Origin of the sequence: Devosia sp. FJ2-5-3, from assembly GCF_029201545.1 — a bacterium.
Taxonomy (GTDB): Bacteria; Pseudomonadota; Alphaproteobacteria; order Rhizobiales; family Devosiaceae; genus Devosia.
This window is the reverse complement of record NZ_CP104007.1, coordinates 3,964,381-4,078,892: the sequence shown is the minus strand read 5'-3', so window position 1 is coordinate 4,078,892 and position 114,512 is coordinate 3,964,381. Positions and strand designations below refer to the sequence as shown.

General features: G+C 63.2%; 100 protein-coding genes (2 of these 100 only partly in view). 71 read left to right on the top strand and 29 right to left on the bottom strand.

Annotated features, from left to right (window positions below; translation table 11 throughout):
* The 7 genes from N0P34_RS19515 to N0P34_RS19485 form a co-directional block, all read left to right on the top strand.
* On the top strand, positions 1-1,912 hold the 3' portion of the coding sequence (locus N0P34_RS19515) for a TonB-dependent receptor (RefSeq protein ID WP_275604865.1). It extends 215 nt beyond the left edge of the window; 1,912 of the gene's 2,127 nt are visible here — the last part of the coding sequence; its start codon lies off the left edge, out of view; it ends in the stop codon at positions 1,910-1,912.
* 680 nt (positions 1,913-2,592) lie between these two features.
* Positions 2,593-3,564, top strand: coding sequence for a galactofuranose ABC transporter, galactofuranose-binding protein YtfQ (gene ytfQ, locus N0P34_RS19510; RefSeq protein ID WP_275604864.1), 972 nt, complete (start codon positions 2,593-2,595; stop codon positions 3,562-3,564).
* 210 nt (positions 3,565-3,774) lie between these two features.
* Positions 3,775-5,292 (top strand): sugar ABC transporter ATP-binding protein, encoded by a 1,518-nt coding sequence (locus N0P34_RS19505; protein WP_275604863.1) that lies wholly within the window; start codon positions 3,775-3,777, stop codon positions 5,290-5,292.
* Entirely contained in the window at positions 5,289-6,293 is a 1,005-nt protein-coding gene (locus N0P34_RS19500) for an ABC transporter permease (protein WP_275604862.1), read from the top strand. Before N0P34_RS19505 ends, N0P34_RS19500 begins: the two co-directional genes overlap by 4 nt.
* On the top strand, positions 6,290-7,267 hold the full coding sequence (yjfF, locus tag N0P34_RS19495; protein WP_275604861.1) for a galactofuranose ABC transporter, permease protein YjfF: 978 nt from the start codon (positions 6,290-6,292) through the stop codon (positions 7,265-7,267). The genes N0P34_RS19500 and yjfF overlap by 4 nt, the downstream gene beginning before the upstream one ends.
* Position 7,268: 1 nt before the next feature.
* Positions 7,269-8,000, top strand: coding sequence for a FadR/GntR family transcriptional regulator (locus N0P34_RS19490; protein WP_275604860.1), 732 nt, complete (start codon positions 7,269-7,271; stop codon positions 7,998-8,000).
* A 223-nt stretch (positions 8,001-8,223) separates the two neighbouring features.
* Positions 8,224-8,397 carry a hypothetical protein gene (locus tag N0P34_RS19485; protein WP_275604859.1) on the top strand — a complete coding sequence of 58 codons (174 nt, stop codon included), beginning with the start codon at positions 8,224-8,226 and terminating at the stop codon, positions 8,395-8,397.
* A gap of 6 nt (positions 8,398-8,403) precedes the next feature.
* On the opposite strand, the gene N0P34_RS19480 is transcribed toward N0P34_RS19485, so the two are convergent.
* From N0P34_RS19480 to N0P34_RS19470, 3 genes are all read right to left on the bottom strand, one after another.
* Positions 8,404-9,342: a Gfo/Idh/MocA family oxidoreductase gene (locus N0P34_RS19480; RefSeq protein WP_275604858.1), complete on the bottom strand. Its 939-nt coding sequence runs from the start codon at positions 9,340-9,342 to the stop codon at positions 8,404-8,406.
* Between the two features lie 95 nt (positions 9,343-9,437).
* On the bottom strand, positions 9,438-9,791 hold the full coding sequence (locus tag N0P34_RS19475; RefSeq protein WP_275604857.1) for a VOC family protein: 354 nt from the start codon (positions 9,789-9,791) through the stop codon (positions 9,438-9,440).
* Between the two features lie 127 nt (positions 9,792-9,918).
* Positions 9,919-11,172: a glycerate kinase gene (locus N0P34_RS19470; protein ID WP_275604856.1), complete on the bottom strand. Its 1,254-nt coding sequence runs from the start codon at positions 11,170-11,172 to the stop codon at positions 9,919-9,921.
* 126 nt (positions 11,173-11,298) lie between these two features.
* On the opposite strand from N0P34_RS19470, the gene N0P34_RS19465 reads away from it, so the two are divergent.
* From N0P34_RS19465 to N0P34_RS19445, 5 genes are read left to right on the top strand one after another with little or no spacing between them, the layout of a single operon-like run.
* On the top strand, positions 11,299-11,994 hold the full coding sequence (locus N0P34_RS19465; RefSeq protein WP_275604855.1) for a DUF1045 domain-containing protein: 696 nt from the start codon (positions 11,299-11,301) through the stop codon (positions 11,992-11,994).
* Positions 11,991-13,127 carry an alpha-D-ribose 1-methylphosphonate 5-triphosphate diphosphatase gene (locus N0P34_RS19460; RefSeq protein WP_275604854.1) on the top strand — a complete coding sequence of 379 codons (1,137 nt, stop codon included), beginning with the start codon at positions 11,991-11,993 and terminating at the stop codon, positions 13,125-13,127. The genes N0P34_RS19465 and N0P34_RS19460 overlap by 4 nt, the downstream gene beginning before the upstream one ends.
* Positions 13,124-13,690 carry a phosphonate metabolism protein/1,5-bisphosphokinase (PRPP-forming) PhnN gene (gene phnN, locus N0P34_RS19455; RefSeq protein WP_275604853.1) on the top strand — a complete coding sequence of 189 codons (567 nt, stop codon included), beginning with the start codon at positions 13,124-13,126 and terminating at the stop codon, positions 13,688-13,690. The genes N0P34_RS19460 and phnN overlap by 4 nt, the downstream gene beginning before the upstream one ends.
* Before the next feature lie 51 nt (positions 13,691-13,741).
* On the top strand, positions 13,742-13,891 hold the full coding sequence (locus N0P34_RS19450) for a hypothetical protein (RefSeq protein WP_275604852.1): 150 nt from the start codon (positions 13,742-13,744) through the stop codon (positions 13,889-13,891).
* On the top strand, positions 13,878-14,081 hold the full coding sequence (locus N0P34_RS19445; protein ID WP_275604851.1) for a hypothetical protein: 204 nt from the start codon (positions 13,878-13,880) through the stop codon (positions 14,079-14,081). Before N0P34_RS19450 ends, N0P34_RS19445 begins: the two co-directional genes overlap by 14 nt.
* Before the next feature lie 107 nt (positions 14,082-14,188).
* On the opposite strand, the gene N0P34_RS19440 is transcribed toward N0P34_RS19445, so the two are convergent.
* Positions 14,189-14,404, bottom strand: a complete 216-nt coding sequence (locus N0P34_RS19440; RefSeq protein ID WP_275604850.1) for a hypothetical protein — start codon at positions 14,402-14,404, stop codon at positions 14,189-14,191.
* 496 nt (positions 14,405-14,900) lie between these two features.
* On the opposite strand from N0P34_RS19440, the gene N0P34_RS19435 reads away from it, so the two are divergent.
* The 11 genes from N0P34_RS19435 to N0P34_RS19385 all read left to right on the top strand — a co-directional run bounded on the left by N0P34_RS19435 (position 14,901) and on the right by N0P34_RS19385 (position 28,500).
* Positions 14,901-15,935, top strand: a complete 1,035-nt coding sequence (locus tag N0P34_RS19435; protein ID WP_275604849.1) for a LacI family transcriptional regulator — start codon at positions 14,901-14,903, stop codon at positions 15,933-15,935.
* A 562-nt stretch (positions 15,936-16,497) separates the two neighbouring features.
* Entirely contained in the window at positions 16,498-16,824 is a 327-nt protein-coding gene (locus N0P34_RS19430; protein WP_275604848.1) for an STAS domain-containing protein, read from the top strand.
* Positions 16,825-16,829: 5 nt separating this feature from the next.
* Entirely contained in the window at positions 16,830-17,198 is a 369-nt protein-coding gene (locus N0P34_RS19425; RefSeq protein WP_275604847.1) for a response regulator, read from the top strand.
* Positions 17,195-19,240, top strand: a complete 2,046-nt coding sequence (locus tag N0P34_RS19420; protein ID WP_275604846.1) for a chemotaxis protein CheA — start codon at positions 17,195-17,197, stop codon at positions 19,238-19,240. Before N0P34_RS19425 ends, N0P34_RS19420 begins: the two co-directional genes overlap by 4 nt.
* Entirely contained in the window at positions 19,237-19,749 is a 513-nt protein-coding gene (locus N0P34_RS19415; protein ID WP_275604845.1) for a chemotaxis protein CheW, read from the top strand. The genes N0P34_RS19420 and N0P34_RS19415 overlap by 4 nt, the downstream gene beginning before the upstream one ends.
* Positions 19,746-21,833 (top strand): methyl-accepting chemotaxis protein, encoded by a 2,088-nt coding sequence (locus N0P34_RS19410; RefSeq protein WP_275604844.1) that lies wholly within the window; start codon positions 19,746-19,748, stop codon positions 21,831-21,833. The genes N0P34_RS19415 and N0P34_RS19410 overlap by 4 nt, the downstream gene beginning before the upstream one ends.
* Before the next feature lie 95 nt (positions 21,834-21,928).
* Complete coding sequence (locus N0P34_RS19405) at positions 21,929-24,232, top strand: methyl-accepting chemotaxis protein (RefSeq protein ID WP_275604843.1); 2,304 nt, start codon at positions 21,929-21,931, stop codon at positions 24,230-24,232.
* An 11-nt stretch (positions 24,233-24,243) separates the two neighbouring features.
* Positions 24,244-24,702, top strand: a complete 459-nt coding sequence (locus N0P34_RS19400; protein ID WP_275604842.1) for a chemotaxis protein CheW — start codon at positions 24,244-24,246, stop codon at positions 24,700-24,702.
* A 59-nt stretch (positions 24,703-24,761) separates the two neighbouring features.
* Positions 24,762-25,628, top strand: a complete 867-nt coding sequence (locus tag N0P34_RS19395; RefSeq protein ID WP_275604841.1) for a CheR family methyltransferase — start codon at positions 24,762-24,764, stop codon at positions 25,626-25,628.
* An 8-nt stretch (positions 25,629-25,636) separates the two neighbouring features.
* Positions 25,637-26,770, top strand: coding sequence for a chemotaxis response regulator protein-glutamate methylesterase (locus tag N0P34_RS19390; RefSeq protein ID WP_275604840.1), 1,134 nt, complete (start codon positions 25,637-25,639; stop codon positions 26,768-26,770).
* Positions 26,767-28,500, top strand: a complete 1,734-nt coding sequence (locus tag N0P34_RS19385) for a hypothetical protein (protein WP_275604839.1) — start codon at positions 26,767-26,769, stop codon at positions 28,498-28,500. The genes N0P34_RS19390 and N0P34_RS19385 overlap by 4 nt, the downstream gene beginning before the upstream one ends.
* Here N0P34_RS19385 and N0P34_RS19380 read toward each other — a convergent pair.
* From N0P34_RS19380 to N0P34_RS19360, 5 genes are all read right to left on the bottom strand, one after another.
* A complete protein-coding gene (locus tag N0P34_RS19380) occupies positions 28,490-29,224 on the bottom strand; it encodes a fumarylacetoacetate hydrolase family protein (protein ID WP_275604838.1) in 735 nt (244 codons plus the stop codon). The genes N0P34_RS19385 and N0P34_RS19380 overlap by 11 nt on opposite strands.
* Position 29,225: 1 nt before the next feature.
* Complete coding sequence (locus N0P34_RS19375; RefSeq protein WP_275604837.1) at positions 29,226-30,008, bottom strand: DeoR/GlpR family DNA-binding transcription regulator; 783 nt, start codon at positions 30,006-30,008, stop codon at positions 29,226-29,228.
* Between the two features lie 65 nt (positions 30,009-30,073).
* Positions 30,074-31,507: a M81 family metallopeptidase gene (locus N0P34_RS19370; protein WP_275604836.1), complete on the bottom strand. Its 1,434-nt coding sequence runs from the start codon at positions 31,505-31,507 to the stop codon at positions 30,074-30,076.
* Positions 31,508-31,510: 3 nt separating this feature from the next.
* The gene (locus N0P34_RS19365; protein ID WP_275604835.1) at positions 31,511-32,704 is read right to left on the bottom strand and encodes an MFS transporter; all 1,194 of its coding nucleotides are present in this window, start codon (positions 32,702-32,704) and stop codon (positions 31,511-31,513) included.
* Positions 32,705-32,775: 71 nt separating this feature from the next.
* On the bottom strand, positions 32,776-33,264 hold the full coding sequence (locus tag N0P34_RS19360) for a hypothetical protein (protein WP_275604834.1): 489 nt from the start codon (positions 33,262-33,264) through the stop codon (positions 32,776-32,778).
* Positions 33,265-33,612: 348 nt separating this feature from the next.
* On the opposite strand from N0P34_RS19360, the gene N0P34_RS19355 reads away from it, so the two are divergent.
* From N0P34_RS19355 to N0P34_RS19325, 7 genes are all read left to right on the top strand, one after another.
* Positions 33,613-34,767 carry a Gfo/Idh/MocA family oxidoreductase gene (locus N0P34_RS19355; protein WP_275604833.1) on the top strand — a complete coding sequence of 385 codons (1,155 nt, stop codon included), beginning with the start codon at positions 33,613-33,615 and terminating at the stop codon, positions 34,765-34,767.
* A gap of 13 nt (positions 34,768-34,780) precedes the next feature.
* Positions 34,781-35,668 carry a sugar ABC transporter permease gene (locus N0P34_RS19350; RefSeq protein ID WP_275604832.1) on the top strand — a complete coding sequence of 296 codons (888 nt, stop codon included), beginning with the start codon at positions 34,781-34,783 and terminating at the stop codon, positions 35,666-35,668.
* 86 nt (positions 35,669-35,754) lie between these two features.
* A complete protein-coding gene (locus N0P34_RS19345) occupies positions 35,755-36,597 on the top strand; it encodes a carbohydrate ABC transporter permease (RefSeq protein WP_275607035.1) in 843 nt (280 codons plus the stop codon).
* Between the two features lie 57 nt (positions 36,598-36,654).
* Entirely contained in the window at positions 36,655-37,857 is a 1,203-nt protein-coding gene (locus N0P34_RS19340) for an extracellular solute-binding protein (protein WP_275607034.1), read from the top strand.
* 73 nt (positions 37,858-37,930) lie between these two features.
* Positions 37,931-39,007: a sn-glycerol-3-phosphate ABC transporter ATP-binding protein UgpC gene (gene ugpC, locus N0P34_RS19335; RefSeq protein ID WP_275604831.1), complete on the top strand. Its 1,077-nt coding sequence runs from the start codon at positions 37,931-37,933 to the stop codon at positions 39,005-39,007.
* 86 nt (positions 39,008-39,093) lie between these two features.
* Positions 39,094-39,960, top strand: a complete 867-nt coding sequence (locus N0P34_RS19330) for a MurR/RpiR family transcriptional regulator (RefSeq protein WP_275604830.1) — start codon at positions 39,094-39,096, stop codon at positions 39,958-39,960.
* A 30-nt stretch (positions 39,961-39,990) separates the two neighbouring features.
* Positions 39,991-42,003, top strand: a complete 2,013-nt coding sequence (locus N0P34_RS19325; RefSeq protein ID WP_275604829.1) for a beta-N-acetylhexosaminidase — start codon at positions 39,991-39,993, stop codon at positions 42,001-42,003.
* A gap of 600 nt (positions 42,004-42,603) precedes the next feature.
* Here the strand turns inward: N0P34_RS19325 and N0P34_RS19320 are convergent.
* Positions 42,604-44,064 carry a M81 family metallopeptidase gene (locus N0P34_RS19320; protein WP_275604828.1) on the bottom strand — a complete coding sequence of 487 codons (1,461 nt, stop codon included), beginning with the start codon at positions 44,062-44,064 and terminating at the stop codon, positions 42,604-42,606.
* Positions 44,065-44,245: 181 nt separating this feature from the next.
* On the opposite strand from N0P34_RS19320, the gene N0P34_RS19315 reads away from it, so the two are divergent.
* From N0P34_RS19315 to N0P34_RS19260, 12 genes are all read left to right on the top strand, one after another.
* Complete coding sequence (locus tag N0P34_RS19315; RefSeq protein ID WP_275604827.1) at positions 44,246-44,629, top strand: RidA family protein; 384 nt, start codon at positions 44,246-44,248, stop codon at positions 44,627-44,629.
* Between the two features lie 179 nt (positions 44,630-44,808).
* A complete protein-coding gene (locus N0P34_RS19310) occupies positions 44,809-45,591 on the top strand; it encodes an SDR family oxidoreductase (RefSeq protein ID WP_275604826.1) in 783 nt (260 codons plus the stop codon).
* A 229-nt stretch (positions 45,592-45,820) separates the two neighbouring features.
* Complete coding sequence (locus N0P34_RS19305; protein ID WP_275604825.1) at positions 45,821-46,375, top strand: DNA-3-methyladenine glycosylase; 555 nt, start codon at positions 45,821-45,823, stop codon at positions 46,373-46,375.
* A 205-nt stretch (positions 46,376-46,580) separates the two neighbouring features.
* Complete coding sequence (locus tag N0P34_RS19300; protein WP_275604824.1) at positions 46,581-46,898, top strand: plasmid stabilization protein; 318 nt, start codon at positions 46,581-46,583, stop codon at positions 46,896-46,898.
* A 57-nt stretch (positions 46,899-46,955) separates the two neighbouring features.
* Positions 46,956-48,806, top strand: coding sequence for a DNA helicase RecQ (gene recQ, locus N0P34_RS19295; RefSeq protein WP_275604823.1), 1,851 nt, complete (start codon positions 46,956-46,958; stop codon positions 48,804-48,806).
* Between the two features lie 159 nt (positions 48,807-48,965).
* Positions 48,966-49,943 (top strand): heparan-alpha-glucosaminide N-acetyltransferase, encoded by a 978-nt coding sequence (locus N0P34_RS19290; protein WP_275604822.1) that lies wholly within the window; start codon positions 48,966-48,968, stop codon positions 49,941-49,943.
* 156 nt (positions 49,944-50,099) lie between these two features.
* A complete protein-coding gene (locus tag N0P34_RS19285) occupies positions 50,100-50,843 on the top strand; it encodes a sulfite exporter TauE/SafE family protein (RefSeq protein WP_275604821.1) in 744 nt (247 codons plus the stop codon).
* A 26-nt stretch (positions 50,844-50,869) separates the two neighbouring features.
* On the top strand, positions 50,870-51,781 hold the full coding sequence (locus N0P34_RS19280; protein ID WP_275604820.1) for a LysR family transcriptional regulator: 912 nt from the start codon (positions 50,870-50,872) through the stop codon (positions 51,779-51,781).
* A 118-nt stretch (positions 51,782-51,899) separates the two neighbouring features.
* Complete coding sequence (locus tag N0P34_RS19275; protein WP_275604819.1) at positions 51,900-52,820, top strand: siderophore ABC transporter substrate-binding protein; 921 nt, start codon at positions 51,900-51,902, stop codon at positions 52,818-52,820.
* Between the two features lie 168 nt (positions 52,821-52,988).
* Positions 52,989-53,948, top strand: a complete 960-nt coding sequence (locus tag N0P34_RS19270) for an iron chelate uptake ABC transporter family permease subunit (RefSeq protein ID WP_275604818.1) — start codon at positions 52,989-52,991, stop codon at positions 53,946-53,948.
* Positions 53,949-53,974: 26 nt separating this feature from the next.
* Positions 53,975-54,952, top strand: a complete 978-nt coding sequence (locus N0P34_RS19265; RefSeq protein WP_275607033.1) for an iron chelate uptake ABC transporter family permease subunit — start codon at positions 53,975-53,977, stop codon at positions 54,950-54,952.
* The gene (locus N0P34_RS19260; RefSeq protein ID WP_275604817.1) at positions 54,949-55,707 is read left to right on the top strand and encodes an ABC transporter ATP-binding protein; all 759 of its coding nucleotides are present in this window, start codon (positions 54,949-54,951) and stop codon (positions 55,705-55,707) included. The genes N0P34_RS19265 and N0P34_RS19260 overlap by 4 nt, the downstream gene beginning before the upstream one ends.
* On the opposite strand, the gene N0P34_RS19255 is transcribed toward N0P34_RS19260, so the two are convergent.
* Positions 55,698-57,443, bottom strand: coding sequence for a diguanylate cyclase (locus N0P34_RS19255; RefSeq protein ID WP_275604816.1), 1,746 nt, complete (start codon positions 57,441-57,443; stop codon positions 55,698-55,700). The genes N0P34_RS19260 and N0P34_RS19255 overlap by 10 nt on opposite strands.
* Positions 57,444-57,455: 12 nt before the next feature.
* Positions 57,456-58,286, bottom strand: coding sequence for a sugar phosphate isomerase/epimerase (locus tag N0P34_RS19250; RefSeq protein WP_275604815.1), 831 nt, complete (start codon positions 58,284-58,286; stop codon positions 57,456-57,458).
* A 179-nt stretch (positions 58,287-58,465) separates the two neighbouring features.
* Between N0P34_RS19250 and N0P34_RS19245 the strand changes: the two genes are divergently transcribed.
* The 4 genes from N0P34_RS19245 to N0P34_RS19230 all read left to right on the top strand — a co-directional run bounded on the left by N0P34_RS19245 (position 58,466) and on the right by N0P34_RS19230 (position 63,303).
* The gene (locus N0P34_RS19245; RefSeq protein ID WP_275604814.1) at positions 58,466-59,233 is read left to right on the top strand and encodes an N-formylglutamate amidohydrolase; all 768 of its coding nucleotides are present in this window, start codon (positions 58,466-58,468) and stop codon (positions 59,231-59,233) included.
* Positions 59,234-59,274: 41 nt separating this feature from the next.
* A complete protein-coding gene (locus N0P34_RS19240) occupies positions 59,275-60,630 on the top strand; it encodes a glutamine synthetase family protein (RefSeq protein WP_275604813.1) in 1,356 nt (451 codons plus the stop codon).
* A 14-nt stretch (positions 60,631-60,644) separates the two neighbouring features.
* Positions 60,645-62,027 (top strand): aldehyde dehydrogenase family protein, encoded by a 1,383-nt coding sequence (locus N0P34_RS19235; protein WP_275604812.1) that lies wholly within the window; start codon positions 60,645-60,647, stop codon positions 62,025-62,027.
* Positions 62,028-62,148: 121 nt separating this feature from the next.
* On the top strand, positions 62,149-63,303 hold the full coding sequence (locus N0P34_RS19230) for an iron-containing alcohol dehydrogenase (protein ID WP_275604811.1): 1,155 nt from the start codon (positions 62,149-62,151) through the stop codon (positions 63,301-63,303).
* Between the two features lie 127 nt (positions 63,304-63,430).
* Here N0P34_RS19230 and N0P34_RS19225 read toward each other — a convergent pair whose 3' ends face one another.
* On the bottom strand, positions 63,431-64,903 hold the full coding sequence (locus tag N0P34_RS19225) for a mannitol dehydrogenase family protein (RefSeq protein ID WP_275604810.1): 1,473 nt from the start codon (positions 64,901-64,903) through the stop codon (positions 63,431-63,433).
* A 153-nt stretch (positions 64,904-65,056) separates the two neighbouring features.
* On the opposite strand from N0P34_RS19225, the gene N0P34_RS19220 reads away from it, so the two are divergent.
* On the top strand, positions 65,057-65,968 hold the full coding sequence (locus tag N0P34_RS19220) for a sugar kinase (RefSeq protein WP_275604809.1): 912 nt from the start codon (positions 65,057-65,059) through the stop codon (positions 65,966-65,968).
* A 126-nt stretch (positions 65,969-66,094) separates the two neighbouring features.
* Here the strand turns inward: N0P34_RS19220 and ppk2 are convergent, their stop codons facing one another.
* Complete coding sequence (ppk2, locus tag N0P34_RS19215; RefSeq protein ID WP_275604808.1) at positions 66,095-66,949, bottom strand: polyphosphate kinase 2; 855 nt, start codon at positions 66,947-66,949, stop codon at positions 66,095-66,097.
* Positions 66,950-67,036: 87 nt separating this feature from the next.
* Between ppk2 and N0P34_RS19210 the strand changes: the two genes are divergently transcribed.
* Positions 67,037-68,329 carry an ATP-binding protein gene (locus tag N0P34_RS19210; RefSeq protein WP_275604807.1) on the top strand — a complete coding sequence of 431 codons (1,293 nt, stop codon included), beginning with the start codon at positions 67,037-67,039 and terminating at the stop codon, positions 68,327-68,329.
* 42 nt (positions 68,330-68,371) lie between these two features.
* Here N0P34_RS19210 and N0P34_RS19205 read toward each other — a convergent pair whose 3' ends face one another.
* Entirely contained in the window at positions 68,372-70,165 is a 1,794-nt protein-coding gene (locus N0P34_RS19205; protein ID WP_275604806.1) for an ABC transporter ATP-binding protein, read from the bottom strand.
* Between the two features lie 366 nt (positions 70,166-70,531).
* Positions 70,532-70,663: a hypothetical protein gene (locus tag N0P34_RS19200; RefSeq protein WP_275604805.1), complete on the bottom strand. Its 132-nt coding sequence runs from the start codon at positions 70,661-70,663 to the stop codon at positions 70,532-70,534.
* A gap of 151 nt (positions 70,664-70,814) precedes the next feature.
* On the opposite strand from N0P34_RS19200, the gene N0P34_RS19195 reads away from it, so the two are divergent.
* Entirely contained in the window at positions 70,815-72,056 is a 1,242-nt protein-coding gene (locus N0P34_RS19195) for an aminopeptidase (protein ID WP_275604804.1), read from the top strand.
* Positions 72,057-72,351: 295 nt separating this feature from the next.
* On the opposite strand, the gene N0P34_RS19190 is transcribed toward N0P34_RS19195, so the two are convergent.
* Both N0P34_RS19190 and N0P34_RS19185 read right to left on the bottom strand, forming a co-directional pair.
* Positions 72,352-72,897, bottom strand: coding sequence for a DUF924 family protein (locus tag N0P34_RS19190; RefSeq protein WP_275604803.1), 546 nt, complete (start codon positions 72,895-72,897; stop codon positions 72,352-72,354).
* Between the two features lie 20 nt (positions 72,898-72,917).
* Positions 72,918-73,841, bottom strand: a complete 924-nt coding sequence (locus N0P34_RS19185; protein WP_275604802.1) for a VOC family protein — start codon at positions 73,839-73,841, stop codon at positions 72,918-72,920.
* A 165-nt stretch (positions 73,842-74,006) separates the two neighbouring features.
* On the opposite strand from N0P34_RS19185, the gene N0P34_RS19180 reads away from it, so the two are divergent.
* The gene (locus tag N0P34_RS19180; protein WP_275604801.1) at positions 74,007-74,330 is read left to right on the top strand and encodes a YARHG domain-containing protein; all 324 of its coding nucleotides are present in this window, start codon (positions 74,007-74,009) and stop codon (positions 74,328-74,330) included.
* Positions 74,331-74,333: 3 nt separating this feature from the next.
* On the opposite strand, the gene N0P34_RS19175 is transcribed toward N0P34_RS19180, so the two are convergent.
* From N0P34_RS19175 to N0P34_RS19155, 5 genes are all read right to left on the bottom strand, one after another.
* A complete protein-coding gene (locus tag N0P34_RS19175) occupies positions 74,334-74,636 on the bottom strand; it encodes an HPr family phosphocarrier protein (RefSeq protein ID WP_275604800.1) in 303 nt (100 codons plus the stop codon).
* Positions 74,637-75,041: a PTS sugar transporter subunit IIA gene (locus N0P34_RS19170; RefSeq protein ID WP_275604799.1), complete on the bottom strand. Its 405-nt coding sequence runs from the start codon at positions 75,039-75,041 to the stop codon at positions 74,637-74,639.
* Between the two features lie 145 nt (positions 75,042-75,186).
* Positions 75,187-75,654 (bottom strand): HPr kinase/phosphatase C-terminal domain-containing protein, encoded by a 468-nt coding sequence (locus N0P34_RS19165; RefSeq protein WP_275604798.1) that lies wholly within the window; start codon positions 75,652-75,654, stop codon positions 75,187-75,189.
* A 9-nt stretch (positions 75,655-75,663) separates the two neighbouring features.
* Positions 75,664-77,451 carry a sensor histidine kinase gene (locus N0P34_RS19160; RefSeq protein ID WP_275604797.1) on the bottom strand — a complete coding sequence of 596 codons (1,788 nt, stop codon included), beginning with the start codon at positions 77,449-77,451 and terminating at the stop codon, positions 75,664-75,666.
* Positions 77,452-77,460: 9 nt separating this feature from the next.
* On the bottom strand, positions 77,461-78,177 hold the full coding sequence (locus tag N0P34_RS19155) for a response regulator transcription factor (protein ID WP_275604796.1): 717 nt from the start codon (positions 78,175-78,177) through the stop codon (positions 77,461-77,463).
* A gap of 238 nt (positions 78,178-78,415) precedes the next feature.
* Between N0P34_RS19155 and pckA the strand changes: the two genes are divergently transcribed.
* Positions 78,416-80,011 (top strand): phosphoenolpyruvate carboxykinase (ATP), encoded by a 1,596-nt coding sequence (gene pckA / locus N0P34_RS19150; RefSeq protein ID WP_275604795.1) that lies wholly within the window; start codon positions 78,416-78,418, stop codon positions 80,009-80,011.
* A 76-nt stretch (positions 80,012-80,087) separates the two neighbouring features.
* Here pckA and N0P34_RS19145 read toward each other — a convergent pair whose 3' ends face one another.
* Both N0P34_RS19145 and N0P34_RS19140 read right to left on the bottom strand, forming a co-directional pair.
* Positions 80,088-80,990, bottom strand: coding sequence for a cell wall hydrolase (locus N0P34_RS19145; RefSeq protein ID WP_275604794.1), 903 nt, complete (start codon positions 80,988-80,990; stop codon positions 80,088-80,090).
* A gap of 275 nt (positions 80,991-81,265) precedes the next feature.
* Complete coding sequence (locus N0P34_RS19140; protein WP_275604793.1) at positions 81,266-81,928, bottom strand: HAD family phosphatase; 663 nt, start codon at positions 81,926-81,928, stop codon at positions 81,266-81,268.
* Between the two features lie 105 nt (positions 81,929-82,033).
* On the opposite strand from N0P34_RS19140, the gene N0P34_RS19135 reads away from it, so the two are divergent.
* The gene (locus tag N0P34_RS19135) at positions 82,034-83,443 is read left to right on the top strand and encodes a YdiU family protein (RefSeq protein ID WP_275604792.1); all 1,410 of its coding nucleotides are present in this window, start codon (positions 82,034-82,036) and stop codon (positions 83,441-83,443) included.
* A 166-nt stretch (positions 83,444-83,609) separates the two neighbouring features.
* Positions 83,610-84,161 carry a gamma carbonic anhydrase family protein gene (locus N0P34_RS19130; protein WP_275604791.1) on the top strand — a complete coding sequence of 184 codons (552 nt, stop codon included), beginning with the start codon at positions 83,610-83,612 and terminating at the stop codon, positions 84,159-84,161.
* Here the strand turns inward: N0P34_RS19130 and N0P34_RS19125 are convergent.
* Together N0P34_RS19125 and polA are read right to left on the bottom strand one after the other, a co-directional pair.
* Positions 84,158-84,637, bottom strand: a complete 480-nt coding sequence (locus N0P34_RS19125) for a hypothetical protein (RefSeq protein WP_275604790.1) — start codon at positions 84,635-84,637, stop codon at positions 84,158-84,160. The genes N0P34_RS19130 and N0P34_RS19125 overlap by 4 nt on opposite strands.
* Positions 84,638-85,116: 479 nt before the next feature.
* On the bottom strand, positions 85,117-88,032 hold the full coding sequence (gene polA, locus N0P34_RS19120; RefSeq protein ID WP_275604789.1) for a DNA polymerase I: 2,916 nt from the start codon (positions 88,030-88,032) through the stop codon (positions 85,117-85,119).
* Positions 88,033-88,203: 171 nt separating this feature from the next.
* Here polA and N0P34_RS19115 point away from each other — a divergent pair, with 171 nt between their 5' ends.
* Positions 88,204-88,473 carry a hypothetical protein gene (locus tag N0P34_RS19115; RefSeq protein ID WP_275604788.1) on the top strand — a complete coding sequence of 90 codons (270 nt, stop codon included), beginning with the start codon at positions 88,204-88,206 and terminating at the stop codon, positions 88,471-88,473.
* 183 nt (positions 88,474-88,656) lie between these two features.
* Here N0P34_RS19115 and N0P34_RS19110 read toward each other — a convergent pair whose 3' ends face one another.
* Positions 88,657-89,232, bottom strand: coding sequence for a GcrA family cell cycle regulator (locus tag N0P34_RS19110; RefSeq protein WP_275604787.1), 576 nt, complete (start codon positions 89,230-89,232; stop codon positions 88,657-88,659).
* A 378-nt stretch (positions 89,233-89,610) separates the two neighbouring features.
* Between N0P34_RS19110 and N0P34_RS19105 the strand changes: the two genes are divergently transcribed.
* From N0P34_RS19105 to tsaE, 11 genes are all read left to right on the top strand, one after another.
* Positions 89,611-90,810 (top strand): aspartate aminotransferase family protein, encoded by a 1,200-nt coding sequence (locus N0P34_RS19105; protein ID WP_275604786.1) that lies wholly within the window; start codon positions 89,611-89,613, stop codon positions 90,808-90,810.
* Between the two features lie 124 nt (positions 90,811-90,934).
* Entirely contained in the window at positions 90,935-91,867 is a 933-nt protein-coding gene (argF, locus tag N0P34_RS19100; RefSeq protein ID WP_275604785.1) for an ornithine carbamoyltransferase, read from the top strand.
* Between the two features lie 170 nt (positions 91,868-92,037).
* Complete coding sequence (locus N0P34_RS19095) at positions 92,038-93,060, top strand: Hsp33 family molecular chaperone (RefSeq protein ID WP_345774443.1); 1,023 nt, start codon at positions 92,038-92,040, stop codon at positions 93,058-93,060.
* 352 nt (positions 93,061-93,412) lie between these two features.
* Positions 93,413-94,117 (top strand): LuxR family transcriptional regulator, encoded by a 705-nt coding sequence (locus N0P34_RS19090; RefSeq protein WP_275604784.1) that lies wholly within the window; start codon positions 93,413-93,415, stop codon positions 94,115-94,117.
* 100 nt (positions 94,118-94,217) lie between these two features.
* Complete coding sequence (locus tag N0P34_RS19085) at positions 94,218-94,868, top strand: acyl-homoserine-lactone synthase (protein ID WP_275604783.1); 651 nt, start codon at positions 94,218-94,220, stop codon at positions 94,866-94,868.
* Between the two features lie 10 nt (positions 94,869-94,878).
* The gene (locus N0P34_RS19080) at positions 94,879-96,726 is read left to right on the top strand and encodes a glycosyltransferase family 2 protein (protein ID WP_275604782.1); all 1,848 of its coding nucleotides are present in this window, start codon (positions 94,879-94,881) and stop codon (positions 96,724-96,726) included.
* A 43-nt stretch (positions 96,727-96,769) separates the two neighbouring features.
* On the top strand, positions 96,770-97,282 hold the full coding sequence (locus N0P34_RS19075; protein ID WP_275604781.1) for a DUF2937 family protein: 513 nt from the start codon (positions 96,770-96,772) through the stop codon (positions 97,280-97,282).
* Positions 97,283-97,371: 89 nt separating this feature from the next.
* Positions 97,372-98,775 (top strand): adenosylhomocysteinase, encoded by a 1,404-nt coding sequence (gene ahcY / locus N0P34_RS19070; RefSeq protein ID WP_275604780.1) that lies wholly within the window; start codon positions 97,372-97,374, stop codon positions 98,773-98,775.
* Positions 98,776-98,974: 199 nt separating this feature from the next.
* Entirely contained in the window at positions 98,975-100,987 is a 2,013-nt protein-coding gene (locus tag N0P34_RS19065; protein WP_275604779.1) for a methyl-accepting chemotaxis protein, read from the top strand.
* A gap of 450 nt (positions 100,988-101,437) precedes the next feature.
* Positions 101,438-103,828: a PAS-domain containing protein gene (locus N0P34_RS19060; protein ID WP_275604778.1), complete on the top strand. Its 2,391-nt coding sequence runs from the start codon at positions 101,438-101,440 to the stop codon at positions 103,826-103,828.
* On the top strand, positions 103,828-104,247 hold the full coding sequence (gene tsaE / locus N0P34_RS19055) for a tRNA (adenosine(37)-N6)-threonylcarbamoyltransferase complex ATPase subunit type 1 TsaE (RefSeq protein ID WP_275604777.1): 420 nt from the start codon (positions 103,828-103,830) through the stop codon (positions 104,245-104,247). Before N0P34_RS19060 ends, tsaE begins: the two co-directional genes overlap by 1 nt.
* On the opposite strand, the gene N0P34_RS19050 is transcribed toward tsaE, so the two are convergent.
* Positions 104,244-105,656, bottom strand: a complete 1,413-nt coding sequence (locus N0P34_RS19050) for a helix-turn-helix transcriptional regulator (RefSeq protein ID WP_275604776.1) — start codon at positions 105,654-105,656, stop codon at positions 104,244-104,246. The genes tsaE and N0P34_RS19050 overlap by 4 nt on opposite strands.
* 124 nt (positions 105,657-105,780) lie before the next feature.
* Between N0P34_RS19050 and N0P34_RS19045 the strand changes: the two genes are divergently transcribed.
* The 6 genes from N0P34_RS19045 to N0P34_RS19020 all read left to right on the top strand — a co-directional run.
* A complete protein-coding gene (locus N0P34_RS19045) occupies positions 105,781-107,313 on the top strand; it encodes an acyl-CoA carboxylase subunit beta (protein ID WP_275604775.1) in 1,533 nt (510 codons plus the stop codon).
* Between the two features lie 152 nt (positions 107,314-107,465).
* Entirely contained in the window at positions 107,466-107,885 is a 420-nt protein-coding gene (locus tag N0P34_RS19040) for an endonuclease domain-containing protein (protein WP_275604774.1), read from the top strand.
* Positions 107,882-109,864 (top strand): acetyl/propionyl/methylcrotonyl-CoA carboxylase subunit alpha, encoded by a 1,983-nt coding sequence (locus N0P34_RS19035; RefSeq protein WP_275604773.1) that lies wholly within the window; start codon positions 107,882-107,884, stop codon positions 109,862-109,864. Before N0P34_RS19040 ends, N0P34_RS19035 begins: the two co-directional genes overlap by 4 nt.
* Positions 109,865-110,041: 177 nt before the next feature.
* Positions 110,042-112,156, top strand: a complete 2,115-nt coding sequence (scpA, locus tag N0P34_RS19030; RefSeq protein ID WP_275604772.1) for a methylmalonyl-CoA mutase — start codon at positions 110,042-110,044, stop codon at positions 112,154-112,156.
* Entirely contained in the window at positions 112,153-112,566 is a 414-nt protein-coding gene (mce, locus tag N0P34_RS19025) for a methylmalonyl-CoA epimerase (protein WP_275604771.1), read from the top strand. Before scpA ends, mce begins: the two co-directional genes overlap by 4 nt.
* Before the next feature lie 149 nt (positions 112,567-112,715).
* Positions 112,716-114,512, top strand: the 5' portion of a protein-coding gene (locus N0P34_RS19020) for an EAL domain-containing protein (protein ID WP_275604770.1). It continues 861 nt past the right edge of the window; 1,797 of the gene's 2,658 nt are visible here — the first part of the coding sequence; the start codon lies at positions 112,716-112,718; its stop codon lies off the right edge, out of view.

The following is a 114,512-nucleotide window of genomic DNA, read 5'->3' as shown; positions in this document are numbered from 1 at the left end:
CACCACGGGCGATCTCTTCGCTTCCGTGCCCGGCGTGACCGTGGTCGGTAGCCAGCGCCAGTTCGGCGAGGCCTTCAATATCCGCGGCATCGGCACCACCGAGAATTCTTCGGATGGGTCGCGCGTCATCATCAATGTCGATGGCGCCCCCAAATTCAACGAACAATACCGCATGGGCTCGTTCTTCTCCGATCCAGAGCTCTACAAGCAGGTCGAAGTTCTGCGCGGGCCGGCCTCCTCGACCCTTTACGGCTCGGGGGCCCTCGGCGGCGTCATCAATTTCTCCACCAAGGACGCCTCGGACTTCCTCAAGGATGGCAATACCGGCGCCTTGCGCCTCAAGGCCGGCCTCGACAACAATGGCACTGGCACGCTGACCTCGGCGGTACTCGCCCAGCAGCTCACCGAGACCTTCGAAATCCTCGCCGCCGGCAATTGGCGCCGCCGCGACCAGGTCACCCAGGCCAATGGCAATATTCTGGCCGGCTCGGATTTCGACACGCTCTCGGGCCTTATCAAGGGCACGGCCCGTTTCGGCGACAATGACGAGCAGCAGCTGAGCCTGTCCTACCAGCGCTGGCAGAGCACGGCCAAGGACCAGGCCTATGCCCAGACTGGCACGTCGTCCATGTTCGGCGTCACCGACCGCGAGGTTATCGACCAGACCGCCGTGCTGCGCTGGGAAAACCCGGCCACCGACAATCCCTGGGTCGATCTCAAGGTCAATCTCTCCTATTCCGACACCCAGAACGACCAGACCAATCACCGCATTGCGCTCGGTGCGCCGCGCACCACGCTGGGCGCCACGATTCCGGGCGTTGGCACAATCGGGGCAGATAGCGTTTTCCTAGACACGCGCTACGGCTACAAGACGCTACAGCTCACCGCCGACAACACCATCGAATGGGTCGGCGATGGTTTTGAAAACTATCTCACCATCGGCGCCTCGGCCTCGACCCAGGACCGCAGCGTCGAGCGTCCCACCGGCGGCCCGCTTCCGGCCCATCCCCAGGGCAATGAGAAAAAGCTCGGCATCTTCGCCCAGAACGAATTCATCTGGGATGACCGGCTGACCATCATTGCCGGCGCCCGTGGCGATTTCCACTGGGTGGATGCCACAAGCGGCGCCGCCAACCGCGATGGCTCGGCCTTCTCGCCGAAAATCGCCGCTCACTACGAACTCACCGACAATATCGGGGTCTTCGCTTCCTACGCTCACACCGAGCGCCTGCCCACCATCGACGAGCTCTATTCGATCTCGGCGACCAAGCACGCCAGCCTTGGTCTCGAAAAGGAAAGCGCCGACACCTTCGAGGCCGGTTTCTCGCTCTCGGGCAATGATCTCTTGACCTCGGGCGATAGCGCCGCGCTCAAGACCACGGCCTTTTACAGCGATTTGACCAATCTCATCGCCTCCAATCCGAGCCCCGCTGCCGGCCGCCCCACCGTGCCCTATTACGGCAATATCGGGGAGGCTCGCATCTATGGCGTCGAGGTCGAGGCGTCTTATGACAGCGAGCTGTTCTACGCCAATCTCGCCTATGGGCTGACCATCGGCGACAACCTCGTCACCAACACCCCGCTCACCACCGTGCCGCAGACAAAGCTCTCGACCACGCTGGGCATTCGCAATGTCGAATATAATCTCGACATGGGTGCGCGCCTGACCATCGCCGATATCGGCCGCTACATCGTCGCCCCCTCCGCCTTTGGCGGCGACGGCCCGGCCGATGCCTATGCAACGGTCGATCTCTTCGCCACCTGGAAGCCCGATACCGGCCCGCTCGCCGGCACCGAACTTCAGCTCGGCATCGACAATCTCTTCAACGCCGACTACCGCCCCAATCTCTCCGTCGACCGCTCCACCGGCCGCACCTTCAAGGTGACGCTGGCCAAGCAGTTCGACTGGTAATTTTTGCACCTGACGGTCGCCCCACTCACCGCTCTGCCTCCCTCCCCCTCGCGGGGAGGGATTGAGGGTGGGGGCGAGAGCCCGAATTCTTCGGGCCCAGCAAGTCGATTTGAGCAAAGAAGCCCAAGAGAGCTACGCTCGAATGGCCGGATTGAGGGTGCCGTGCGTCACTGTCAGTCCCTTCCCCCACCGCGCTGCCCTCGGGCTTGACCCGAGGGCCTCTATCCCGTGCCCTACCGTCGGCATGCGGCTCGCAAACTGACCCTCGGGTCAAGCCCGAGGGCAGCCCGGCCTGCGTGGCGCGATCCCTCTCACCCTCCCACTCACCGCTCTGCCTCCCTCCCCCTCGCGGGCTTCGACGCGTCCGCAGGCAAATCGCTCCTGTGGAGCGATTTGAGCAAAGAAGGCCATGAGAGCTAAGCTCGAATGGCTGGATTGAGGGTGGGGGGCTTCACCGACAGCCCCTTCCCCCACCGGCTTCCCTCGGGCCTGACCCGAGGGCCGCTGTCCCCGTGCCCAACTGTCGGGATGGGGCCCGCGGAGGGGAGCGCTGGGGAGGAGGCGAGAGCCCAGGTGCCTCAGTCTGGCGCACCACCCCACTTTACATATAATAGTACTTTATATAGGCTCCTCTCATCGCCTGAAGCGCAAACGCCGGGCGGTCATTTGGGAGGAACATCATGAATATCGTGACCAAGCTCGCCCTCGCGGCGAGCCTCGCTACAGCTTTGTCTACCGTAGCCTTCGCCCAGGACATTTCGGGAAAAGTCATCGGCTTTTCCCAGATCGGCTCGGAATCCGGCTGGCGCGCCGCTGAAACCGCGGTGACCAAGCAAGAAGCCGAGGCCCGCGGCGTCGATCTCAAATTCGCCGACGCCCAGCAGAAGCAGGAAAACCAGATCAAGGCCATCCGCGGCTTCATCGCCCAGGGTGTCGATGCCATCCTCGTGGCGCCGGTCGTCGCCACTGGCTGGGATGAGGTCCTGACCGAAGCCAAGGAAGCCGAGATCCCCGTCGTCCTGCTCGACCGTGGCGTCGATGCCCCCGAAGATCTCTATCTCACCTCCGTCGCCTCCGACCAGGTCGAGGAAGGCCGCGTCGCCGGCCAGTGGCTGGTCGATGCCGTCGGCACCGATGAGTGCAAGATCGTCGAACTGCAGGGCACTGTCGGCTCCACCCCGGCGATCAACCGCAAGCAGGGCTTTGAAGAGGCGATTGCCGGCCACGACAATCTGTCCATCATCCGCAGCCAGACCGGCGACTTCACCCGCTCCAAGGGCAAGGAAGTGATGGAAGGCTTCATCAAGGCCGAGAACGGCGGCGCCGATATCTGCGCGGTCTATGCCCACAATGACGACATGGCCGTCGGCGCCAGCCAGGCCATCAAGGATGCGGGCCTCAAGCCCGGCACCGATATTCTGGTCGTCTCCATCGACGCCGTGCCCGATATCTTCACCGCCATCGCCGCCGGCGAAGCCAATGCCACGGTGGAATTGACCCCGAACATGGCCGGTCCCGCCTTCGACGCCCTGGCCGCCTTCTGGGCCGATGGCACTGAACCCGAAAAGTTCATCATCACCGAGTCCAAGCTCTACACCGCCGAAAATGATCCCCAGGGCGAATACGAACGCCGCAAGGGTCTTGGCTACTAAGCTGGAGGCAGGGCGGACGGCGGCATTGTGTGCTGCCGTCCAGCCCACCCACGATGTCATTCCCGCGCAAGCGGGAACCCCTGTTTAACGGAGGCCCCCGCTGGCGCGGGGGTGACACTGTGATCGGAACGGTCAACACTGGGTAGCGGCCCGGAAGTGGCCGCAATGGGGAAGATCCAGACCGTCCACAAGGACGGCCGGGGAGGGGCAATGAACGAAAAAAGCTACGCGCTCGAGGCGCGGGGCATCGTAAAAATCTTCGGCAACCATACCGCGCTGGATCAGGTCGATTTCGGCCTCATGCCCGGCGAGGTCCACGCCCTTTTGGGCGAAAATGGCGCTGGAAAATCGACGCTGATCAAGATCCTCACCGGCGCCTACCAGCCCGATGGCGGCACGGTCCTGGCCGACGGCGTCCCCGTCACCCTCGCCAATCCCCAGCACGCCCAGACGCATGGCATCGGCACGGTCTATCAGGAGGTCAATCTCCTGCCCAATCGCTCCGTCGCCGAAAACCTCTATCTCGGCCACCAGCCCACCCGTTTCGGCCTCGTCGACCGCCGCCGCATGGAAGCCGACACGCGAAAAATCCTCGCCCGCTATGGGCTCGATCTCGATCCCGCGAGCGAACTCGGCAGCCATTCCGTCGCCGTCCAGCAGATCGTCGCCATTGCCCGCGCCGTCGAGCTCTCGGGCAAGGTGCTGATCCTCGACGAACCCACGGCCAGTCTCGACCGCAAGGAGGTCGAGCGCCTGTTCGAGATCATCGCCGATCTCAAGGCGCAAGGGCTCGCCATCGTCTTCATCACCCATTTCCTCGATCAGGTCTTTGCCATTGCCGACCGCGTCACCATCCTGCGCAATGGCAGGCTGATCGACACCCGCGCCCTCGACACTCTCACCCGCACCGATGTGGTCCGTCTGATGTTGGGCAAGGACATCGCCTTTTCCGGCACCACCAGGCTCGATGAAAACCGGCCGCTGGGCGAGGTGCTGGTCCAGTTCACCGGCTACGGCAAGAAGCGCAGCGTCCTGCCCTTCACCCTCTCCATCCACAAGGGCGAGGTCATCGGCGTCGCCGGGCTTCTGGGATCGGGCCGAACCGAAATGGCGCGGCTCATGTTTGGGGCCGACGCCGCCGACGAGGGCAGCGTCTCCGTCGCGGGCAAGCCCACCACCATTGCCAGCCCCACCGATGCCATCGCCCATGGCTTCGGCTTCTGCCCTGAGGACCGCAAGGCCGAGGGCATTTTCGGCGATCTGTCGGTGCGCGAAAACATCATCATCGCGCTCCAGGGCAAGCTGGGGTGGTTTTCCGCCCTCAATCGCGACGAGCAGATGGAGATCGCCGGCAAATTCGGCGAGGCCATGGATATCCGCGCCGCCTCGCTCGACATGCCGGTCAAACTGCTCTCGGGCGGCAACCAGCAAAAGGTCATCCTCTCGCGCTGGCTCGCCACCGATCCGGCCTTCCTCATTCTCGACGAACCCACCCGCGGCATCGATGTCGGCGCCCATGCCGAGATCGTGCGCACCATCAATCGCCTGCGCGACGACGGGCTGGCGCTGGTCGTCATTTCCTCCGAGCTCGACGAGGTCGTCGCCTATTCCTCGCGCATCGTCGTCATGCGCGATCGCGAACTCGTCGCCGAGCTCAATGGCGAAAACATCAATCCGGGCATTATCGTGCAGGCCATAGCCAATCATCACGAGGGAGCGCCCGCATGATCCGGCGTTCCGCCTCGTTCCTCGCCAGCCCCCAGCTCATCGCCCTGATCGGCGTACTGCTGATCAACTGGCTGCTTTTTCCCAATTTCTTCCGCATCACCTGGCAGGACGGGCGCTTTTTCGGCAGCGCCATCGACGTCATCAATCGCGGCGCCCCGGTGGCCATCCTCGCCATCGGCATGGCCGGGGTCATCGCCACCAAGGGGGTGGATCTGTCGGTCGGCGCGGTCATGGCGGTTGCCGGCGCCGTCGCCGCCACGCTGGTGGTCGCCGGCTATCCCGCCCCCGTCGCGGTTGCCGCGGCGCTTGTCGTCGGCCTCCTCTGCGGCCTCTGGAACGGCATTCTCGTCGCCTTCCTCGATATCCAGCCCATCGTCGCCACGCTGGTGCTAATGGTCGCCGGGCGCGGCATCGCCCAGCTCATTACCCAGGGCTTTATCGTCACTTTCAACGATCCCGTGCTGATCTTTATCGGCACCGGGTCCTTTCTCGGCCTGCCCATGGCCGCCGTCATCGCGCTGGTGCTGATGGTGCTGGTGACGCTCCTGGTACGGCGCACCGCCATCGGCCTCTTCATCGAAGCGGTGGGCGTCAATCGCGCCGCCGCCAGCCTTGCCGGCATCCGCAGCCGCATGCTGCTGCTGCTTGTCTATTCCCTCTCCGGCCTTTGCGCCGCCATTGCCGGCATCATCGTTGCCGGCGATATTCGCGGGGCAGACGCCAACAATGCCGGGCTCTGGCTCGAACTCGACGCCATCCTCGCCGTGGTCATCGGCGGCACCTCGCTTCTCGGCGGGCGCTTTTCCGTGCCCCTGGCCGTGGTCGGCGCGCTCATCATCCAGGCCATGAACACCGGCATTCTCGTCTCCGGCTTCCCGCCCGAGTTCAACCTCATCGTCAAGGCCGGGCTGATCTTCATCGTCCTGCTGATCCAGTCGCCCTTGGCCGCGCGCCTCGCCCCCGCCCGCCTGCGCCCTGTTCCCGCCGGAGCGAAAAAATGAACCGCAGCCTGCGCCCGCTCGTCGCCACCGCGCTCATCTTCGCCATCGCCTATGGCCTGGCGGTGATGCAGTTCCCCAATATGTTTTCCACCCGGGTTCTCGGCAATTTCCTCACCGATAATGCCTTCCTCGGCATCGCCGCGGTGGGCATGACTTTCGTCATCCTCTCCGGCGGCATCGATCTTTCGGTCGGCGCCGTCATCGGGTTTACCGGCGTGCTGATCGCCGTGCTCATTTCCTGGGCCGGCTTTCATCCGCTGGGCGCTTTCGCCATCGCACTCCTGGTGGCGGCGGCCTTTGGCGGCACGATGGGGCTGGCCATTCATTTCCTCGCCGTGCCGTCCTTCATCGTCACCCTGGCGGGCATGTTCCTCGCCCGCGGCGCCGCTTCGGTGATCACCCAGGATTCGGTGCCCATCAACCACGATTTCTACGCCTGGATCTCGAGCCTCATGGTGCGCCTGCCCGGTGGCGGCCGCCTCAGTTTCATCGGCCTTTCCATGGTCGCCATCTTCGCTCTCGGAGCGCTCATTGCCCATCGCACAAAATTTGGCTCCTATGTCTATGCCCTGGGCGGCAATGCGGTTTCGGCCTCGCTCATGGGCGTGCCGGTGGGGCGCACCACGGTGGCCATTTATATGCTGTCCTCGGTGCTTGCGGCCTCGGCGGGCATTGTTTTTTCCCTTTATACATCGGCCGGCTATCCGCTGGCGGCAGTGGGCGTCGAGCTCGATGCCATCAGCGCGGTGGTCATAGGGGGCACGCTGCTCACCGGCGGCTATGGGTTTGTGCTGGGCACGTTCATCGGCGTCATGCTGTTGGGCCTCGTCCAGACCTACATCATCTTCGACGGCACGCTGTCGAGCTGGTGGACCAAGATCGTCATCGGGGTCCTCCTGTTCCTGTTTATCGTGCTGCAGCGGATTATCTTTGCCGCGGCCGCACCCGGAGACAAATCGTCCCAGAAAGCCTGAAATGATCGAAGCCGGCAGCCTTATCCGATCCCTCACGGGGCGGCATGCTGCGCGCAATTTCCACACTTTCGTCATCAACGAAATCGGCCGGGCCATTGTCTCGGGCGCCGCCCCAATTGGCTCGGTTCTGGACAGCGACGCGGTAATGATGGAGCGTTATGGCGTGTCGCGCACAGTCCTGCGCGAGGCGATCAAGACGCTCGAGGCCAAGGGGCTGGTCGAAGCCCGCCCCAAGGTGGGCACCCGCGTTTCGCCGCGCAGCCGCTGGAATTTCTTCGATTCCCAGGTTCTCGCCTGGCATTTCCACGCCCCGGCCGACCGGCACTTCTTTGAAAACCTGCTCGAAGTGCGCGAAGCCCTGGAGGGTCCGGCCGTCCGCCACGCCGCCCGTCACCGCACCGCCGAACATGTCCGGCTCATGAAATACTGGCTGCACCAGATGAGCACGGCCACCGACAGCATCGAGCAGTTCGGCCTCGCCTGCCTCGAAATCCATGCCATCATCGCCGAAAGCGCCCAGAACACGCTCCTGCGTTCGGTCGTCGGGGTGGTGGAACTGATCCTTGCGCTCATCCTCTCCAAAGATGAGGCCACTCGCCCCCTCTATATGGTCGAGGCCACCAGAAATCTCGAAGCCCTGCTCGACGCCATCGAAGCCGGCCATCCCGACGCGGCGGTCACCGCGCTGACCGCCTGCCTCGCCCTAGACCAGCAGCGTCTGCTGTCCCTCTAGGCCAGGCTCCCCCACCCACCGACCGGGCTCCCTCCCCCTCGCGGGGAGGGTTGGGGTAGGGCGAGAGCCCCAATCCAGCGGCTCCCCCCGGCTCCCTCCCCCCAAAAAAATGGCAACCCGGGGCGGGAGCAAAAGCCCCAATCCGGCGCCCTCCAACTCAACTGCCCGGCAACCCCCGCAACCCTCATCCATCCCGTCCGTTCTTCCCAGAAGGAGACACGACATGGATATCACCCCAAATCTCTGGCTGATCCTGCTGACCCTTGGCGTGGTGTGCCTCGCGGCCGCCCTCGTCTATGGCATCATGCGAAATCGCCAGCGCACCCCGCTGGAGCGGGAGATCACCGAGGCCGGCACGCGCGCCGAATATCGCGCCGAGGATAGGGACGAGCGCTGAACGCGCCTACCACTCGAACTCCGGGCCGTTCTCGCGGGCCCCGAGCAGAAACACGTCGGCCATCAGCCGCAGCGGGGCGGCGTCGACATCGCTTTGCCGCGCTTCGAGCAGGTCGGCAAATCTTTCATACATGGCCCCGTATTCCGCGTCGCCATGCTCGAGCACCAGTTCTCCGTCGACCGTCAGCTTGCGCCCGCCATTCTCGAGCCGGACATCCTTGCCGGCCCCGGTCGTGAAGCGGATGGTCCAGATTTCCCCGCTCTCTTCGAGCCAGTTGAACCCGGCTGACAGTGTCGGCTTGTGCGCCTGGGCGGATTTGAACGCGATTTCCACATCCACCGGCGTCTGCCGATTGGCCGGAAAAGTCAGCTTTGCGCTCTCCACGAAGACGGGGAAGGGCATGACCTTGGTAAAAATGGAAAGAGCATTGATGCCGGGGTCGCAGACGCCGAAGCCGCCGGGCTCCCACACCCAGTCCTGGCCCGGATGCCATTTGCGCACGCTTTCCCGCCAGTCGATCCGCGCCGAAACCACGCCTTCCTGCGCCAGTATCGCCTTGGTCCGGTCCACCGCGGCGTTAAACTGGCTGTGCCATGTCTGGTACAGCACCCGGTCGAGCCGCTTGGCATGGGCGATGAGGTCGTCGAGTTCGGAAATGGTCGTGGTCGGGGGCTTTTCCATCATCACGTCCTTGCCGGCGTCGAGCGCCTCGCGGACATAGGCATGGCGCACGCCGGGCGGGGTGCAGATGGACACGAGCGCCACCTCGGGCAGGGCGGCATAAAGCTCGGCCGGTGTCTTGAACACCGGCAGGTCGCCATGGGCGACACCGCGCGTCGAAACCGTCGCGGCGAGTTCGAAATCGTCCGACGCCTCGATCACCGGGATATGCTGGTCCACGGCGATCTTGCCGACACCGATAACAGCGATCTTGCGCTTGCCCATCTCAAAAATCTCCCCGAGCTTTGGTGGGTGGTTTTAGAGCAGAGCGCGCGCCAGTCGCCAAGCACCCCCGGCAATAAAAGTATGACTTTTTATGACTAAACTGCTGCCGCCGGTTCCCAGAGCTCGATCTGGTTGCCTTCGGGGTCATGGATGCGGGCAAATCGACCCGTCTCGGGCGTGTCCCATTCCCCCGGCCGCGTTTCGACGGCGATACCGGCTTCGCGCAAACTGGCGATCATGGCGTCGAGATCATCGACGCGGAAATTGATCATCCACTGCTTGTCGGCGGGAAAATAATCGCTCTCCTGCCGGAAGGGGGCGAATACCGTCATCCCGGCATCCTGCTGCCACATCTCGCTGATGCCCAGATGCGTCTCGTACCAATTGGCCAGCGCAGTCTTGTCGCCCGCCCGGAAGAAGATGCCCCCAATGCCTGTCACCCGTGCCATGTCGTCTCCTCTCATCAGCCGACGCCTCCCCTGTCGGGAAAGGACCAGACCGAGTTTGGCACAGGATAGGAAAGCCACAAAATCACTCCTCCCCCTCCTTAAGGGGGAGGTCGGGTGGGGTGGGGCGCTACCTTATGAGGATCGCCCTGAAATCATTCACATTGGTCCCGGTCGGGCCGGTGAAGAAAAGGTCGCCAATGGCTTCAAAAGCGCCATAGCCATCATTATTGGCCAGCTGCCGTTGGGGGTCGATCCCGGCTTCGCGCATCCGCCGCGCCGAGCTGCCGTCGACAAAGGCTCCGGCATTGTCTTCCGAACCATCAATGCCGTCCGTGTCGGCGGCAAGCGCCGAAACGCCCGCGACGCCATCGAGCGCAATGGCCAGCGCCAGCGCAAACTCTCCGTTCCGCCCACCGCGACCCTTGCCCCGCAAGGTCACAGTCGTTTCCCCACCCGAAAGCAGCAGCGCCGGCTTCCTGAACGGTTGATCGCGCAAGACGATTTCCCGCGCCATGGCGGCGTGCACCTGCGCCACGTCCCGCGCCTCGCCCTCGATGGAGTCCGACAAAATGGCCGTCTCCAGCCCCTGCGCCCGCCCCATTTCGGCCGCCGCCGCCAGCGACAGCGCCGCCGAGGCAATGGTGGCGACACTGTTCCGTGCAAACGCCGGATCGTTCACCAGCGGGGGCGGATTGCTCTCGCCCTCAAGAACCCGCCGCGCCGCCTCGGGCAGCTCCAGCCGATAGAGCCCGGCCATCCGCCGCGCTTCCGCCCGGTCTCCGGCGATGGGCAGGGTCGGCCCCGACGCCACCAGCGCCGGGTCATCCCCCGGCACGTCCGACACCGCCAGCGTTGCCACCCGCGCCGGTGTCGCCGCCAGCGCCAGCCGCCCGCCCTTGATGGTTGAAAACTGGTTGCGGATCAGGTTCATCACCCCGATCGGCGCGCCGGAGGCGAGCAGCGCCCGGTTGACCGCCTGCTCGTCCTCAAGGCTCATACCCTCCGCCGGCGCCGGCAGCAGCGACGAGCCGCCGCCCGAAATCAGCGCCACGACGAGATCATCGGCGCTCAATCCCCCCACCAGCTCCACGATCCGCCGCGCCGCCGCAAACCCGGCTGCGTCCGGCACCGGGTGCGCGGCCTCGACGATTTCGATGTGTTGGCATTTTTCGGCATAGCCATAGCGCGTCACCACCAGCCCGCTCAGCGGCCCGTCCCAGGCCTCTTCGAAGGCCCGTGCCATCTGCGCCGAAGCCTTGCCGGCGCCGATGACGATGGTCCGCCCCATGGGCTTTTTCGGCAGGAACCGGCTGACCGCCAGGGCCGGCTGCGCCCGCTCGACCGCGGTCCGAAACAGGTTTTCCAGAAATTCTCTGTCCATGCTCTCCCCGGCCTGTCCTGCCTTGTCCCCGCGTCTTTGTGCCGACCGGGCGAAAGCTTGTCCAGCCTTGCCACCTTGCCAAAACGCAGACACATAGAAAGCCTAGCGGCAGGCCGAGGAGTTTTCATGACTGAACGATTCGCCATCTACTACGCCCCCTCCGCCACCAGCCCCTTGTGGGACAGGGCTTCGGCCTGGCTGGGACGCGATTCCAGCAACGGCCAGTTTTTCGACGGGCCCGTGGGCGGCATAGAGCGCAATCGCCTGCTCAATCTCACCCAGTCCGCCAATCGCTACGGTTTCCACGCCACCCTCAAGCCGCCCATGGCGCTGGCGCCGGACCAATCCCCCGAGACGCTCCGCCAGGCCCTTGCCGATTTCGCCGCGAGCTTGCGTCCGGTCCCCCTCGGCCCGCTCAAGATCGCCTCGCTCGATGGCTTCCTCGCCCTCACCGCCGATGGCGAAAACCACGATCTCCAGGATCTGGCCGCCCATGTGGTCGAGCAGTTCGAGCCCTTCCGCGCGCCGCTTTCCGTGCGTGATCGCGCTGCAAGGGCCTCCCGCGGCCTCACCCCGCGCCAGGAGGAATTGCTCGACGGCTATGGCTATCCCTATGTCTTCGACGAATTCCGTTTCCACATGACCCTCACCGATCGCCTCCCCGAGGCCGATCACGAGGAAATCGCCACGGCTGCGCGCAATTGGTTCGGCGCGCTCCTGGGCCAGGATGTCGTGCTCGACCGGCTGGTTCTGTTCCACGAGCCCAAGCCCGGCGCCTCGTTCCGGCGCCTCGACGATTTCAAGCTCGGGTCCGCGCCATGACCCAGACCATTCTCTCCAATGCCCGCATCGTCCTGCCCGAGGCCGAAATCACCGGCAGCGTCGTCATCGCCGATGGAAAGATCCTCTCCATCGACGAGGGCGCCTCCGGCCATGGCGAGGATTTTGGCGGCGATTACCTCGTTCCCGGCCTTGTCGAGCTCCACACCGACCATCTCGAAAACCATTATCGTCCGCGCCCCGGCGTGTTCTGGGATCCGCTGGCGGCGCTCCATGCCCATGACGTGCAGATCGCCGGCTCCGGCATCACCACCGTCTTCGACGCCGTGCGCATCGGCTCCGATCTCGAACTGCCCGACATGCTCCCCCACGCCTCGGCCCTGGTCGAGGCGGTGCGCAAGGGCAGCGATGGCGGCTGGCTGCGCGCCGAGCACTTCATCCATCTGCGCTGCGAACTGCCCAGCCACGACGTCGTCACCCATTTCGAAACCTTTGCCGCCCATCCCACGACGCGCCTCGCCTCGGTCATGGATCACACGCCCGGCCAGCGGCAATTCCGCTCGCTCGACGACTACAAGCGCTTTTACGCCAAGCAGATGGGTCGCACCGAGGCCGAGCTCCTCGCCTATATCGCCGCCCGCCAGGCCGAGCACGACCGCTATTCGGCCGCCAACCGCAGCGCCATCGTCGCCCGTGCCCGCGAGCTCGGCCTGGCCCTCGCCAGTCACGACGACGCCACCATCGCCCATGTCGAGGAGGCGGCCGAGGACGGCGTCGCCATCGCCGAGTTTCCCACCACGCTCGAGGCGGCGTCGGCGGCCCATGATGCCGGGCTCGCCATCCTCATGGGCGCGCCCAATGTCGTGCGCGGCCGCTCCCATTCGGGCAATATTTCGGCCAGCGACCTCGTCGAGGCGGGCCTGCTCGATATTCTGAGTTCCGATTACGTGCCCTTTGCGCTCCTGCAGGCGGCATTCCTCCTGCCCCGGCGCATCGCCTCGGTCAGCCTGCCGCAGGCCCTGGCCACGGTCACGCGCAATCCGGCGCGGGCGGCCGGGCTCGACGACCGCGGCGAGATCGTCATCGGCAAGCGGGCCGATCTGGTGCGGGTGCAGATCAATGGCGCCCTGCCATGCGTGCGCAGTGTCTGGCGAGAGGGGCAAAGGGTCAGTTGAGCGAGCGGTCCCCCGGAATACTGGTCCTTGTCGTCGGCCCTTCCGGCGTGGGCAAGGATACGCTGATCCAGGGCGCCCGCCAGGCGCTCGATGCCGACAAGCGCTTCAGCTTCGTCCGGCGCCTCGTCACCCGCCCCACCGATATCGAGGTGGAGGATCATCTCAGCCTCGAGCCGTCCGAATTTGCCGAAGCCCGGGCGGCCGGTCGCTTCGCTCTCCATTGGGAGGCGCATGGCCTGCAATATGCCCTGCCCATCGGTGTCGATACCGATCTGGCGCTGGGCCGGGTGGTCGTCGCCAATGTGTCGCGCCATGTGGTGCCCGCTGCGCTGGCAAAATACCCCTCCAGCCGGGTCGTCATGATCTCGGCCGAGATTTCCCTGCGCGCCGAGCGCCTGGCCAGTCGGGGTCGGGAAGGGCGCGATCAGATCGCCGCAAGGCTGGCGCGCGAAGGGGCCACCCTGCCATCCGGCATTTCCCCCGTCATCATCGACAACTCCAATTCGATCGGCATCGGGGTCCACGCCTTCGTCATGGCCCTGCGGGGCATTTCCGGCGACTGAACCCTTCGGCGGCTCGCGCGTTGATCAAGAGCGTCAGCGTCAGGAGTTCTTATGAGCCGCAATGCCCTTTACGCCCTGGTGACCGTGCTTTTGGTCGCCCTGGTCGTCTTTGCCATCTACACTTTCCAGCAGCAGCAGGCCCGCCCGGGAATTGAGGTTCGAGTCGATGAACAGGGGATTTCCATCGATGGAAACGGCTAGCACGATTTCGACGCGGCGGGCGGTCATTGCGGCCGCCATCACCGCCGAACTGCAGCGGCAGGCCGAGAGCTCTGCCCTGCGCATCGATATCGAGGCCCTGGCCAATGCGGTGGATTTGGCCCTCGTGCCCGGCGCGCCCTTTGCAGAGGGGCGGAAACCCGAACAGCTCAACGCCACCAATGACGATTAGCTGAACCCGATCTGCCGATTTCTCGGATAACCCAGAGCGTTTCGAGGAAAAGTGGACCCCACTTTTCCGGTTCGCAAGCGCGATCGGATAGGAACGCCGCGCCGCACTCAGGCGGCGTCGGCGTCCTTTACGGCCTGGCTCACGGCGATATGGGCCGTTTCGATGCTGGGGAAATGCTGTCCGTCAACGGCGAAGGCCGGCAGCTTGACGGCGAGGAAGCGATATCCGCCCTCGGCCGGAACAACGACGCCCAGCGGCTCGCCACCCACTTCTATGACGGTAGGCCGCTGCGAATTGACGTTTCTGAGATTCTTCTCTTGCATGGTGGACTTCCACTTGCGCAGTGAGTCCGGGCGTCTAGGCGGCGGGCTTTCCCGCGCCATCAATGCCGGTCACTACGGATGCTATCGGTGTTGTGAGACGGAGATGTGACGCCAGGTCACATTCGTTTCGAGCGACAGGATCCTTGCCAATTTTTGGCATCAAGCGGATGGAATACTACGGTCAAGCACGCCGCGTGGATGGTAATGGTTGTCGATGTCGTCATCGTCATTCCTCTCCTTGCAGGTGGTTGGGGCCGCATATGCGCCCAAGGCGGCGCAGTGAGGCCAAGATAGGGGACGAGCCAAAGGATTGCCAGTACTCCATTATGCGTAACTGGCCCAAAAAACGAAAAACTCTGCTCGACTTTCGTCGCAGCGACACAATCGGTCGCTGTCAGTTCGCTTGAACTGGGTCGCGCAATCTGTTGTTCTGGCTCCCTTGAAGCGGCGGCTGCAGTGGCAGGTCCAGGGGAATAAAGTTTTGTCGGAAGAACAGGTGCCTACTGGACGGGCAAAGCGGGGCGTCAAGCCCACAGGCAAGCCCACCCTCAAAACCATTGCGCAAATGACGGGACTGGCCGTCACCACCATTTCGCGGGCGCTCAACAATGCCCCTGAACTGGCCCAGGAAACGCGCGAGCGGGTGCAAAAGATTGCCGCCGAGATCGGCTATCTGCCCGATCGCGCCGCGCTGCGTCTTAAGACCGGCCGCACCAATGTTGTGGCGCTGATCCTCGAGCCGGACGAGCAGATCTACGGCTTCGGCACCTCGCTCGTCACCGGTATCACCGAGGCGCTGCGCGACACCGCCTACCATCTGGTCATCACCCCGCTCTTCAAGAATGTCGAGGCCATCGAGCCGATCCAGCACATCGTGCGCAACCGCATGGCCGATGGCGTGATCTTTTCCAAGGCGGAGCCGTTCGACGAACGCATCCGCTTCCTGCTCGACAACAATTTCCCCTTCATCAGCCATGGCCGCAGCCAGTGGCCGGAGGCCCATCCCTTCGTCGATTTCGACAATGAAGCCTATGCCTATGGCGCCACGCTGCGCCTCGCCAGCAAGGGCTGCAGGAAGGTCTCCATCGTCCTGCCCGACAGTGCGTTGACCTATACCGATCACCTCAAAGCCGGGGTCGAGCGCGGCGCGCGCGAGGCGGGGATCGGGTTCGAGTTCGCCGCCGACGTCAATCTGGGCAGCGCCACCGACGCCATCCGCAATTATGTCATCAAGCGCGCCAAGCGCCCGGAACGGCCCGATGGCTATGTCTGCGCCTCCGAGCTGTCGGCGCTGGCCATTATCGGGGGGCTGAACGAGGCGGGGTTGACCGTTGGAAAGACGACCCATGTCGTCACCAAGCAGGCTTCGTCCATGTTCATGCAGTTCCAGCCCGGTGCCGAGACGGTGTTCGAGGATTTCGCAGAAGCCGGCCGGAACCTCGGTCAATTGCTGTTGCGCCGTATTTCCGGCGAAGCCGAGGATCTCCAGTGGATCGCCGCGCCGCGCTTCGACTGGCCGGCCGGGTCCTGATCTCCCCCGTTTGGAAAATCGTATTTTCGATCCGAAAATTTTGAGGCGGGGTCATCGGCCCCGTCTGCCGGCACGGCTTCCAGTCAAAGACTAAGCGCCACCCTGGATTGCCTCCATCTCGCCACAATGCTGCCATTTTGCCAGACCGCGCGGCCCCGCCGCATCAGTCCGGCGGGGCGCGCAAGTGAATCCAGCAATAACGGCGCTCTGCTACTGCTGAGTCGATTCTGAATCCAGTTGCGAGGATTCAAGAGCATTTGTCCCGGATCCACCATCGATTCTGAATCACGGCCCAAGAACTACTTTGATATATCAAAAGTAACTCTTGTATTTGATTTGACATTTTCTGCGACGATAGTGAACGCGTAACTATCGGTTAAGCCATCAGCGCATAAATTGGCAATGTGCCGGATGGGAATACGGCTCTCGACATATTCATTGAACTTAACAGACGGATAAAGAGCCGGCTGACGACTTCTTAGCGCCCCATCATTTCTCCCTCCGCCGTTCGGCAGAAAAGCAGAATGTTACCGTTATTTTACTTTTTCGTCCGGTCATTGCCATGACCGGCGCCAGTCCCTTCACGCTCGTCATTGCCGGCGACGCCACCGTCAAATCAGCCCAGGCCGTCGCCACGGCCCTCCGACAGGCGATAGACACCCATCCCCTTGTGCAGGTGGACACCCAGACCGTTACGGCTGCCGATGTCACCACGGTACAGACCTTGCTCGCCGGCCTTGCCAAGGCCACGGCGGAAGGCAGGGCGCTGAGCATGCTCTCCCCACTCGGAGAGCCCTTGCGCCAGGTACTGCAGGGCGGTGGCTTTGTGGGAGAGGGCCCTTCGGCGGGGTTCTGGGACACTCAAACTCTTCAGACAAGCGGAACCTGAGCGGTATGACCAAGACCATTCTGACTATCGACGATTCAGCATCCATCCGGCAGATGGTGGCCATGACGCTGACGGCTGCGGGCCTTGACGTAATCGAGGCCGTCAACGGCCAGGACGGCTACGACAAGGCAACGACCAATACCGTTCATGCGGTCATCACCGACCTCAACATGCCCGTCCTCAACGGCATCGAGTTCATCCGCAAATATCGCCAGCATCCCTCCAGCAAGGGCATCCCGATCATCCTTCTGACCACCGAGTCCGATGAGGACCTCAAGCGTCAGGCCAAGGAAGCGGGCGCCACCGGCTGGATCGTCAAGCCGTTCAAGCAGGACCAGCTTCTGGCCGTCATCAAGAAGGTCACCGGAGCATGAACATCTCCGACCCGACCGAGACCTTCCGCCAGGAGGCGCGCGAGCTGCTCGACCAGCTCGAGGCGGGCCTGCTGGATCTGGATCAGGACCCCGGCAATCACGACCTGGTCAATTCCACCTTTCGGGCCCTCCATACCATCAAGGGCTCGGGGGCGATGTTCGGCTTTACGGCGGTCGCCGAATTCGTCCACGAATTCGAGACGGCCTTCGACCGTGTGCGCAAGGGGCAGAGCCAGGTCAACGCGGCGCTGATCGGCGTCGCGCTCGACGCCAAGGACCACATCCATCTGCTCATCGAAACGCCGGACGCTCCCATTGACGGTGGAGCGCGCATTCTCGCCGAGTTGCGCGCCATCGTCGACGGCGATGCGTTCCCGTCCGCGCCCGCCGTCAAGGCGGAGCTGAACCAGGCTGCCGCGCAGGCCCAGCCCAGTGCCGCACCGGCGCGCTGGCGCCTCCGCTTCTACCTGCCCGGCGACGCGCTGCTCTACGGCACCAATCCGCTCCTGCTCCTTGAGGAGCTGGCCGCGATCGGGCCGAGCGAGATCACTCCACTGACCGACCGCATTCCCCTTCTCGACACTCTCGAGCCGGAGAACGCCTATATTGGCTGGCAGGTCGATATGACGGCCACCGATCCGGCCGCCGCGATCGACGATGTCTTCCTGTTCCTGCGCGACAATATGGAGCTCACGCTCGAACCTCTGGAAGACCAGGCGCCGAGCGCACCGATTTCACCTGAGATCGCTGCAGATGCTAACAGTCTGCTAACCAATTCGGCCCCTGCGCTACTCGCCGCCGCGCCTCCTGCGCCCAAGCGCGGCAAGGCCGCCGAGAAGGGCGGAGACGACAAGCCGGCCGCCACATCCCTGCGCGTTCCCGCCGAACGTCTGGACGAATTGATGGACCGGGTGGGCGAACTTGTCATCGCCCAGGCCCGCCTCACCCAGATCGCCGCCCAGAGCGCCGACATCAATCTAAAAACCATCGCCGAAGAGCTGGAACGCCTGTCTTCCGGGCTTCGCGACACCACGATGGGCATCCGCATGGTGCCGATCGGCACCTTGTTCAGCCGCTTCCGGCGTCTCGTCCACGACCTCTCCGGAGAGCTGGGCAAGCCCATCGAATTCATCACCACCGGAGAAGAGACCGAGCTCGACAAGACCATGATCGAGCGCCTCGCGGACCCCCTGGTCCACCTCATCCGCAATGCCGTCGACCATGGCCTGGAAGGCCCGGAAAAGCGCCTTGCCGCGGGCAAATCGGCCCAGGGAACGGTCCGGCTGTCGGCGGTTTATTCGGGCGCCGAAGTGGCCATCTCGGTGTCCGATGACGGCGCCGGCCTCAACGCCGCCCGCATCCGCGCCAAGGCCGAGGAAAACGGCATTATCGCGCCGGATGCCAAGCTGACCGACCAGGAACTCTACCATCTCATCTTCGCCCCTGGCTTCTCGACCGCCGGCGAGGTCACCGCGCTATCGGGTCGCGGCGTGGGCATGGACGTGGTCAAGCGGACCATTGATGGCCTGCGTGGCACCATCGACCTGACCACCCGGCCGGGAGAGGGCTCGACCCTCACCCTGCGCCTGCCGCTGACGCTGGCCATCATCGATGGCATGCTCGTCCGAGTGGGAGATGGCCGCTACACCATCCCGCTCGCGGCGGTGGAGGAATGCGTCGAACTGCCCGAAGGCATCGAGGCCCATGCCAAGGGCCGCAACTTCCTCGATATCCGGGGCAGCCTCGTGCCGTATCTGCGCCTGCGCGAAGTCTTCGGCCTCAGGGGTGAGGCCGACGAGCACCAGAAGGTGGTTATCGTCTCCTCCGGCGAAGGCCGCGTTGGGCTCGTCGTCGATCAGATCATCGGCAACAACCAGACCGTCATCAAGCAGCTCTCCAAGCTCCATTCGGGCATCAAGTCCTTCTCCGGGGCCACAATTCTGGGGGATGGAACGGTCGCTCTCATCCTCGATACCGCCCACCTCGTTGGCTCGGGGCAAAGCTATATCGAGCACAACCAATCCGTGGGGAGGGCCGCATGAGCGCGCTGGAAAAGAGCGAACTGACGGGGTCCATGACCGCCCTCACCATCCGTCTCGAAGACGAATTGTTTGCGGTGGAAGCCAGCCGGGTACGCGAGATTCTCGATCTTGTGCCCATTACGGAAGTGCCCAACTCCCCCTCGTTCGTGGGTGGGCTGATCAATGTGCGCGGCCGCGTCGTGCCCCTGGCCGACCTTCGCGTGATGTTCGGCATGCATCGGCCGGAGCCGGATGAAGACACGCGCATCGTCGTCATGGAAGTCGACATCGACGGCGAACCGACCATAGCCGGCATCCTTGCCGACAAGGTCCACGACGTCACCGATATCGAGGCAGCGTCCATCGAGGAGGCGCCCAAGGTCGGCATGCGCTGGCGGCCCGAATACGTCAAGGGCATCGGCAAGCGGAATGGCGGCTTCATCATCATTCCCGACATGGAACGAATTTTCGAAACATCGGCGGGCAGGAGCCCAGCCGCAGCAGCATCAGAAGAAGGGTCTGCATTGTGAGATTGACTATTAAGACGAAACTGGCGGCGACCTTCAGTGCGGTCGTCCTGCTTTCGGGCGTCAGCATGTTCGTTGCCATCACCAATTTCGGCACGATGAAGTCGACACTCGACGATATCATCGATCTCGATTTTGCCGGTGCGACGGCCGCCAATGAGCTGCAGGAACGCGTCACCCGTATCGGCCGTGACCAGCGCTCGCTCGTACTTGCAGACGACGTGCCGGAAATGCAATCGCTCCTGGCAGCGCTCGATGCGGAAATGGCCGGGTTCGAGGCCGGCGTTCAGACGCTTCTCGACCTGGCAGAGACTGACGCCGAAGATGCGCAGATCAATGCCATGATGCCGGCCTGGCAGGCCTATAAGGCCGCCGATGCCGATCTGCGCACCTTCGCCCTAATGAACTCCGGCACAATCGCGCGCGAACTGGCCCAGTCCGAACTTGCAGCAGCCTATTCCGACGTCGATGCGTCAATGGATGTGCTGGAAGCCAGCCTTGCGGGCAATGTCGCCTCGGGTGCCACGGCAGAGTTCTCGCGCTACCAGGCGTTGAGCGCCCTCGATACCGCGGTTGCCGAATACGAGATGGACCTTCTCCAGGTCCTCGCCACTTCCGATGACAGTGCCACGCAGGTCCAGTATGGCGACCTCTTGGCCGAGCGTCGGGCCGAATTGCAGTCCAATGTCAACGCCTTGGGCCGCCAGCTGTCTGGTCAGGATCGCGCCCAATTCGATAGCCTTGCCGATGATATCGTCAAATGGCTCGAGGTTTCAGGTCAGGTCGCCACCGTGTCGCTCGAAAATGGCGATACGATGGCGCGCGACCTGCTGAACGGTCGGATCAAGGAGACCCGAGACCAGCTTATCGCTGGCCTCGATGAGGTCATCGCTTCCAACATTGCTTCCGTGGCGGCATCGGATGCGGCAGCAGACACGCTTTATGAACAGTCGCTGGCGCTGCTCATCGGCCTGCTTGTGATCTCGGTGCTGATCGCCGCTATCGCGGCGACATGGATTGTCGTTACCATCTCCCGCGCCTTGTCGAGTGCAGTTCACCTCGCCAACGAAGTTGCTGCCGGCGATCTCAATGCCACGGTCCAGGTCAAGGGTGACGACGAGGTCGGTGACCTCATCAAGGCCCTCAATTCGATGACCTCCAAGCTGCGCGAAGTGGTTGCGGAAGTGACTGCGGCTACCAGGAACGTGGCCGCCGGAAGCCAGGAAATGTCTGCCACGGCTGAACAGCTGAGCCAGGGTGCGACAGAGCAGGCCTCCTCGACCGAAGAGGCTTCGGCCTCGATGGAAGAAATGGCCGCGACCATCAAGCAGTCCGCCGACAACGCTACCCAGACTGAAAAGATTGCCCGTCAATCCGCTGCCGATGCGATCGCCTCCGGCGATGCCGTGAACAACGCCGTCGTCGCCATGCAGACCATCGCCGAAAAGATCATGGTGGTGCAGGAAATCGCCCGCCAGACCGATCTCCTCGCACTCAACGCGGCCGTCGAAGCGGCACGTGCCGGTGAACATGGTCGCGGCTTTGCCGTGGTGGCTTCCGAAGTGCGCAAGCTAGCCGAGCGCAGCCAGGCTGCCGCCGCCGAGATCTCGACGCTCTCCGGCACCACGGTCAAGGCCGCACAATCGGCAGGGGACATGCTGTCCAAGCTGGTCCCGGACATTCAGCGGACGGCCGAACTGGTCGAAGAAATTTCCGCAGGCAGTCGCGAGCAGAATGCCGGAGCCGCCCAGATCAACACTGCCATCCAGCAGCTCGACAAGGTCACCCAGCAGAATACGTCAGCAGCCGAAGAAATGTCGTCCACGGCCGAGGAACTGGCCAGCCAGGCCGAACAATTGCAGTCCGCGATCAGCTATTTCCGGCTGAACGCCAAGAATGTCGCCGCTTTGGCCCCGCCTCGGGCTCCAGCCCGCAGCGCCAAGCGCGATCTGCGCGCCGCCGTCCTGGCCAGTGCACCGCACATGAAGGGACAGCCGGCCCCCCGGAGCCAGGGTGGGTTCGACCTCGACCTCGACAGCGGGGCAGATGATCTCGACGGCGAATTTTCGCGCCGCGGCGCTGCCTGATCGAAGAACGCTGGCGCCGCGGGTCATTGCGGCGCCACCAATTAGTAGACGGCGCTCGGCGCGCCACACTTTCTGCCTAGGGGGCACTTACTTTCATGCGTATCACTATCAAGGCCAAGCTGGCGGCTACCTTTGCGACAGTTGTTGCATTGTCGGCCGGCAGCATGCTGATTGCCATTCAGAATCTCGGCAATCTCAACGACTCTCTGAACAACATCGTCAACGTGCGCACCGCCAACGCCCTGACGATTATGGAAATCCAGGGCAGCCTCGAGAGCATGGGGTCGCGGACCCGGGCACTGGTGCTGACCAGCGATGCAGCGGAAGCGCAGGGAATGGTGGCCTCCATTCAGGAGGATGTCGACGAGGTGAACACTTCACTCGTACGGCTCCGCGCCAATGCCGATCCCAGCAATTACGGCACGATCGACTCTTTCGAGAAAGAATTCAACGAGTTCCACGATGCTGCAAAGCTCGCCGAGCAGCATGGCCTGATCAAGAGCGACGTCCTGGCGCTGGCGATCAGCCGAAGCGAAGGAAGCGAGACGCTTGGTCGGGTTGAGGAGACCATGACTGCGCTCAAATCGGCCCTGGCCACCAAGGTCGAGGCGGGAGACATCTCGGCGTTCCCGGCCTATCAGCGCGCCACGGACATGTTCCTGACCATGTCCGACATGTTCCGCCAGCAGCGAAACGTGTTGCTCGCCTCCATGGACACCGAATTGCAGGATCGCTGGCATGCCGACTATCAGTCCGGCCTGGAAGCCATCAGCACAAGCCTGCCGATCCTTCGCCGCGCCATTCCTGCGTCGGAAGCTGCCCTCTTTGCTGCCGTGGAATCGGCTTATGGCGACATGGTCGTCGCCATGGACAAAGCTGTGGCGATGAGCATGAGCCGCGCCGACCTGGCTGCCGCAGACGCTGCGAACCTCGGCGCTGTGCTGGCGGGTGAAGCCAACACCGTGCTTGACGGCATGATCGAGACCACGCGCAGCATGCTGGCAAAGTCGGCTGAAGACGCATCGAGCCTCTACCAGAACAGCCTGATGATGCTGATCGGCCTGTTGGTCGGTTCGGCGATTGTCGCAGCGCTTGCCGCAATCTTTATCGTTGTCGGCATCAGTGGCGGCCTCAATCGCGTCAAGACGGCGCTCACTGCCGTCGCCCTCGGCGATCTCGACCAGCGCGTCGAGGTCAAGAGCAATGACGAGATCAAGGATCTCGTCGATACGGTGAACAACGTCACGGAGAGCCTGCGCGGCGTTGCTGCCATCGCAAGCCAGGTTGCCGACGGCGATCTTTCTGCAGAGCCCAAGAAGGCCTCCGACAAGGACGTCATTGGCGATGCCCTGCAGCGCATGGTTGCAAGCCTCAGCGGTTCTGCCGCGATTGCCGAAAAGATCGCCTCCGGCGATTTGACCGTCGAGCCCAAGCGTCTGTCCGACAAGGATACTCTCGGCGTTGCGCTCGAGCGCATGGTGTTCAAGCTGCGCGAGGTCATCTCGGACGCCATTTCGTCGGCCAACAATGTGTCGGCCGGCGCTCAGGAAATGTCCGCCACCGCTGAACAGCTGAGCCAGGGTGCGACCGAACAGGCCTCGTCCACCGAAGAGGCCTCGGCCTCGATGGAAGAAATGGCTGCGACCATCAAGCAGTCCGCCGACAATGCCAACCAGACCGAAAAGATCGCTCGCCAGTCCGCTGCCGACGCCATCGCCTCGGGCCAGGCGGTCAACAGTGCCGTTTCCGCAATGGAGACGATCGCCGAAAAGATCATGGTCGTGCAGGAAATCGCTCGCCAGACCGATCTCCTGGCGCTCAACGCAGCCGTCGAAGCGGCCCGCGCGGGCGAGCATGGCCGGGGCTTTGCAGTGGTCGCGTCCGAAGTGCGCAAGCTTGCAGAACGCAGCCAGGCCGCTGCCGCAGAGATCTCCACCCTGTCCGGTACGACCGTCAAGGCTGCCCAGTCCGCCGGCGAAATGCTGGGCAAGCTGGTTCCCGACATCCAGCGCACAGCTGAACTGGTGGGAGAGATCTCCGCCGGCAGCCGCGAGCAGAATGCCGGTGCCGCACAGATCAACACCGCCATCCAGCAGCTCGACAAGGTGACCCAGCAAAACACCTCCGCCGCCGAGGAAATGTCCTCCACGGCTGAGGAACTGGCGAGCCAGTCCGAGCAATTGCAGAGCGCGATCAGCTATTTCCGCCTGGCCGGTGTTTCGGTTTCGACCCATGCGGCAAAGCCGGCCAAGCGGGATGTTCGGTCCGCCCTGTTGGCAGCGGCGCCCCATATGCGCAAGCCGGCCGGCAAGGCCACTGGGGGCGCGGGCGGATTCGACCTCGCCCTCGACGATGCCACGGACGAGATCGACGAAGGCTTCAGCCGCAGCGTTGCGTAGCGAGACAAGACATGCCTGATCAAAACCAATATGTGACCCTGGGAGTGGCGGATGAAAAATTCGCTGCGCCCGTCACCAAGGTCCAGGAAATCCTGGACATGCGCACCATCTCGCGCCTGCCGCGGGCGCCCGCGAATTTTCTCGGCATTATCGATGTGCGGGGGCAGGGCGTGCCGGTGATCGATCTGCGTCGGACCCTTGACATGGAGCCGGCTCCGGACACGGAGAACACGCGGATCGTCGTGCTGGCCATCAACGGGCCGACCGGCCCGGTGACGCTGGGCCTCAAGGCCGACCGCGTGTTCGAGGTGACAGTGCTCGACAGCGATCAGCTCGATCCTCCGCCGGCGGTGAACGCCGCCTGGGATGGGCATTGCATCGAGGGTATCGGCAGGAGGAATGGCGAGTTCGTGACGGTTCTCGACCTCGACCGTCTCCTCGGCGCCGAAGCCGTTCTTTCAGCCGCCTGACTTCAACAGGCCCGCGCCACGGCGCGGACCTTCTTCCCGCGGAGGCCATCTTGGGCCAAATGTCGACTGCGCGTCTCGTCCAGGCGGATGAAGACCATCTCAGCCATGCCGATTTCGGCAAAATCGCCACCCTGATCGGCAAGGAGGTGGGGATCCGTCTGCCGCCTGCCAAACGCATGATGGTGGAGGGGCGGTTGCGTCGCCGTCTGCGCGCACTGAGCCTGCCCAGTTTCGACGCCTATTGCGACTATGTGTTTCGCAAGGGCGGACTGGATCAGGAACTTGTCTACCTCATCAACGTGGTCACGACCAACAAGACCGATTTTTTCCGCGAGCCGGAACATTTCGACCTGATGCAGTCTGCCCTCGTGCCCAACCTGCTCCAGGCTCGGGGCGGTGAGCGTCGGCCCCTGCTCAAGGTGTGGAGCGCCGCCGCCTCAACCGGTGCAGAAGCCTACACCATTGCGATGGTGCTCGCGGACATGACGCGGCAGCAGGATAATTTCCGGTTTTCCATTCTGGGCACGGACGTGTCGACCGATGTCCTCGCCCAGGGCAGCCGTGGCATTTATCCGGCCGAACAGATCGCGCCGGTGCCGCCCGACATGCAGTCGCGCTACCTCATGTGGTCGCGCAAGGGCGGGCCGCGTACCGAGGTTCGCATCGTCCCTGAACTGCGCCGTCTTGTGCGCTTCCAGCGGCTCAACCTCATGGACAGCGCCTATCCCTATGACCGGGACGTCGACATCATCTTCCTGCGCAATGTGCTGATCTATTTCGACAAGGCCGACCAGGCCGCTGTCATCGGGCGGCTCGTCGCGCATTTGCGGCCCGGCGGTTATCTACTTCTTGGTCATTCCGAGTCCATGATCGGCACCACCATTCCCGTACGCCAGGTTGCTCCTGCCGTATTCCAGCGCCTGTGAGTTTGCGGATGCCTGCCTCCGGTTCGAACAAGATCCGTGTCCTCATCGTTGATGACAGCGCCTCGGTGCGCACCACACTGAGCGAAATCATCGCTGCCGACCCAGACCTCGAAGTCATGGCGACGGCGGCCGACCCCTATGTGGCGGTCGAGCGCATTCGCCAGGAGGTGCCGGACGTCATCTTCCTCGACATCGAACTGCCGCGCATGGACGGCATTACCTTCCTCAAGAAGATCATGGCCCAGAAGCCGATTCCGGTCGTGATCTGTTCGAGCCTGGCACAGGCCGGTTCGGACACGCTGATGCAGGCCCTCGAGGCCGGAGCCGTGGACGTTGTCGCCAAGCCGCGCGTCGACACGGCCCAGTTCCTCCAGGAATCACGGATGCGCATCTGTGACGCCGCCAAGGCGGCCGCGCATGCCAAACTGCGTGGTCTGCGCAAGACGGCACCGGCGCTGACCGTCGAGGCCAAGCTGACCGCCGACGCGATTATTCCGCCATTTTCAGATTCGCGTCGCGAGAGCATGATTGCCCGCATGCCGGTCACCGATCCGCTGATCGCCATCGGGGCGTCGACGGGGGGAACCGAAGCCCTCCGCGAAGTGCTCGTGGCCCTCCCTCCCGATTGCCCGCCCATCCTGATCGTGCAGCACATGCCTGAAAAATTCACCGGAGCGTTTGCGCGCCGCCTCAACGCGGCCTGCGCCGTCGAAGTCAAAGAGGCCGAAGACGGCGATATCGTTGTCGCCGGCCGCGTGCTGATCGCGCCGGGCAATGTGCATATGCAGCTGGTCCGGAACGGCTCGCGCTACACCACCAAGATCGTCGAAGGCCCCCACATTTCGCGCCACCGACCCTCCGTCGACATTCTCTTCCGTTCCACCGCCCAAAGCGCCGGGCGCAATGCGATGGGAATGCTGCTGACCGGCATGGGTGACGATGGCGCCCGAGGGCTTTTGGAAATGCGCCAGATGGGCAGCCACACCGTAGCCCAGGACGAAGAGTCTTCGGTTGTCTTCGGCATGCCCAAGGAAGCCATCCAGCGCGGCGCCGCCGCTCGCGTCCTGCCGCTGACCAAGATGGCCGCAGAAATCAACGCCTTTTCCCGCAACGCGCCACGCCCAACCGGAGCCAGCGAATGACCCGGCTGCCTGCCCCTGATCACGTTCGTTCGCTTGCCGAGGCGCTTACTCAGCCCCGCCAGCAGATCGAATCCGCTTTTGTTTCCGTCGGCGCCCGCCTGACCGATGGCGCCACCATGCTGAACAAGCTGATCCGCCTGTTCGAAGCCCTCCCGAACGCGCTTGAGGGTGCGGAAGTCGAGGAGGCCACAGCCCAGCTTCGGGCGGTGGCGGACAAGGCGCGCGAGCTCTCCGAGAATTTCGTCCAGGAGAAAGCCGACCTGGCCCGGCTCGTCGAAGTGGTGGCTGCTGCAAAATCGCCTATTGGCGATCTCCGCCGCGCGGTCAAGATGATGGGCATTGTCTCGATCAATGCACGCGTCACCGCCGCCGGGATCGTTGGCGACAGCGATGATTTCGAAGTCTTCACCACCGACATCTCGACCCTGTCCTCGACAGCCAGCCAGACCATCCTGGAATTCTCGCAGGTCTACCGGCAGCTTACCGCCGAGGTTGACAAGGCGGCCAGCCAGCGCGCGCGTTTCGAGGAGAGCCATGCCCATACATTGACCGCCCTGGCCCGTAGCCTGGAGGGCACGCTCGAGGCCCTTGGCGGCCAGCGACAGGCGGCAGCGGCAGGCAGCGCCGATACCAGCCGCGTGTCACGCCAGATCGTCGGGCGGATCGGCAGCGCGGTGATGTCCCTGCAGGTTGGCGATTCCACGCGTCAGCGGCTCGAACATGTCGAGGCAGCCCTTGATGGTCTGGAGGCTTTGCTCTCCGGCAGGGCGGTGGGCAATATTGCCATCGCAGAGGACGATCGGGCAGACGCGGTCGCTGCATTCGCGACCCTCGAGCAGGCGCAGCTGACGGGCGCCGCAACCGATTTCGCCCAGGAGGTCCAGCAGGCCGAACAGGCGCTCGACGCGCTTGCCAGCGATGCAGCGATCATCATGGACCGTAGCCGGGACCTGTATGGCAGCGACAAGGGCAGCACATCTGCGATGGCCGCGCTGAATGCCCAATTGCGGACGGCCTCCGCAATCCTGCGCGATTGCGAAATCGAGCGATCCAAGCTCGAAACCGTGGCGACCGCCGTCCACGATACTGTCGGCGTGCTGCTGGGGCACGTCGCCGCGGTCCAGGACATCGAGGCAAACATGCGTCTCGTCAGCCTCAACGCAGCCGTCCGATGCGCCCAGCTGGGGCCTCGCGGGGCATCCCTGACCGTCATTGCGACCCAATTGCGGGAGCTGACCAGCGAAACCGTGGTTGCAGCGGAAGCGGCAATGACCCAACTCGACCAGTCATCGGAACTGGCGAAGGCCTTTGGCGCTGCGGCAACGGGCGACAATGCCGGCCAGATTGGCCGCCTTGAGCAGCAGGCAAGTCATGCTCTGACCCTGCTCACCGCGCTCGACGACCGCCTCGCAGAGGCGCTTGGCAGCCTCAATTCGGACGGGCCCAAGGTGATCAAGCTCCTGCAGGCGGCAGCGTCCGGCATGCAGGGCCAGACCGCTCTTGCCGAAGTGATGCAGGATATCGCTCTGCAGATCGCGGCGATGTCGGACAGCGCACAACCGGAAAATCCCGGTGCGGCCCTCGCCGAGGTGCTCGATGTCCTGCGCAAGAGCTATACAATGGAGGCGGAGCGCACCATCCATTCACGCCTCTGGGGAGCGCCCACCCCCGCATCATCGCCTGTGGCAGATGCGGAGATGGAGTTCGACATGGTCGACTTTATGCTTTGAGGCGCGCGCTGACGCGCCCCCACGCACCCAGGGTGCCGGCGATCTCGGCGGCACCGGCAAGCGGAGCAAGCACGCGCGCGCCCGTGATGATCACTTGTCCCGCGCTGAGCGGCAGGCCGCGCGCGGCTGCATGCTGAGCAAGCCAGCCCAGGGCAGCGACCACATCGGTCCAGCTGGCCCCGGTGTCGGCCGTCTTGACGGTGCTGCCGTCTGTATCGAGACCCACCTTGAGGGTAGTGAGATTGTCGAGGATCGAGCGGTCGAGCGCCGGCCCCACCACAATGGCTCCGTTGCTCTGCAAGTCGCCCAAGAGAAGGTTGCGCGCCATGGCGTCGCGATCCACGAAGGGATTGGCGATGAATTCGAGCACCGGATGCAGGCTCGCGATTGCCTGTTCGACTGCAACGCCCGGCGTCAGATCCGCGCCCAGCTTCACGGCGAACTCTACCTCGGCAATGATCAGCCGGTGGTGGCCGGCATCGAGCTCGGCGCCTTCATCATAATAGCGGCTGGCCGGGACCGGGGCACAGAGCGGCTCCCCTTCTCCACCGGCCATGATCTTCCATCCGCCAATTTCACCCGCATGAGCGATGACGCGGTCCTGGAGTGCATAGACTTCTTCCAGCGAGGTCGGGACCAGTTCGGGCGCCACCGTGCCCACGGGCTCGCCGCCCTCATGTGCAGCAATCAGGCGCCGGGCGAGATCGTCTTGGGCAGAATTCATTCTAGTTCTCCGTAGGCGGCGGGGCGCCGGTTTCGATCAGTCTGATGTCGTTCTCGGCGCAGATGCGCCGGATCGAATCGTGAGGGCAGTAGTCGGTGATGAAGCTGTGGGCCTGGGAAAGATGGCCGATCCGTACTGGGGCGGTTCGCGTGAACTTGGTGGCGTCCGAGACGAGGATGACATGCCTTGCATTGGCTATGATTGCCTGGGCCACTTTGACCTCGCGATAATCGAAGTCCAGCAGCGCCCCATCGGCGTCGATTGCGGAAACCCCGATCACGGCAAAGTCCACCTTGAACTGGCGGATAAAGTCGACCGCGGCCTCGCCGACAATGCCGCCATCGGAAGGGCGCACCACCCCACCGGCAATCACCACTTCAATTCCCGGGGCGAGGCGCAGGCGATTGGCAACGTTGATATTGTTGGTGATGACCATCAGCCCGTGATGGGTGCTGAGAGCTTGGCTGACCGCCTCGGTGGTGGTGCCGATATTGATGAAGAGAGAGGCATCGTCCGGGATGATCTGCGCAGCGGCGCGGCCTATGGCCTGCTTTTCTGTGGTGGCGATCTGCCGGCGCGCTTCATATTCCATGTTCTCAACGCCCGAGGGGTGGATGGCGCCGCCATGGGTCCGCTTGAGGACGCCGCGACGGCAGAGGACGTTGAGATCCTTGCGCACGGTTTGTGCCGTGACGCCGAACAGCGCCACCAATTGCTCGACGCTGACCCCACCCTTTTGCCGGGCGAGCTCGACGATCTGAGCCTGACGCATGGAGGTGGTCATGGGGAGCCTTCGCTATCCTGTCGTGATTAGCGAAAGCGCAAGGTTGGGGCAAGCACTTGCCGGCGCTAGGGGAAGCGGGCAGACCGGTGGGGCCGGGGCGTATAGTCGAAATCCCGATCGAACGGGAAGCTGGGCTGCGGTGTGTGTAGCCGCTCTGTGCGTTCGACGAATTGATCGACGACCCCGGGCGACAGCGCTATCAGGCCCGGATTGGCGATGGGCCCGAGTTCGGGCGAGAGATAGCCGGATTTGACGGCGATGATCCTGGCCCCATGGGGATCGAGTCCGAGCCGGGTGAAATCGGCGATATTGTGAAAGGGCCGTCGCCGAGTTGTGACCACGAGGTCGATCCCGCCAATCCGCAGCACGGCTTCGCGGAGGCGCGTGTCTTCTGTCGGGAGCAGACAGGCCACTTTGGCATCCACGCCTGCCGGCTGGCTTGATGGATCGAGGCTGGCGCCGATTTTGAGGCTCAACTGTCCGCCCAAGCCTGCTGCATAGGCCGCCTCCGTCGCAGCTGCATCGGCAATGCCGGCAAAGATCGTCTCTTTTGCGCCCGCATCGATAAGGGCGCTGAGCATTTCCGCCCGGTCTCCGACGCCACCGCCGGTGGGGTTGTCGCCCGATTCGGCCAGCACGACCGGCCTCGTCTGGCTCGCCACCGCCCGAGCCACGCACTCTTTTATCGATCCGGTTTCCATGCCGAAGACGAATTGGTCGCGCAGATCCCAATAGTGCTGTGCAAGCCGGACTGACGCCCTTTCCATCGCCACCCTGTCAGTGCCGGTGATGACTGCGCAGGCCGTGGCGCGCGGCTCGTCGGCCCAGACATATCCCACCTGAAACGAGGCATCCCAGATGCCTGAAGGCTCCTCGACTTGGTGGAGTTGCGCGTAAAAACTGCGGGCCGGCTCGTCCTGGGTCGAGGTGCGCTCGCCCGGCAGCAAGACCGGCACCGGGGCCCAGATGAGACCGGGTCGCACGCCGGTCGAGATCGCCCGGACCAGCATGGTCACGGCCCGGCGCATCGTGTCCGGCACGTCGATATGCGGGGCGGTACGATAGGTGGAGAAAATGTCGAGATTATCGATGATCCGCTGGCTGACATTGCCGTGCAGGTCGTAGCTCGCGGCGATGATGGCATCCGGTCCGACAACTTCCCGAACCGCCGAAATCAAATCACCCTCGGCGTCGAACATGCCGTCGACGAACATGGCGCCGTGGAGGGCCAGATAAACCCCGTCCAGGGGCATGGCGGCCCTCAGCCCTTTGAGGATTTCGCCCTTCCAGCGCTGGTAGAGAGTCCGCTCCACCGGCCCACCGGCAATTGCGCGCGCATGCAGTATGGTGACGAAGTCGGCGGGGAAATGGGTGAGAAAGTCGAAATAGCCGTCCTTGAGCATGGAGGGGCCGCGCAGCACGCGAAAATCGGCTTCGCGCGCGAGCACCGGATTATAGGTGCTGCATTCTGTGTGCAGGCCGGCGACGGCAATGCGCATGGATCACGCTCCCAATGTCTGGGCGGTTGAGATGGCTGAGGAAGGCGCGGCACGCGGCCTGAGGCGGCCGGCAAGGAGCAGGCTGACGATCAGGACGGGGATGACGCAGGCAATGCCGGCGCGAATGTCGAAATGTTCGGCGATGAACCCGATCATTGGCGGTCCCACGAGGAAGCCTGTGAGGGCTACAAAGGACAATACGGCGACATTGGCCGAAGCGGCGCGGTCTCCGAGGCTTGCCGCGGCGGTGACGGCCAGTGGAAAGCCGACGGAAACACCGATCCCGAGAATGCCAAATCCAGTCAGCGCAAGGGCGAAGTTCGGCGCCATGTAGATGGCCACGCTGCCGAGGACGGCCAGCGCGCCGCAGAGCCTGGCCGTGTTGATCGCGCCGAGGCGGCGCTTGAGGTGGTCGCCGCCGAAGCGGCCCGCTGCCACGAACATGGCAAATACCGAATATCCGAGCCCGACCGCGCCGGCCTCTGCACCCACGGCATCGCGGAGGAAAATGGCCGACCAATCGGCCATGGCGCCCTCTGTCATGGCGATGCCGAAGACAAAGGCGCAGATGCCGATCAGCGGCCAGCTTGGCATGGACCAGGCCGATTTGCTTGATGGCGCGGATGCCGGGGCATCCCAGAGAGCGGGCAATGCCTTGCCCGTGCCCAGGGCTATGGGCAGAACCGCCAGGCTGATCAGCGGGATTGCAAGGTTCGGCGGGAGGCCAAAGCCGGCCAATGCGGATCCGATGAGGCTGCCCGCCATGATGCCGAGTGACCAGCAGCCATGGGAGGTGTTCATGATCAGCGAGCCGGTGGATTTTTCCACGAGGTCGGCCTGCACGTTCAGGCCGAGTTCGACAAAAGAGATGGAAGACCCCGCCAGGACCAGTGCCACGAACAGCCAGAACGCGTCCGGGGCGAGCGCCGGCAGGCACACCGCGATGGAATAGAACACAAAACCGGCAATGATCGCGGCTCGACCGCCAATCCGCCCGACAAGCGGACCGGCGAAAGGCAAAGTGAGAAGCGTGCCGACCGGCATGCCCAGAAGGGCTACAGCCAGTGCGGCGGGGCCTAGCCCGAGGCCGGCCTGAATTTCAGGAATGCGCGGCAACCACGAGCCAAAGGCAATCGGCTGGAGGAAGAACGCCAGCATGGTCAGTCGCTGCGGATCGAGGCGGGGAACGGCGGCCATTCGTGCAATTCCGGAATGCTGGCCGTTGTCCGGCGCCCAATCGGAGCGCCGGACGCGGGCGGGATTGGGTCCTAGAGGGTCCCGCCCATGGGGTAGGGCAGGTAACCGACAAAGCCGGTGAGCTTCCAGGCGCCCTCGACCTTGCGGCAAAAATAGATGGTCTGCCAGTTGAGGACGTCTTTGCCGCCATCGGTGCGGCGGATTTCGCCGTCGAACTTCTTGTGGGCCACGGCACGATCACCTTTGATCTCGATCTCGGTGAGACTGGTGGCGCGATGAATACCCGCTTCCTGGTCCTCGGCATATTGCACGGACTGGCCCTCGCGCGCCTGGCGCAACCATTCGTCGCGATAGGCTTCAAGGGTCGGATAGCTGATGGTCCAGCCGTCGGGATTACCCTTCTTATTCCCATCAATGCCCATGAAATCATCGGCGAGGAAGTCGCCTTCCACCATCGACCAGTCGGCGGCGATATAGGCGGCGATGTCGCGGGGGACCAGCATCGTCCAGATGGCTGAACGGTCGGCATCGTCAGGGAAAGGGTTTGTAGACAGGCTCATCTTGCTCCCTCGACATGGCGGCACGGCTCTGTCCGCAATGTATCAAATTTTCAGCACACCCATGTTTGAGCCCCATTCTGAAAAAGGCCACATGGATACCAATTGCGCTAGGTTGCTTTAAGGCTCGCCGCTTGTCCAGAGCAATCGGGCCAATTGTCTTGCGCCAAAAGACTATAAACTGAGCTTAATGCTGAGAAAATCGGCATCGCCCGGGCGTGGCTTAAATTGGTATTGTGAAGGTATTGAATCTGTGTTGACATTGCGACAATAAGCCGCCTAGTCTTGAAAATCGTTTACAGAAATCGCGACCGATCCGGAAGAGATTGGCGAGAAACAGGGTGGGTATATATGCGCGTCGGGATTATCGGGCTTGGCTATCGCTTGGGCTATCTGGCGCGGATTTTTTCTGCGGCCAGCAGCGAATTCCAGGTGGTCGGCTATGTCGATCCCGATCCGGCCGGCCTCCCCTATGCCGTCGAGCACAATGTTCCCGTCGGTCAGGCCTATGAAAGCCTCGAGGCGCTGCTCGACACGGAAAATCTGGACCTCCTGATGGTGGGTTCGCCCAACCATCTCCATCTCGATCATATCCGCATCGGCCTCGAACGTGGCCTCAAGATCTTTACGGAGAAGCCGGTCGTCACCACGGTCGAGGATACCCTGGCCCTGGCGGAATTGCTTGCCCGCTACGGCTCCGACAATGTCATGGTCGGCCTCGTGCTGCGTTACGCCCCGCTCTATGTCGATCTTCGCAAGGCGCAGGCTGAAGGCAAGCTTGGCGACGTGGCCTCGATCGAGGCATCCGAGCACATCCCGCCCTATCACGGCGCCTTCTTCATGCGGGACTGGCGCCGCTACGAAAAATACGCCGGCAGCTTCATGCTCGAAAAATGCTGCCACGACCTCGATCTCTATAATGGCGTTATGGGGTGCCGCCCGCGCTTCGTCGCCAGTTTTGGTGGTCGACGCAGCTTCGTTCCGGAAAATGCCCCTCAAACCACCGGCGCCAATGACCTCGAAGTCTATCACCGCAAGCCTTCCGGCTGGCAGGGCTCGGACAAGGTCTTCGACAGTGATGGCGACATCATCGACTTCCAGACCGCCATCGTGCAGTACGAAAACGGCGCGGCGCTGACCTTTCACACCAATATCAACGTGCCCGACGATTTTCGCCGTTTCGCGGTGATCGGCGCCAAGGGCATGGCCGAGGGCGATTTCGTCCGCAATTACTTCAAAGTCACCGATAGTCGCACGTCCCAGACGCTCGAGGATAAGACCTACAAGAGCACCGCCCTGTCACAGCATTACGGTGCCGATGAGCAGATGGCCGAGGACATTCTCAAGCATCTCGTCGAGGGCGTACCGCTTCCCGTTTCAGTGACCGACGCGCTTGAAGCCGGGCTTCTCGCGCTCTGCATGGACGAGGCGATGCGCAACAAATCCGTGGTCGACATGACCCCCATCTGGCAGCGCTTCGATGCTGCCCTGGGCCGGTCGAGCTGAAGGAGACAAGGCAATGACCAGCACCAGAAGCGCCACCCTCTTCGCATTCGCCCTGCTGGCTCCGGCCCTGATCTACATCCTGACGATCGTCGCCTATCCGCTGTTCGACACGATCGTTCTCTCCTTCACCAATGCCTCGCTGCGCCAGGAATACGACTTCGTCGGCTGGGCCAATTACCAGCGCATTTTCGGTGCCGGAAACTTCACCGAGGTGATCATCCGCACCTTCATCTGGACCTTCTTCTCGGTGTCCATGAAGATGGTGATTGGCATGTGCGGGGCGGTGCTGCTCAACGCCGCCATTCCCGGTCAGACGCTCTTCCGCATCCTCACCATGCCGCCCTGGATCGTGCCCATGGCCATCGGCATCTTCATGTGGGGCTGGATGTATAACGGCCAGTTCGGGATGATCTCGGGCCTGTTGCAGAACTTCGGCCTGACCAACGGCCCGATCGCTTTCCTCGCCTATGGCAACACGGCGTTCTGGGCCACCATCGTCACCGACGTGTGGATCGGCGTCCCCATGGTTACGATCTATTTCCTCGCCGCCATGCAGTCGATCCCGAAGGATCTCTACGAGGCAGCCTGGACCGATGGTGCCGGGCGCTTCTACCGCTTCCGCCGCATCACCGTGCCGCTGATGGTGCCGGCAATCATCACCATGAGCCTGCTCTCGCTCATTGCCACCTTCAATTCCTTCGACATCATCTGGATCCTGACCCAGGGCGGTCCCTCGGGGTCGACCACGACCATGATCATCGACACCTACAAGACAGCCATGGGCTCCCGCAAATATGGCGAGGGCGCCGCGCGCGCCGTGGTGATCTCGATCTTCGTGACCATTTTCTGCATCACCTACTTCCGCGCCGTGCGCAGGCTGCAGCAGGGAGAAGCCAAATGACCGACGTCGCCCGCTCGACCGAAATTGCCGCCGTCGACAGCCCGGCAAGCGTGAGGCCAAAAGCCAGAACCCGCTCTGCCAAAGCCATGATCGACCGCTACAAATGGTACGAAGTGGCAGCTCTCTATGCCGGCCTTGCCGTGTTCCTGTTCTTCGTGCTGGCGCCCTTCATCGAAGGGTTCCTCGTGTCGCTGAAGCCGCTGGCGCAGCTGTTTTCGCGGCCCTACAGCTTCATTCCCAAGACCTGGTCCTTCGACGCCTATGTCTCCATGTGGACTTCAGTGCCGGCGCTCGGCCTGCACATTTTCAATTCCTTCTTCATCTCGGCCGTGGTGACGCTGATCGTCGTCGTCATCGTGGTGCCGGCGGCCTATGCCTTCGCCCGCTTCAATTTCGCCGGCGCGGGCCTGATGCTGGGCGGGTTCCTCGCGGTCAACATGTTCTCCGGCGCAGTGCTGCTGATCCCGCTTTTCCGCCTGATGCGGACGCTGGGACTGCTCAATTCCTATTGGGCCATGATCGTGCCGGGCGCGGCCTTCCTCATCCCGTCATCCATCTGGCTCTTGCGCACCTATATGCTGCGCATTCCGCGCGAGCTGGACGAGGCGGCCTGGGTCGATGGCGCCAGTCGCCTTTATACTTTGCGCCGGGTGATCCTGCCGCTGGCGATGCCGGGCATCGTGGTGGTGGCGATCATGACCTTCATCGGCGCCTATGCCCAGCAATTCATCTTTGCGCTGACCTTCAACTCCAAGACCGAATTCATGCCCCTGCCGATCGGCCTCTTCGCCTTCTTCGGCAAGCAGGAGGTGATCTGGAACGAGCTGATGGCGGCGTCTTTCGTCGGAATCCTGCCGGTCATGATCGTCATCGTGTTCCTGCAGCGCTACCTCGTCGCCGGTCTCACCGCCGGAGCCGTGAAGCAGTAAGGGCCCGAGGGGGCCTCATTCAAGGGAGACTAACAAGTGCAAAAGACAATCGGTTTGATGGCCGTATCGCTGCTGGCACTGGCCAGCGCCGCCCCGGCTGCTTACGCCCAGGACGTGAAGGAAATCGCCTTCATCAATTGCGGCGACGAACTCACCGCCGGCTATGCCGAAAGCTTCGCGGAGTGGGAAGCGGCCAATCCCGGTTTCAAAGTTGTCCCGGAAATCGTGGGCTGGGGCCAGTGCCAGGACAAGGTGACCACGCTTGCCGCCGCCGGCACGCCGGTTGCGCTGGCCTATGTCGGATCGCGCACGCTCAAGCAGTTCGCCATGAACGACCTCATCGTCCCCGTGCCGATGACTGACGAGGAAAAGGCTGCCTACTACAATTACGTCCCCGATACCGTGACCTTCGACGGCACCCAGTGGGGCGTGCCGGTCGCCTTTTCGACCAAGGCGCTGTTCTGGAACAAGGATCTGTTCGAAGAGGCCGGTCTTGATCCCGAAACTCCGCCCAAGACATGGGAAGAAAAGATCGCTTTCGCCAAGCAGATCACTGAAAACACCGATGCCGCGGGCTATGGCCTCGTCGCCAAGACCTTCGACAACACCATGCACCAGTTCCTCCACTGGGTTTACACCAATGACGGCCAGGTGATCGATGCCGATGGCAACATCACCATCAACTCGCCGCAGGTCCTCGCCGCTCTCCAGGCGCTCAAGGACATCACCCCCTATTCCGAAGAAGGCCCGACCGCCTACGAACAGAATGAAGTCCGTGCCATCTGGCTCGATGGCGGCGTTGCCATGATCGAGGCCTCCCCCGGTGCCGCCCTGCGCGCCGAGGAAGCCGGCATGAACTGGGGCGTGGCCAATCTGCCGCTCGGTCCCGACGCCAAGGGTCCCGGTACGCTGCTGATCACCGATGCCCTCGCCATCTTCAAGGGCACCGGCGTCGAAGAGCAGGCCACCAGCCTCGCCAAATTCCTCACCGACGGCCAGCGCCAGTGGGATGCCGAGATGGCCCAGGGCCTGACCCCGCTGCGTCCGCTTGAACCCAACACCGCCGACCTCCTGGCCGAAAAGCCCTATTGGAAGCCGTTCCTGGACGGCATCGAATATGGTGGCCCAGAGCCGCTGTTCAACGACTATATCGGCCTGCAGAACGTCATGATCGAAATGGTCCAGTCTGTCGTCACCGGCCAGGCCGAGCCTCAGGCCGCCCTGGAGCGCGCCGCTTCCGAGCTTGAACAGTACAAGTAAAGGTCCTCCTGACCTTGCCGTCGCCCTCCCATGGGCGGCGGCACCACCAATTTTCCGCGCCGGGAGACGCAGCATGTCGCAACTGAGCCTCAAAAACCTCGAAAAATCGTTCAATGAGGCCCGTATCATCAAGGGCATCGATCTGGACGTCGCCGAGGGCGAGTTCGTTGTCTTCGTGGGACCGTCGGGCTGCGGCAAGTCCACCTTGCTGCGCATGATCGCGGGGCTGGAGGATGTCTCCGCCGGCGAGATCGAGATCGGAGGCCGGGTGGTTAACGATCTGCCACCCGTCCAGCGCGGCATCGCCATGGTGTTCCAGTCCTATGCGCTCTATCCCCATATGAGCGTCTACGAAAACATCGCCTTCCCGCTGCGCGTCGAAAAGCTGCCGCAGGCCGAGGTCGACAAGCGCGTTTCGGCCGCCGCTAAGGTTTTGCAGCTTGAAAGCCGCCTGCAGCATCGTCCCGGCCAACTTTCCGGCGGGCAGCGCCAGCGCGTCGCCATTGGCCGGGCCATCGTCCGCCAGCCCAAGATCTTCCTATTCGACGAACCGCTCTCCAACCTCGACGCCGCGCTTCGCTCGGAGATGCGCATCGAGCTGATGGAACTGCACAAGCGGCTCGGTTCGACCATGATCTATGTGACCCACGACCAGATCGAAGCCATGACCATGGCCGACAAGATCGTGGTGCTCAACGCCGGCGAAATCAGCCAGGTCGGCTCGCCGCTCGAGCTGTATCACAAGCCCGACAATCTCTTCGTCGCCGGCTTCATCGGTAGCCCGAAGATGAATTTCATCAACGGCAGGGTCCGCAGCGCCGACGGTGCCAAAATCACCGTGGATCTGGGGAGCCTGGGCACCATTGTCTTGCCGCGGACAAGCACGGACGTGGCCGGCCAGGAGGTGACACTCGGCATCCGGCCGGAACATATGGGTCTCGGGCAAGGGGATTTTACCCTGGAGACGACGCCCAATATCGTCGAGCAGCTGGGCATCCACACCATCACCTATTCCACCCTGGCGGGTGGAGAGAATTTCATCGGTCTCTTCGAAGGCAATCCGGATCTGGTGGACGGAAAAACTGTTCGCATGGGCTTCGCCATCGATCGGGCGCATCTCTTCGATCAGCGGGGCCTGGCGATCTACTAAAGGGCTTGCCGGCACAAAGGCTTGTGGGGCCATCATTTTCATTTATGTCCTGATCGCATGAACGGATGCGGGCGGAGGAAAACGCCATGTTGGACATTGTTGGGTTGTTGCAGTCGGAAAAGGACGGGTTCACCCGTTCTGAACGGGCCCTGACTGAGATCGTGCTGTCCGATGTCGATAGCGTCCTCAAGATGAGCATTGTCGATCTGGCAGCCCAGGCCGAGGTGTCGCCGCCGACGGTAACGCGGTTCTGCAGACGCCTCGGTTGCGACAGTTACGCCGATTTCAAGGTGCGGCTGGCCCAGTCGCGCTTTGTCGGCCAGCGCTATCTGGCCCCCACGGCCGGCCCTGTCGATGTGCGCGACATCGCCCAGGGCGTCGTCAACGGCATCCAGGCAACCATCTATCAGAGCTTTGAAAAACTCGACTACGACGCCATGGATCGGGCCGCCGAAGCTGTGGCCGGCGCAAGTTATGTGCTGGCCTATGGCTCGGGTGGTGCGTCCTCCATGCTGGCGGGCGAAACCGAAACCCGGCTTTTCCGCCTCGGGATCAAGGTGGCCTCGACGCTTGACCATCAGCTCCAATTGATGCGCGCGGCCTCGGCCCCAGCCGGGACTGTGGTCCTCGCCTTCTCGCTCTCGGGCAACAATGTCCAACTGGCCAAGGCGCTGGCCGTTGCCGGGGAATATGGTTTGCGGCGGATCGCGATAACGCGGGGCAATTCCATGGTTGCCCACGCCGCCGATATTCTTATCCCCGTCCACTGGCATGAAAATACCGACATCTTGCGCCCGACGCCCGGGCGCTACGCCTTTCTCGCCATGGTCGACATTCTGGCGCAGACCGTGGCGACCCGCCTCGGCACGCCGGCTATCGCCAGCATGCGCCGGATCAAACACCAGCTCGTCGTCAATCGCGACGGCGACGACGCCCAGCCCCTAGGCGATTGAACCCATTCGGGAAACTTACAGGACCCCAAGATGTCTGCTTCTTTCTCCCTCGTCACCACCTGGACGCCTGCGACCGATAGCGAGCCGCTCGGCTACGGACTGGAGCTGACCAATACTGGTGACGCGCCTGCGGCAAACTTCCAGCTGGGCTTTTCCGGACCGGCGCGCGTCGATCCCCATGCGACGCTGGAAAATGGCAAGCTCCTGAAACGCCTGTCCAATCATACGCTTATCGCGCCGCCTGACGGTTTTGTGCTGAATCCGGGCGAGACCTGGACGGCGACTGCGCGCGGCCTCTCCTATGGCCTTCGGCACTGGAGCGACGGCGCCAATGCGGCCTATGTCGTGTTGGAAGATGGTCGCGTCATCACCATCCCGACGGCTCCTACAGCGGGCAAGGGCCACAACTCGCCCCTCCTCAAGGGCGCGGCAAAATTCCCGGTGCCTGCCCGGGCACCGGTGTCGCATTCGATCATCCCCTGGCCGAAATCGGTGGCGACGAGCGGCAATCGGATTGCTCCGGCTGGTCTTGATCTGAAGCCGGTTGGGGAAGCGGCAAGCCTTGCCGTTGCTGGGTTTTCCAGCCTTGTCGCGGACCTCTTTCCGGTGGAAGCGCTGGTCCGCCCGGCCGCCGAGGCAGGCATGCCGGTGCATCTCGTGGCCAAGGATGGATTGGGTGAGGAAGCCTATGAAATCGAATTTGCCGAGAACATCGCCACCATCTCGGCAGCGACCCGCCACGGGTTCTTCTATGGCCTTGTGACGCTGGGGCATATGTTGCGCGGGGCGCGGCTGCATCCGGCGACCTTTACCTGGCCCACGGGCGGGCGGATCGAGGACGAACCAGGATTTTCGTTCCGTGGCAGTCACTTGGATGTGGCGCGGCAGTTCTATACCGGTGCCGAAGTCAGCCGCCTGATCCAGATCATGGCGTGGAACAAGATGAATAAGTTCCACTGGCACCTCACCGAGGACGAGGCCTGGCGCATCGAAATATCGGCCTATCCCGCCCTGACCGAGATCGCTGCCTGGCGCGGCCACGGTAAGGCCTTGCCGCCATTGCTCGGTTCGGGTCCGCAACCGACCGGCGGCTATTACACCAAGGATGTGATGCGGGGCATCGTGGCGCTGGCCGAGAGCCTATCTATTAGCGTTATCCCCGAAGTCGACATGCCCGGCCATTTCTACGCGGCGCTGCAGGCCCTCCCTGAATTGCGCGACCCCAATGAGACGGGCGAATACCAGTCGGTCCAGGGCTTTCCGAACAACAGTCTAAACCCGGCCCATGAGCCCGTGTATAAATTCGTCGAAACGGTGATCGACGAAGTGCTCGAAATCTTCCCTTCGGGTATTTTCCACCTCGGCGCCGACGAAGTGCCGCTGGCGGCCTGGTCGGGATCACCGCTGGCCCTGGACATGCTGGAAAAGCTGGCCGGCCCGGCAATGCGCGCCAAACATGAGAGCCAATTCAACCAGTTAGGCAATCATCACGGGGCCGACGAGATCGAAGGCTCGCCCACGGCCATCCTGCAGGCGGCGTTCATCCGGCGGGTGCACGACTATATTTCAAGGAAGGGCGCGATCACCGGCGGCTGGGAAGAAGCGGCCCATGGCGACGCGGTGGACAAGGACAAGTCCTATGTCATCGGCTGGCGCAATGTGGAGATCAACGCCGCGCTTGCCGAGCGCGGATTCGACATCGTCGTGTCCCCGGGACAGCGCTATTACCTTGATATGGCTAATGGAATTTCCTGGGCCGAACCGGGCGCCGGCTGGGCCGGCTGGTCTGGTCCGCAGGAGACTTATGAGTTCGAGGCGCGGGCTGGTTTCTCTGAAAAGGGGCTGCAGCATCTCTTGGGGGTACAAAGCTGCATATGGTCGGAGAGCATGACCGACCGCGCCATCTTCGATCGCCTTGTTTTCCCACGGCTTTCCGCGGTGGCGGAGGCCGGATGGACGCTGCCGGAGCGGAAGAATTATGAGCGGTTCAAGGCGCTCGTGGGGCTGATGCCGATCATGTACGGGCACTGGGCGGCGGAGTGAGTTTTCGGTCGCACTTGGGCAGAATTGGTTAGCAGGATGTTAGCATTTGGCGGCGGCGGGTGCGGATTTGGCCCTGCTCTCCCTCGCGCGCACGGTGCTTCCCTCGGGCCTGACCCGAGGAAGCCTGGTACTTGGCTGAGCAAAAGAACCCCCTCCTGGCCTCCCCCTGATAGGGGGAGGGACTGGCCCGTGGCTCTCCGAATTCCGAACACGCACGTTCCATTCCTCCCCCTTCTCCAGGGGGAGGTTAGGTGGGGGTGGCTTTGGGTCGGCACATAATGGCTCATGGCTCTTGTCCCCCCACCCTTGATCCCTCCCCACGGAGGGGGAGGGAGGCGATGGAGCCGAGGGCGTTGGGGTGTGACCGAAGCGTCCCCTTCCCCGATGTCATCCCCGCGCAAGCGGGGACCTCCGTTAACCGGGGTTCCCGCGTTCGCGGGAATGACATTGTGTGAGGTCGGAGAGAAGAAGTGCAGATTAAGAGCGCCGCGTCTTTCTGATGGGCCTTCACCCCTCACCCTGACCCTCTCCCCTGAGGGGAGAGGGGACGATGGAGCTGGTAGAGCTGGTAGATCTGGTACATCTGTAGCTCCGGCAACTTCACACCGCCCACGGATCATCCACCATCGGCCAGATGGTTTTGGGCGCCTTGCGATAATTCGTCTCTGCGGGGCGGTTGGGGTAGGCCTTGCCGGCGGAGCAGTAGATGATCTCGGAAGCGATCTTGGAGAAGGCCGCGTAAAAGTGGTTGGTCGACTTGATGAGGAGGATCTTCTTTTCGGTCGGCTCGACGCCGAGGGCTGAAAAGAGGCTGGGGTCAAAGCTCTGGGCGCGGGTGGAATTGAGGATGACCTCGATGCCGCCAAAGCTTATGAGGGCGGCGTCGCCGAAGGGGGCAAAGCTCTCGCCGAAGCGCATCTGGGCGTCGCGGACGAGTTTTTTGACGATCACGCGCTGGTCGATGGGGCTGCCGGTATCGGGGGCCGATTTGGCGCCGAAGCGCAGGGCGATCTCAGCGCCTTCTCCGGCCGCAAAGCAGATCTGGACCGCGATCGGGTCCCAGATGGTGCCGACCGCGACGTTCTGGGCGTCGCGGGCGATCAACTCGGCGAGGATGACAGTGGCGTCGCCCGCCGTGCCGCCGCCGGGATTGTCCCAGACATCGGCGATGACCACCGGGCCCTTTTGGGCCGACAGGGCGATGTCGACGGCCGTTGCGGCAGTGACCTGCTCGACCATGAAGGTGCCGCGCATGGCGTAGAGCTCGCGCCCGAGCTTTTCGGCGAGTTCATCGCCCTGTGCCTTGGCATTGTCGGTGATGGCGACCATTTTCGTGCCCATTTCCGGCACGTCACCGGCCATAAAGCCATGGACGACGGAAAGGGAGAGCAGGCCCGGCTCGGATTTTTCGAGCGCCATGATCTTGTCGACGAACCCGCGCATCGGCTGCTTGGAGGTGGGGAACACGTCGATCATGCGGCAATCGAAAATGCTCATCACCGGTTTGACCTCGCCCTTGAGGGTGCGCACGGCGATGTCCCAGAGGTCGCGGGCCCGATCGACGAAATCGGTATGCGGGAATTCCTTGAAGTAGACGAAGAAATCAGCCGCTGCCGCGCGCTTGGCGGTGAGGTGACTGTGCGGGTCGAGTTCGGCGCAGATGAGGATGTCCGGCCCGACAATCTCGCGCATGCGCGTGAGGAGATCGCCTTCGGGATCATCATAACCCTGGGCGACCATGGCGCCGTGAAGGCCCATGACGACGGCATTGACCGGCAGGGCGGCGCGCAGCTGATCGAGAATGGCGTCGCGCATTTCCTCATAGGTGGCGCGGGCGACAAGGCCAGCCGGGTCGGCCCAGCTGGCGCTGCCCTCGATAAGTGTCCAATTTTCGCGCGCGCATATCTCGCGGCCGATTGTGATCGGCGCGGTGCAGAGAGTCGGCGTTTCCGGATGTTCGCCCGGACCGGCATCGAGCGAGGCCGCAAAGGCGCGTCGATCGATGGCGATGGGCGAAAATGTGTTGGTTTCGGTGGCGAGGGCGGCGGTGAAAACGCGCAACGGTCAAATCCGACAATCTTGGGGGGTGGGCGGGGGCTGGAAGCCGAGGCTAACACGAAGATCGCCGCGGGATCACGTAAGAAATTTACATTGTGAGGCCGCCCTCATGGCAAAACACCTTCAAAAACCCTGCAATCGGGGTGATAAAAGAAATTCAATTTCAGAATGACGGGGGAGAAGCATGCCGATCAAGCGTTATGGTGCCGAAAAAGCCGGTGCGGGTGGCCAGAGCCTGCCTTTTGCGCGCGCGGTGGAGGCGGGGGGCTGGCTCTATGTATCGGGCCAGGTGGCGATGAAGGACGGCGAGATCGTCAAGGGGAACATCGTCGATGAGACGCACCTGACCATCCAGAACCTGCTCGCGATCTTGAAAGAGGCCGATTACGGGCTCGAGCATGTGGTGCGGGTGGGCGTGTGGCTCGACGATCCGCGCGATTTCTGGAGTTTTAACGGCGTCTACAAAAGCTATTTCGGCGAGCACCCGCCAGCGCGCGCCTGCGTGCAGAGCCGGATGATGGTGGACTGCAAGGTCGAGATCGATCTCGTGGCCTATAAGGGGCCGTGAGGGGTTTTGCCGTTGCATTTGCTTTGAGTGCTGGGTGACCGTTTTCGCTCCGTGTCATCCCCGCGAAAGCGGGGACCTCCGTTAACAGGGGTTCCCGCTTTCGCGGGAATGACATTGTGGCAGTGGCGAGGGCCAGTGGTGAGGGTGGGGTGTTTGGGCACCTCAAAGAGCGAGGGATTATGATAACACAACAATCGCCGTTTCGCCTCGATGGCAAAAGCGTGCTGATTACCGGTGCGGGCGGGGGAATCGGGCGCTCGCTGGTGCGGGTATTCCATGAGGCGGGGGCCGAGGTGATCGGGGCGGATCGCGAGGCTGGGGCGCTCGAGGGACTGCCGCTGGCCGATACGATCCTTTTCGACCAGGCCGACGCGAAGGCCACGCGCGCAACCATCAACGCCTATATCTCGGCGCATGGCGCGCCCGATGCGGTTGTGGCCAATGCCGGCTTTACCCGGGCAGAGCATCTCGACCAGGTCGATGACGACGTCTGGGCCAGCGAAATGGCCATCAACCTCAATGGCGCCTATGCACTGACCGATCCGATCGTGGCGGCCATGGCGATCAGGGGCAAGGGGGCGCTGGTGTTCATCTCCTCGGTCAACGCCATCGCCCATTATGGCAACCCGGCTTATTCGGCGGCCAAGGCAGGCCTCGTCGCCTATGCCAAGGCCATTGCCGTGGAGCGCGGCGGGCAGGGGGTGCGCGCCAATGTGGTGGCGCCCGGATCGGTGCGCACGCCGGCCTGGGACCATCGGCTGGAAGCGGACCCGAGCGTGCTCGACAATGTGCTGCCGCATTATCCGCTGGGGCGCATGGTCGATCCGGTGGAAGTGGCCAATGCGGCGGTGTTTCTATGTTCCGATGCGGCCTCGGGTATTACGGGGGCGCTGCTGCCGGTGGACGCCGGGCTGACGGCGGGGAATTTGCGGTTTGTCGATGAGGTGTTGCGGGGGAAATAGTTTTTGGGGCGAGAGACCCCCACCTAACCTCCCCCTGGTAGGGGGAGGGACGCATCGTGGGTGTGGTGACATCGCCGGACTTGCCTCGGGCTTGACCCGAGGGCCTCTGGTTGCTTGCACAAACATCACGTAGAGGCTTGCTGAATGGCCCTCGGGTCAAGCCCGAGGGAAGCCGGAGTGTCTGGGGAAGCTCCAGCAAAGCGGGGGGTTATAAGCTCGGTCTGACACAATGGCAAAAATCCAAAAATCCTTCTTCGATCGCCCTGTCCTCGACATTGCGCCTGAACTGATCGGCGCGACATTGCTGGTCGATGGCGTTGGGGGCGAGATCGTCGAGGTGGAGGCCTATGACGAGAGCGATCCGGCCTCGCATAGTTTTCGGGGGCCGACGCCGCGCAATGCCGCCATGTTCGGGCCGGCGGGGCATGCCTATGTCTACAAGATCTATGGCATTCATTATTGCCTCAACTTCGTCTGCCGGCCGGGCAGCGCCGTCTTGATCCGCGCGTTGCGGCCCACGGAGGGACTGGCGCAAATGCATGAGCGGCGGGGCGGGGTCAGCGAGAAGCAGCTGTGCTCCGGACCGGGGAAACTGGCCCAGGCGCTGGGGCTGGATCTCGGCCAGAATGGATTGGCGCTCGACGCCCCGCCCTTCTCGATCACGGCGCGAAGACAAGCGGGCGAGGTGGCGACCGGAACACGGATCGGCATCACCAAGGGAGCGGAAACGCCCTGGCGTTTCGTGCTCAAGGGCTCGGCCTTTCTCAGCCAGCCGCTGCGCTAGCCTGGGTTTATGTAAAGTCGGCCGGCGCAACCCCCCGGCTTGCCGTTCATTATCTCCTCGCGAAGGGTGACGCGTGTCAGCCGGACGCGATGGCATGAGGAACGGGATGGGTTTTTCCGGTTTCCCCGCCCGGCCAACGAAATGGCAGCCGAGCCTCTATCCCATCCGCGCGCCCTTCCGTTTCCTTGAAGAGGAGGAGGCGAATATGCCCCAGGGTGACAAGAGCGCCTATACCGACAAGCAGAAGCGCAAGGCCGCGCATATCGAGGAAGGCTACGAGAAAAAGGGCGTGTCCAAGGATGAGGCCGAAAGCCGGGCCTGGGCGACTGTCAACAAGGACGATGGCGGCGGCAAGAAATCCGGATCGGGCCGCGGCAAGGACACGGGACACCCCGCATCGCACAAAGGCGGCAAGAAGGGTGGCGAGGCCTCGGCCAGCCGCTCTGCGGCCGAGCGATCGGCCTCCGCCAAGAAGGCCGCTGCGACACGCAAGCGCAACGCCGAGCATTCTGCCCAGCATTGATGGGGTTGGCGGCTTTGTGATGTTGCAAGGCCGCGGCCTGCATGATTCAAGGGGTGCGTGGACGCCATTGAATCATACGATCTGTTTTCGCCCCAACGCCCCGAGCGGCCGTCGTCGCTGGCGGTGTTGCGCGATATTTTTGGCCACAAGGGGTTTCGTGGCCAGCAGGGCGAGGTGATCGACCACCTGGTCGAGGGGGGCGACGCGGTGGTGTTGTTTCCCACCGGCGCCGGCAAATCCATGTGCTTCCAGATCCCGGCCATCTGCCGGCATGGTGTGGGCATTGTTGTCTCGCCGCTGATTGCACTGATGCGCGACCAGGTCGAGGCGCTGCGCCAGGCTGGGGTAGCGGCGGCGGCGCTGAACTCTTCGCTCTCGGCAGAAGAATCGGCCGAAGTCCGGCGCAAATTGCGGCGCGGGGAGCTCGATCTCCTCTATGTGGCGCCCGAACGCGTGGCAACGCCGGGCTTTGCCAATATGCTTTCGGGCGTCGATATTTCGCTCTTTGCCATCGACGAGGCGCACTGCGTGAGCCAGTGGGGGCATGATTTCCGGCCCGAATATCGCGAGCTCATTCATCTGGTCGAACTCTATCCCGGCGTGCCGCGCATTGCGCTGACCGCCACGGCCGATCCGACGACGCGCGAGGATATCATCGAGCGGCTGGGGCTCGAGCAGGCGCGGGTGTTTACCACCTCGTTCGACCGGCCCAACATTTCCTATTCCATCGTCGAGCGCGACAAGCCGCGCGAGCAGTTGCTCGATTTTCTGTCTGGCCATAAGGGCGAGAGCGGGATTGTCTATTGCCTCAGCCGCGCCAAGGTCGAGGACGTCGCCGACTGGCTCTCAGGCAAGGGGATCCGGGCGCTGCCTTATCATGCCGGCATGTCGGCGGATCTCAGAAGCGCTAATCAGGATGCTTTCCTCAAGGATGAGGGGCTGTGCCTTGTGGCGACCGTGGCGTTCGGTATGGGTATCGACAAGCCTGACGTGCGCTATGTGGCGCACATGGATCTGCCGTCCTCGATTGAAGCCTATTATCAGGAAACCGGCCGCGCCGGGCGCGACGGCCAGCCGGCCGATGCCTGGATGAGCTATGGCATGGCCGATGTGGTGCAGCGCCGGCGGATGATCGACGAGGGCGGGGCCCCTGATGAGGTCAAACGCCTCGAGCACGGCAAGCTCAATGCGCTGCTCGGCGTCTGCGAGACGGCGGAATGCCGCCGCAAGGCGATCCTCAACCATTTTGGCGAAAGCCATCCGGGCAATTGCGGCAATTGCGACACCTGCCGCTCGCCGGTGGAAAGCTGGGATGGCACGGAGGCAGCGATCAAGGCGCTGGCGGCGATCTATCGGACTGGCCAACGGTTCGGCGCGGCCCATGTCATCGACGTGCTCGTGGGCAAGGAGACTGAGAAGGTCACCCGCTTCGGGCACCAGAACCAGCCTGTGTTCGGCCAGGGACGCGAGCTCGATGCAAAAGCCTGGCAATCGGTGCTGCGGCAGCTGACGGCGATGGGGCTGGTGATGGTGGACCACGCCAGCCACGGCGCGCTGGTGCTGGGGGAGGAAGCGCGCGCGGTGTTCAAGCGCGAGCGCATCGTCACCTTCCGCAAGGACCGGCCGAAGAAAGCGGTGGAGGTTCGCCGCCAGCTGGCGCGGACCATCGATATTCCCGACCATGCGCGGGGCCTGTTCGACGCGCTGCGGGCGGCGCGGCTCAGGATTGCCAAGAGCCAGGGCGTGCCGCCCTATGTGATTTTTCACGATGCGACGCTGCGGGCCATGGCTTTGGCGCAGCCGCGGCATCCGCACGACATGCTCAATTTGCCCGGCGTGGGGCAGGGCAAGCTCGATCGCTATGGTGAGGATTTTTTGGCGGTTGTGCGGGGGTATGACGGCGATTGAATTTGCCGGGTGGCACAGCGAAAGCCCCTCACCCTAACCCTCTCCGCAGCGGGGCGAGGGGACTGGGCCGGTGGTTGTGACGAGGGTGTGCCGCATACGCGGTCTGATCCCCTCGCCCCTTTGGGGAGAGGGTTAGGGTGAGGGGTCAAGGGAGCCAGAATGTCTGAAACCGCCAGAAAACCCCGCATGCCGGTGATCGATGTGGCGCGGGGTGTCGCGATCCTCGCCATGGCGATTTATCATTTCTGCTGGGATCTCTGGTATTTCGGCTTTGTCGGCTGGGATGTGGGGTTTGATTGGCGCTGGGTGTTTTTTGCCCGCTCGATCCTGTTTGCATTCCTGTTTCTCGTCGGGGTCGGGCTGGTGCTTGGCCATGGCGAGGGCATGCGCTGGAAAGGGTTCTGGCGGCGCTGGCTGTTTGTGTTCGGCGGGGCGCTGGCGATTACGCTGGGCACCTGGCTGACCTTTCCCGAGAGCTTTGTCTATTTCGGCGTGCTCCATGCCATCGCGCTCTTCATGCTGATGGCGCTGCCGTTCTTGTTTGTTCCGGTGTGGGTGACGGGGCTCGCAGCGCTGGCATTCATCCTGCCACCGCTGTTCTTTTCCCATCCCCTGTTCAACGAAAAGCTGTTCTCCTGGCTGGGGTTCTGGGTCGAGCCGCCGGTGACCAATGATCTCGTGCCGGTGTTTCCCTGGTTCGGTGTGGTGCTGCTCGGGGTGATTGCGACGCGGCTGGGCAAAGCAGCTGTGCTGCCGCGTCTGGCCACCATCCCGGTGACCGGGCGGCTGGGCAAGGCAATGGCCTGGCTGGGGCGGTGGAGCCTGCCGTTTTACCTCATCCACCAGCCGGTGCTGCTCGCCGTCATCGTGCCGCTGTCGATGCTGCTGGGAACGCAGGACAGTCTGCGCGAGGCCGATTTCCTGCGCTCGTGCCAGGTGACCTGCGAAACCAGCGGCACCAGCGCGCCGCTCTGCACCACCTATTGCCAGTGCGGCATGGAGGGGCTGACGGCGGATGGGCTGTGGGAGCCAGTCTATTCGGGCGTGCTGACGGCAGATGAGCAGGCAAAGCTCGATGAAAACAACAGGCAATGTTCGGCGCTGATCTATCCGGACTTGCTGGAGCCGGCGCCATAACGCTCTTGCCTCCCTTCGGGTCATCCCCGCGCAAGCGGGGACCTCCGTTTAACAGGGGTTCCCGCTTTCGCGGGAATGACGCCGTGAAATTTACCGGCAAGGGCCCATGCCAAAGCAGTGCTGGCGGGAATGGGGGCGGGAGGGCAATGAGGGTCCATGTCCCTGCTTCTCTACGGTTTCGTCGCCATCGCCGTGCTTTTTACCTCGACCTTGTCGGGCGTGTTCGGCATGGCCGGTGGGCTGGTGCTGCTGGCGGCGCTGCTGACCGTGCTGCCGGTGGCGACGGCGATTGCCGTGCAGGGGGCGATCCAGATCGTCGCCAATGGATCACGCGCAATTCTCTCCCGAAAATACATCGACTGGCGCATTCTGGGCATGATCTGCGTGGGGCTGGTCGCGGCGGCGATCCTGCTCTTTATCCTGCGCTACACGCCTGATCTTGCTACGGTCTGCATTGCCATCGGCCTGATGCCGATCCTGGTGTGGATCCCGAACCACTGGCTGGCGCTCGATGCCAGCAAGCCGCACCACGCCTTTCTCTGTGGCTTTCTCGGCGGTGGGCTCAATCTGGCCGTCGGCGTGTCGGGTCCGACGGTGGACATCTTCTTCATCCGCACCCAGATGGACCGTCGCACCATCGTCGCCACCAAGGCCGCGACACAGGTCGTCTCCCATGCCTCAAAGGTGTTTTTCTATGGCGCCACCGCCTCGGCCATGGTGGCAGGGGACTGGCTTATCGTGTTGGTGGCGGCCCCTTTTGCCATCGCCGGCACCAATCTGGGCTACCACATCTTGCAGCGCCTTTCCGATGCCGGGTTCAGGGCCTGGACCCGCTGGATCGTGACTTTCATCGGCATTTTTTATCTCCTGCGCGGCTTGTCCTTGCTCCTTCCGGCTTGATCGCTATGGTGCCGGCAGGAGACTCCATGGCATCGTTCGACAGCGTCACAGCCCGCCTCATCTTGCTTCTGGCCGAAACGGGCTCGATCGGGCGCGCCGCCGAGCGCGAAGGCATCGCCTCCTCCGCTGTCAGTCGCCGTGTGTCCGACCTCGAGGCGCGCCTCGGCGTTGTCCTGTTCGACCGTTCGGCCCATGGGGTGAAGCTGACGACGGCCGGCGAGGCCTATGCCGAAGGCTGCCGCACCGTGCTGCGCGCCATCGCCGATCTCGATGCCTCGATGGCCGATTTCAGCGCCGGCCAGCGCGGCAGCCTGCGCCTGGCCTGTACCGGTTCGGCCCTCACCGGACGCCTGCCGGAACTCCTCGCGCGCTATGCCCAGAAATATCCCGGCATTTCCATTTCCATCGGCGAAATGGGCGCGGCCAAGGCGCTGCTGGCGCTCGACGAGGGACGCGCCGATGTGGCCATCGTCTCCGACAATTATGATTTTACCCGCTTCGACATCCGGCCGTTCGAGGATGAGCGGGTCTGGGTGCTGGCCCCGCCCGACCATCCGCTCGCCAGCCAGATCGAGCCGCGAAAAGCCGTTTCCTTTGCCGCGGCGCTGCCCTATGCGATCGTCAGCGTGCACCGGACCGGCTCACTCGACCGGCTTCTCGGCGAGGCGGCGGGGGCCGTCGGCAAGACGCTGAACGAGACGCTGCGGGTCGAAAGCTTCCCCGCGCTCGTGCGCATGGTCGAGGCCGGGTTCGGGATCGGGTTCCTGCGCTCGACGAGCCTGCATCTGCTGGCCGGGACGGACCTCGTCTGCGCGCCGCTCGCCGAACCCTGGGCGATGCGGCAATTGCTGGTGGCAAGGCGGAAATCGAGCCCGCTCTCGGCGGCGATGAAAAGCTTCATCGCGCTCTGCGCCGAGACCTACGCGCCATCGTCCTGATATCCGGACTAGACAGATCATCTTTTCTTTTGACTCTGCAAAAGAGCCTCGCTAGTGAACTGGACAAGCGCCGTCAGCTTTACGGCGCCTCGATGCAAGAAACTCGATTGGACAATTCATGACGTCGCTTTTCCGCACTTCTTCCCTGGCAGCCGTGCTGATCGCCGGCACGATGGCTCTGGCCCCCGCTGCATTTGCGCAGGACAAGGTCATTACCCATCCCCAGGGTGAAACCACGATCAGCGGCGTTCCCGCCAAGGTGCTGACCCAGGATTGGGCGGTCTATGACGATCTGGTGGCCCTGGGCGTTCCGGTTGCCGGCGTGCCGTCCTCCAATGCCCCGACCTATCTCGGCGCCATAGCGGCCGATGCCGAGCAGATCGGTTCGCTCTTCGAGCCCGATTTCGAGGCCATCGCCGCCTCCGAATCCGACGTCTATTTCGTCGCTGCCCGTTCGGCCTCCGCTTTCGAGACCGCCAAGGACATCCTCCCCACCGTCGATCTCTCGGTCAATAATGGCAGCATCATCGATGGCCTCAAGGCCAATATGGTGACGCTGGGTACCATTTTCGGCCTCGAGGACAAGGCCGCCGAACTCAACGCCGCGCTCGATGCCAAGGTGGCAGAGGTCAAGGCCGCGGCCGAAGGCAAGGGTAATGCGCTGGTGATCGTCACCAATGCCAGCAAGCTTGGCGTCTACGGCCCCGATAGCCGCGTGTCCTGGGTCTATAACGAAGCCGGCATGGCTTCGGCGCTCGACAGCGTCAAGGACGGCGATCATGGTGGCGACGCCGTGTCGTTCGAATTCCTGCTCGAAGTGAACCCGGACTGGGTGTTCGTGGTCGACCGCGATGCGGGCACGGGTGAAAATGCCGGTGCGGCCGCAGCCCTTCTCGACAACGAGCTGTTCAACCAGACCACTGCCGCCAAGGAAGGTCAGATCGTCTATCTGGACTCCCAGGCCTCCTACATCTCCATGCATGGTTACCAGGGCGTGATGCTGCTGCTCGACCAGGTGCTGGCTGGCCTTAACGGCTAGACTTTCGCATGGTCGCCGCCCTTTCCGGGGAGAGGGTGACCAATTGCGGGGTTGCGGCCTGGCCATGACCCCGCTATCGCCGGCGCTATCGGGTCACTCCGAGCTTGCCCCTCCCCTTGCGGGAGGGGAATTGCATTTCCGAAAACCGGAGCCAGCACACATTTGCCTATGCTGATCCTTGCATCGCTGATCACGCTTGCCATGGCGGTCGTCAGCCTTTTCGTGGGCGTCAGCGACGTCTCCCTCGCGAGCCTGTTTGCCGGTGGGATGGATAGTCGCGCCGTCGAAGTGCTGTTCATCAGCCGCATTCCGCGGACCATGGCCCTGATGCTGGCCGGCGGCTCCATGGCCATTGCCGGGCTGGTCATGCAGATGATCGTGCGCAACCGTTTCGTCGAACCCTCGACCACGGGGACCATGGAATCGGCGGGGCTGGGTTTTCTCCTCGTTACCCTTTTTGCCCCCGGCTGGCCGCTGATCGCCAAGATGGCGGTTTCGGCCCTGTTTGCCCTCGGGGGGACGGCGCTGTTCCTGCGCATCCTGCGCGCCGTGCCGCTGCGCGATGTGCTGCTCGTGCCACTGATCGGCATCATGCTGGCCGGTGTCATCGGCGCCGTCACCTATTTCGTCGCCTATCGCGCCAATCTCGTGGCGTCCCTCCTCGCCTGGGAAATGGGCGATTTTTCCGGCGTCCTGCGCGGGCGCTACGAGCTGCTCTGGATCGGGCTGGTCTCGGCGATGCTCGCCTATATCGTGGCCGATCGTATGACCCTGGCCGGCATGGGAAAGGATTTTGCCACCAATCTGGGCATCAACCATCGCGCCGTCGTCTCGCTTGGTCTTTCCATCGTCGCCGTGGTCAGCGCCGTCGTGCTGGTGACGGTCGGCATGATCCCGTTCCTCGGGCTGATCGTGCCCAATGTCGTCAGCCTCATGGTGGGCGACAATATGCGCCGCTCCGTGCCCTGGGTCGCCGTGGGCGGGGCCGGGATCGTGCTGGCCTGCGACATCACCGGCCGGCTGATCCGCTTCCCCTATGAAATCCCCATCTCGGTGGTGATGGGCGTGGTGGGGAGCGTCGTCTTCCTCTACCTCCTGCTGCGCACGCAGAAGCGGGTGGCCGCATGAGTTCTCTCTCCTCTTCGCCGGTCGCAATGCCGGCCCCCAGCCTGCCGAAAAAACTGTCGCGCCCGGCGCTGGTGCTGATCATTCTAGCCGCCCTGGCGCTGATCTCGATCGCCCTCTTCATGACGCTCGGCGCCAAGGGCAGCTGGAGCTTCGTCCTCTCCTTCCGGGGCAAGAAGCTCCTCTCGCTGGTGCTGGTCGCCTATGCGATCTCGGTCTCGACCGTCTTGTTCCAGACCGTCACCAATAATCGCATCCTCACCCCCTCCATCATGGGGTTCGATGCGCTCTATGTGCTGATCAAGACCGCTATCGTCTTCTTCCTCGGCGTCGGCGCGCTCATCAGCATCGACAGCCAGATCCAGTTCCTGGTGGAAGTGCTGGTCATGGTGGGCGCCTCGAGCCTGCTGTTCCGCTGGCTGTTCCTGGGGGAGGAGCGGAGCCTGCACCTCCTTGTGCTCGTCGGCATCGTCTTCGGCATCCTGTTCCGAAGCCTGGGCAATTTCATGCAGCGCATGCTCGACCCGGGCGCCTTCAACGTGCTGCAGGATACGCTCTTCGCCAGCTTCTCGACCACCGATCCGGCCATCCTCGCCATCTCCTGCGTCGTCGTCGCGGCGGTCAGCCTCGTCGGCCTGCGGCTGATGCACACTTACGACGTGCTCTCGCTGGGCCGCTCGCAGGCGATCAATCTCGGTGTCGAGTACAAGCGCACCGTGGCCATCATCCTGGTCCTCGTGGCGATCCTCGTGTCGATTTCGACCGCGCTGGTGGGGCCGGTGACCTTTTTCGGCCTCCTCGTCGCAACGCTCGCCCATTCGCTGGTGGGCAATTCCAAGCACCGCTACGTGCTGCCGGCCGCCATCCTGCTCGCTATCATCTGCCTTGTGGGCGGACAAACCCTGCTCGAACGCGTCTTCGCCTTCGACACGGCGCTCTCGATCATCATCGAGTTCCTGGGCGGCATCGTCTTCATCTTTCTCGTCATGCGGAAATCAGCCCGATGATCATCACCTCCGAGGTCACCAAGAATTACGGCGACAGCTGCGTGGTCGATGGCGTGACGCTAAGCCTGCCCAAAGGCGGCATCACCTCGATCATCGGGCCCAATGGCGCCGGCAAGTCCACGCTGCTGTCCATGGTCAGCCGTCTCATGTCGATGGACCGGGGCAGTGTCACCGTCGACGGGCTCGACGTGACCAAGACCCCAAGCGACGTGCTGGCCCGCCGCCTGTCGATCCTGCGACAGGACAACCATATGACCGCGCGCCTGACGGTGCGGGATCTCGTCTCCTTCGGCCGCTATCCCCATTCCAAGGGGCGCCTGGCGCCGGAGGACCGGGAGCATATCGAGCGGGCGCTGAACTATCTCGAATTGCAGGGCCTCTCCGAGCGCTTCCTCGACGAGCTTTCGGGCGGCCAGCGCCAGCGGGCCTTCGTCGCCATGGTCCTTTGCCAGGACACCGACTATCTGCTGCTCGACGAGCCGCTCAACAATCTCGACATGAAACATGCCATGGGCATGATGAAAATCCTGCGCCAGGCCGCCAATGATTTCGGCAAGACGGTCGTGCTGGTGCTGCACGACATCAATTTCGCCTCCTGGTATTCGGACCACATCGTGGCCATGAAGCACGGCAAGGTCGCCGCCCAGGGCCCCGTCGCCGAGATGATCAAGCCCGAAGTGCTTTCCGGCATCTATGAGATGGACATCAAGGTGCACGAAATCGGCGGGCAGCTGATCTCGGTCTATTACGGCTGATCGGCCGGCCTGCTGCTGATCTCGGCATAGGCCACGACCTTGCCGCGCCCACTGCCCTTGGCCGCGTAGCAGGCCGCGTCTGCCTCCCCCAATGCGTCCAGCGCCGAAGCCGGTCCGGCGCCAAGGGTGGACACCCCGATACTGGCCCCGACGCGATATTCCCGGCCGGTCCAGGAAAACACCAGCGCCCCGATGGCGCGAAGGATCTTCTCGGCCACGACCTTGCCGCCCGGCAGGGGGCAATCCTCGAGGATCACCGCAAATTCGTCGCCACCGATGCGCGCCGCGAGATCGTGCGAGCGGCAGACGCCGCGTATGGTCTGGGCGACCTGCTTGAGCAGGGCATCGCCGGCCGCGTGACCGGAAGTGTCATTGACCGGCTTGAAATTGTCGAGGTCGATATAGAGCAGGCAATGGCGCCTGCCCCCCTGGGCCGAGGCGTTGGCGGTGGCCAGCGCGCGATCGAAAGCGGCGCGATTGGGCAGGCCCGTGAGATTGTCATGACTGGCCGAATGGGCGAGCTGGCGCTGCAGCGCCCGGCTCTGGCTGACATCCTGGAAGACCAGCACGCTCCCCTCGATCCGGCCGCCCGATATGACCGGTGAGGCCGAACAGCGTATGTCGCGATTGACCCCGTCATGCCCGACAAGGACCAGTTCATTCTCCGCCTCGATGGTCTGCCCCAGCTCGAGGCAGATGCGCGCCGGGCAACGGGCCGGCAGGTCCGTCGCGGCCTGCAGAAGCGGGAAGACCGTATCGACCGGCAGGCCGCGCGCGCCTGCGTCGGTGTAGCCGACGAGACGCTCTGCGGCCGGGTTCATGAAGGTGACGAGACCCCTTGCATCCGTGGCGATCATGCCATCGGCAATGGCCTCGAGCGTAACGCGCAGCCTTTCCTTTTCGGCCGCCAATTCCTGCTCGACCAGCTTGATATGGGTAATATCGGTGTCGGTGCCGAGCGTACGGGTGGGGTTGCCGTGCTCGTCCCACTCGACCGGGCGGCCACGGCTGAGGATCCAGATATAGCGGCCATCGCGGGTTCGTTCGCGATATTCGAGCGCGTCGAGCGTATCGTCGCCCTTGTCCTGGCGGTCGACATTGGCCCTGATATAGTCGAGGTCGTCGGGATGGATGCGGGCGATCCAGCTTTCCTGGCTGCCGTCGATCTCCTCGTCCGGCGGAATGCCGCGCATGACGCGCCACATGCGCGAATAATACATCGTGTCATTGACGATATCGTGGTCCCAGACCCCCTGACGGCCGCTTTCTAGAGCGAAATTGAGACGGCTTTCGGAGTGGGCAAGGGCGGCTTCGGCCCGCTTCTGCAGCTCGATGCTGGTGATCTGGAGGATGATCTGCTCGGGACGGCCGGAGGCGTCGAGGGTCAGGCCCGCCGCCAGGCTGATCCAGATCGGATGGCCATCGCTATGGCCAAGCCGGTGTTCGCCGCGATAATGGGCGACCTCGCCCCGGGCGAGCCGTTCGAGATGCTGGCGTGCGGCGCCGCTGTCATCGGCATGGATGAGCGCGTAGATGTCGATCCTGCTGCCGGACGCGATTTCATGGCCCAGGAGGCTGGTGAAAGCCGGATTGATATAGAGCGCCCGCCCATCGGGCGCGGCCACGAGCATGCCGACGGGCGCGGCGTCGAAAAGCCGGGCCAGCGTCTGTGCAGGCAGGGAGAGGTGGGCGGCGCTGCCCCCTCCGGGCGGCGCGACCTTTGCGCGAATACTCATTCCGATGCGGCCCTATTCAAGCCGGGAGAGGATGAAGTCACGCTCGAGCGACAGGCCCGCCCACTCGCTTGGATGGTCTGCATCGAAGATCAGCGTATAGGGGCCGGTATAGCCGGCATCCTCGGCAAGCGCGATGCAGGCGCCGTAATCGGCCTCGTCGAGCTGGCCGGAAACGAAGCTGGCCTTGGCGTGGCAGAGTTCTGCGCGCCGGAAAATGGACGCCAGCGCCTCATATTTGTCTTCGCCCGTCCAATTGCCCAGATCGGCAAGCAGGCCAACCCGGCCCTCGAGCCGGTCGAGCACCTCGTGCACGACCTGCGGGCTGGACAGGAGCGGAAACCAGTTTTCGGTGACCAGCCGCACCGACGAGCCGGCATTGCGGTCGGCCAGCTGGCGCAGCGCGGTGACCGAGCGGTCGATCGCATCGGGAGTGGGAGGCTGCTTGCCGGCGATGATGCGGGCATTTTCGGCGCCGAGTTCATTGGCGACTTCGACCCAGCCGGAAATCCAGGCGGTGTCGCGCGCGCCATTGACCGGGTCGGTAATGTCTCCGGCATCGATGAGCAGGGTCTGCAGCGTTACACCGGACACTTTGAGCTGGTCGCGCAATTCGGCGAGATAGACCGCGTCGAGGCTGCGCATGTGGAAGGAGACGATCTCGAGCCGATGATAGCCGTGATTGGCGAGCACGGACGGCAGGCCCAGCAGCGATTCGCTGCCTTCCCCATAAGTGTCTTCGCCCGGGCCGATATCGGCGCTGTCCAGGTCATGCGGATAGGTCGTGCCCAAAAGGCGATGCAACGACCAGGTGGAGACCGCGATACGGTCAGCACTCTGGGCCATAAGTCTCTCTCCCCTGCCTGTGGACAGAGTCTCATGGCCATGCCAGAGGCGCAACAGCATTCGTGACGCCAAACAAGAGTTTACTGCGCCTGGGCAAATGGGTGGCCTCGTTTTTCGATATTGACACTGGCGGCGATTGGGCACCTGCTTGGACAAAGGGTGAGAAACTATTGGGAACCATGATCGCAGGTGAAGAAAAAGCGGTGACGGTGAACAATGCGCGGGGCGCTTCGCCCTTTGTCGTCGTGTGTGACCACGCCTCCAATTTCATTCCCGAAATCTATGGCGATCTCGGGCTGACGCCGATCGAGCGGGTGAGCCACATTGCCTGGGATCCCGGCGCGCTGGCGGTGAGCCGGGCGCTGACCGAGGCGCTCGATGCGCCCCTCGTCTGGTCCGGCGTTTCCCGCCTGGTCATCGACACCAATCGCGATCTCAATGCGCCCGATCTGATCTGGACGCTGTCCGAGGCAACGCGCATTCCGGGCAACGAAAACCTTTCCGAAGACGAGCGGCGCTACCGGATCGAGCATTTTCACCGACCCTATCATCGCGCCATCGAGGACCTCCTTGAAATGCGACGGCACGCGGGGATGGAATCGGTTCTGGTCTGCATGCATTCCTTCACGCCGGTCTATCATGGCGTCGCCCGCCCCTGGCCGATCGGGCTCCTGCATGGGCGCGACACGGCTTTCACCGAGGCCCTGCGCGATGCATTGGCAGAAGCGGCACCCGAACTCGATATCGGCTGGAACCAGCCCTATGCCGCCCTCAACGGGGTGACGCTGACGCTCGAAAAGCACGGCGACGGGCGCGGGCTCGAGGCCACGATGATCGAATTGCGCAATGACGAGATCCTCTCGAGCGAGGGCGTCTCCTATTGGGCGGACCTGCTGGCCCGGAGCCTGACCGAGGCGCGTCGGAGGCGTTTGACCGCGCGGCCCTAGGGAGAGGGCGGGGCCAGGGGAAAATGGGAGAGGGGACCCGATTGGTATATTCGCTTGAAAATCTGCGGGAGGATGTGGCTGCCGGCCGGATCGATACGGTGCTCGTCGCCTTTCCCGACATGCAGGGACGGCTGATCGGCAAGCGCTTCCTCGCCGAATTCTTCCTCGAAACGGCCATGGAGGAAACCCATGGCTGCGACTATCTCCTCGCCGACGATATCGACATGGAGCCGGTGCCCGGCTATGCGGCGGCCAATTGGAAGAAGGGCTATGGCGATTTCGTCATCAAGCCGGACCTCTCCACGCTGATGAAATGCACCTGGCTCGAGGGCACGGCGCTGGTCATCGCCGATGCGCTCGACCATCACCATGAGCCGGTGCCGCATGCGCCCCGCAATGTGCTGAAGCGCCAGCTGGCGCGGCTCGAGGCCATGGGGCTGTCGGCCAATTTCGCCAGCGAGCTTGAATTTTATCTCTTCGAGGACAGTTTTCGCGCCGCCCATGAGAAGGGGTATCGCGACCTCAAGCCGGCCGGCTACTACATCGAGGACTACCACATCTTCCAGACCACCAAGGAAGAAGGGGTGATGCGTACGCTGCGCAATGCACTGCATGCCTCCGGCATTCCGGTCGAGAACTCCAAGGGCGAATGGGGGCCGGGGCAGGAGGAGATCAATGTCCGCTACGCCGAGGCGCTGACCATGGCGGATCGGCATGTGGTGATCAAGAATGCCACCAAGGAGATCGCTTACGCCGAGGGCAAGGCCGTCACCTTCATGGCCAAATGGGCGTTCGATCTCGCCGGATCGTCGGCGCATATCCACATGTCCCTCGCAAAGGACGGGCAGAACCAGTTTGTCGACGCCTCGGACGAATTGGGCATGTCGGGGCTGATGAAGCATTTCATGGCGGGCCTCCTGACCTATGCCGGCGACATCACCTATTTCCTGGCGCCCTATATCAATTCCTACAAGCGCTTTCAGGTCGGCACCTTTGCGCCCACCAAGGCGATCTGGAGCCGGGACAATCGCACGGCGGGATTTCGGCTCTGTGGGGAAAACACCAGGGGAATCCGCGTCGAGTGCCGGATCGGCGGGGCGGATCTGAACCCCTATCTCGCCTTTGCCGCGCTGCTGGCGGCGGGGATCAAGGGGATCGAGGATAAGCTCTTGCTCGAGCCCGGTTTTTCCGGCGACGCCTATGCCCAAGGGGAGCTGCGCGAGGTGCACAAGACGCTGCGCGACGCCATTGCGGGCCTCAAGCAATCGAAAATGCTGGAAGAGGCGTTCGGGCCGGATGTCGTCGGGCACTATGTCCACACCGGCGACTGGGAGCAGTTCGAATATGACCGGCGGGTGACCGACTGGGAGCGCCTGCGCGGCTTCGAGCGCAGCTAAGAGGGGAGGCGAAAATGACCGAGACAGTGCAGATCATTTCCCCGGTGGACGGAAAAGTCTTTGCCGAACGGCAAACGCTCGACGGGGACGCCATTGATCGGGCGGTGAGCCGCGCCAAGGCGGCGCAGCGGGATTGGCGCCTGCTGGCGCTTGCCGAACGGGTGGCGCTGGTGGACAAAATGGTCGACGCGCTTATCGCCATGAATGACGAGATTACGCCCGAACTGGCCTGGCAGATGGGGCGGCCCATCCGCTATGGCGGGGAAAAGCGGGGTGTCGAGGAGCGCAGCCGGCACATGCTGGCCATTGCAGGGGAGAGCCTCGCGCCGCTGATGCGGCCGGAACAGGACGGGTTCGTGCGCTATATCACCCGCGAGCCGCTGGGCGTGGTGCTGGTGATCGCGCCCTGGAATTATCCGTTTCTGACGGCGGTCAATTCCATCATTCCGGCGCTGGCGGCGGGCAATGTGGTGCTCTTGAAACATGCCAGCCAGACGCTGCTGGCCGGCGAGCGTTTTGGCGCGGCGGCGCGGATGGCAGGCCTGCCGGAGGGCGTGTTCCAGAACCTCGTCATGGGGCATGCGGAAACGGAAAAACTGGTGGGATCGGGGCTGATCGAGCACATCAATTTCACCGGCTCGGTTGAGGCGGGGCGGCGGATCGAGCGGGCGGCGGCGGGGACGTTCGCCTCGCTGGGGCTGGAGCTGGGCGGCAAGGACCCGGCCTATGTGCGGGCCGATGCGAACCTCGATTTTGCCGCCGAAAACCTCGTCGACGGGAGTTTTTTCAATTCCGGGCAATCCTGCTGCGGGGTCGAACGCATCTATGTGCACGAAGATGTCTATGACGGTTTTGTCGACCGTTTCGTCGGGCAGGCGCGCGGCTGGACGCTGGGCGATCCGCTTGATCCGGCGACGATCGTCGGGCCGATGGCGCGGGGGAGCTTTGCCGATCATGTGCGCCGGCAGACCGAGGAGGCCGCACGGGCCGGGGCCAGCCGGCATCTAAACTGGGCCCATGAACGCGACCGCGAGGGCTCGCCCTGGTTGGCGCCCGAAGTGCTAACCGGCGTCAACCACCAGATGAGCATCATGCGCGAGGAGAGTTTCGGGCCGGTGGTCGGGATCATGAAAGTGGCCGACGACGAAGAGGCGGTCGGGCTGATGAATGACAGCCCCTATGGGCTCACCGCCTCGATCTGGACGGATGATCTCGAAGCGGCGGGGCGGATCGGGGCTGCTCTCGAAACCGGGACGGTTTTTGCCAATCGATGCGACTATCTCGACCCCGCGCTCGTTTGGACCGGAGTGAAGGATACGGGGCGGGGCGGGGCGCTGAGCGAGATCGGCTACCATAATCTCACCCAGCCCAAGAGTTTTCATCTGCGGCGCGTGTGAGGGCGCTGGAGCGCGCATCAACACATACGGTGTCATCCCCGCGAAAGCGGAGACCTCCGTTTCGACAACAGGGGTTCCCGCTTTCGCGGGAATGACCCGGTGAGAGTGAGGGCATTGTGCCATGACCAAAGCAAACTGGAATTATCCCACGGCCGTGCGCTTTGGCGCGGGACGGATTTCCGAATTGCCCGAGGCGCTGGCGGCTGTGGGCATCAGAAAGCCGCTTCTGGTGACCGATGCCGGGCTTGCCGGCCTGCCGGTGACGCAGAATGTGCTGGCCGACCTCAGGGGGCAGGGGATCGAAGTGGGCCTCTTCTCGGAGGTCAAGCCGAACCCGGTGGCGGCCAATGTCGAGGCGGGGATCAAGGTGCTGCGCGCGGGCGGGCATGACGGGGTGATCGCCTTTGGCGGCGGCTCTGGGCTCGATACCGGCAAGGTCATCGCCTTCATGGCTGGGCAGACGCGGCCGATGTGGGACTTCGAGGATATCGGCGATTGGTGGACGCGGGCCGACCCCGCGGGGATCCTGCCCATAATCGCCGTGCCGACCACGGCCGGAACCGGTTCGGAAGTGGGGCGCGCGGGGGTGATCACCGATGCGGCTACGCACACCAAGAAGGTGATCTTTCACCCCCTGATGATGCCGAAAATCGTCATTGCCGACCCCGAACTGACAATCGGCCTGCCCACCTTCATCACCGTCGGCACCGGCATGGATGCGCTGGCCCATTGCCTCGAAGCCTATTGTGCGCCGGGCTATCACCCCATGGCTGATGGCATTGCCGTGGAGGGCATAAGGCTCGTTTTCGAGAACCTGCCCAGGGTTGTGTCCAACCCCGGTGACATCGAAGCGCGCGGCCATATGATGAGCGCCGCGGCGATGGGCGCGACGGCCTTCCAGAAGGGGCTGGGGGGCATTCATGCGCTGAGCCATCCGGTGGGCGCGCTTTACGACACCCATCACGGCATGACCAATGCGGTGTTCATGCCCTATGTACTGATATCCAATAAATCGGCCATCGAGGGCAGGATCGCGCGGCTCGCCGCCTATCTCGGCCTGACGCCGAGCTTTGACGCCTTCCTCCATGCCATTGTCGGGCTGCGCCTGCGGCTCGACGTACCGCATACGCTGAGGGATTTTGGCGTGGGGGAGGAAAAACGCGAGCAGATCGCCGACATGGCGATCGTGGATCCGACGGCGGGGGGCAATCCGGTTGAGCTGACGCGGGAGCGGGCGCTCGAGATTTTTGATCGGGCGCTGGAGGGGCGGGTTTAGGGACTCGCCTTGGAATACCCCCTCCTAGCCTCCCCCTGATAGGGGGAGGGACGGATCGCGTTTGTGGAGGGGTCGGGAGCCACTGAAGTGCTCCTCCCCCTTGAAAGGGGGAGGTCGGGTGGGGTGTTTAGTCCACCAGATCCTCGACAGTGCCGCGCGCGCCTTCCTCAAAGAGGCTGTCGAGCATTTCGATGACGGTCTCGCGGAACTCGGCATTGTCGGCGAGGTCGGTGCCGAACACTTCGGTGAGGGCGACGAGGCCTTCGTAGAGCGCTTCCGGATCGTCGCCGGCATCGGTGGCGATGGCCATCATCTTGAGGGCGTGGGGATCCCTGACGTCGATCTCGCTGCCGTCCTCGGCAATGCCGGTGACATAGCGCATCCAGGCGGCGACGCCGAGGGCGAGGCGGGGGAAGGGCTCGCCGGCCTTGAGGCGGTCGCGAATGGTGCCGAGGAGGCGCTGCGGCAGTTTTTGGCTGCCATCCATGGCGATCTGCCAGGTGCGGTGCTTGAGGGCCGGGTTGCGGAAGCGCTCGAGCAGTTCGTCGCGATACCAGCCGAGATCGGTGCCGGGCATGTCGAGCGTCGGCATGGCCTCTTCGGTCATGAGGCCATGGATGAGTTTGACATAGGCCGGATCGCCCATGACTTCGGAAATGTACTCATAGCCCCCGAGATAGCCGAGATAGGCCATGGTCGAGTGCGAACCGTTGAGCATTCTGAGCTTCATCAATTCGAACGGCTCGACATCCCTAACCATCTGCGCGCCGACCTTTTCGAAGGCGGGGCGGCCGGCGGGGAAATGATCCTCGATCACCCATTGGGTGAAGGGCTCGGTCATGATCGGCCAGGCATCCTCGGCGCCGATCAAGGCAGCGACTTCGGCGCGGTCGGCGTCGGTGGTCGAAGGCACGATGCGATCCACCATGATTGAGGGGAAGGCGACCGATTTCACCCATTCCCCCAGATCCGCATCGCGGAGCCTAGCAAAGCGGGTGACGATGCGTTTTGCGGTCTCGCCATTGGAGGGAAGGTTGTCGCAGCTCATCACCGTGAACGGGGCGATGCCGGCGGCCTTGCGGCGGGCGAGCGCTTCCACCAGCATGCCCGGCGCGGATTTCGGCGCATTGGGATGGGCAAGGTCGTGGACGATGTCGGGATGGCGTTCATCGAGCTCGCCATTGGCGGGATCGTGGCAATAGCCCTTTTCCGTGACGGTGAGCGAGACGATGCGGATAGCGGGGCTGGCCATCAGGGCGAGAAGGTCCTCGCGTTCCGCATTGGCGTCCATCACCGAAAGGATCGAGCCGATGACGCGCGGACGGGTGCCGGAGGCATCGCGCACGGCAATGGTATAGAGCCCGTCCTGCGGCTCGAGCGCATCCCTGGTGTCCGGACGACGGAGGCTCGCCCCGACAATGCCCCAGCTCGGGTCGTCCGCCAGGAGATCGTCGACATAAACCGCCATATGCGCCCGGTGGAAGGCGCCGATGCCCAGATGGACAATGCCGGGGGTGACGCTGGCGCGGTCATATCGGGGCACAGCGGTGCCGGCCGTGAGGCCGGCGAGAGTGGTGGGGCTGAGGCGCGCGCTGGTCAAGTTCGTCTCCGGGCAAGCTGAATGGGCCGCAGCATAGTGATTTTCGATCTTGTATGGAAGATGCTGCGCCTTTAGTCAGGTGTAGGGCGCGGGTCTTGCCGGAGCAAGACTGGACCGGCATAAGCCTTGTATGGTGGTGAGGGAGTTTTGCGCATGGCAGGCAAGCGGATCGTCAGCATTGGCGAATGCATGATCGAGATGAGCGGGGGCGAGGACCGCCTTTATCGCCTGGGCTATGCCGGAGATACGCTGAACACGGCCTGGTATTTGCGGGCGCTGCTCGGAGACGATTTCAGGGTCGATTATGCCACGGCGCTGGGCGCAGACCGCTATTCGGACGATATCCGCGCCTTCCTCAAGGCCAACGACATCGGCACCGATCACATCCAGACCATACCGAGCCGCCGGCCTGGCCTCTACATGATCCACCAGGACAAGGGCGACCGGCATTTTACCTATTGGCGCGATAATTCGGCGGCAAAGCTCCTCGCCGACGACAAGGAGGCACTGAGCAAGGCGGTGGACGGGGCGAGCCTTGTCTATTTTTCCGGCATTACCCTCGCCATTCTGGCGCCAAAGGCGCGGGGGCGATTGCTCGGCGCGATCGTCAAGGCGCGGGACAATGGCGCGAAAATCGCCTTCGACACCAATCTGCGGCCGGCGCTGTGGTCGAGCGAGCGCGTCATGGCTTCGGTGCTGACGGCGGCGGCGAGCCTCTGCGATATCGTCCTGCCGACCCATTCGGATGAGGCGCCGCTCTTTGGCGACAAATCGGTGGAGGAGACCGCAGAGCGCTATCTCGAGCTCGGCGTCGAGGAAGTGGTGGTCAAGGACGGCTCGAAAGAGGCACTGATAGCGACGGCCAGTGAACGGGTGAAGATGGCCCCGCCGCCGGCGAAAAGCGTGGTCGATGCGACGGGGGCCGGCGACAGCTTCAATGGCGGCTATCTCTCGGCGCGGCTGATGGGCAAGTCCATCGAAGAGGCCGCCGCAAACGCGCATCGCGTGGCCGGCGTGGTGATCGGGCACAAGGGTGCGCTGGTCGACAAGGGGCTGCTGGGCTAGCCGGAGTTTGGGGAGAGAACCCCCACCCAACCTCCCCCTGGGTAGGGGGAGGGGTTTCATCGAGTGCTTGGCCCGGTAGGAGGTAATTAGTGAGCCAGGTGCCAACCTCGATCTTGCCGCCTTCCGCTATTCTCCCTTCACGGCCAAAAACTCTTCGGCGCTGAGGACGATCTTGCGGTCAATCTTGCCGATTTCCTTGTCGTCCTTGCCGTCGAATTCAAAGCCCGAGAGGATGGTGCGGATGACGTTGAGGCGGGTGCGCATCTTGTCGTTGGCGCGGATCACGGTCCAGGGCGCGTGGACGCTGTCGGTGCGCTTGAGCATGGTGTCACGGGCGCGGGAATAGTCGTCCCATTTGTTGAGCGCCTCAAGATCGACCGGGGAGAGCTTCCAGGTTTTCAGGGGATCGTGCCGCCGGTCGTGGAAACGCTTCAATTGCATCTCACGACCGATCGACAGCCAGAATTTGAAGAGTTTTATCCCGTCCCGGGTCAGGCGCTTTTCGAAGGCCGGGGCCTCTTCGAGGAAGATCTCGGTTTCCTCAGGCGTGCAGAACCCCATGACCGGTTCGACCCCGGCGCGGTTGTACCAGGAGCGGTCGAACAGCACCATTTCACCGGCGGCCGGCAGCCAGTCGATATAGCGCTGGAAATACCATTGGGTGCGTTCGCGATCGTTCGGCTTTGGCAGGGCCGCGATGAGATTGTAGCGCGGATTGAGGTTCTCGAGGATGCGCTTGATGGTGCCGCCCTTGCCGGCGGCGTCGCGGCCTTCAAACACCACCACGGTCCGCTCGCCCGCCCGCGCCATATGGGCCTGCAGCAGCACCAGCTGCTTTTGCAGCGCATAGATCTGCGTGTCATACTCCTCCTCATCCATGGCTTCGTCATAGGGAAAGCCACCGGAGGTGAGCGCCGCCCGCTTGATGGCTTTGGGCAGCTGGGGGTCGTCAATGTCGAAGCTCTCGAAGGGGTCGGTCACGCTGTCGCTCCATTGTTACAATGAGCGTGCTAGAAACGGCACGCGCGCACAAGTGGTGGATGAAACGGTTTGAGGAGGCGGCCCGACATGGATGATGCAGGCATGCCCCGCAAGGTCGTCGGTTTCGCGCTGTTCCTGGCCCGCTTGCAGGCCCAGCTCGGCCTGCTGGTGGCGCTGGCCGGACTGATCGCCGCCTTCGTGATCTTCGGTGGCCTGCAGGGCGACATCGCCCTGATCGGATTTGTGCTTTTCGTCGGACTGGTGGGCATCGTGCCAACCCCGATCGCGGCAGAGCGCGCCGATGCCGCGCAAAGCCTTGGCCCCGAACGCGCAAGGCTGCAGCCTGAGCAGACAATTGCCGCGACGGCCGAGGCGCTGGGTGATCCCGCCCTTCTGCTCGACCAGCGCGGGGCGGTGATCTATCGCAATGGCGCGGCGGTCCGACAGTTTCCCAATCTGCAGGATGGCCAGGTCCTGACCCTGGTGCTGCGCAATCCCGAGCTGATGCGCGCCGTCGAAGGCGCGCTCGGCAGCGGACAGCTAAAGAGCTTCGAGCTGCACCAGACCATTCCCAACGAAACCTGGGATCGTGTCGTCGTCGCCCCGCTCCGCCCGCCGGGCATGGATTGGACGGTGGAAACAGAACGCCGATTGCTGGTGACGTTCCAGAGTCTTACCGCGCTCAAGCGCGTCGACGCCATGCGCAGCGATTTCATCGCCAATGCCAGCCATGAATTGCGCACGCCGCTGGCCTCGCTTGTCGGCTTCATCGATACGCTGCTGGGACCCGCCGCCAAGGACGCGGCGGCGCGCGAGAAGTTTCTGGGCATCATGCGGACCCAGGCAGACCGCATGAGCCGGCTGATCGACGATATGCTGAGCCTGTCGCGCATCGAGATGTACCAGCATATGCGGCCCACGGGCACGGTGGAACTGGCGGGACTGCTGCGCGAAGTGCGCGAGGGCCTCCAGACCCAGGCCGCCGCGGCCGAAATCGAGGTGAGATTGCGCCTGCCGGACGAACCGGTGACGGTGAGCGGCGACCGGGGCCAGCTCTATGAAGTGTTCGAAAACCTCATCGAAAACGCTATCAAATATGGCGCGGGGGGCAAAAGCGTCGAGGTGGAGCTGTCAGAAATCGAACGCGGAAATCTGCGTCACCTGGTTAGCGTCACCGATCATGGGCCGGGCGTCGAGCCCGAGCATGTGCCCCGCATGACCGAGCGCTTTTATCGGATCGATGCGGAAACCAGCCGCAAGAAGAAGGGCACCGGCCTTGGCCTTGCCATCGTCAAGCACATCGTCCAGCGCCATCATGGGCAGGTGTCGATCAGGAGCAAGCTCGGCGAGGGGCTGCGGGTCGACGTTCTTCTTCCCTAAAATACAAAAAAGCCCGCGGATCGCTCCGCGGGTTTTTTGCTTTTAGGCCACGAGGCCCTTGGTGAGTTCGAGCGCCTGGCGCTCGAAGAGGCGGCGATAGATCCCGCCATTGAGCCGGATGAGCGCGTTGTGATCGCCTTCCTCGACGATCCTGCCCTTGTCGAAGACGAGGAGCCGGTCGAGGGCCACCACAGTGGACAGGCGATGGGCGATGACGAGGGTCGTGCGTCCCTGCATCAGCCGCTCCATGGCCTGCTGGATCAGCATCTCGCTTTCACTGTCCAGGCTCGACGTCGCCTCATCAAGGATGAGCACCGGCGCATCGGCGAGGAAGGCCCGGGCAATGGCGACGCGCTGGCGTTCGCCACCCGAGAGCTTCACCCCGCGCTCGCCCACCAAGGTCTCGTACTGACGCGGCAGGCTCATGATGAAATCATGCGCATTGGCCTGCTTGGCCGCCTCGATGATTTCGGCCCGGCCGGCCTCGGGCCTTGCATAGGCGATGTTCTCGGCCAGCGTCCGGTGGAACAGGATCGGCTCCTGCTGCACGATGGCGATCTGGCCGCGCAGGCTCGCCTGCTGCACATCGGCGATGTTCTGCCCGTCAATGGTGATCGCACCCTGCTGGATGTCATAGAGGCGCTGGATGAGCTTGACGAAAGTGGTCTTGCCCGAGCCCGAATGACCGACCAGACCCACCCGCTCGCCCGGCTTGATGTCGACCGAGAAGTCCTTGTAGAGCGGGGTGGCGTGCGCGCCGTATTGGAAGGTCACCTTGTCGAAGAGGATGTGGCCGTCTCCGATCGCGATAGCCGGCGCGTCCTTGCGATCGGCGATCCCCAGCGGCTGGGCGTGTAGATTGACGAGTTCTTCCATGTCGTTGACCGACTTCTGCAGATTGCGGATGTGCTGGCCGACATCGCGCAAATGGCCCTGCAGGAGGAAGAACATGGTCAGAACGAAGGTGATGTCGCCGGCACTGGCCGCGCCGTCCCGCCACAGCACCAGGGCAGTGCCGAGAATGGCGGTCTGCATGGCGGCCATCATGACGCCCTGAAGCCCGCCATTGAAGGTGCCGCGACGCCAGGTGCGGCGGGTGCGCTTGCGCCATTTGGCGACGATCCGGGCAATCAGACTGTCCTCGCGCGCTTCGGCGCCAAAGGCCTTGACCACGGAATTGCAGCTGACCGCATCGGCGAGCGCCCCGCCTACCTTGGTGTCCCAGGCGTTCGAGAGGGAGGCGGCAGGGGCGACGACGCCCACCGACATCCACACCGTGACGACGATATAGACGAGCGAGCCCAGGCCCACCACGAGCCCCATGACCGGCCAGGAAGCGCCCAGGATGAGCGTTGCGCCGCCCAGCATGACCAGAGAGGGCAGAAGCGCGAGCAGCAGTGTGTCGTTGAGCAGATCGAGCGCCCACATGCCGCGCGTGATCTTGCGCACGGTCGAACCGGCAAAGCTGTTGGCATGCCAATCGGTGGAAAAGCGCTGGACCCGGTGAAATCCCTGCGCGGCTACGTCGCTCATCATCCGCAGGGTCAGCGGGATGATGTTGAGATACATGAGCTGGCGCATCACGATCGAGCCCAGATAGAGGCTCGACATGGTGACGAAGGCCGTGATCGCCAGATCCCATGCCTCGTGACCGGTGGCGACGGCATCGACGAGCCGCCCGGCAAAGATCGGGCTCAGCGCTTCGGCCAATGTGGCGGCCAGCACGAAGCCGATGATGACGACGATGCGGATCGGCTGGTGCCGCCAATGGCGGAAGGTGAAGCCCAGCACATTGCGGAAGGCATCGGCGCGGAAATCGAGTTTCTTGCGACTCATCTGGGTGTCCCGATCCCGTTTTCCGGCGATCGGTTCCTCTGGAGAGGGTCAATTGGGCGCAGAACGGACGGCGAATAACTGCCGTTGAAAGAGCCGATTGCTGCGGAAGGAAAGTTTGGGGCGCACGCCGAAAACGGGGCGGGCCGCGCGGGGCAGGGACCTAAGGTCTGGCGCTGCCCAATGGGGAAGCGAAAAATGCTGTCATGCAACGCCTCCCATGCTCAAAAAATGAAGCGACGAACGGTTCATAGCCAAACCGTTCGCCTTTGCCAATGGCCAAAGCGGCAAAGAGCCGCGATTTTGATGCGGTTGAGTGACAGGAGTGCCACGCCTCGATCTGGCGCAGGGCGCTTGTCGAGGCAGAGCTCAGTCCTTGTCGAGCGGACGTGCGCCCGGGGCGACGATGCCGCGCGTCATGAACTGGCCATAGGCCATGGTCACGCCGAAGATGCCGAAAGCACAGATAACGGCAGCGATGTAGAGTGTCTGAACGGTCATGAGAACCTCCTGAGATGGCTCCATATTCCGCACCTTGCGGCTTTCCACTTTGACTTGGATCAAGATTTTTTACGGTTTGCTCGGGTGGCGTCCCGCGTGGGGGGGCGCTAGGCTCGGGGCAATCGATTCAAGAGCAAGAAGGCATGCCCAAGTGAGCAATACCCCCATCGATCCGGCCAAGCTCGACAAGCTCGGCGAAGTGGCGATCAAGGTTGGCCTGCAGCTGGCCGAGGGACAGGACCTGATCATCACCGCGCCGATGACGGCCGCGCCGCTGGTCCGCCGCATTACCGAACACGCCTACAAGGCCGGCGCGGGCCTCGTCTCGACCATCTATTCGGATGAAGAGGCAACGCTGGCGCGCTATCGCTTCGGCCACGATGCGAGCTTTGATCGCTCCGCCGGCTGGCTCTATTCGGGCATGGCGGAAGCCTTCAAGAACAATGCGGCGCGGCTTGCCATTTCGGGTGACAATCCGATGATGCTGGCCGGACAGGACCCAGAAAAGGTGTCGCGCGCCAACCGCGCCAATTCGGCCGCCTATCGCCCGGCGCTGGAGCTGATCACCGGCTTCGACATCAACTGGAACATCGTCTCATACCCGACCCCGGCCTGGGCCAAGCTGGTCTTCCCCGACGATTCCGAAGAGATCGCGGTGGGCAAGCTGGCCGACGCCATCTTCAAGGCAAGCCGCGTCGATCAGGACGATCCGATTGCCGCCTGGAAGGCGCACAATGCCAATCTCAAGGCGCGCTGGACCTGGCTCAACGGCAAGCGCTTTTCAGCGCTGAAATATAGGGGCCCGGGCACCGACCTCACCATTGGGCTGGCGGACGGACACCGCTGGAAGGGCGGTGCGTCGGAAGCCAAGAACGGGGTGACCTGCAATCCCAACATCCCGACCGAGGAAGTGTTCACGACGCCCCATCGCCTGCGGGTCGACGGCATTGTGGCCGCAACCAAGCCGCTCAGCCACAATGGCACGCTGATCGAAAACATTCAGGCGCGCTTCGAAGAAGGGCGGCTCGTCGACCTCAAGGCGACCAAGGGCCAGGAGATCTTCAACAAGGTGCTCGACACCGACGAGGGCGCACGGCGGCTGGGCGAAGTGGCGCTGGTGCCGCACTCCTCGCCGATCTCGGCCTCGGGGATCCTGTTCTACAACACGCTCTATGACGAGAACGCCTCCTGCCACATCGCCATGGGCCAGTGCTATGCCGACTGCTTTGAAGGCGGCAAGGAACTGACTCCGGACCAGATCTTCGCCCAGGGCGGCAATAAGAGCCTGATCCACATCGACTGGATGATCGGATCGGACCAGATCGACATCGACGGCGTCCATGCCGATGGCTCGACCGAACCTGTCATGCGCAAGGGCGAGTGGGCGTTTTAGGACGTAAATCTGGATGCCCCGGCCCTATTGGGGACGGGGCTCTGGGCTTTGGCATTCTTGCCGCGATGTCATTCCCGCGAAAGCGGGAACCTCTGTTTAACGGAGGTCCCCGCTTTCGCGGGGATGACCCGGTGGGAGACCCTGTGTTGGGGAGCCCCCAGGCATATTGTGAGGCTTCACCCCAACATGCACGGTCTGTGCCTGGTCATCCCCCCACCCTCAATCCCTCCCCACAAGGGGGAGGGAGGCCATGGAGCCGTTGGCTCTATGGCAGAGCCCCCAAACATCCAAAAAGTCAAAAACCCCGGTCGCCCTGCTCTGCCATATAGGCTTCTTCTTCCGCCGTGCTTTGGCGGCCGAGGGGGGCGTTGCGGAAGGGGAAGCGGCCGAAGCGGTCGATCGTGTCCTTGTGCGCCCTGGCGTAGTTGAGCTGGTTCTCGTCACCGAGCCCCTCGTAGAGGCGCACCGACTCCGCCTGCACCAAGGCCGACTCGGCATGCATATAGGGCAGATAGATGAAGCCGCGCCTGGGCTGCTCAAATTTGAGATCGAGGCCCTGGGCGACCATTTCCTGCGCCAGGGCCAGCGCCATCTTGTCCTGGGCGAAGGCCTCCGGGCGCTTGCGGAAGAGTTGGCGGGAAAACTGGTCGAGGACGATGATCTCGGCAAGCCGCCCATCCGGCGTCGCCCGCCATTTCCACGCTTCGCCGCGCGCGACGGCCGCGTGGGTATCGGCAAATTCGGCGGAGATCAGCGCGTCGAACGCCGCATTGCCGGCAAACCAGTCATCCGGCCCATGGTCGACGAACCAGAATGTGAGGATGTCTTCGGCGCTGCGCATGGCATTTCCTTTCATTGGGGTCACGAGGGCAGGACGAGCCTGATGCGATTGCCCGAGGGATCGCGTGTTTCCGTCCAGCCATCACCCGGGGTGAGAGACGCCCCCGCCTCCGCAAGACGCTGATGAAGCCCCGCAAGGCTCTCCGCGTCGGGCAGCACGATTGTGAGCCATCTGAGCCCGGCGCTGGCGGCTGGTGGCCGGGTGGCCTGCGGCCCGGACCAGATGTTGAAGGCGATCGTATGGGGCATGTAGTCGAGCCCGACATCGCCCATGCCGAAGGACTCGATCATCAGGAAACCGGCAAAGCCGATGGCATCCCGATAAAACGCCATCGCCTCGGCGAGGTCGCGGACATGGAGATGAACATGGCCGATGCGCGTGCCCTCCGGCATGCGGGGGGCGAGGAGGGGGCGGGGACCCAGTTCGGCGAGCAGCCCGTCGAGATCGATGGCCTCACGCCCGGAATGAGGCTTGCCCTCTGCCGTGATGGCGTAGTTCTCGCCCTTGTCCGGATCGCCGAGCCGGCCGCGCCAGGGTGTTTCGAAGGTGATTTCGATGCCATTGCCATCGAGATCCCACAGATAGATCGCCTCGCTCACCAGATGGTCGGTGGGGGCGATGCGCACATTGCGCTGGAGAGCACGGACGGCCATCTGGGCGAGGTCGGCACGCTTCGGCACATGGATGGCGACGTGATAGAGCCCCAGGCTGCGCGGCACGACAGGGCGTTCCGCGCCGGTCTCAAGCACAATGAGAACTGTGCCGCCCGCGCCGAGGAGGAGGCGAGGGCCTTCTTCGGCGATGAGATCGAGCCCGACGACATCCTGCCAGATGGCGAGCGCCCTGGTGCGGTCGGTGACGGCGAGGTGGACAGGACCCAGTGTCGTGCTCAGCGGCAGCAATGGCTCGGAGCGAACATTGGTCTGGACGGATGTGTCGATCATTTCGATCCCCGTGAAACAGGTGTGAACCCAATGTAGGAAAATCAGCGCGCCGTCACCACCAGCGATGCGATGAAGGCTTTGTTCGTCAAAGCAGGGCCAATCGGCTTGCTATGCTTTGGGCGATATTCGTGCTCTGTTCGGGAATGCGGGGCGAGGAGGTCGAAGATGTTGAGGGGATTTGGGGCTGTTCTGGCAATTTTGGCAGGAACAAGCGGCGTGGCCGCCAATTGCTATGAAATCATAGGATGCGACGATAGCAGCCATTTCAGCCGATCCGACCTCAGTCGGATGTCGTGCCAGTCGCTGTGGGAGGTGCGCAATCTCATCTACCAGCAGAATGGCTATTGCTTCCAGACCGAGCGGGCCCGCAACGCCTTCGGCAATTCGGGATGCTGGATCACCAACCAGTCTGAGGTGCGGCTCAACGCCTATGAGCGCGAAAACGTGGCGCGGATATCGCAGGCGGAAAAGGCCAAGGGCTGCAATTAACGCCTATTCGGGCGCGCCGTCATTGTCTTCGTCAAAGCCATTGTTGACGAGCACGACGATGGCTTCGAGCGCCTCGCGGGCCTGCTTGCCGGTGGCCTGGACGAGAATGGTCGAGCCTGGCCCGGCCCCGAGCATCATCAGCCCCATGATCGAATTGCCGGCGACGGACTGACCGTCCTTGACGACATTGATCGTGGCATCAAAGCACTCTGCGGTTCGCACGAAACGCGCCGAGGCACGCGCATGCAGGCCCTTGCGATTGACGATGGTCAATTGCTGGGCGAGGGCACGGCCGGCAGCATCCATTTATGAGGCTCCGCCGAGGATGGAATTGGCGACCGTGATGTATTTCCGGCCCGCTTCCTGGGCCAGGTGCACCGCTTCGGCCATGGCCATCTCGCCGCGGACGCGGCCGAGCTTGACCAGCATGGGCAAGTTCACCCCCGCGATCACTTCCACCTTGCGATTGTTCATGACCGAAATCGCCAGATTGGACGGCGTGCCGCCAAACATGTCGGTCAGAATGATCACGCCGTCGCCGTTTTCGGCGCGGTCTATGGCCTTGATGATGTCTTCACGCCGCGTTTCGGCATTGTCATCAGGGCCGATGGCGATGGTTTCGCAATAGTCTTGCGGGCCGACCACATGCTCGAGCGCCAGCTTGAACTCGTCAGCCAGCGCTCCATGCGTCACCAGAACCAATCCGATCATGCATACTCCCCAAACTGCCGTAGCGGCATAGGTGGCGTTCCGCCACGGCGTCCCAGATTGTTGCGCCCGGCCGAGGCACGGGGCGATTGTAGGCGAGCCGGTGACAGTTTTGTCCCCCGGGCCCCCTGTTGCAAGCGATAATTTGTCATGGTTCAGCAGGAGATGTGCTTGCGCGCACAGCTTCCATGACCAGCAGCTCCTGGTGTCGCAACCCAATCCGTTCGGCGTGCGGCACCGGGGCCCGTGCAAGCTGGTGACCCAGTATATAGGTGCTCAGGGCGTCCTCTTCCAGCATACGCTCATAGGCCGGAACGAGGTCGATGACCAAATGCAGCCGGGCCGACGCGCAGCTGGGGCGGTGGACGATGCCGCGACCGCGCAACTCGATCAGCCCGGTCAGCAGCGGCGGGGCGTTCATGACCACTCCGGAGGCGTCCGCGGTCAGGTCCACCCGGTCGTCGCTCACCAGCAGGGCTTCGAGCCCCTTGCCGAGCCAGATCTCGATCAGCGACAGCGTGAGCAGCGATTTGCCGGCGCCCGATGGCCCTCGCAGCAGCACTCCAACCCCGTCGAGCACCAGCCCGGTCCCGTGCACATGATGTGGTTTTGTCATGATGCCAGACTATTTGCGGGCCCGCGGCAATACAATTGTGAAGACGGCGCCCGAGCGATCCCGGCGGTTCTGCGCCTTGATGGTTCCCTTGTGCGCCTCGACGATCTGCCGGGAAATCGACAGGCCAAGGCCGGAATGATTGCCAAAGCTCTCCGTCTCGGGGCGGTCGGTATAGAAGCGCTGGAAGATGCGGCTGACATCGGTGATGCCCGGGCCCTCATCGGTCACCGTGACAATGATGGCATCGGCTTCGGTCGCGATCGCGACGGTGACGGTGCCATCCGGCGGCGAGAAGGAAACGGCGTTGTCGATGAGATTGGCAAAGACCTGGGCCAGGCGGCTTTCGTGGCCGTTGATGGTGGTGTTGCCCCGTCCCGCCCGCTTGCCCATCACCACATTGACCGACCGGCCGGCTGCGATGTCCTTCTGGATCGAGACCATGGCCTCGGCCAGCTTTTCCACATCGACCTTTTCGGCGCCCTCGCGGGCCAGTTCGGCATCCAGCCGGCTGGCGCTGGAAATATCGGTGATCAGCCGGTCGAGGCGTTTGACGTCGTGCTGGATGATGGCGTTGAGACGCTCCCGGTCCTCGGGCTTTTTGGCCAGGGGCAGGGTTTCGACAGCGGAACGCAGCGATGTCAGCGGGTTCTTGAGTTCGTGGGCCACGTCGGCGGCAAAGCGCTCGATGGCCTCGATGCGGTTATAGAGCGCGTCGGTCATGCGCCGCAGCGCACCGGACAGATGGCCGATTTCGTCGGGGCGATCGGTGAAATCGGGAATTTCGGCGCGCGCATTGCCCGCGGTCTGCACGCGCTCGGCGGCGGCCGACAGGCGCCGCATCGGGCCGGCGATGGTGCCGGCAAGGAGCAGCGAAAGAACGACTTGCACCACCGTGGCGATGAGGGCGATGCGAAGGATGCTCCAGCGTTCCTGGGCGACCACGGAATCGATGTCGCCGGGCGCGGTGGAAAGGAAGATCGCTCCCACAATGGCGCGCATGCGCTGCACCGGGACCGCCACGGAGACGACGAGCTGGTTGCGCTCGTCGACGCGGACGAAATCGGCGGGCGCGCCCTGGAGGGCCGAGGCGACCTCCGGATAGCGCGTACCCTCGTCGGCACCATATTCCTGGTATTTCGAGAAATTGTCGCCCGGCGCCCAGGAGACGATGGCGTTGAACCAGTCGAGAAGGAAGAAGCTCTGCTGGCTGGACGTATCGATGTTCTGCCTTATGACCTCGCCGCGCGCATAAATGTTCTCGCTGTCGAGGATCAGGAGGCCGCCCTGGTCATAAATGCGGGCCCGGGTTCGGGTCGGGGTGATGAGGTTGCGCAGGAGCGGCGCGACGCGCTCGGGATTGATGGGAAATTCGAGCGACGGGTCGAAATAGGAGAGCGGGGAAACATTGCCCGCCTGCAATTCGAGCAGGCGATCCGGATTGATCGAGATGACGTCGCTATCCACCGTCGCCGAGGCCGCGATGGCGGCGGCGATGATTTCACCCTGGACGCGTAGGGACTGGACGCGCGCATCGATGAGGCCCGCACGCCACTGGTTGAGATAGAGGATACCCACCACCAGCACCAGCAGGCCTGCCAGATTGAGGACCACGATGCGGCGGGTGAGGCTGGAAAAGATGGTGAAATCGACAAAACGGCGCACGCCGGTCGCGAGTTTGGCAATAGCCAACAGGGCGAGGCGCCAGGGGGCGCGCCGCGGGCGCGGCGAAGCGTCACCCTCGCCGCCAGAAGATTTTCCGGCGGCAGGGGCCTCCGCATGCGGGTCTAACGTGGCCAATTGGCTTTCCTACTGCTCCTTGAAGCGGTAGCCGACACCATAGAGGGTTTCGATCATTTCGAAATCATCATCCACGGCTTTGAACTTTTTGCGCAGCCGCTTGATATGGCTGTCGATGGTGCGATCATCGACATAGACCTGGTCGTCATAGGCAGCGTCCATCAAAGCGTTGCGCGATTTGACCACGCCGGGGCGCAGGGCAAGGGCCTGCAGGATCAGGAATTCGGTGACCGTCAGGGTGACGCGCTGGGTCTTCCAGGTGCAGGTGTGGCGCTCCTCGTCGAGCACCAGCGAGCCGCGTTCGATCAAGGCCTTGCTCGGTGTCGCCTCCGTCGTCGTCCCTGGCGCGCTCGAGGGATCGCGCGGGGCCGAGCGGCGCAGGATGGCCTTGACGCGTTCCACGAGCAGGCGCTGGCTGAAAGGCTTGGTGATGAAATCATCGGCGCCCATCTTGAGCCCGAAGAGTTCGTCGATTTCCTCATCCTTGGAGGTGAGGAAGATCACCGGCACGTCCGACTTCTGGCGCAGGCGGCGAAGCAATTCCATCCCGTCCATACGCGGCATCTTGATGTCCAGTATGGCAAGGTCGGGCTTGTCGGTGGTGAGACCCTCAAGACCTGAAGCGCCGTCAGTATAGGTGGCCACCTGATATCCCTCCGCTTCAAGTGTCAGGGACACAGAGGTCAGGATATTACGGTCGTCATCTACCAGGGCGATCTTGGGCATGGGCTGCCTTTCTTCTCGAGACGCTTGCATTGGAAATGAACCAGTCTGGTCTGGTCTGCCGTTGCAAGCGACAATTACGCGTTAAATAAGGCGTGGCCAAGTCTGCTGCCAGGTGAGGCAGCATTCCGCGCCACGTTAAACTTCCGTCTTAAGACCCATTTCGGGATGGTCCTCGGGGGGGCCGGGTCCCTATTTTGTCGCCAACACCGCGATTGCGGCATCGAGTGGAGACGGAATGATGAGTGTGTTCGATCATGGGGTCCTGCGGAACGGCATCGTCGGCGCGGCCGTGTCGCTAAGCGACAACGCAACTGCCCCGGATCTGGTTGCCGAAGCGCTGCAGCAAAAAGCTGGTCGGTTGAGCGCAGACGGAGCATTCGTTGTCGAAACCGGCGCCTTCACCGGCCGCTCGCCCAAGGACAAATTCATCGTTCGCGACGCGCTGACCGATGGCACTGTGTGGTGGGACAATTCCGGCGCGCTGTCGCCGGAGCATTTCAGCCTCCTGCTCGAGGACGTGCGCGCCCATCTGGCGGGCGAAGCCATCTACCGCCAGGATCTCCTGGCCGGCGCGGACCCCGCCCACCAGTATGACGTAACGGTGCTCACCCCGAGCGCCTGGCATGCCCTCTTCATCCGCAATCTGCTGATCCGTCGCGGCGAAGGCATTCCGGCAGGCGCGGACGCCACGGCCGTGACCATCGTTCATGCGCCCCATTTCAAGGCCGACCCGGCGCGCCATGGCTGCCGCACGGACACCGTCATCGCGCTCGACATGAGCCGCAATGTCGTGGTCATTGCCGGCACGCTCTATGCCGGTGAGATCAAGAAGAGCGTGTTCTCGCTGTTCAACTTCCATGCGCCGCGCCAGGGCGTGCTGCCGATGCACTGCTCGGCCAATCTTGGCCCCGATGGGGAAGCTGCGCTGTTCTTCGGCCTTTCGGGTACAGGCAAGACCACGCTCAGCAATGATCCGAACCGTCCGCTGATCGGCGATGACGAGCATGGCTGGAGCGCCGAGGGCGTCTTCAACCTCGAAGGCGGGTGCTACGCCAAGACCATCAAGCTCAGCGCCTCAGCCGAGCCCGAAATCTACGCTGCCACCAAGCGCTTCGGCACCGTGCTCGAAAACGTCATCCTCGACGCTGCGAGCGGCGTTCCCGATTTCGACGATGTCTCGCTGACCGAAAACACCCGCGCGGCCTATCCGCTGCACGTGCTGCCCTCGATTGCCAAGGGCAGTGTCGGTGGAACGCCCAAGACCGTCGTCTTCCTGACCGCCGACGCGTTCGGCGTGCTGCCGCCGCTGGCCAAGTTGACCCCGGACCAGGCCGTCTACCACTTCCTGTCCGGCTATACGGCCAAGGTGGCCGGCACCGAGCGGGGTGTCACCGAACCGCAGGCGACCTTCTCGGCCTGTTTCGGCGCCCCCTTCATGCCGCTGCACCCGACAGTCTATGGCGAGATGCTGGCGGAGCGCCTGCGCGAGAGCGGTGCGCAGGCCTATCTGCTGAACACCGGCTGGACCGGTGGGGGCTATGGCGTCGGCAAGCGCATCGATATCGCCTCGACCCGTCGCCTGCTGACGGCAGCGCTCGAGGGTGCGATTGACGATGTGGAGATGCGTGTCGACGCGCTGTTCGGTTTTGAAGTGCCGGTGGCCGTTCCCGGTGTGGACAGCAAGCTGCTCGATCCGCGCCAGACCTGGGCCGACGCCGAGGCCTATGACGCCCAGGCCGCAAAGCTGGCCCAGCTGTTCCGCGAAAACTTCAAGAAGTTCGGGGTCGAGGCGGATGCCGAGCCGGGCCCGCAATTGGCCAAGGCCGCTGAATAAAACGAAGGGCGCCATGGGCGCCCTTTTTTCTTGCCGTTTTCAGCGCCCCGCATCGCGCAGGAGCAAGGACTGAGGCTCAGTTCGGCGAATAGAAGATGTGGGCGCCAACCTGGGCGACGCGGCTATAGGTGTGCGACCAGGACGGGCTGACAGCCGTCGTGTGGTAGAAAAGCGCCGAGCGCGGCAGCGCTCCGATTTCTTCGCCGGTCGCGTAGTCCGCGTAGATCTTTTCAGCAAGCCCGGTGGAACGCGCCCACGCCTGACGCTCGCGCGGCGCATCGGCGCGGCCATCACAGGCGAAGGTGAACTGGCAGCGATAGCGGCCCTTGTCGGCGTTCTGGTAGATCACGCCGCACAGCGAGGACGGATAGCGCTCGGAGCGCGCCCGGTTGACGATGACATTGGCGACCGCCAGCTGGCCGGCAGCGCTTTCACCGCGCGCCTCATGGTAGATTGCCTGGGCCAGGCATTCGCGCTCATTGTTTGCAATTTCGACGCGCTTTGCAGTGGGCTGATAGCCGCTCTCGATATAGGCCGCCAGAACATCGGCGGTGACGCTGGGCTGGGGCCGGGCGATCGGCGCCATGAAGCTGTCGATGGCTGACAGTGCCGTATTGCCGCCGCTGAGCGAGCCGCGGGCGATATAGCCCATCAGCATCTGTGCATTGAGCGGCGCATGGGGGCCATCGAGGGAGACTTCGACAGAGCGCAGCTCTTGCTGGCGCTTGACGTAATTGGCGAGCAGGGCTTCGGTCAGCGGTTGCTGGCCCGGCGCCAGCGGCATGGCGGTCGCGCCCAGCGCGGGCTGGGTGCGCACCTTTGCGACTGTGTCCGGAACGGACAGCGGGATCACGACGTTTGTATCACTGGCCTTGACTGCAAGGGGAGACGCGATGACGCCGGCGACCATGACCGTCGCCGCGAGCGCTGCTGCCTGCGATGCTATCCGCAGGATTTTCTTCCGCCAGGCTGCAGTCAATGCCCCGTCCTTGCCCCTGAGCCCGTCCAGTCCTACCGGCGGGCCTTCTGTTGGACCCCAGAGGGTCCGTCTTGCTGGCAGGCACACTAGCCAAGCCTGCAAAGAGATGGAAGCCAAAATTTACGGCCGGTTAACCATAGGCCTTAGCTTCTTAAAACACGGTTAATCGGCCGAGCAGCAAAAGAAAACCCATGAAATTCATGGGTTTGCAAAGTGCTGAATCGGCGCTTTCCGAGAAAGCTAAAAGTTTAGGGGTGGTTTTAAGCGATCAAATCTTAACGGGGGAAGGCAGCCTTGTGCACAAGCACGAGGCTTTCCATGATCGTGATGCCGAGAGATTGGATCTCCTCGGAGGGGGCGACCAGGTCTGGGATCATGATGGTCTGCATGCCCGCCGCATGGGCGGCGCGGACGCCGGCAAAACTGTCTTCGAGCGCCAGGCAATCCTGCGGTTTCATCGCAAGCCGGCCCGCTGCCATGAGATAGGGCTCGGGATGCGGCTTGGGATTGATGACGTCATCGCGGGTGACGATCGTATCGAAGAGGTCGATCAGCCCGGCTGCCCCCAGATGGTGTCGGGCATGGGGATTGCGCGAGGAGGTCGCGACGGCAGTGGGGATATTGTTTTCGTGCAGCGCCGCGATGAACTCCCGCACGCCCGGCTTGAGCGGTACTCCGGCATGGCTGCGCTCGCGCATCACCACACGGCACTTCTCGTCGAACAGCGAATAGGGGAAACTGACCCCATAGGCCTCGATCAGCAATTGGCTGGTTCGTTCATGGCTGGACCCGACCATGCCGCTATGCACTTGATCGGTCATTTCAAAACCGAGATCGGTGCACACCTCGAAAACGATGGTCTTGAACATCGCTTCGGTATCGAGCAGCGTGCCATCCATGTCGAAGATGGCGGCCTGGAAGGGAGCAATCTGTGTCATTGGTGTGCATATAGGCCGATTTGACGACAATCGCCAGACATCGGGGCGCAAGGCGGCATTGCACTTGCGAAAGGACCCCATGGCGGGCGAAAAGCGTTGGTGATCATGACCCAGTTCCTTCCTGCACGCTCCCACGCCGATCTCGGCCGCGACTTCTTCGATCCCGTCGCCCCGGCCGATTTTCCCAAAACCATATTGCGCCATCGCGACCAGCGCTGGGCCGAACGGCTCGGCCTTGCAGATTTGAGCGAAGAGCAATGGCTGGCTCATTTCGGTCGCTTTGAGCCCTTGCCCGGCTCGCTCCCCGAGCCGCTGGCGCTGCGTTATCATGGCCACCAGTTCCGGTCCTATAATCCCGAACTCGGCGACGGGCGCGGCTTCCTCTTTGCCCAGTGCATCGACCCCTCCGATGGTCGCCTCCTCGATTTCGGCACCAAGGGCTCGGGAAAAACCCCGTGGTCGCGCGGCGGCGACGGGCGCCTGACGCTCAAGGGCGGCGTGCGCGAAGTGCTGGCCACAGAAATGCTCGAAGCGCTGGGGGTCTATACCTCGAAGAGCTTTGCGCTGGTGGAAACAGGCGAACAGCTCTGGCGCGGGGATGAGCCGTCGCCGACACGGTCTGCCGTCCTGACCCGGCTGAGCCACAGCCATATCCGCATCGGCACTTTTCAGCGGCTGGCCTATCTCGAGGACACGCAAAACCTTGAAAAACTGGTCGATTACGCCATCGCCCACTATTACCCGGAGCTGGCCGGCGCCGAGGACCGGCCCGCCGCCTTTCTCGAAGCTGTGGTGGGCAATGTCGCGCGCCTGGGGGCGCAATGGATCAGTGCGGGGTTTGTGCATGGCGTGCTTAACACCGACAATATCAACATTACCGGCGAGAGCTTCGACTACGGGCCCTGGCGGTTCCTGCCCCATTACGATCCCGATTTTACCGCTGCCTATTTCGATGAGACCGGGCTTTATAGTTTTGGTCGCCAGCCGGACACGCTGGCCTGGAATTTGACGCGCCTGGCCGAATGCCTCGTGCCGCTGTCGAGCGTCGAAAAGCTCGAGCCGGCGCTGAACAGCATCTGGCCGGTGTTTCGCGACGAACTGCCCCGGCAGATCTTGCGGCGGCTCGGCCTTGTGCCGCGCGACACGGAAAGCGATGGCGCCTTCGTGACGGCGCTGTTCGGCTTCCTCTCGGCCAGCAGGGCGCCTTACGAACAGTTTTTCTTCGATTGGCGCGGCGGGGCAGCGAGCGCCGAACGCGCGGCGCAAAGTCCTTCGGCCGCCCACTATGCCGGCGAGGCGTTTCGCCCGGTGGCAGACGGGCTGGAAGCCTATGCGCCGGTAGCGGATCTCAATCTCTCCCACCCCTATTTCGCGCGCAAAGCCCCGCGCACCATGCTGATCGACGAGGTTGAGGCCATCTGGGCGCCAATCGCCGAGAGCGATGACTGGGGGCTTTTTCACCAGGCCCTGGCCGAGATTGCCGAAATGCGCGAGGCCTATGGCGTAAGGCTTTGAGAGCGTCGACGCCGGCTGGTTTTCACCGTGGCTTTCCCGCGCAAGCGGGAGCCCCTACTAACGGAGGTCCCCGCTTTCGCGGGGATGACAATCGCGTTTGCTTGCCCGCCCTCTACCGCTGCACGCCTGCAGCGCCTAAAATGATCTGGACGAGGAGGATCAGACAATGCCGATATATGCGCTGGACGGAGTGGCCCCGGAGATCGATTCCGATGTCGGCTTTGTTGCTCCCAATGCGGTGCTGGTGGGCGATGTGGTGCTGGGGCCGGAGGTTGGCGTCTGGTTCGGCGTGGTGGCGCGCGGCGACAATGAGCGCATCGCCATCGGGGCCAGGTCCAATGTGCAGGAAAACTGCGTGCTGCACACCGATATGGGCTTTCCGCTGACCATCGGAGAAAATTGCACCATCGGCCATAGCGCCATCCTGCATGGCTGTACGATCGGCGATAATTCCCTGATCGGCATGGGCGCTACCGTGCTCAACGGCGCAAAAATCGGCAAGAACTGCCTGATCGGCGCAAATGCGCTGGTGACCGAAGGCAAGGAAATTCCCGACAATTCGCTGGTCGTCGGGGCGCCCGCAAAAGTCGTGCGCACGCTTGACGCAGCCGCGGCCGCAAGGCTGGCCGCCTCGGCGGAAAGTTACGTGAAAAATGCCCGCCGCTTTGCCGCCGGCATGGTGGAAGTGCCGCGCCGGGTGGAGTTCGACCCGGCCTAAAGCTGGTCGGTGGCGGTGATGCCGGACTGCGGGTCGCGCATGACCCGGATTTTTCGGCAGTCATCCGCCCCGTGGTGCTTGCGGCGGGGATCGCCGCGATCCACCAATTCCAGTCGACGCCGATCCGGACCGAAATATTTCCCCGTGTCCACATAGATGTGTTCGTGATGCAGCTGCGCGACGAGCTTGCGCGCCATTTCCTCGCGACCATCGACCAGGAACAGCACTTCGTCGAAGCCGATATCGATGAGGGCGATAATCCGGTGGCGTGGGCCGCTCGGGACAATGCAGATGACAGGCGCATAGCGACGCAGCGGATTGGACTGCGCCCTTATGGTTTGCAGGAGCCTGGTCTTGGCGGGATCGGCCATGATGTCGTGGACGAGAAAATAGATCAGCCGGTTCTCCGCGATCGAGGCCAGCTGGCTCTGATCGACGACCTGGCCGAACCCCAATTGCGTGCCAAGGTCACGCATTGACGGTAAAGTGCTGTCGCTGCCGGAAAAAATAACTGCGGAGCATTCGTCCAGAGGTTGTATTCGGGCATGGGAGTTCAATTTCCCCTCCGCAAATAAACGAAGTGCATTCTGGAAATTAAAGCTGATCTATATTTGTTAAGTAACTGTAAGGGAAATGTCTTAGGGGAGGTGTTTATTTGATCGTGTCTGGGCGCGCCCGAGCGGCGTGGGTGCACATGAAATGTCCGTGCCCGCACCGCCAATTTTTACGCGCTGCTCTCATTCCAACCGCCGAGCGTCCCGTCAAATGCTGGCGACACGTGAGGGAATTGGCGACACGGGCTTTTTGGGCTCACGACCAGCGAGAGGTGAGCCCGCGGGTCAAGCCCAGGGTGCCGGTGGAATAATCGGTGCTGGCAGGTCGCCCTCCTTAGAGCGCCGCAAGGCGGTGCGCTGACTGGCCGTATCCCCTCATCCTAGAGAGCACAAAGGCTTGCCTAGTGCGCTTCGTCCCAGTTCTTGGCCGCATGCGCGTCAACCTGGATCGGCACACTCAGCCGCACCGCCGGTTCTGCTGCCGTTTCCATGACCTTCTTGATGGCCGGGATGGCCGCCTCTTCGGTGCCTTCGGGGACTTCGAAGATCAGTTCGTCATGGACCTGCAGCAGCATGTCGGCCTCGATGCCGGCCTTGGCCAGTTCGGGCTCCATGCGGATCATGGCGCGGCGGATGATGTCGGCGGCGGAGCCCTGGATCGGGGCGTTGATGGATGCGCGCTCGACAAAGCTGCGCTCGCTCGGATTGCCCGAATTGGCGTTCGGGAACTGGATTTTCCGCCCGAAAATGGTGGTCACAAACCCCTCAGCTTTCACGCGGGTGCGCTGGGCGTCCATATAGTCCTTGATGCCCGGAAAACGCTCGAAATAGGTCTTGATATAATCGCCGGCCTCGCCCCGGGCGATGCCGAGCTGGTTGGCGAGGCCAAAGGCGGAAATGCCGTAGATAATGCCGAAATTGATGGCCTTGGCGCGGCGGCGCACTTCGGAGGGCATGTCCTTGACCGGAACATTGAACATTTCCGAGGCCGTCATGGCGTGAATGTCGAGACCTTCCTCGAACGCGTCCTTGAGCGCCTGGATATCGGCGATATGCGCGAGAACGCGCAATTCGATCTGGGAATAGTCGGCGGAGATCAGGGTTTTGCCCGGCGCGGCCACGAAGGCGGCGCGGATTTTGCGGCCATCGGCGGTGCGGACCGGGATGTTCTGAAGGTTCGGTTCGTTGGAAGAGAGGCGGCCGGTGAGGACGCTCGCCTGCTGGTAGGAGGTGTGCACGCGGCCGGTGCGCTGATTGATATAGGTGGGCAGGGCATCGGTATAGGTGCCCTTGAGCTTGGTCAGCTGGCGCCAATCGACAATGGTGCGCGCCAGCGGCACGCCCTTGAGGGCGAGGTCTTCGAGCACATCGGCGCCGGTTGACCAGGCACCGGTCTTGGTCTTGCTGCCGCCCTCGATCTGCATCTTTTCAAAGAGGATCTCGCCGAGCTGTTTTGGCGAACCGAGATTGAAGCTCTGACCGGCCAACTCGAACGCCTCGGCCTCGAAGGCGGCGGCGCGCTGGGCGAAATCGCCCGAAAGGCGAGCCAGGATCTGCCGGTCGATGGTGATCCCGCGCGCTTCCATGCGGGCGAGCACCGGCGCGAGCGGGCGCTCCAGCGTCTCATAGAGCGTCGTGGCGTTTTCGGCCGAGAGGCGGGGCTTGAGCACATGCCAGAGGCGGAGCGTCAGGTCGGCATCCTCGGCGCCATAGCGGGCGGCCGCGGGAATATCGATCTGGTCGAAGGTTTTCTGCGCCTTGCCGGTACCGGCCAGCGCGGTGAAGCTGATGGTCTTGTGCTCGAGCCAATGGTCGGCAAGCACGTCGAGGCCATTATAGCGCGGGCCATCAAGGGCATAGGAGATGAGCATGGTGTCGTCGATCGGCGCCATGGCGATGCCGTAGCGGACGAAGATTTCCATGTCATATTTGACGTTCTGGCCGATCTTGAGGATGGAGCGCGCCTCAAGCACGGGCTTGAGCGCGTCCAGCACCTCGCGGATCGGCAATTGCCCCTCCACAAGGCCGCCACCGGAGAGGAGATCGCCTGCCTTGGCGTGGCCGACCGGGATATAGGCGCCTTCGCCGATCCGGGTGGACAGGCAGATGCCGACGAGATCGGCCGATTGCGGATCGAGCCCGGTGGTTTCGGTGTCGATGGCGACATGGCCGACATCGATGATCTTTTCGACCCAGGCCGCCAATTGTTCCGGTGTGGTGATGGTCTCGTAGGCGTCGTAAGCGACCGGGATGGCCTTTATGCGGGCATGCTCCTCGGCGGCGAAACGGGCAGGGCCGGTCCCGGGCACGATATTGGCGGCAAGCTTGGCCTTGGCGACCGACAGCGTGGTGGATTTGAGCGAGGCAGGGGCTGACGCGCCACCGGCGCGCAGCTCGGGATCGGCCTCGAAATCATCGGGATTGGCTTCGAGCAGGCCCGCCAGGCGTTTCGTGATCGTGGCAAATTCCATCGCTTTTAGGAATGGAAACAGGGTCGAGGGGCTGATGGGTTGGCGCACGAGGCCATCGAGGTCGATCTCGACCGGCACGGCCTGTTCAAGCGTCACCAGGCGCTTCGAGACGCGGGCGAGCTCGGCATTGGCGATGAGCTTTTCGCGGCGGGCATTCTGCTTGATCTCGGACGCGCGCTCGAGCAGCGTTTCGAGATTGCCATAGATATTGATGAGTTCGGCGGCGGTCTTGACGCCGATGCCGGGCACGCCGGGAACGTTGTCGACGCTGTCCCCGCAAAGCGCCTGCACGTCGATCACCTTGTCCGGGGTGACGCCGAATTTGGTGAAGACTTCATCGGGTCCGATCCAGCGCAGCGGCGGCTGGCCGGGGCGGGGGATGGTATCGAGCAGGCGGATCGAGCCATCGGGCTCGACGAGCTGCATCAAATCCTTGTCCGAGGAGGCTATGGTGACCTTCATCCCCGCCTTGCGGGCCATCACCGCATAGGTCGCCATGATGTCGTCGGCCTCCCAGCCCTCCATTTCGATGGAGGGGATGGAAAAGGCGCGCGTCGCCGAACGGGTGAGGGGGAATTGCGGCACCAGCTCTTCGGGCGCAGGCGGGCGCTGGGCCTTGTATTGGGGATAGATATCGTCGCGGAACGTCTTGCCCTTGGCGTCGAAGATGACGGCCATGTGGGTGGGGGCGTCGTCGCCATCCATGTCCTGGGTCAGCTTGAACAGCATATTGCAGAACCCCTGGACACAGCCCACCGGCAGTCCGTCGGACTTGCGGTTGAGCGGCGGCAGGGCGTGGAAGGCGCGGAAAATATAACCCGAGCCATCAACGAGCAGCAGATGCATGACGATTCCCCTTTTGGTGCGGGCGCAACTCTAATGGCTCAGGAACAAAAGCGGTACCTCCTTTTTGCGCAGACAGGACTTCCACCGGGGGAGAAATGCGCGCGGAGCGGGCAACCTCTGGCCCGCCCAGCCCGTTGATGGGGAAACAGGAATTGGTGCGGAGGCATGGCCATGGAGTTTTTTCGCAAGGCCGAGCGGGTCAACTGGAACCAGCTCAGAATGCAGGAACAATTGGTCATGCTGGCGATGACCGCCGAACCGCAGCGCCATGTCGAATGGGTGATCCAGCGTTCGCTTTGCTACTACAAGCTCGGTGAAATCACCCCCTGGGGGCTACGGCTGACCCATCTGGGTCGCTATGTTCTGGCTGAACGCCATGGTCTGCCAGTGGTGGTGGGGCGCGACCCCAAGGCGGCGCTGGCGGCCTCCACCGCCGGGTGACATCGCCCGCGGTCAGAAGGCGTGGCAGTGATTTCGTGAGATGCCCCTGAATTGTGTTCGGGGGCATTTTTTTCGTCTGCGTCCCTTAACGATAGCGCGGCTTCGTCCGTCCCGCCTCGCCCGGTTGCACCGGACAAAGAAAAGGGCGCCCGCGGCGCCCTTCATCATTCCGATCGGCAGAAATCAGCGCTTGCGCTTATCGAGCTGGTGATAGGCGCGGCGCGAGTGGAATTCGCAATAGGGGCCGGTTTCCAGGCTATGCTGGCCGCAGAAATAGAAATCCTTGGTCAGCGGATCGCCGATCGGCCATTTGCAGGTGTGCTCGTTCAGCTGAAGCAGCGACAGGCGCTTGTGCTCGGGGATGAACAATTCGGCTGCGGCAGGAGCCACATACATTTCGGTCTCGATCTGGGGGCTGATGGCGAGGGCCGTCGCACCCATGACCTGAGGCCGGGAAATCGTCGTCTGCGGGCGCGGCTTGACGGCCGAGGCCATCGGGCTTGCACCGGTCGAGACCGAAGGGCTTGCCGGGCGGCGCGGCGCGGGACGCGCTGCGGGCCGTGCCCGGGGAGTGGTGTTGGTCGGCTTGGCGCGCGCCGACAGCTTGAGGCGGTGAACCTTGCCGATAACGGCATTGCGGGTGACGCCTTCGCCCAGTTCGCCTGCGATCTGGCTGGCGCTGAGGCCTTCCATCCAGAGCTTTTTCAAAAGCTCGACGCGATCATCGGTCCAGCCAGCCGGCTGTGTTCCTGATACCATTGTCAAAATAGAATCCTCTATTGTGCCGCCAAAGTGGGCTTGGCAGCCTTTACGACTCTACAGCTCGTATGCTGAGCGGGTCCGCCGCACGAAATATCGTGTCCCCCGACAGCACTGAGACTACGACATCGGTGGAATCGGGATCAAGAGTCGGGGGCCAATTTCCCCGTTTATTCATTGGTTAAAATCGCCTTAACAATCATTGAGTCAAATCAGGGACTTGGCGCGAATGCGTTGACTTGTCGGTCGAAATTCGCCTAATTCTCGTGGCCAAACGCGCTTCCAAACCGGCGCGTTTTTGGTTTTTGTGGCAGCTTTGCCACGGTGGGCGCCTTTTGGGCGTCCGGCGCGAAAACGATTGAGAAAAGGAAACGCTCCATGTCTGCGCTCTATGGCACATACGCCCGGTCTGAACTCGCCTTTGAGCGGGGCGAGGGCATGCGCCTTTTTGACCAGCAGGGGCGAGAATATCTCGATTTCCATTCCGGCATCGCGGTCAACGCGCTGGGCCATGGCGATCCGCATCTGGTGAGCGCGCTCAAGGCCGCCGCCGACAAGGTCTGGCATACCTCCAACGTCTTCTCCATTCCCGAGCAGGAACGGCTGGGCCAGCGGCTGGTCGATGCGACCTTCGCCGACAAGGTGTTTTTCACCAATTCGGGCGCCGAGGCCATCGAATGCGCCATCAAGACGGCGCGGCACTACGCTTATTCCAAGGGCCAGCCGGACCGCTACGAGATCATTGCCTTTACCGGCTCCTTCCATGGCCGGACGCTGGGCACGATCGCTGCAGGCGGCAATCCGAGCTATCTCGAGGGCTTTGGGCCTCCGGTGCCGGGCTTCAAGCATACCGCGCCGGGCGATCTCGAGGCGGTAAAGGCCCTCGTCGGCCCTCAGACCTGTGCCATTCTCATCGAGCCCGTGCAGGGCGAGGGCGGGGTGACCGCCATGAGCAATGACTTCCTCCAGGGCCTGCGCCAGATTTGCGACGACAACGATCTCGTGCTGATCTTTGACGAAGTGCAATGTGGCTTCGGCCGGACCGGGCGCTTCTTTGCTCATGAATGGGCCGGCGTCACCCCCGATATCGTAGCCGTGGCCAAGGCCATTGGCGGCGGTTTCCCGCTGGGCGCATGCCTCGCGAAGGAAGAAGTCGCGGCCTCCATGGTTCCGGGCACGCATGGTTCGACCTATGGCGGCAACCCGATGGCCTGCGCCGTCGGCAATGCCGTGCTCGACCGCATCCTGGCGCCCGGCTTCCTCGACCATGTCAACACGTTGGGCCAGCGCCTGGCCTGGCATCTGGGCCAGCTGGCGCAGAAATACCCCGACTATGTGCTCGAATTGCGTGGCAAGGGCCTGCTCGCTGGCATCAAGATCACTCCGCCGGTGCGCGATTTCGTCGGCCGGCTGCGCGACGACCATCAGATGCTGGCAATCGGCGCCGGCGACAATGTGCTGCGCCTCCTGCCGCCCCTGATCGTCACCGAAGCCGATATCGAGGAGGCCATGGCCAAGCTCGGTGCCGCTTTTGATGCCATCGAGGCGGAAACCGCGGCGACGCCATCGGCCACCTGATGATCCTGACCTTTTATCATTTTGGCCGCCGCCGAGGACGCTGACATGTTTCGTTAGCCGCCTGTAAACCATACAGGCGGCACAGCTACACCCTTGCACAAAGCGTCAAAAAGGAACCCGGCCCATGAACACGACCGGCACCCCCAGGCATTTTCTTTCTATCGACGATTTTTCCTACGACGAACTGCGCGGCATGCTCAACCAGGCCTATGCCCTGAAAGAGCGCCTCAAGGACGGCGACCGCCCGCAGCTGCTCAAGGATAAAGTGCTGGCGATGATCTTCGAGCGCCAGTCTACGCGCACCCGCGTCAGTTTCGATGTCGGCATGCGCCAGCTCGGCGGCCAGACCCTGATGCTCTCGGGCCAGGAAATGCAGCTCAGCCGCGAGGAAACCCTCGCCGACACCGCCAAGGTGATGAGCCGCTATGTCGATGCCATCATGATCCGTATCCTCAGCCACGCCGATCTGCTCGAACTGGCCGAGGCCGCAACCGTACCGGTGATCAACGGGCTGACCCGCCGCGCCCATCCCTGCCAGATCATGGCCGACCTCATGACCTTTGAAGAACGTCGCGGCGATATCCGTGGCGCCAAGGTCGCCTGGGTCGGGGACAGCAACAATGTGCTGCATTCCTGGGTGAATGCGGCCGAGCTCTTCGAGTGCGAACTCACCATCGCGGTTCCAGACGAATACAGCCCGGAAAAGGACCTCATGCAGGACATCCGGCGGGCCGGCGACAAGGTGCGGCTGATCGAAGATCCGCGCGAGGCCGTCGAGGGTGCCGACCTCGTCATTACCGATACCTGGGTGTCGATGGGCGACGTCGATGCCGCCGAGCGCCGCCGGGTCTTGAAACCCTATCAGGTGAACACCAATTTGATGGCCTTGGCGAATAAAGACGCCCTGTTCATGCACTGCCTGCCCGCCCATCGGGGCGATGAGGTGACCGACGAAGTGATCGATGGTCCCCAGTCGGTTGTGTTCGACGAGGCCGAAAATCGCCTGCACGCCCAGAAAGCCGTATTGTGCTGGGCCTTCGGGGTCGCGACGAACTAGGCGCTTCGCGAAAGCGCCGTCGCTCCTGGCTGAACCTCTATCATCCCCGCGAAAGCGGGGATCTCTTCTTTGATGAAGAGATTTTCCCCGCCGCAAGCGGGAAGGGCAGGGGAAGGTTGGGTAGCGCGTTGCGACGGGGAGGCGTAGCCTCAAGGAAAGACTTGCCGCTTATGACGACGGAAGCCACGACCATGACCGAAAACCTGCTCAGCGCCATGGGCCTGGATCGCCCGGAAACCGGCGATGACGCCGTGGTGCCCTTTACGCTTGAAAAGCTCGATACCCGCGGCCGCTCGGTGCGCCTCGGGCCGGCACTCGACACAATCCTGTCGCGTCACGACTACCCCGTTCCCGTGGCGCGCCTCCTGGGCGAAGCCGTGGTTCTGGCCTCGCTGATCGGCTCCTCGCTGAAATTTGACGGCCGCTTCATCCTCCAGACCCAGACCGATGGGCCGGTCAATCTGATCGTGGTGGATTTTGCCGCCCCCGATGGCATTCGCGGCTATGCACGCTTCGACCAGGAACTGCTGCTCAAGGCTGCCGAAGAGGGCCGGACCAGTGCGCCCGAGCTGATGGGCAAGGGGCATCTGGCCATGACCATCGACCAGGGTCCGCACACCGAGCGCTACCAGGGCATCGTGGCGCTGGACGGCAAGTCCTTCGAAGAAGTGGCGCATACTTATTTCCTCCAGTCCGAGCAGATCCCCACCCAGGTGCGGATCGCCGTGGCGCAGATGACCACCAAGGGCGACCATCGCCCCCGCTGGCGTGCCGGCGGGCTATTGATCCAGCATCTGCCCCAGGGCGGTGCTGCGGTGATGGCCGATCTCCCCGGCGATGGCAATTTCGACAATCCGGACATGGCCGACCCCGATTTCGAGGAAGCCGATGGCTGGAACGAAGCCCGCGCCATGCTGGCGACGGTCGAGGATCTGGAATTGGCCGACCCGGAAATCTCCCCGGAGCGGTTGCTGTTCCGGCTCTATCACGAGACCGGCGTGCGGGTGTTTCCGCCGGCCGGCCTTGAAGAGCGGTGCAATTGTTCGGTGGACCGCATCGAAGACATGCTGGCCAACAGCTTCTCGGACGAAGAACGCGACGACATGGCCGTGAACGGAGAAATCGAAGTGGTCTGCGAGTTCTGCTCGACCGCCTATCGGTTCAATCCGCACCACTTCAACGTCAAGAATTGATCCCGGCGGCTCCCGGTATCGGGGGCTGAAGCTGATAAAGCCATGTTAATGCACTGACGCCAGCGGCGCGGTAGGGATCATCTTCCTGCCGCGCCGCTTTCATTTGGGCAGTCGTCCAGGCTGAACGCCGCGATAAGGGCGCGCAAATATACGATTCTAAAGCCCTATCAGGCGGTTGGGTCGCCTTGGTTGGGGAGTATTTTGTAAAAATCATGCCTCGTCAGACATAAAAACGCCGACTGTGCACAGATTGTGAATACCGTCCCGCTTTACCTGCTTGTTATTTTCTTCGAGGGTCGTCAAAATTGACTTTTGTTGATCTTGGGGCTGTAGCGACTTGAATCCTGACCTAATGGCAAGCATCGAGGCCTTGCAGCGCCAGGATTCGACTGATGGTGTGCGCTCGGTGCTCGAGGGCGCTCTCGATCGCTATGGTTTTGACCGCTTCATCATCTCGGGACTGCCGGACAAGTCCAAGGACATTCGAAAATTCGTGGTGCTGTCGCGCTGGGACGAAGAATGGTTCGCGCGCTATTCCGAGCGTGACTATCTCAAGGTCGATCCAATGGTGCGGCATTGCTTTACCACCAGCCTTCCCTTTGACTGGGCTGCTGCCCCATACGACCGGGAGAACAACGCGGCCGCGCGCCAGATGCTGGACGAAGCGCGGGATTTCGGCATGACGAACGGCATATGCGTGCCGCTCCACCTCGAAAACGGCATGCAGGGCATCTTCTCGCTGGTTGGGGACCCGACCAGGCTCCAGATCACCGAACGTCTCGAATTGCAGATGCTCTCGCTCTATACGCTGGGGCAATTGCGCTTTGTCAGTACGTTTTCCGCCGAGGACACGACCCGGCGCACCATAACGCCGCGCGAGGCGGAGGTGTTGAAATGGGCCGCCATGGGCAAGACCGCGGGGGAAATCGCTGAAATTACCGGGACCACCGTTCGCACCGTCAACCAGCACTGCGAAAATGCGCAGCGACGACTGGGCACGCGCAACCGCCTGCACACAGTCGTCGAGGCGATGCGGCGAAACCTCATCACATTGTGAGCCCTTCCAATCTCAAAGCGCTTTCGATATTGGGATTTCTGCCGATTTCCTATCCGTGCTAGCCTGTGGCTAATAGGCGAGCGGTGCAGAGGGCAGTGCTATGCAGGTCGAGATTATCCGCATGCCAGCGGATCCTGAACGACAAGACCTGCTCGAAGAGAATTTTCGCCTGCGTCATCGGGTCCGTCTGGACCGTGACGACAACCAGGCAGTCAACACGCTGGACAGGCGGGGCGTCGATGAATTCGATACTCCCGACGCTGTTCATATCCTCATTATCGAGGGGGGCGCATTGGTGGGGGGATCCCGCCTGACCCCTCTTGATCGACCAAACTTGCTGCAGACAGCCTATTCCGGGCTCGTGCATGGAGACCTCCCCGACCATCCTTCGCTTGGGGCCGATTGGACACATTTTTACGTGCTTTCCGATCGACGCGAAGATGAGCGGCGCACGCCGGAGTCTGCAGCCCTTTTCTGCGCGGTGATGGAGCATGCCCTCAAAGAAGGGTATCGCTTCCTCACCTTTGTCCTGCCCCTGACCCTGATCCAGAACTGCACCTCGGTGGGCTGGCGGATCACCCCGCTCGGAGCGCCACTGGTGCTCGACGGATGCCCCAGCGTGGCGGCCTGGATTGCCGTTGACCAGGCGGCACTGAACAATGTGCAGCGGGCCTGCGGGCTGAGTGAGTCACTCCGCCGCGCCGCGTCCGGTGCCCCGGATATGTCTCGCCGGCCCGGCAATTTCTCCTAGGCGCCCTGCGATGGTGTCGGCGTCCCAGCTCATGCAGGCCATATTGGGACCCGGCTCGGATGAGAGGGACGCGGGTCAGCTGCTGGCCGAAGCCCAGACAGTCGGCGCCGACCCGCTGATCCACGCCGCGGTGACGCGCGCCCTAGGCATCGACGTGGTCATGCGCCGCGCCGCCAGTTTCCTGGGCTTTGCCTTTTTCGACGTGATCTCGGACACGGGCGATCCCATGTCCCCGGCCCGGCCGGAGCTGCTGGCCGATATAAGGGTCGTCCGGGTGCGCACGATCGACAGGCTGGTGACTTATGCTGCACCCGGCTTTTTCGGCCTGCTGACGCTGCATCTGGCCGCCCTGGGCGATCCCACCCTGTTCCGGCGGGTCTGCATCGTGCCCCATGCGGCGATGAAGCAATATCTCGCCCGGGCTGCCAGTGACATGCTGATCACCCAGGCGCGGCAGAACCTGACCCGCCACTGGCCGCGTGCCGTGGCTCAGCTGGAACTGGGCAAGGCCGTGCGTCTGGGCTTTGCGATTGCGCTGCTCTTGGTCGTCGCCGGCCTTCTGGCCTTGCCGTTCATCGATGCGGCCTGGCCGATCCTGGTCTGGATGCCGGTGATGCTGGTGCCCACTCTGGTGCGATTGGCGGCATTGCTGGTGCCCGAGCGCGCCGCGCCCCCGGACGTCGTGCCGGACGAGCAGCCCTTCGATATGCCCATCTATTCCGTGCTGGGGCCGCTGCGCGACGAGGCCGAGATGATCGACCAGCTTTGCGCCGCCCTCAATCAGCTGGACTATCCCGCCCATCGCCTCGACATCATCTTCGTGGTCGAGGAACGCTCCCCCGAAACGATCGCCGCCGTCACCCGCAAGCTCAACAATCCGCGCTTTTGCCTGCTTGAAGTGCCCCATGCACTGCCGCTGACCAAGCCCAAGGCGCTCGACTTCGCCCTGCCTTTCTGCCGGGGGGAGTTCGTCGTGGTGTTCGACGCCGAGGACCGGCCGGAACCGGACCAGTTGCGACGCGTGCTGCGCCATTTTCGCCGGGCGCCGAATTTGCATTGCATCCAGGCGCGGCTGGTCATCGCCAATGGCAGGAAAGGGGTGTTTCCGGCGCTCTTTGCGGGGGAATATGCCGGGCTCTTCTCGGTTTTCCTGCCGGCACTGGCTCATTGGGGCGTGGTCATGCCCCTGGGCGGCACCTCCAATCATTTCCGACTGTCGAGCCTGCGCGCCATTGGTGGCTGGGACGCCTATAATGTTACCGAAGACGCCGATCTGGGGGTGCGATTGGCGCGGCGGCGCCTCGCCTGCGGCACCAGCACAGCAGTGACCTGGGAGGATGCGCCCGAGACCTTGCCCGGTTGGGTGGGCCAGCGCGCCCGCTGGATGAAGGGGTGGATGCAGACCTTTCTCGTCCACAATCGCCATCCCCGCGCCCTGCTGGCCGATCTGGGCTGGCGCCGCCTGCTTGCCTTCGAGATCATCGTCGCCAGCATGGTGCTCGGCCCGCTTCTACACACAGGCTTTCTGGCGATCTGCCTTTTCCAGATGGCTTTCGGCGGCATCGGCCTGCCGCGCATCGGACTTTGGGCGCTGAGCTGCGTCGTCGTCATGGCACTGGGCTATGGCGTTGCCATCGCCACCGCCATTGTCGGTCTGCGCCGCACGGGCCAGGGCGCGTTGATCCCGGCGCAATTATTGCTGCCGTTCTATTGGCTCCTGATCGCCTGGGCGACCCTTCGCGCCCTCCGGGACCTCGCCTTTCGGCCCTTCCACTGGATCAAGACCCGCCACAGCCCGGTGGCTGCGTCAGCACCGCAGCCGGCGCTTCCCGCCCTAGAAAGGACTGTCCGCCCTTGAAAAGACATGACAATCTGTGTTTCTGCGGGCCTGGAGGCAGAGCATGCGACGATTTTTAGCCGGCATTGGCGGCCTTGGGCTGGCGCTGACCATGAGCCAGTTTCCCGAATATGCCCAACAATACACCCAGCGCCTCGGCGGGGCGGTGGACGAGTTGCGCATCGTCACCGAGGAATTCGACCAGGCGGCGATTGCGGGTGGCCTCGACCGGCAGACGGCGCTGGCGCGCTACAATGCCTCGAACGACGAATTCCTCTCTGGCCGCGGCAGCTCCATGACCGCCACCTTCCAGCGCTATGACATGCTGCGCGCCACCCTCGAGCGCATTGAAAACGCCGGTCCGGTGGAGCGGTTGCAGGCGCTCCCGGCCTATCTCGACACGGATATTGGCCGGCGCACGCTGGACAATTTCCGACCCGCTGTACCAGTGACGATGGAGGGCATTCTTTATGCCGGCGGCGGCTTCATCCTCGGCTATCTCGTGCTCTCGGGTTTGGTGCGCTTCTTCACGCTGCCATTTCGACGGAGGCGCTACGCCTATCCGCGCCGTTCATAGGATATAAACATTTCTTTATATGGATTGTTGATCGGTGGCACCTGCTTGCGTATAGGAGAGGAAACGAGAAAACCCTCCGGAGCAGACCCATGACCAGCCGCCCGACCGATTATGCGGTCAAGGACATTTCCCTCGCCGATTTCGGCCGCAAGGAAATCCAGATCGCCGAAATCGAAATGCCCGGCCTGATGGCGATCCGTGAAGAATACGCCGCTGCCCAGCCGCTCAAGGGCGCGCGCATCGCCGGCTCGCTGCACATGACCATCCAGACCGCGGTCCTGATCGAGACGCTGGTGGCGCTGGGCGCCGAAGTGCGCTGGGTCAGCTGCAACATCTTCTCGACCCAGGACCATGCCGCCGCCGCCATCGCCGCCGCCGGCATCCCGGTGTTTGCGCACAAGGGCGAGACGCTGGAAGAATATTGGGAATTTACCGATCGCATGATGGACTGGGGCAATGGCCTGACCCCCAACATGATCCTCGATGATGGCGGCGACGCCACCATGTACATCCTCAACGGCGCCAAGGCCGAAAAGGACATCTCCGTTCTGGCCAAGCCGGGCAATGAGGAAGAGGAAATCTTCTTTGCCACGATCAAGCGCCGCCTTGAAAAGAGCCCCGGCTTCTTCACCGCCATCCGCGATGCCATCCGCGGCGTTTCGGAAGAAACCACCACGGGCGTGATGCGCCTCTATCAGCTGCACGCCAAGGGCGAACTGCCGTTCCCGGCGATCAACGTCAATGACTCGGTCACCAAGTCCAAGTTCGACAACAAGTACGGCACCCGTGAATCCCTTGTCGACGCCATCCGTCGCGGCACCGACGTCATGCTGGCCGGCAAGGTCGCCATCGTCTGCGGCTTCGGTGACGTGGGCAAGGGCTCGGCTGAATCCCTGCGTGGCGCCGGCGCCCGCGTGCTGGTCACCGAAGTCGATCCGATCTGCGCGCTTCAGGCCGCCATGGAAGGCTTTGAGGTGGTGACCCTCGAGGAGGCTGCCCATCGCGCCGATATCGTCGTCACCGCCACCGGCAATCGTGACGTGCTGATGGTCGACGACATGCGCAATCTCAAGGACATGGCCATCGTCTGCAATATCGGCCATTTCGACAATGAGATCGACGTGCTCGGTCTGCGCAACTTCAAGTGGACCAATATCAAGCCGCAGGTCGACATGATCGAGCAGCCCAATGGCAAGCGCCTGATCCTGCTCTCCGAAGGGCGCCTCGTGAACCTGGGCAATGCCACCGGCCACCCGAGCTTTGTCATGTCGGCATCCTTTGCCAACCAGACGCTGGCCCAGATCGAGCTCTGGACCAAGGGCGAGAGCCTCGAAAAGAAGGTTCACGTCCTGCCCAAGCACCTCGACGAAAAGGTCGCGGAACTGCATCTGGCCAAGCTCGGCGCCAAGCTGACCAAGCTGACCAAGACCCAGGCCGACTATATCGGCGTGCCGCAGAACGGCCCGTTCAAATCCGGCGAATACCGCTACTGATCGCTTTTTCAGCACGAATTGAAAGGCCCGCTTCGGCGGGCTTTTCTGTTTGGCAAGTCGATTTCGGCAAGCGGAAAAGGAAGTGGTCGACTGGTTAGGCGAATCTTAAGGCGGACTTGGCATGGGTTGGTTCTGTGTTCTCCTACCCCCTTTGAGTAGCCTCATGTTTGTGTCCCTCCTCGGCAGCATATCTCGCCGAATGTATCTATTGCTCGCCCTGTTCGTTGTCGGCTTCATCGGCGTCGTCTCCTTCCAGCTCTCCCACACCCGGCAAAGCCTGGTCGATCTCAAGCAGATGGAAATCAAGAGCGTGGTCGAGGCAGGCATCTCGCTTCTCTCGGTCTATGACGCGCGGGTCCAAGCTGGAGAGATGACGCTGCAGCAGGCCCAGGCCGAGGCCGTCCGTGCCATCGGCGCCATGCGGTACTCCGTCGATGATTATCTCTTCGTGGTGAGCCATGACTACGTGATGCTGGCCAACACTAATCCGGCCGTCGTCGGCACAAATATGCGGGACCGCGTCGACTCGCGCGGCAAGCGGTTCATCGAGGAATATACCGATGGCGCGCGGCTCAATGGGTCGATCTTCACCACCTTCGGCTTTACCGGGGCCGATGCCGACGCCAAGGAAGTCGACAAGCTGACCTATGTGCAGAATTTTGCGCCCTGGAGCTGGGCCGTCGGCACGGGCGTCCTGCAGACGGACATCGAGGCGCTGTACTGGGGCAATGTGAGGGACATCGCCCTGGCGGCCTCCGGCATCATTCTGACCGTCCTGGTCGCCGGCTGGTTCCTGGCGCAGAGCCTGACCCGTCCTCTCAATCGCCTGCGGGCGCAGATGGACGAATTGACCGAGGGCCGTTTCGACATCTCCGTCGACGGGCTTCAGCGCAGTGATGAAATCGGCGCCATGGCGCGTGCCGTGGAAGTGTTCCGCGAAAACGGGCTCAAGGTCGCTCAGATGACAGAGGCCGAAGCGGCGCGCATCATCACCGACCAGGAAGCCCGCCAGGACATGATGGCCGAACTCCAGCAGGCCTTCGGCCAGGTGGTGGATGCGGCCGTCGATGGCGATTTCTCCCGTCGCGTCTCGGCTGAATTCCCCGATGCCGAACTCAACGCGCTGGCCAAATCGGTCAACAATCTCGTCGAGAGCGTCGATCGCGGCGTCTCGGAAACCCAGGACGTATTGGGCGCGCTGGCCAATACCGATTTGACCCGCCGCATGACCGGCGATTATCGCGGCGCCTTCGCGCGCCTCCAGTCCGACACCAATGCGGTGGCCGACAAGCTGACCGAGATCGTCACCCAGCTGCGGGGCACTTCGGGTGCGCTGAAATCGGCGACACGCGAAATCCTCTCGGGCACCAACGACTTGTCCGAGCGGACCACGCGCCAGGCGGCGACCATCGAGGAAACCTCCGCCTCCATGGAACAGCTGGCCCAGACCGTGGGCGAAAACGCCCGCAAGGCCGCCGATGCCAGCGAAAAGGCGCAGGCCGTGTCGCATTCGGCCGAAGAGGGCGGCGAAGTGATGGCCCAGGCCAACACCGCCATGGAGCGCATCACCGAGAGCTCGGCAAAGATCTCCAACATCATCGGCATGATCGACGACATCGCCTTCCAGACCAATCTCCTGGCGCTCAACGCCTCGGTGGAAGCGGCGCGCGCCGGTGAAGCCGGCAAGGGTTTTGCCGTGGTGGCCGTCGAAGTGCGGCGCCTTGCCCAGTCCTCGGCGGAAGCCTCTTCCGAAATCAAGGGCCTGATCGAACAGAGCGTGCGCGAAGTCGACAGCGGCTCGCGGCTCGTTGCCTCGGCGTCCGGCAAGCTTGCCAGCATGCTGGAATCCCTGCGCGCCAATACCAGCCTGCTTGACGAAATCGCCCGCGCCAGCCGCGAACAGGCCTCCTCGATCGACGAGGTCAACACCGCCGTGCGTCAGATGGACGAGATGACCCAGCACAATGCGGCCCTGGTCGAGGAGGTCAACGCCTCCATCGAGCAAACCGAGGCGCAGGCGAGCGAACTCGACATGGTGGTCGACGTGTTCACCCTCGATGCCAATCGCGCTGCCCGCCACGAGGCGCCTGTGCGCTCGGCGCTGGCAGAAAGGCAGAGCCCCGTCCGTGCTCTGCAGCAGAAGGCCAAGGCCGCTGCGGCCTATCTCACCCACGGCAATGCGGCGATCAAGGAAGACTGGTCCGAGTTCTGATCCCCTGCGGATCGGCATTTCCGGAATGATCCCGACCCTCCCCTTTTGGGGGAGGGTTTTTGTTTGAACAGGCGGCTGCAGCGCTCCGATCGTTCAGCAAAAGAGCGCTAATTGACCGTCGCCGTTCGAATTTGGGGTTGCTGCTTCGTTCCGGGTCAAGGCCTTCCTTAACACTTTGCCCGCAAAGCACAGCCATAAGCACCCTTTTGCACGATTCATCGCGAAGCTATGTTGAGACGATTCGGAAGCGTAGGGGACACGTTACCGGTTCGGGGGCAATTCGAGTTCCGGTGTGTGGAATTCTGCGTGATGCCGCCTTCTTGAGTGCACGCGTACCGGCCCGTTTGGTCGGACTTGCAGCGCAATTATTAAGAGCGAGGGCTGTCTATGGCGCCGGATCGATTCCGGAAGCATCGGGGATTCGCCGTTTTGGCGTCCGTTCCCCTTACCTTGAGCACCGCCGCCCCAGCTTGGGCCCAAGGAATTTCCACGGCAAACCTGGGCGGCATTGCGCCGATAGCTGTTGCGGTCGGCGCGGGTTGCTTTGCCGTTCTGGCCATGACCGTGGTGCGCACCATGCTCAAGGAAGGCCGCACCGATCGTCGGCGCGCCAATGAGCAGATCGCCGGCCTTCGGGCCTTGGTGGACGACTATGAAAATCTCATAGCCGGTAACCGTGAGATTACCATTGTCTGGAGCCAGGAAGCTGGCGTGCCGCCGCGCCTGCTCGGCCAGACCAGCGCCATCCTGCCTGCGGGACGCCCGCCGGAAGCGGTGCTCGATTTCTACGCCTGGTTGAGCGGCGCCGACGCATCGCGCCTCGCCCGGCTGGTCGAGGATTTGCGCGTCCGCGGCGAGGCCTTCCATGCCAGCTTTCCCTATGGGGAGGGGCGGCTGGTCAAGGTCAATGGCTGGATCACCGGCGGTGGCGCTGCCCTCCGCCTTCGGCCAGGCCCCGTCGCAGGCGAACCGAAAACAGCCATCGGCGGCGATAGCGGGCTCGAGGGCCTGCGCGCCATTCTCCAGCTTCAGGCCAATCCCGGCTTTGTCCGCGACGCCAAGGGCCGCCTGATCTACGCCAATGGCGCCTATCACGCGCTCGCCGCGAGCCTGGGCAAATCCGGCAACGATGCCCAACCGGCCGAATTGCTCGACGCCGGCACGCTCCAGGCCCATCTCGAGCGGTGTCGGGATGGCAATGAACCTGTGTTGCTTGAGCTTGATTTCGGCAAGATGGGTCGCTTCGAGCTGACCGAATTTACCTTCGGAGGTCTTGGCGCGGGCTATCTGCGGCCGCTGGTCCAGCCGGTTGCGGCAGCGCCGGTGGCGCCAGGGCTCAGCCATATCGCCGGTATTATCGACGCGCTGGCCACCCCGATTGCCATCTTCAGCGCCGGACGCGAACTGGTCCAGTTCAACCAGGCCTATGCCAATCTGTGGAATTTTGCGCCCGGCTTCCTGACCCCGGGCCTCGACGAGCGGGCCGTGCTCGACAAGCTGCGCACCGAGGGCATGCTGCCCAATCAGGTGGATTACCACACCTGGCGCGCCAAGCATCTCGAGAGCTATTCGCGAAAAGCCCCGTTCGAGGCCGAACCCTGGCACTTGCCCGATGGCCGCACCATCAAGGTGATTTCGGCCCCGGCCGGCCCCGACGGTGGGGTCATCTATGTCTTCGAGGACCTGACCGAGCGTCTGGAGCTGGAATCGGCCAACAAGGCCATGACCAATGTGCAGCGCGAAACCATCAACGCGCTCTCCGAAGCCGTCGCCGTGTTCGGCACCAATGGCCGGCTGACGCTGTGCAATCCGCGGCTGTCCGCGCTGTGGAAGCTGCCGATGAACGAGTTGGGGAACAATCCCCATATCGACCAGATCGCCGATGTGTCGGGCCGCGCCATTCCGCAGGACGGCTCCAAGATCTGGCGCGACCTCAAGCGCGGCATTATCGACCTCAACCCCACCCGAACCGACCAGGCCGGGCGCATCGACCGCTCGGATGGGCGCCTGCTCGATTATGCCATCACCCGCCTGCCCGACGGCCAGACGATGATGACCTTCCTCGATGTCACGGAAAGCGCCTCCTATTCGAAGGTGCTCAAGGAGCGTAACGACGCCCTCGTGGCAGCCGACCGGCTCAAGGACGCCTTTGTCGAGAATGTCTCCTATGAATTGCGCTCGCCGCTGACCAACATCATCGGTTTTGCCGATCTTCTGGCTGCAGCCGAAGGCGATGGGCTGACCGAGCGCCAGCGCGCCTATATCGACTATATCCGCGCCTCCTCGGTGACGCTGGGCGTGTTGATCGACAATATTCTCGACCTCGCCTCCGTCGATGCGGGGATCGCCGAGCTCAACCCCGAGCCCCTCGATGTGGTCAGCCTGATCGAAAAGGCGCGCGCCGGCATTGCCGCGACTTTCCCCGCCGGATCGGGCGAGCCGCCCAATCTCGTCGTCGATCTGCCCACCGATATGCCGGTGCTGATCGCCGACGGCACGCGCCTCGTCCAGGTGCTTTATAACCTCCTGTCCAACGCCGCGCGCTTCTCCCCTTCGGGTGGCGAAATCCGTCTTTCGGTCAATCATCGCGGCGAGCGCGTTCTTTTCATCATTGAGGATGAAGGGCCCGGCCTCACGGACGAGATGAAATCGGCCATCCTCACGCGCCTCGACAGCCCCCATCCGGGCCGCCAGCGCGGGGCAGGGCTGGCGCTGTCCATCGTGCGCACCTTCGTCAATCTTCACGGCGGCACGATTTCGGCCGAGCAGCGCGAGCCGCGCGGCAGCCGCATCGTGGTCAATCTTCCGCGTGACTGCTCGCTGGCAGGCGTTGCCGAATAATGGAGCGCTTTCTCCCCGACGACGATGCAACCACCGCTTTTGGGGCGGAACTGGCGGCCATGCTGGTGCCGGGTGACATCGTCAGCCTCGAGGGCGAGTTGGGGGCTGGCAAGTCAGCCCTGGCGCGGGCCACGATAAGGGCGCTGGCCAACGATCCCGAGCTGGAAATCCCATCGCCCACTTTCGCGCTGGTCCAGCCCTATGAGACGCCCAGGGGCCTCGTGCTCCACGCCGACCTCTATCGCCTGGGCGACGCCGCCGAGGCCGACGAGCTCGGTCTGCTGGACAATGATGCCGGCATTGTTCTGGTCGAATGGGCCGAGCGCGCCGAGCAAATGGTAGCGGCCGCCACCATCACCATCACGCTGGCCATCCCGCCGGGCGGGGCAGGGCGCACTCTGACCCTCACTCGGCGCTAGCCGATCTCATAGGGCACGATGGAGCGTCGGTCCGGCGGCACGGAAATGCCTGCGGCAATTGGCGGGACCGCACGCTGGTGGCAATTGCGGCGCTCGCAGATGCGGCACGAGATGCCGATCGGGTCGAACACGGCTTTGCCCAATTCCATATCGTCGGCATAGACGAGCCGGTTGGCGTGGCTGACTTCGCACCCCAGCGCATAGGCATAGCGCCGCGTCGTGCCGCGATAACCGCCCATGCGTTTTTCGCCTGACCAGGCGAGGCAGAGATAACGATTGCCGTCCGGCGTCTCGGCCAGCTGGCGGATGATTTCGCCGCGCGCCTCGAAGGCCCGATGCACATTCCAGAGCGGGCAGGCACCGCCGAAGCGGGCAAATTGCAGCGCCGTGGCCGAATGGCGCTTGGTGATGGTCCCGGCGGCGTCGACCCGGGCAAAAAAGAACGGCACCCCCCGCTCTCGCGGCCGCTGCATGGTCGAGAGCCGATGGGCTACCTGCTCGAGACTGGCGCCGAACAGGTGCGACAGCTCCTCTATGTCATAGCGGTGCGCTTCGGACGCCCTGAGGAAGGCGCCATAGGGCATATGCAGCGCGCCGGCATAATAATTGGCCAGCCCCATGCGGGCGATGGCGCGCGCTTCGCTGGCCTTGAAATTGGCCCCGTCGAGCAATTCGCCGATCAGCGTCACCTGTTCGAGCCCGGCCAGATGGGTGGCCAAGCGGAAAAACTGGCTGGCCGGATCGAGGCGGCTATTGATCCAGATTTCGCGGCCCGCCCGGTCGAAGCGGCTCATCGCGTCCGCAGCGAGAGGCGGAGTGAAGCTGACGCGCACCTCATGGGTTTCGCCCAGATAGTCCACCAGCCGCGCCATGCGGCCCGGGCCGAATTCACCGAGCTCGCCCGCCAGGGTCTCGGCCGCCCGATCGAGCGGGTCTATATAATTGTCGGCGTAGTGGAAAAAGTCGCGCACTTCCTCATAGGCGGTGGTGATGCCGCTCTGCGGATCGCGCGAGAGGGCGGCATCCATGCCCGCAAGGCGCTCATTGGTCTTGCGGTAAGCCTCGTAGAGCTGCAGCACGGCCTTGGCCATGTCGGGGGCATTGGTGGCGACCGATTTCAATTCCTGCAGATTGGGCATGGCTTCGCCGAAGACAGGATCGGCCAGCGCCTCGCGCAGATCCATCACCAGCCGGTCCGACCCATCGGTCGCAAGGCTCGAGAGATCGACGCTGAAATGCTCGGCCAGCGCCAGCATGACTGCGGCGGTGAGCGGGCGTTGGTTGGACTCCAGCTGATTGATATAGGAGGCGGAGATGTCGAGCCGCGCTGCAAGCTCGGCCTGGGTCAGTCGGTTCTGGGCCCTCAGCGCCCGGATTTTGGCTCCCGCAAAGACCTTTCTGGTCGCCACAACACAACTCCACAAAATTACAGCCCTGCCTTTGTGTGATTGTAGCACCTACACCCTTTCCTGTCTTCTGGTATGCAAGCACACCGAATAGGCTCCGCCCGCATCAGCACTGCCGGAGGTTCGCATGCAGGAGATCATTGCCGCACTGGAAACCAGACGTGGAGAGGCGCGGCTCGGCGGAGGCCAGCGGCGCGTCGACACCCAGCATGGCAAGGGCAAGCTGACCGCGCGCGAACGCCTCGACGTGCTGCTCGATCCCGGCTCGTTCGAAGAATACGACATGTTCGTCACCCATCGGGCGACCGATTTCGGCATGGACGAAACAATCATCCCCGGCGATGGCGTGGTCACCGGCTGGGGAACGATCGACGGCCGCATGGTCTATGTCTTCTCCCAGGATTTTACTGTCTTCGGCGGCTCGCTTTCCGAGACCCATGCGCGAAAAATCTGCAAGATCATGGATCTGGCCATGCAGAATGGCGCGCCGGTGATCGGGCTCAACGATTCCGGCGGGGCCCGTATCCAGGAAGGCGTGGCGGCGCTGGGCGGCTATGCCGACGTGTTCTGGCGCAATGTGCAGGCCTCGGGTGCCGTGCCGCAGATTTCCGTCATCATGGGCCCCTGTGCCGGTGGTGCTGTCTATTCCCCGGCCATGACCGACTTCATCTACATGGTCGAGGACACGAGCTATATGTTCGTCACCGGCCCGGATGTGGTGAAAACCGTCACCAATGAGATCGTCACCCAGGAAGAGCTGGGCGGCGCCTCCACCCACACCAAGATCTCCTCGGTGGCCGACGCGGCTTTCGCCAATGACATCGAGACCCTGCTCGAAGTCCGCCGGCTCTTCTCCTACCTGCCGCTGGCCGCAGGCCAGAAGCCGCCGCGCCTGCCCAGCCACGATCCCATTGATCGCCGCAATGACAAGCTCGACACCATCATCCCCGACAGTGCGACAAAGCCCTATGACATGCGCGAGGTCATCGAGACCGTCGCCGACGAGGGCGATTTTTTGGAACTTCAGAAGAACCACGCCGGCAACATTCTGATCGGCTTCATTCGGCTGGATGGGCAGACCGTGGGCGTCGTCGCCAACCAGCCTTTGGTTCTGGCCGGGTGCCTCGACATCAATGCCAGTAAGAAAGCCGCGCGCTTCATCCGCTTCTGCGACAGTTTTGAAATTCCGATCCTGACCTTTGTCGACGTGCCCGGGTTCCTCCCCGGTGTCGCGCAGGAATATGGCGGCATCATCAAGCACGGTGCCAAGCTCCTCTTCGCCTATTCGGAAGCCACCGTGCCGCTCGTCACCGTCATCACCCGCAAGGCCTATGGCGGCGCCTATGACGTGATGGCCTCAAAGCACATCAAGGCCGACGTCAACTACGCTTGGCCCTCGGCCGAAATCGCTGTGATGGGCGCCAAGGGCGCGACCGAAATCCTTTATCGCTCTGAACTCGGCGACAAGGACAAGATTGCCCAGCGCACCGCCGATTACGAAGCGCGCTTCGCCAATCCGTTCGTCGCGGCCGAACGCGGCTTCATCGACGATGTCATCATGCCCCACGGCACTCGCCGTCGCGTCATCCGCGCCTTCTCGACGCTCAAGCACAAATCTGTGCAGGGCCCGAAGAAGAAGCACGATAACATCCCGCTGTGAGGGAGGGCAGGATGGAAATGGTGGCTCTCAGCCCCCCACCCCATCTCTCCCCGCGAGGGGGAGGGAGCCGGGTCGGGGATGTGGCACTATGGTTTGGCAATCACAGGACGAACTCCCTCCCCCTCGCGGGGAGGGCCGGGGTGGGGGGATGGATGGCCAAGAACCTTGCAAGAAAACTCCGGCGCAACGCGACATATGCCGAGATGGATTTCTGGCGCCTGACCTATTCACTGCGGCAGGACGGCTGGCCCTTTCGCCGCCAGCACCAGATCGGCAGCTACTATGTCGATTTCGCCTGCCTCAAGGCCGCACTCGTCGTCGAGATCGACGGCGACACGCATTTCACCGGGCTCGCTGAGTTCAATGACGCCGTCCGGGACGACTACCTGCGCGGACGCGGATTTACTGTTCTGCGGTTCACCAATGCCGAGGTGACGGGCAACCCGGAGGGGGTATTTGGCGCTGTCAGCGCCTATCTCGCCGCACTGCCTTCCAGCCCCCCACCCCAGCCCTCCCCGCAAGGGGGAGGGAGCCAGATCGAGTCCGCCCAGCGCGAAGAGGACAAGCCATGACCATCACCAAACTCCTCATCGCCAATCGTGGCGAGATCGCCTGTCGGGTCATCAAGACGGCCAAGAAGATGGGTATTGCGACGGTGGCGGTCTATTCCGACGCCGACCGTGAGGCCCTGCATGTGCGCATGGCCGACGAGGCCGTCCATATCGGCGCGTCACCGGCAAAGGAGAGCTATCTTCAGATCGACAAGATCATCGCCGCCTGTAAAGAGACCGGCGCCCAGGCGGTCCATCCCGGCTATGGGTTCCTGTCGGAAAATGCCGCCTTCTCCGCAGCGCTTGAGGCCGAAGGTATCATCTTCGTCGGCCCGGGCCCCAAGGCGATTGAAGCCATGGGCGACAAGATCACCTCGAAAAGGCTGGCCGCCGAAGCTGGTGTGTCGACCGTGCCGGGCCATATGGGCTTGATCGATGACGCCGAACGTGCGGTGACCATCTCCAAATCCATCGGCTACCCGGTGATGATCAAGGCCTCCGCAGGCGGTGGCGGCAAGGGCATGCGCATCGCCTGGAACGACGCCGAGGCCCGCGAAGGCTTTGAGCGCTCCAAATCCGAGGCGGCCTCGTCCTTCGGCGATGACCGCATCTTCATCGAAAAATTCGTCACCGAGCCGCGCCATATCGAAATCCAGCTGATCGCGGACGCGCATGGCAATGTGCTCTATCTCAATGAGCGCGAATGCTCGATCCAGCGCCGCAACCAGAAGGTCATCGAAGAAGCCCCATCCCCCTTCCTCGATGAGGCCACCCGCAAGGCCATGGGCGAACAATCCGTGGCGCTCGCCAAGGCCGTGGGCTATCGCAGCGCCGGCACGGTGGAGTTCATCGTCGACAAAGACAAGAAATTCTACTTCCTCGAGATGAACACCCGCCTCCAGGTGGAGCATCCGGTGACCGAGATGATCACCGGGCTCGATCTCGTGGAGTTGATGCTGCGCGTCGCCAATGGCGAAAAGCTGCCGCTGACGCAGGACCAGGTGCAGCGCAATGGCTGGGCCATCGAAAGCCGGCTCTATGCCGAAGACCCCTATCGCAATTTCCTGCCCTCGACCGGCCGCCTGACGCGCTATCGCCCGCCCGCGGAAAGCGTCTCGGATGATCTCGTCGTGCGCAACGACACCGGCGTTTTCGAAGGCGGGGAAATCTCGACCTCCTACGACCCGATGATCGCAAAACTCTGCACCTGGGCCCCGACACGCGAGGCGGCAGTCGATGCCATGGCGGTGGCGCTCGACAGTTTTGAGGTCGAAGGCGTGGGCAATAATCTGCCCTTCCTCTCGACCGTGATGGAGCAGGATCGGTTCCGCGAAGGGCGCTTGACCACGGGCTATATCGCCGAAGAATTCCCCGAGGGGTTTTCGGGCGCAGAGATCAGCCAGGAGCATCATTTTGATGTCGTTGCCGCAGCCGCCGTGCTGATGGCGCGCCGCGACCAGCGCCGCAGCGGGGCGGAAACCGAAAGTCGCTGGCATGTGCAAATTGGCGACAAGGCCGAGAATGTGGTTCTGCACCAGAAGGGTCTCGATATCGTCGTCGACGCCGGATGGCGGTCCGAAGCGGTGCGCGTCACCTGGCAGCCGGGCGATACGCTGGCGCGTCTCGACTGGTCCGGCGGCCGCCATGCCGTGCTGAAGGTCAATCCGACGACGTCTGGCTTCCGCATCCGCTATCGCGGGGCTGATCTCAAGGTGCTGGTGCTGCGGCCCCATATCGCGAGACATCTGACCCATATGCCGGTCAAGGTGCCGCCTGACATGAGCAAATATCTGCTCTGCCCAATGCCGGGGCAAGTGGTGCGCATCGACGTTAGGGAAGGCGATGTGGTCGAGGATGGCCAGACCCTGGCCATCGTGGAAGCCATGAAGATGGAAAACGTGCTCAAGGCCGAAAAGCGCGCCCGCGTGAAGACGGTCCACGTCGTCCCCGGCGCCGTTCTGGCGGTGGATCAGGTGATGCTCGAATTCGAGGCGGTGTGATGCTGGTTTTTAGCATCATCACCGGACAGGCTCCCTCCCCCTCGCGGGGAGGGTTGGGGTGGGGGGTGAGAGCCCGGCAGACATCTGGGCGCGCCTTTCCCCCTCCTAGCCTCCCCCGCAAGGGGGGAGGAGCACTATCGTGCCCTGTACTCAGTCCGCGCCAAAGGGAGTCCCGCCATGTCAGCTGACCAGGAAAAATGGGAAAAACTCGCCCAAAAGGAACTCCGCGATACCCCGCTTTCCGCGCTGGACCGGGACTATGGCGGCATAGCGGTGAAGCCCGTCTATCTCGGCGACGATGGCGAAGTGCCGGGCGTCGAGCCGTTCACGCGTGGCGTGCGCGCCACCATGTATGCCAACCGCCCCTGGACCATCCGCCAATATGCGGGCTTTTCGACCGCCCGGGAATCCAATGCCTTCTATCGGCAGGCGCTGCAAAAGGGCCAGAAGGGGCTTTCGGTCGCCTTCGATCTGGCCACCCATCGCGGCTATGACAGCGACCATCCGCGCGTTGTCGGCGATGTCGGCAAGGCGGGCGTCGCCATCGACAGCGTCGAAGACATGAAAATCCTCTTTGACGGCATTCCGCTCGATCAGATGAGCGTCTCCATGACCATGAACGGCGCGGTCATCCCGGTGCTCGCCATGTTCATCGTTGCCGCCGAGGAACAGGGCGTCAAGCAGGCCCAGCTTGAGGGGACCATCCAGAACGACATCCTCAAGGAGTTCATGGTCCGCAACACCTATATCTACCCGCCTGAGCCCTCCATGCGCATTGTCGGCGACATCATCGCCCACACTGCCGAGCACATGCCGAAATACAATTCGATCTCGATCTCGGGCTATCACATGCACGAGGCCGGGGCGACGGCGGTGCAGGAGCTGGCGTTTACCCTGGCCGATGGCATGGACTATGTCCGAGCAGCCCAGGCCAAGGGGCTCGATATCGACGCCTTTGCCGGGCGGCTGAGCTTCTTTTTCGGCATCGGCATGAACTTCTTCCTTGAGGTTGCAAAGCTCCGTGCCGCGCGAAAACTCTGGAGCCAGATCATGACCGATCTCGGCGCCAGGGATCCGCGTTCCAAAATGCTGCGCACCCATTGCCAGACCTCGGGCGTGTCGCTCACCGAGCAGGACCCGCACAACAATATCGTGCGCACGACGATCGAGGCGTTGGCGGCGACGCTTGGCGGCACCCAATCGCTGCACACTAATAGCTTCGACGAAGCCATCGCGCTGCCGACCGAATTTTCGAGCCGCATTGCCCGCAACACCCAGCTCATCCTCCAGCATGAAAGCCGCATCACCGATGTGGTCGATCCGCTGGGCGGCTCCTATTATGTCGAGGCCCTGACCGACCAGCTCGTCACCGGGGCAAAAGAGCTGATCGCCGAGGCCGAGGCGGTGGGCGGCATGACGGCCTACGTGCAGTCGGGCGGCCCGAAAATGGCCATCGAGCAGGCCGCTGCCCTGCGCCAGGCCCGCGTCGACCGGGGCGAAGATGTCATCGTCGGCGTCAACCGCTACCGGGTCGATACCGAAGAGAGCATCGAGGTCCGCGAGATCGACAATGCCAAGGTGCGCCTCGAGCAGATCGCCCAGCTCGAGCGCATCCGCAGAACGCGCGACGAGGCGAAATGCCAGTCCATGCTCTCGGCCCTGCGCGAATATGCGGCCAAGGACGAGGGCAATCTCCTCACCGCCGCCATAGAAGCCGCCCGCGCCCGCGCCACGCTTGGGGAGATTTCCTCGGCGCTCGAAGACGTGTTCGACCGTCATCGCGCCATTACCCGCGTCATCTCGGGCGTCTATGCCGGTGGCTATGGCGACGACCCCCAGCTGAAATCGGTCACCGACCGGATCGGCGCCTTCAAGACCTCGCGCGGCCGCGCGCCCTCCATCTTCATCGCCAAGATGGGGCAGGACGGCCACGACCGCGGCGCCAAGATCATCGCCTCGGCCTTCGCCGATTTGGGCTTCACCGTCCACATGGGCGATCTCTTCGAGACCGCGCCGGAAGTTGCGGCCCATGCCGATGAACTCAAGGTCGATGCCGTTGGCGTCTCCTCGTTGGCTGCGGGCCACAAGACCCTGGTGCCCGAACTCATCGAAGCGCTCAAGGCGCGCGAATTGGGTGATATCACGGTCATCGTTGGCGGGGTCATCCCCGAGCCCGACTATGGTTTCCTCTATGATTCCGGGGTCGCAGCCATTTTCGGCCCGGGCACCAATGTGCTCGACGCGGCCTTTTCCGTGCTCAATGAAATCGAGGGAAGGCTGTCCAACAGATGATCGGGCGTCTCAATCACATCGCCATCGCCGTGCCGGATCTTGCCATCGCCACTGCCCGCTATCGTGACATGCTGGGTGCCTCGGTCGGCGAACCCCAGGCGCTCCCCGAGCATGGAGTAACGGTGGTTTTCATCGACACGGGCAATTCCAAGGTCGAACTGCTCGAGCCGCTCGGCGAAGCATCACCTGTGGCGAGCTTTCTCGACAAGAACCCGACCGGGGGCATGCACCACATCTGCTACGAAGTCCCCGACATCGTGGTCGCCATTGCCAAACTGAGCGAAAGCGGCGCGCGCATTCTGGGCGACGGGAAACCCAGGATCGGCGCCCACGGCAATCCCGTGATTTTCCTCCATCCCAAGGATTTTGATGGCACACTGGTCGAGCTTGAGGAGGTGGCCCCGGCCTAGGCCGGGCCGGTCCCGCCTTCTGGAGGGCCCGCTCTGTTAGCAGCGAGTTTACCAAGACTACGATTGCACGGTTTTCGGTAAGGGTTTGGTCAAGCCCGATGCGCATTCTCTCCCTTGCAAGCTAGGGGGCGGCTCTACGCATCGACGCTATGAATAGGCTGGATACAGAGACGCAGCGTATCGATTGGCGTCGCACCACGTGGCTGCCCGTGCTGCTTGCGCTCCTGATGGTCGCCGTGGCGGGCATTTTCATCGACCGCCAGAGCCAAAGCATCGCCGAGCAGCGCATGCGTTCCGAGGTGCTGGGCCAGCTCTCCATCATCCGCGCCAAGCTGGAAGGCAATATTTCCAGCGACATCCAGCTCGTGCGCGGCCTTGTCTCGACCATTTCCATCCAGCCGACGATGAGCCCGGCCTATTTTCAGGATCTGGCTGCGCGCCTTTTCGAGGAAGACAGCCAGCTGCGCTCCATTTCCGTGGCGCCGGATCTAGTCATAGCGATGACCTATCCGGCCGAGAATTCGCGCAATATCGGCTTCGATTATCGCACCAATCCGGTGCAGTGGAACGCCGTCAAGGAAGTGGTCGATACCGGACGCCTCGTCCTGGCGGGTCCTGTCGACCTGGTTCAGGGCGGGACGGGTTTTGTCGCCCGCTTTCCGGTCTATGTCGGGGAAGGGGCCGACCGCCGGTTCTGGGGGATAGTGGCAGCCGTCATCGATATTGACCGGCTCTATCGGGACAGCGGCCTTTATGATCCCGACCTGCCCATCGAGGTCGCCATCGCCGGCCTCGATGGCAAAGGGCACAATGGCGCGCTGTTCTACGGCCGCGATCTCGACGCGGAAGAGCCTGTCGAGGCCTATGTGGCCCTGCCCACCGGGAGCTGGAAGCTCACGGCCATTCCGCGCCAGGGCTGGGCCCAGGACAGTCTCAATGCCTGGCTGCTGCGTGGGCTGATCGTGCTTGCGGGTGGGCTTGTCATTCTACCCATCTTCACCACGCACCGCATGGTCGAACTGCGCCATCGCCACATCGCCCAGCTGCGGACGCGCGAGCGCGAACTGGCCGCTCTCACCGACCGGCTCGATCTGGCCCTGCAAACCTCCCAGGTCGGCATCTGGGAGCTGGATCTGGAAAGCGGTGCCGAATATTGGGACGCGCGCACCAACGAACTCTATGGTCTGCCACGCGACGCCGCTCCGCGCACCTACGAGCAGTGGAAGTCCATTGTCCACCCCGACGACATCGAGCGCAGTGAAGTCGAATTCAAGAGCATGATCGCCACGGGTCGATATGAGGCAGTCTATCGCATCCGGCTCGAGGACGGCACGGTCCGCCATGTGCGCTCCATGGCCATGCTCAACAAGGTGCCTGGCGAGCCAGACCGCGTGCTGGGTGTCAATTGGGACATAACGCGGGACGTGGCGCTCAACGAGGATCTGCGCCGTGCCGAACAGATGACCGCGGCGCGCAATGCCGAGCTCGAGGCGGCCAAGATCCGTATCGAGCACAATGCGCTCCATGACAGTCTGACCGGCCTGCCCAACCGCCGCTATCTCGACGAGAAGCTCCAGGAGCAGGCGCGGCACGGCTATCACGGTTCTGGCGGAATTGCCCTGCTCCATATCGATCTCGACCGCTTCAAGCAGATCAACGACACGCTGGGCCACGCCGCCGGCGACGCCATGTTGATCCATGCCAGCCGCGTTCTGCGTGAAAACTGCCGGCCGACCGATTTTGTCGCCCGCATTGGCGGTGACGAATTCGTGCTCGTGTCGGAGGCCGGCGAAGAGGATTCCTGCCTGGCGCCGCTGGCCGAGAGCATCGTCCAGGCCATGCGCAAGCCGGCGCACCACGAGGGCCACGAATGCCGGATCGGGGTCAGTGTTGGCCTTGCCACCGCCCGGGGCACCGATATCGACGTCAAGCAATTACTGATCAAT

What these genes read in the sequence shown, in the direction of transcription:
- ytfQ (WP_275604864.1), top strand. Translation starts at nt 2,593, where the DNA reads ATGAATATCGTGACCAAGCTCGCCCTCGCGGCGAGCCTCGCTACAGCT.
- N0P34_RS19505 (WP_275604863.1), top strand. Translation starts at nt 3,775, where the DNA reads ATGAACGAAAAAAGCTACGCGCTCGAGGCGCGGGGCATCGTAAAAATC.
- N0P34_RS19500 (WP_275604862.1), top strand. Translation starts at nt 5,289, where the DNA reads ATGATCCGGCGTTCCGCCTCGTTCCTCGCCAGCCCCCAGCTCATCGCC.
- yjfF (WP_275604861.1), top strand. Translation starts at nt 6,290, where the DNA reads ATGAACCGCAGCCTGCGCCCGCTCGTCGCCACCGCGCTCATCTTCGCC.
- N0P34_RS19490 (WP_275604860.1), top strand. Translation starts at nt 7,269, where the DNA reads ATGATCGAAGCCGGCAGCCTTATCCGATCCCTCACGGGGCGGCATGCT.
- N0P34_RS19485 (WP_275604859.1), top strand. Translation starts at nt 8,224, where the DNA reads ATGGATATCACCCCAAATCTCTGGCTGATCCTGCTGACCCTTGGCGTG.
- N0P34_RS19480 (WP_275604858.1), bottom strand. Translation starts at nt 9,342, where the DNA reads ATGGGCAAGCGCAAGATCGCTGTTATCGGTGTCGGCAAGATCGCCGTG.
- N0P34_RS19475 (WP_275604857.1), bottom strand. Translation starts at nt 9,791, where the DNA reads ATGGCACGGGTGACAGGCATTGGGGGCATCTTCTTCCGGGCGGGCGAC.
- N0P34_RS19470 (WP_275604856.1), bottom strand. Translation starts at nt 11,172, where the DNA reads ATGGACAGAGAATTTCTGGAAAACCTGTTTCGGACCGCGGTCGAGCGG.
- N0P34_RS19465 (WP_275604855.1), top strand. Translation starts at nt 11,299, where the DNA reads ATGACTGAACGATTCGCCATCTACTACGCCCCCTCCGCCACCAGCCCC.
- N0P34_RS19460 (WP_275604854.1), top strand. Translation starts at nt 11,991, where the DNA reads ATGACCCAGACCATTCTCTCCAATGCCCGCATCGTCCTGCCCGAGGCC.
- N0P34_RS19450 (WP_275604852.1), top strand. Translation starts at nt 13,742, where the DNA reads ATGAGCCGCAATGCCCTTTACGCCCTGGTGACCGTGCTTTTGGTCGCC.
- N0P34_RS19445 (WP_275604851.1), top strand. Translation starts at nt 13,878, where the DNA reads ATGGAAACGGCTAGCACGATTTCGACGCGGCGGGCGGTCATTGCGGCC.
- N0P34_RS19440 (WP_275604850.1), bottom strand. Translation starts at nt 14,404, where the DNA reads ATGCAAGAGAAGAATCTCAGAAACGTCAATTCGCAGCGGCCTACCGTC.
- N0P34_RS19430 (WP_275604848.1), top strand. Translation starts at nt 16,498, where the DNA reads ATGACCGGCGCCAGTCCCTTCACGCTCGTCATTGCCGGCGACGCCACC.
- N0P34_RS19425 (WP_275604847.1), top strand. Translation starts at nt 16,830, where the DNA reads ATGACCAAGACCATTCTGACTATCGACGATTCAGCATCCATCCGGCAG.
- N0P34_RS19420 (WP_275604846.1), top strand. Translation starts at nt 17,195, where the DNA reads ATGAACATCTCCGACCCGACCGAGACCTTCCGCCAGGAGGCGCGCGAG.
- N0P34_RS19415 (WP_275604845.1), top strand. Translation starts at nt 19,237, where the DNA reads ATGAGCGCGCTGGAAAAGAGCGAACTGACGGGGTCCATGACCGCCCTC.
- N0P34_RS19405 (WP_275604843.1), top strand. Translation starts at nt 21,929, where the DNA reads ATGCGTATCACTATCAAGGCCAAGCTGGCGGCTACCTTTGCGACAGTT.
- N0P34_RS19400 (WP_275604842.1), top strand. Translation starts at nt 24,244, where the DNA reads ATGCCTGATCAAAACCAATATGTGACCCTGGGAGTGGCGGATGAAAAA.
- N0P34_RS19395 (WP_275604841.1), top strand. Translation starts at nt 24,762, where the DNA reads ATGTCGACTGCGCGTCTCGTCCAGGCGGATGAAGACCATCTCAGCCAT.
- N0P34_RS19390 (WP_275604840.1), top strand. Translation starts at nt 25,637, where the DNA reads ATGCCTGCCTCCGGTTCGAACAAGATCCGTGTCCTCATCGTTGATGAC.
- N0P34_RS19385 (WP_275604839.1), top strand. Translation starts at nt 26,767, where the DNA reads ATGACCCGGCTGCCTGCCCCTGATCACGTTCGTTCGCTTGCCGAGGCG.
- N0P34_RS19380 (WP_275604838.1), bottom strand. Translation starts at nt 29,224, where the DNA reads ATGAATTCTGCCCAAGACGATCTCGCCCGGCGCCTGATTGCTGCACAT.
- N0P34_RS19375 (WP_275604837.1), bottom strand. Translation starts at nt 30,008, where the DNA reads ATGACCACCTCCATGCGTCAGGCTCAGATCGTCGAGCTCGCCCGGCAA.
- N0P34_RS19370 (WP_275604836.1), bottom strand. Translation starts at nt 31,507, where the DNA reads ATGCGCATTGCCGTCGCCGGCCTGCACACAGAATGCAGCACCTATAAT.
- N0P34_RS19365 (WP_275604835.1), bottom strand. Translation starts at nt 32,704, where the DNA reads ATGGCCGCCGTTCCCCGCCTCGATCCGCAGCGACTGACCATGCTGGCG.
- N0P34_RS19360 (WP_275604834.1), bottom strand. Translation starts at nt 33,264, where the DNA reads ATGAGCCTGTCTACAAACCCTTTCCCTGACGATGCCGACCGTTCAGCC.
- N0P34_RS19355 (WP_275604833.1), top strand. Translation starts at nt 33,613, where the DNA reads ATGCGCGTCGGGATTATCGGGCTTGGCTATCGCTTGGGCTATCTGGCG.
- N0P34_RS19350 (WP_275604832.1), top strand. Translation starts at nt 34,781, where the DNA reads ATGACCAGCACCAGAAGCGCCACCCTCTTCGCATTCGCCCTGCTGGCT.
- N0P34_RS19345 (WP_275607035.1), top strand. Translation starts at nt 35,755, where the DNA reads ATGATCGACCGCTACAAATGGTACGAAGTGGCAGCTCTCTATGCCGGC.
- N0P34_RS19340 (WP_275607034.1), top strand. Translation starts at nt 36,655, where the DNA reads ATGGCCGTATCGCTGCTGGCACTGGCCAGCGCCGCCCCGGCTGCTTAC.
- ugpC (WP_275604831.1), top strand. Translation starts at nt 37,931, where the DNA reads ATGTCGCAACTGAGCCTCAAAAACCTCGAAAAATCGTTCAATGAGGCC.
- N0P34_RS19330 (WP_275604830.1), top strand. Translation starts at nt 39,094, where the DNA reads ATGTTGGACATTGTTGGGTTGTTGCAGTCGGAAAAGGACGGGTTCACC.
- N0P34_RS19325 (WP_275604829.1), top strand. Translation starts at nt 39,991, where the DNA reads ATGTCTGCTTCTTTCTCCCTCGTCACCACCTGGACGCCTGCGACCGAT.
- N0P34_RS19315 (WP_275604827.1), top strand. Translation starts at nt 44,246, where the DNA reads ATGCCGATCAAGCGTTATGGTGCCGAAAAAGCCGGTGCGGGTGGCCAG.
- N0P34_RS19310 (WP_275604826.1), top strand. Translation starts at nt 44,809, where the DNA reads ATGATAACACAACAATCGCCGTTTCGCCTCGATGGCAAAAGCGTGCTG.
- N0P34_RS19305 (WP_275604825.1), top strand. Translation starts at nt 45,821, where the DNA reads ATGGCAAAAATCCAAAAATCCTTCTTCGATCGCCCTGTCCTCGACATT.
- N0P34_RS19300 (WP_275604824.1), top strand. Translation starts at nt 46,581, where the DNA reads ATGCCCCAGGGTGACAAGAGCGCCTATACCGACAAGCAGAAGCGCAAG.
- N0P34_RS19290 (WP_275604822.1), top strand. Translation starts at nt 48,966, where the DNA reads ATGTCTGAAACCGCCAGAAAACCCCGCATGCCGGTGATCGATGTGGCG.
- N0P34_RS19285 (WP_275604821.1), top strand. Translation starts at nt 50,100, where the DNA reads ATGTCCCTGCTTCTCTACGGTTTCGTCGCCATCGCCGTGCTTTTTACC.
- N0P34_RS19280 (WP_275604820.1), top strand. Translation starts at nt 50,870, where the DNA reads ATGGCATCGTTCGACAGCGTCACAGCCCGCCTCATCTTGCTTCTGGCC.
- N0P34_RS19275 (WP_275604819.1), top strand. Translation starts at nt 51,900, where the DNA reads ATGACGTCGCTTTTCCGCACTTCTTCCCTGGCAGCCGTGCTGATCGCC.
- N0P34_RS19270 (WP_275604818.1), top strand. Translation starts at nt 52,989, where the DNA reads ATGCTGATCCTTGCATCGCTGATCACGCTTGCCATGGCGGTCGTCAGC.
- N0P34_RS19265 (WP_275607033.1), top strand. Translation starts at nt 53,975, where the DNA reads ATGCCGGCCCCCAGCCTGCCGAAAAAACTGTCGCGCCCGGCGCTGGTG.
- N0P34_RS19260 (WP_275604817.1), top strand. Translation starts at nt 54,949, where the DNA reads ATGATCATCACCTCCGAGGTCACCAAGAATTACGGCGACAGCTGCGTG.
- N0P34_RS19255 (WP_275604816.1), bottom strand. Translation starts at nt 57,443, where the DNA reads ATGAGTATTCGCGCAAAGGTCGCGCCGCCCGGAGGGGGCAGCGCCGCC.
- N0P34_RS19250 (WP_275604815.1), bottom strand. Translation starts at nt 58,286, where the DNA reads ATGGCCCAGAGTGCTGACCGTATCGCGGTCTCCACCTGGTCGTTGCAT.
- N0P34_RS19245 (WP_275604814.1), top strand. Translation starts at nt 58,466, where the DNA reads ATGATCGCAGGTGAAGAAAAAGCGGTGACGGTGAACAATGCGCGGGGC.
- N0P34_RS19235 (WP_275604812.1), top strand. Translation starts at nt 60,645, where the DNA reads ATGACCGAGACAGTGCAGATCATTTCCCCGGTGGACGGAAAAGTCTTT.
- N0P34_RS19230 (WP_275604811.1), top strand. Translation starts at nt 62,149, where the DNA reads ATGACCAAAGCAAACTGGAATTATCCCACGGCCGTGCGCTTTGGCGCG.
- N0P34_RS19220 (WP_275604809.1), top strand. Translation starts at nt 65,057, where the DNA reads ATGGCAGGCAAGCGGATCGTCAGCATTGGCGAATGCATGATCGAGATG.
- N0P34_RS19210 (WP_275604807.1), top strand. Translation starts at nt 67,037, where the DNA reads ATGGATGATGCAGGCATGCCCCGCAAGGTCGTCGGTTTCGCGCTGTTC.
- N0P34_RS19205 (WP_275604806.1), bottom strand. Translation starts at nt 70,165, where the DNA reads ATGAGTCGCAAGAAACTCGATTTCCGCGCCGATGCCTTCCGCAATGTG.
- N0P34_RS19200 (WP_275604805.1), bottom strand. Translation starts at nt 70,663, where the DNA reads ATGACCGTTCAGACACTCTACATCGCTGCCGTTATCTGTGCTTTCGGC.
- N0P34_RS19190 (WP_275604803.1), bottom strand. Translation starts at nt 72,897, where the DNA reads ATGCGCAGCGCCGAAGACATCCTCACATTCTGGTTCGTCGACCATGGG.
- N0P34_RS19185 (WP_275604802.1), bottom strand. Translation starts at nt 73,841, where the DNA reads ATGATCGACACATCCGTCCAGACCAATGTTCGCTCCGAGCCATTGCTG.
- N0P34_RS19180 (WP_275604801.1), top strand. Translation starts at nt 74,007, where the DNA reads ATGTTGAGGGGATTTGGGGCTGTTCTGGCAATTTTGGCAGGAACAAGC.
- N0P34_RS19175 (WP_275604800.1), bottom strand. Translation starts at nt 74,636, where the DNA reads ATGGATGCTGCCGGCCGTGCCCTCGCCCAGCAATTGACCATCGTCAAT.
- N0P34_RS19170 (WP_275604799.1), bottom strand. Translation starts at nt 75,041, where the DNA reads ATGATCGGATTGGTTCTGGTGACGCATGGAGCGCTGGCTGACGAGTTC.
- N0P34_RS19165 (WP_275604798.1), bottom strand. Translation starts at nt 75,654, where the DNA reads ATGACAAAACCACATCATGTGCACGGGACCGGGCTGGTGCTCGACGGG.
- N0P34_RS19155 (WP_275604796.1), bottom strand. Translation starts at nt 78,177, where the DNA reads ATGCCCAAGATCGCCCTGGTAGATGACGACCGTAATATCCTGACCTCT.
- pckA (WP_275604795.1), top strand. Translation starts at nt 78,416, where the DNA reads ATGAGTGTGTTCGATCATGGGGTCCTGCGGAACGGCATCGTCGGCGCG.
- N0P34_RS19140 (WP_275604793.1), bottom strand. Translation starts at nt 81,928, where the DNA reads ATGACACAGATTGCTCCCTTCCAGGCCGCCATCTTCGACATGGATGGC.
- N0P34_RS19135 (WP_275604792.1), top strand. Translation starts at nt 82,034, where the DNA reads ATGACCCAGTTCCTTCCTGCACGCTCCCACGCCGATCTCGGCCGCGAC.
- N0P34_RS19130 (WP_275604791.1), top strand. Translation starts at nt 83,610, where the DNA reads ATGCCGATATATGCGCTGGACGGAGTGGCCCCGGAGATCGATTCCGAT.
- N0P34_RS19125 (WP_275604790.1), bottom strand. Translation starts at nt 84,637, where the DNA reads ATGCGTGACCTTGGCACGCAATTGGGGTTCGGCCAGGTCGTCGATCAG.
- polA (WP_275604789.1), bottom strand. Translation starts at nt 88,032, where the DNA reads ATGCATCTGCTGCTCGTTGATGGCTCGGGTTATATTTTCCGCGCCTTC.
- N0P34_RS19115 (WP_275604788.1), top strand. Translation starts at nt 88,204, where the DNA reads ATGGAGTTTTTTCGCAAGGCCGAGCGGGTCAACTGGAACCAGCTCAGA.
- N0P34_RS19110 (WP_275604787.1), bottom strand. Translation starts at nt 89,232, where the DNA reads ATGGTATCAGGAACACAGCCGGCTGGCTGGACCGATGATCGCGTCGAG.
- N0P34_RS19105 (WP_275604786.1), top strand. Translation starts at nt 89,611, where the DNA reads ATGTCTGCGCTCTATGGCACATACGCCCGGTCTGAACTCGCCTTTGAG.
- argF (WP_275604785.1), top strand. Translation starts at nt 90,935, where the DNA reads ATGAACACGACCGGCACCCCCAGGCATTTTCTTTCTATCGACGATTTT.
- N0P34_RS19095 (WP_345774443.1), top strand. Translation starts at nt 92,038, where the DNA reads ATGACGACGGAAGCCACGACCATGACCGAAAACCTGCTCAGCGCCATG.
- N0P34_RS19090 (WP_275604784.1), top strand. Translation starts at nt 93,413, where the DNA reads ATGGCAAGCATCGAGGCCTTGCAGCGCCAGGATTCGACTGATGGTGTG.
- N0P34_RS19085 (WP_275604783.1), top strand. Translation starts at nt 94,218, where the DNA reads ATGCAGGTCGAGATTATCCGCATGCCAGCGGATCCTGAACGACAAGAC.
- N0P34_RS19080 (WP_275604782.1), top strand. Translation starts at nt 94,879, where the DNA reads ATGGTGTCGGCGTCCCAGCTCATGCAGGCCATATTGGGACCCGGCTCG.
- N0P34_RS19075 (WP_275604781.1), top strand. Translation starts at nt 96,770, where the DNA reads ATGCGACGATTTTTAGCCGGCATTGGCGGCCTTGGGCTGGCGCTGACC.
- ahcY (WP_275604780.1), top strand. Translation starts at nt 97,372, where the DNA reads ATGACCAGCCGCCCGACCGATTATGCGGTCAAGGACATTTCCCTCGCC.
- N0P34_RS19065 (WP_275604779.1), top strand. Translation starts at nt 98,975, where the DNA reads ATGTATCTATTGCTCGCCCTGTTCGTTGTCGGCTTCATCGGCGTCGTC.
- tsaE (WP_275604777.1), top strand. Translation starts at nt 103,828, where the DNA reads ATGGAGCGCTTTCTCCCCGACGACGATGCAACCACCGCTTTTGGGGCG.
- N0P34_RS19045 (WP_275604775.1), top strand. Translation starts at nt 105,781, where the DNA reads ATGCAGGAGATCATTGCCGCACTGGAAACCAGACGTGGAGAGGCGCGG.
- N0P34_RS19040 (WP_275604774.1), top strand. Translation starts at nt 107,466, where the DNA reads ATGGCCAAGAACCTTGCAAGAAAACTCCGGCGCAACGCGACATATGCC.
- N0P34_RS19035 (WP_275604773.1), top strand. Translation starts at nt 107,882, where the DNA reads ATGACCATCACCAAACTCCTCATCGCCAATCGTGGCGAGATCGCCTGT.
- scpA (WP_275604772.1), top strand. Translation starts at nt 110,042, where the DNA reads ATGTCAGCTGACCAGGAAAAATGGGAAAAACTCGCCCAAAAGGAACTC.
- mce (WP_275604771.1), top strand. Translation starts at nt 112,153, where the DNA reads ATGATCGGGCGTCTCAATCACATCGCCATCGCCGTGCCGGATCTTGCC.